At 64.9% G+C, this 112,809-nt stretch carries 100 protein-coding genes and 3 tRNA genes (1 of these 103 running past the window's edge); 34 read left to right on the plus strand and 69 right to left on the minus strand.

Translation table 11 applies throughout. The features are described 5' to 3' along the window. Positions 1–565, minus strand: the 5' portion of a protein-coding gene (ccmB, locus tag U5L98_RS17655) for a heme exporter protein CcmB (RefSeq protein ID WP_416208276.1). The gene continues 179 nt to the left of window position 1, outside the view; only the first 565 of its 744 coding nucleotides appear in the window; the start codon lies at positions 563–565; its stop codon lies off the left edge, out of view. Continuing rightward, positions 552–1,196, minus strand: coding sequence for a cytochrome c biogenesis heme-transporting ATPase CcmA (ccmA, locus tag U5L98_RS17660; RefSeq protein ID WP_322559567.1), 645 nt, complete (start codon positions 1,194–1,196; stop codon positions 552–554). Before ccmA ends, ccmB begins: the two co-directional genes overlap by 14 nt. 204 nt (positions 1,197–1,400) lie before the next feature. Between ccmA and lexA the strand changes: the two genes are divergently transcribed. After that, on the plus strand, positions 1,401–1,871 hold the full coding sequence (lexA, locus tag U5L98_RS17665; RefSeq protein WP_322559568.1) for a transcriptional repressor LexA: 471 nt from the start codon (positions 1,401–1,403) through the stop codon (positions 1,869–1,871). Beyond that, the gene (locus tag U5L98_RS17670; RefSeq protein WP_322559569.1) at positions 1,871–2,488 is read left to right on the plus strand and encodes an IMPACT family protein; all 618 of its coding nucleotides are present in this window, start codon (positions 1,871–1,873) and stop codon (positions 2,486–2,488) included. The genes lexA and U5L98_RS17670 overlap by 1 nt, the downstream gene beginning before the upstream one ends. A gap of 36 nt (positions 2,489–2,524) precedes the next feature. On the opposite strand, the gene U5L98_RS17675 is transcribed toward U5L98_RS17670, so the two are convergent. From U5L98_RS17675 to U5L98_RS17685, 3 genes are read right to left on the minus strand one after another with little or no spacing between them, the layout of a single operon-like run. Beyond that, entirely contained in the window at positions 2,525–3,847 is a 1,323-nt protein-coding gene (locus U5L98_RS17675) for a sodium ion-translocating decarboxylase subunit beta (RefSeq protein ID WP_322559570.1), read from the minus strand. A 10-nt stretch (positions 3,848–3,857) separates the two neighbouring features. Further along, entirely contained in the window at positions 3,858–5,717 is a 1,860-nt protein-coding gene (oadA, locus tag U5L98_RS17680) for a sodium-extruding oxaloacetate decarboxylase subunit alpha (RefSeq protein ID WP_322559571.1), read from the minus strand. 51 nt (positions 5,718–5,768) lie between these two features. Next, positions 5,769–6,023, minus strand: a complete 255-nt coding sequence (locus U5L98_RS17685; RefSeq protein WP_322559572.1) for an OadG family protein — start codon at positions 6,021–6,023, stop codon at positions 5,769–5,771. 171 nt (positions 6,024–6,194) lie between these two features. Between U5L98_RS17685 and U5L98_RS17690 the strand changes: the two genes are divergently transcribed. Then, positions 6,195–7,184, plus strand: coding sequence for a tRNA-dihydrouridine synthase family protein (locus tag U5L98_RS17690; protein WP_322559573.1), 990 nt, complete (start codon positions 6,195–6,197; stop codon positions 7,182–7,184). A 205-nt stretch (positions 7,185–7,389) separates the two neighbouring features. Here U5L98_RS17690 and U5L98_RS17695 read toward each other — a convergent pair. The 9 genes from U5L98_RS17695 to U5L98_RS17735 form a co-directional block, all read right to left on the minus strand. Continuing rightward, positions 7,390–7,466: transfer RNA gene (locus tag U5L98_RS17695), tRNA-Arg, on the minus strand. A gap of 68 nt (positions 7,467–7,534) precedes the next feature. After that, positions 7,535–7,611, minus strand: a tRNA-Arg gene (locus tag U5L98_RS17700). 21 nt (positions 7,612–7,632) lie between these two features. Beyond that, positions 7,633–7,725 (minus strand) — tRNA-Ser (locus U5L98_RS17705). A gap of 107 nt (positions 7,726–7,832) precedes the next feature. Then, positions 7,833–8,027, minus strand: coding sequence for a carbon storage regulator CsrA (csrA, locus tag U5L98_RS17710; RefSeq protein ID WP_089712664.1), 195 nt, complete (start codon positions 8,025–8,027; stop codon positions 7,833–7,835). A gap of 199 nt (positions 8,028–8,226) precedes the next feature. After that, complete coding sequence (locus tag U5L98_RS17715; protein ID WP_322559574.1) at positions 8,227–9,477, minus strand: aspartate kinase; 1,251 nt, start codon at positions 9,475–9,477, stop codon at positions 8,227–8,229. A gap of 105 nt (positions 9,478–9,582) precedes the next feature. After that, a complete protein-coding gene (gene alaS / locus U5L98_RS17720; protein ID WP_322559575.1) occupies positions 9,583–12,186 on the minus strand; it encodes an alanine--tRNA ligase in 2,604 nt (867 codons plus the stop codon). A gap of 203 nt (positions 12,187–12,389) precedes the next feature. Next, entirely contained in the window at positions 12,390–12,872 is a 483-nt protein-coding gene (locus U5L98_RS17725; RefSeq protein WP_322559576.1) for a regulatory protein RecX, read from the minus strand. Between the two features lie 3 nt (positions 12,873–12,875). Next, positions 12,876–13,943, minus strand: coding sequence for a recombinase RecA (gene recA, locus U5L98_RS17730; RefSeq protein WP_322559577.1), 1,068 nt, complete (start codon positions 13,941–13,943; stop codon positions 12,876–12,878). A 130-nt stretch (positions 13,944–14,073) separates the two neighbouring features. Beyond that, a complete protein-coding gene (locus U5L98_RS17735; RefSeq protein WP_322559578.1) occupies positions 14,074–14,586 on the minus strand; it encodes a CinA family protein in 513 nt (170 codons plus the stop codon). Between the two features lie 144 nt (positions 14,587–14,730). Here U5L98_RS17735 and mutS point away from each other — a divergent pair, with 144 nt between their 5' ends. Both mutS and fdxA read left to right on the plus strand, forming a co-directional pair. Further along, positions 14,731–17,307 (plus strand): DNA mismatch repair protein MutS, encoded by a 2,577-nt coding sequence (gene mutS / locus U5L98_RS17740; RefSeq protein ID WP_322559579.1) that lies wholly within the window; start codon positions 14,731–14,733, stop codon positions 17,305–17,307. Positions 17,308–17,470: 163 nt separating this feature from the next. Continuing rightward, entirely contained in the window at positions 17,471–17,794 is a 324-nt protein-coding gene (gene fdxA, locus U5L98_RS17745; protein WP_322559580.1) for a ferredoxin FdxA, read from the plus strand. Positions 17,795–18,309: 515 nt separating this feature from the next. On the opposite strand, the gene eno is transcribed toward fdxA, so the two are convergent. From eno to pilM, 12 genes are all read right to left on the minus strand, one after another. Next, complete coding sequence (gene eno, locus U5L98_RS17750; RefSeq protein WP_322559581.1) at positions 18,310–19,602, minus strand: phosphopyruvate hydratase; 1,293 nt, start codon at positions 19,600–19,602, stop codon at positions 18,310–18,312. A 62-nt stretch (positions 19,603–19,664) separates the two neighbouring features. Continuing rightward, complete coding sequence (kdsA, locus tag U5L98_RS17755) at positions 19,665–20,546, minus strand: 3-deoxy-8-phosphooctulonate synthase (RefSeq protein ID WP_322559582.1); 882 nt, start codon at positions 20,544–20,546, stop codon at positions 19,665–19,667. A 5-nt stretch (positions 20,547–20,551) separates the two neighbouring features. Beyond that, on the minus strand, positions 20,552–22,207 hold the full coding sequence (locus tag U5L98_RS17760; protein ID WP_322559583.1) for a CTP synthase: 1,656 nt from the start codon (positions 22,205–22,207) through the stop codon (positions 20,552–20,554). Positions 22,208–22,533: 326 nt separating this feature from the next. Beyond that, entirely contained in the window at positions 22,534–23,955 is a 1,422-nt protein-coding gene (locus U5L98_RS17765) for an FAD-dependent oxidoreductase (RefSeq protein ID WP_322559584.1), read from the minus strand. Positions 23,956–24,027: 72 nt separating this feature from the next. Beyond that, entirely contained in the window at positions 24,028–28,476 is a 4,449-nt protein-coding gene (gltB, locus tag U5L98_RS17770; RefSeq protein ID WP_322559585.1) for a glutamate synthase large subunit, read from the minus strand. Positions 28,477–28,896: 420 nt separating this feature from the next. Further along, on the minus strand, positions 28,897–30,003 hold the full coding sequence (aroB, locus tag U5L98_RS17775; RefSeq protein ID WP_322559586.1) for a 3-dehydroquinate synthase: 1,107 nt from the start codon (positions 30,001–30,003) through the stop codon (positions 28,897–28,899). Between the two features lie 4 nt (positions 30,004–30,007). After that, positions 30,008–30,550 carry a shikimate kinase AroK gene (gene aroK, locus U5L98_RS17780; protein WP_322559587.1) on the minus strand — a complete coding sequence of 181 codons (543 nt, stop codon included), beginning with the start codon at positions 30,548–30,550 and terminating at the stop codon, positions 30,008–30,010. After that, positions 30,550–32,706, minus strand: coding sequence for a type IV pilus secretin PilQ (pilQ, locus tag U5L98_RS17785; protein WP_322559588.1), 2,157 nt, complete (start codon positions 32,704–32,706; stop codon positions 30,550–30,552). The genes aroK and pilQ overlap by 1 nt, the downstream gene beginning before the upstream one ends. Before the next feature lie 60 nt (positions 32,707–32,766). Continuing rightward, positions 32,767–33,255: a pilus assembly protein PilP gene (locus tag U5L98_RS17790; RefSeq protein WP_322559665.1), complete on the minus strand. Its 489-nt coding sequence runs from the start codon at positions 33,253–33,255 to the stop codon at positions 32,767–32,769. Positions 33,256–33,293: 38 nt separating this feature from the next. Beyond that, entirely contained in the window at positions 33,294–33,926 is a 633-nt protein-coding gene (locus U5L98_RS17795; protein WP_322559589.1) for a type 4a pilus biogenesis protein PilO, read from the minus strand. Beyond that, the gene (locus tag U5L98_RS17800) at positions 33,923–34,483 is read right to left on the minus strand and encodes a PilN domain-containing protein (protein ID WP_322559590.1); all 561 of its coding nucleotides are present in this window, start codon (positions 34,481–34,483) and stop codon (positions 33,923–33,925) included. Before U5L98_RS17800 ends, U5L98_RS17795 begins: the two co-directional genes overlap by 4 nt. Next, entirely contained in the window at positions 34,480–35,541 is a 1,062-nt protein-coding gene (gene pilM, locus U5L98_RS17805; RefSeq protein WP_322559591.1) for a type IV pilus assembly protein PilM, read from the minus strand. The genes U5L98_RS17800 and pilM overlap by 4 nt, the downstream gene beginning before the upstream one ends. A 262-nt stretch (positions 35,542–35,803) precedes the next feature. On the opposite strand from pilM, the gene U5L98_RS17810 reads away from it, so the two are divergent. Next, a complete protein-coding gene (locus tag U5L98_RS17810) occupies positions 35,804–38,332 on the plus strand; it encodes a penicillin-binding protein 1A (protein WP_322559592.1) in 2,529 nt (842 codons plus the stop codon). A 100-nt stretch (positions 38,333–38,432) separates the two neighbouring features. On the opposite strand, the gene U5L98_RS17815 is transcribed toward U5L98_RS17810, so the two are convergent. Together U5L98_RS17815 and rpmE are read right to left on the minus strand one after the other, a co-directional pair. Next, complete coding sequence (locus U5L98_RS17815; protein ID WP_322559593.1) at positions 38,433–39,704, minus strand: malic enzyme-like NAD(P)-binding protein; 1,272 nt, start codon at positions 39,702–39,704, stop codon at positions 38,433–38,435. A gap of 253 nt (positions 39,705–39,957) precedes the next feature. After that, a complete protein-coding gene (rpmE, locus tag U5L98_RS17820; RefSeq protein ID WP_322559594.1) occupies positions 39,958–40,170 on the minus strand; it encodes a 50S ribosomal protein L31 in 213 nt (70 codons plus the stop codon). A gap of 159 nt (positions 40,171–40,329) precedes the next feature. On the opposite strand from rpmE, the gene U5L98_RS17825 reads away from it, so the two are divergent. From U5L98_RS17825 to tatC, 13 genes are all read left to right on the plus strand, one after another. Next, complete coding sequence (locus U5L98_RS17825) at positions 40,330–42,573, plus strand: primosomal protein N' (RefSeq protein WP_322559595.1); 2,244 nt, start codon at positions 40,330–40,332, stop codon at positions 42,571–42,573. Between the two features lie 102 nt (positions 42,574–42,675). Continuing rightward, positions 42,676–44,361, plus strand: coding sequence for an arginine--tRNA ligase (gene argS / locus U5L98_RS17830; RefSeq protein ID WP_322559596.1), 1,686 nt, complete (start codon positions 42,676–42,678; stop codon positions 44,359–44,361). 3 nt (positions 44,362–44,364) lie between these two features. After that, entirely contained in the window at positions 44,365–45,093 is a 729-nt protein-coding gene (locus U5L98_RS17835; RefSeq protein WP_322559597.1) for an SPOR domain-containing protein, read from the plus strand. A 150-nt stretch (positions 45,094–45,243) separates the two neighbouring features. Next, positions 45,244–45,762: an ATP-dependent protease subunit HslV gene (gene hslV / locus U5L98_RS17840; RefSeq protein ID WP_322559598.1), complete on the plus strand. Its 519-nt coding sequence runs from the start codon at positions 45,244–45,246 to the stop codon at positions 45,760–45,762. Between the two features lie 2 nt (positions 45,763–45,764). Next, positions 45,765–47,087 (plus strand): ATP-dependent protease ATPase subunit HslU, encoded by a 1,323-nt coding sequence (gene hslU / locus U5L98_RS17845; protein WP_322559599.1) that lies wholly within the window; start codon positions 45,765–45,767, stop codon positions 47,085–47,087. A 10-nt stretch (positions 47,088–47,097) separates the two neighbouring features. Next, on the plus strand, positions 47,098–47,481 hold the full coding sequence (locus tag U5L98_RS17850) for a DUF971 domain-containing protein (RefSeq protein WP_322559600.1): 384 nt from the start codon (positions 47,098–47,100) through the stop codon (positions 47,479–47,481). Positions 47,482–47,579: 98 nt separating this feature from the next. After that, positions 47,580–48,335 carry a bifunctional demethylmenaquinone methyltransferase/2-methoxy-6-polyprenyl-1,4-benzoquinol methylase UbiE gene (gene ubiE, locus U5L98_RS17855; protein ID WP_322559601.1) on the plus strand — a complete coding sequence of 252 codons (756 nt, stop codon included), beginning with the start codon at positions 47,580–47,582 and terminating at the stop codon, positions 48,333–48,335. Positions 48,336–48,342: 7 nt separating this feature from the next. Beyond that, positions 48,343–48,984 carry a ubiquinone biosynthesis accessory factor UbiJ gene (locus U5L98_RS17860; protein WP_322559602.1) on the plus strand — a complete coding sequence of 214 codons (642 nt, stop codon included), beginning with the start codon at positions 48,343–48,345 and terminating at the stop codon, positions 48,982–48,984. Then, a complete protein-coding gene (gene ubiB, locus U5L98_RS17865) occupies positions 48,981–50,603 on the plus strand; it encodes a ubiquinone biosynthesis regulatory protein kinase UbiB (RefSeq protein ID WP_322559603.1) in 1,623 nt (540 codons plus the stop codon). Before U5L98_RS17860 ends, ubiB begins: the two co-directional genes overlap by 4 nt. A gap of 42 nt (positions 50,604–50,645) precedes the next feature. Beyond that, positions 50,646–50,981: a phosphoribosyl-ATP diphosphatase gene (locus U5L98_RS17870; protein WP_322559604.1), complete on the plus strand. Its 336-nt coding sequence runs from the start codon at positions 50,646–50,648 to the stop codon at positions 50,979–50,981. 52 nt (positions 50,982–51,033) lie between these two features. Further along, the gene (gene tatA / locus U5L98_RS17875; protein WP_322559605.1) at positions 51,034–51,312 is read left to right on the plus strand and encodes a Sec-independent protein translocase subunit TatA; all 279 of its coding nucleotides are present in this window, start codon (positions 51,034–51,036) and stop codon (positions 51,310–51,312) included. A 6-nt stretch (positions 51,313–51,318) separates the two neighbouring features. Beyond that, the gene (gene tatB, locus U5L98_RS17880) at positions 51,319–51,756 is read left to right on the plus strand and encodes a Sec-independent protein translocase protein TatB (protein WP_322559606.1); all 438 of its coding nucleotides are present in this window, start codon (positions 51,319–51,321) and stop codon (positions 51,754–51,756) included. Continuing rightward, complete coding sequence (tatC, locus tag U5L98_RS17885) at positions 51,753–52,517, plus strand: twin-arginine translocase subunit TatC (RefSeq protein WP_322559607.1); 765 nt, start codon at positions 51,753–51,755, stop codon at positions 52,515–52,517. The genes tatB and tatC overlap by 4 nt, the downstream gene beginning before the upstream one ends. Positions 52,518–52,632: 115 nt before the next feature. On the opposite strand, the gene elbB is transcribed toward tatC, so the two are convergent. Next, the gene (gene elbB / locus U5L98_RS17890; RefSeq protein WP_322559608.1) at positions 52,633–53,295 is read right to left on the minus strand and encodes an isoprenoid biosynthesis glyoxalase ElbB; all 663 of its coding nucleotides are present in this window, start codon (positions 53,293–53,295) and stop codon (positions 52,633–52,635) included. 224 nt (positions 53,296–53,519) lie between these two features. Here elbB and hemB point away from each other — a divergent pair, with 224 nt between their 5' ends. Together hemB and ppk1 are read left to right on the plus strand one after the other, a co-directional pair. Next, positions 53,520–54,521 carry a porphobilinogen synthase gene (gene hemB / locus U5L98_RS17895; protein ID WP_416208280.1) on the plus strand — a complete coding sequence of 334 codons (1,002 nt, stop codon included), beginning with the start codon at positions 53,520–53,522 and terminating at the stop codon, positions 54,519–54,521. A gap of 46 nt (positions 54,522–54,567) precedes the next feature. Continuing rightward, the gene (gene ppk1 / locus U5L98_RS17900) at positions 54,568–56,763 is read left to right on the plus strand and encodes a polyphosphate kinase 1 (protein WP_416208277.1); all 2,196 of its coding nucleotides are present in this window, start codon (positions 54,568–54,570) and stop codon (positions 56,761–56,763) included. 1 nt (position 56,764) lies between these two features. On the opposite strand, the gene U5L98_RS17905 is transcribed toward ppk1, so the two are convergent. The 8 genes from U5L98_RS17905 to rho all read right to left on the minus strand — a co-directional run bounded on the left by U5L98_RS17905 (position 56,765) and on the right by rho (position 63,442). Continuing rightward, positions 56,765–57,277, minus strand: coding sequence for a DUF3087 family protein (locus U5L98_RS17905; protein WP_322559610.1), 513 nt, complete (start codon positions 57,275–57,277; stop codon positions 56,765–56,767). A gap of 64 nt (positions 57,278–57,341) precedes the next feature. Beyond that, on the minus strand, positions 57,342–58,406 hold the full coding sequence (locus U5L98_RS17910) for a 3-deoxy-7-phosphoheptulonate synthase (protein ID WP_322559611.1): 1,065 nt from the start codon (positions 58,404–58,406) through the stop codon (positions 57,342–57,344). A 299-nt stretch (positions 58,407–58,705) separates the two neighbouring features. Then, entirely contained in the window at positions 58,706–58,831 is a 126-nt protein-coding gene (locus U5L98_RS17915) for a hypothetical protein (protein WP_322559612.1), read from the minus strand. A gap of 64 nt (positions 58,832–58,895) precedes the next feature. Then, complete coding sequence (locus tag U5L98_RS17920) at positions 58,896–59,024, minus strand: hypothetical protein (RefSeq protein ID WP_322559613.1); 129 nt, start codon at positions 59,022–59,024, stop codon at positions 58,896–58,898. An 84-nt stretch (positions 59,025–59,108) separates the two neighbouring features. Then, positions 59,109–59,822: a dihydromonapterin reductase gene (gene folM, locus U5L98_RS17925; protein ID WP_322559614.1), complete on the minus strand. Its 714-nt coding sequence runs from the start codon at positions 59,820–59,822 to the stop codon at positions 59,109–59,111. After that, entirely contained in the window at positions 59,819–60,598 is a 780-nt protein-coding gene (locus tag U5L98_RS17930; RefSeq protein ID WP_322559615.1) for an NAD(P)H-flavin reductase, read from the minus strand. Before U5L98_RS17930 ends, folM begins: the two co-directional genes overlap by 4 nt. Positions 60,599–60,616: 18 nt before the next feature. Next, positions 60,617–62,104, minus strand: coding sequence for a 4-hydroxy-3-polyprenylbenzoate decarboxylase (ubiD, locus tag U5L98_RS17935; RefSeq protein ID WP_322559616.1), 1,488 nt, complete (start codon positions 62,102–62,104; stop codon positions 60,617–60,619). Positions 62,105–62,182: 78 nt separating this feature from the next. Beyond that, positions 62,183–63,442 (minus strand): transcription termination factor Rho, encoded by a 1,260-nt coding sequence (gene rho / locus U5L98_RS17940; RefSeq protein WP_322559617.1) that lies wholly within the window; start codon positions 63,440–63,442, stop codon positions 62,183–62,185. A gap of 442 nt (positions 63,443–63,884) precedes the next feature. On the opposite strand from rho, the gene ppx reads away from it, so the two are divergent. Then, positions 63,885–65,429, plus strand: a complete 1,545-nt coding sequence (gene ppx, locus U5L98_RS17945) for an exopolyphosphatase (protein WP_322559618.1) — start codon at positions 63,885–63,887, stop codon at positions 65,427–65,429. Here ppx and tilS read toward each other — a convergent pair. The 18 genes from tilS to rpsB form a co-directional block, all read right to left on the minus strand. Next, on the minus strand, positions 65,404–66,690 hold the full coding sequence (gene tilS / locus U5L98_RS17950) for a tRNA lysidine(34) synthetase TilS (protein ID WP_322559619.1): 1,287 nt from the start codon (positions 66,688–66,690) through the stop codon (positions 65,404–65,406). The two genes, ppx and tilS, sit on opposite strands and share 26 nt — an antisense overlap. Before the next feature lie 21 nt (positions 66,691–66,711). Then, positions 66,712–67,665 carry an acetyl-CoA carboxylase carboxyl transferase subunit alpha gene (gene accA, locus U5L98_RS17955; protein WP_322559620.1) on the minus strand — a complete coding sequence of 318 codons (954 nt, stop codon included), beginning with the start codon at positions 67,663–67,665 and terminating at the stop codon, positions 66,712–66,714. A 112-nt stretch (positions 67,666–67,777) separates the two neighbouring features. Then, entirely contained in the window at positions 67,778–71,278 is a 3,501-nt protein-coding gene (gene dnaE / locus U5L98_RS17960) for a DNA polymerase III subunit alpha (RefSeq protein ID WP_322559621.1), read from the minus strand. A 21-nt stretch (positions 71,279–71,299) separates the two neighbouring features. Beyond that, positions 71,300–71,938 (minus strand): ribonuclease HII, encoded by a 639-nt coding sequence (rnhB, locus tag U5L98_RS17965; RefSeq protein ID WP_322559622.1) that lies wholly within the window; start codon positions 71,936–71,938, stop codon positions 71,300–71,302. Next, positions 71,935–73,131: a lipid-A-disaccharide synthase gene (lpxB, locus tag U5L98_RS17970; RefSeq protein WP_322559623.1), complete on the minus strand. Its 1,197-nt coding sequence runs from the start codon at positions 73,129–73,131 to the stop codon at positions 71,935–71,937. The genes rnhB and lpxB overlap by 4 nt, the downstream gene beginning before the upstream one ends. A 13-nt stretch (positions 73,132–73,144) precedes the next feature. Beyond that, on the minus strand, positions 73,145–73,912 hold the full coding sequence (gene lpxA, locus U5L98_RS17975; protein ID WP_322559624.1) for an acyl-ACP--UDP-N-acetylglucosamine O-acyltransferase: 768 nt from the start codon (positions 73,910–73,912) through the stop codon (positions 73,145–73,147). Continuing rightward, complete coding sequence (fabZ, locus tag U5L98_RS17980; RefSeq protein ID WP_322559625.1) at positions 73,909–74,352, minus strand: 3-hydroxyacyl-ACP dehydratase FabZ; 444 nt, start codon at positions 74,350–74,352, stop codon at positions 73,909–73,911. The genes lpxA and fabZ overlap by 4 nt, the downstream gene beginning before the upstream one ends. 105 nt (positions 74,353–74,457) lie before the next feature. Further along, a complete protein-coding gene (gene lpxD / locus U5L98_RS17985; protein ID WP_322559626.1) occupies positions 74,458–75,495 on the minus strand; it encodes a UDP-3-O-(3-hydroxymyristoyl)glucosamine N-acyltransferase in 1,038 nt (345 codons plus the stop codon). A gap of 28 nt (positions 75,496–75,523) precedes the next feature. Then, positions 75,524–76,030, minus strand: a complete 507-nt coding sequence (locus U5L98_RS17990) for an OmpH family outer membrane protein (RefSeq protein ID WP_322559627.1) — start codon at positions 76,028–76,030, stop codon at positions 75,524–75,526. Positions 76,031–76,057: 27 nt separating this feature from the next. Continuing rightward, entirely contained in the window at positions 76,058–78,397 is a 2,340-nt protein-coding gene (bamA, locus tag U5L98_RS17995) for an outer membrane protein assembly factor BamA (protein ID WP_322559628.1), read from the minus strand. An 87-nt stretch (positions 78,398–78,484) separates the two neighbouring features. Beyond that, a complete protein-coding gene (gene rseP / locus U5L98_RS18000; protein ID WP_322559629.1) occupies positions 78,485–79,843 on the minus strand; it encodes a sigma E protease regulator RseP in 1,359 nt (452 codons plus the stop codon). A gap of 39 nt (positions 79,844–79,882) precedes the next feature. After that, positions 79,883–81,058 carry a 1-deoxy-D-xylulose-5-phosphate reductoisomerase gene (gene ispC / locus U5L98_RS18005; RefSeq protein ID WP_322559667.1) on the minus strand — a complete coding sequence of 392 codons (1,176 nt, stop codon included), beginning with the start codon at positions 81,056–81,058 and terminating at the stop codon, positions 79,883–79,885. A 2-nt stretch (positions 81,059–81,060) separates the two neighbouring features. Further along, a complete protein-coding gene (locus U5L98_RS18010; RefSeq protein ID WP_322559630.1) occupies positions 81,061–81,861 on the minus strand; it encodes a phosphatidate cytidylyltransferase in 801 nt (266 codons plus the stop codon). After that, positions 81,854–82,642 (minus strand): polyprenyl diphosphate synthase, encoded by a 789-nt coding sequence (gene uppS / locus U5L98_RS18015; RefSeq protein WP_322559631.1) that lies wholly within the window; start codon positions 82,640–82,642, stop codon positions 81,854–81,856. Before uppS ends, U5L98_RS18010 begins: the two co-directional genes overlap by 8 nt. Before the next feature lie 118 nt (positions 82,643–82,760). Next, positions 82,761–83,318, minus strand: coding sequence for a ribosome recycling factor (frr, locus tag U5L98_RS18020; protein WP_322559668.1), 558 nt, complete (start codon positions 83,316–83,318; stop codon positions 82,761–82,763). A gap of 4 nt (positions 83,319–83,322) precedes the next feature. Further along, positions 83,323–84,090, minus strand: coding sequence for a UMP kinase (gene pyrH / locus U5L98_RS18025; protein WP_322559632.1), 768 nt, complete (start codon positions 84,088–84,090; stop codon positions 83,323–83,325). A 114-nt stretch (positions 84,091–84,204) separates the two neighbouring features. Then, the gene (gene tsf / locus U5L98_RS18030; protein ID WP_322559633.1) at positions 84,205–85,074 is read right to left on the minus strand and encodes a translation elongation factor Ts; all 870 of its coding nucleotides are present in this window, start codon (positions 85,072–85,074) and stop codon (positions 84,205–84,207) included. A gap of 162 nt (positions 85,075–85,236) precedes the next feature. After that, positions 85,237–85,986 (minus strand): 30S ribosomal protein S2, encoded by a 750-nt coding sequence (rpsB, locus tag U5L98_RS18035; RefSeq protein WP_322559634.1) that lies wholly within the window; start codon positions 85,984–85,986, stop codon positions 85,237–85,239. Positions 85,987–86,270: 284 nt separating this feature from the next. Here rpsB and map point away from each other — a divergent pair, with 284 nt between their 5' ends. From map to U5L98_RS18070, 7 genes are all read left to right on the plus strand, one after another. Beyond that, positions 86,271–87,062: a type I methionyl aminopeptidase gene (map, locus tag U5L98_RS18040; protein ID WP_322559635.1), complete on the plus strand. Its 792-nt coding sequence runs from the start codon at positions 86,271–86,273 to the stop codon at positions 87,060–87,062. 10 nt (positions 87,063–87,072) lie between these two features. After that, positions 87,073–89,754, plus strand: coding sequence for a [protein-PII] uridylyltransferase (locus U5L98_RS18045; RefSeq protein WP_322559636.1), 2,682 nt, complete (start codon positions 87,073–87,075; stop codon positions 89,752–89,754). A 135-nt stretch (positions 89,755–89,889) separates the two neighbouring features. Next, on the plus strand, positions 89,890–91,095 hold the full coding sequence (gene dapC / locus U5L98_RS18050; RefSeq protein ID WP_322559637.1) for a succinyldiaminopimelate transaminase: 1,206 nt from the start codon (positions 89,890–89,892) through the stop codon (positions 91,093–91,095). Further along, positions 91,089–91,427 carry a Spx/MgsR family RNA polymerase-binding regulatory protein gene (locus tag U5L98_RS18055; RefSeq protein WP_322559638.1) on the plus strand — a complete coding sequence of 113 codons (339 nt, stop codon included), beginning with the start codon at positions 91,089–91,091 and terminating at the stop codon, positions 91,425–91,427. Before dapC ends, U5L98_RS18055 begins: the two co-directional genes overlap by 7 nt. Positions 91,428–91,472: 45 nt before the next feature. Further along, positions 91,473–92,498 (plus strand): 2,3,4,5-tetrahydropyridine-2,6-dicarboxylate N-succinyltransferase, encoded by a 1,026-nt coding sequence (gene dapD, locus U5L98_RS18060; protein ID WP_322559639.1) that lies wholly within the window; start codon positions 91,473–91,475, stop codon positions 92,496–92,498. Beyond that, a complete protein-coding gene (gene dapE / locus U5L98_RS18065) occupies positions 92,485–93,657 on the plus strand; it encodes a succinyl-diaminopimelate desuccinylase (protein WP_322559640.1) in 1,173 nt (390 codons plus the stop codon). The genes dapD and dapE overlap by 14 nt, the downstream gene beginning before the upstream one ends. Before the next feature lie 7 nt (positions 93,658–93,664). Then, positions 93,665–94,051: a hypothetical protein gene (locus U5L98_RS18070; RefSeq protein WP_322559641.1), complete on the plus strand. Its 387-nt coding sequence runs from the start codon at positions 93,665–93,667 to the stop codon at positions 94,049–94,051. A 176-nt stretch (positions 94,052–94,227) separates the two neighbouring features. Here U5L98_RS18070 and U5L98_RS18075 read toward each other — a convergent pair whose 3' ends face one another. Beyond that, the gene (locus U5L98_RS18075) at positions 94,228–94,692 is read right to left on the minus strand and encodes a cold-shock protein (protein WP_322559642.1); all 465 of its coding nucleotides are present in this window, start codon (positions 94,690–94,692) and stop codon (positions 94,228–94,230) included. 95 nt (positions 94,693–94,787) lie between these two features. Between U5L98_RS18075 and U5L98_RS18080 the strand changes: the two genes are divergently transcribed. After that, complete coding sequence (locus tag U5L98_RS18080; RefSeq protein ID WP_322559669.1) at positions 94,788–95,033, plus strand: SlyX family protein; 246 nt, start codon at positions 94,788–94,790, stop codon at positions 95,031–95,033. A gap of 103 nt (positions 95,034–95,136) precedes the next feature. On the opposite strand, the gene trxB is transcribed toward U5L98_RS18080, so the two are convergent. Then, positions 95,137–96,087, minus strand: a complete 951-nt coding sequence (trxB, locus tag U5L98_RS18085; RefSeq protein ID WP_322559643.1) for a thioredoxin-disulfide reductase — start codon at positions 96,085–96,087, stop codon at positions 95,137–95,139. Between the two features lie 55 nt (positions 96,088–96,142). Further along, on the minus strand, positions 96,143–96,352 hold the full coding sequence (locus U5L98_RS18090) for a CPXCG motif-containing cysteine-rich protein (protein ID WP_322559644.1): 210 nt from the start codon (positions 96,350–96,352) through the stop codon (positions 96,143–96,145). 185 nt (positions 96,353–96,537) lie between these two features. On the opposite strand from U5L98_RS18090, the gene acnA reads away from it, so the two are divergent. Continuing rightward, complete coding sequence (acnA, locus tag U5L98_RS18095) at positions 96,538–99,282, plus strand: aconitate hydratase AcnA (RefSeq protein WP_322559645.1); 2,745 nt, start codon at positions 96,538–96,540, stop codon at positions 99,280–99,282. Positions 99,283–99,517: 235 nt separating this feature from the next. Here acnA and U5L98_RS18100 read toward each other — a convergent pair whose 3' ends face one another. From U5L98_RS18100 to radC, 11 genes are all read right to left on the minus strand, one after another. Next, complete coding sequence (locus U5L98_RS18100) at positions 99,518–101,197, minus strand: NAD-dependent malic enzyme (RefSeq protein ID WP_322559646.1); 1,680 nt, start codon at positions 101,195–101,197, stop codon at positions 99,518–99,520. A 134-nt stretch (positions 101,198–101,331) separates the two neighbouring features. Next, positions 101,332–102,540, minus strand: a complete 1,209-nt coding sequence (locus U5L98_RS18105; RefSeq protein ID WP_322559647.1) for a YeeE/YedE family protein — start codon at positions 102,538–102,540, stop codon at positions 101,332–101,334. Positions 102,541–102,712: 172 nt separating this feature from the next. Then, positions 102,713–103,738: a tryptophan--tRNA ligase gene (locus U5L98_RS18110; protein WP_322559648.1), complete on the minus strand. Its 1,026-nt coding sequence runs from the start codon at positions 103,736–103,738 to the stop codon at positions 102,713–102,715. A 242-nt stretch (positions 103,739–103,980) separates the two neighbouring features. Then, positions 103,981–105,096 carry an alanine dehydrogenase gene (ald, locus tag U5L98_RS18115; RefSeq protein WP_322559649.1) on the minus strand — a complete coding sequence of 372 codons (1,116 nt, stop codon included), beginning with the start codon at positions 105,094–105,096 and terminating at the stop codon, positions 103,981–103,983. A 155-nt stretch (positions 105,097–105,251) separates the two neighbouring features. Then, positions 105,252–105,692 carry a thioesterase family protein gene (locus tag U5L98_RS18120; RefSeq protein WP_322559650.1) on the minus strand — a complete coding sequence of 147 codons (441 nt, stop codon included), beginning with the start codon at positions 105,690–105,692 and terminating at the stop codon, positions 105,252–105,254. A 1-nt stretch (position 105,693) separates the two neighbouring features. After that, positions 105,694–106,029 (minus strand): putative signal transducing protein, encoded by a 336-nt coding sequence (locus U5L98_RS18125; RefSeq protein WP_322559651.1) that lies wholly within the window; start codon positions 106,027–106,029, stop codon positions 105,694–105,696. Between the two features lie 6 nt (positions 106,030–106,035). Then, positions 106,036–107,232: a class I SAM-dependent rRNA methyltransferase gene (locus tag U5L98_RS18130; protein ID WP_322559652.1), complete on the minus strand. Its 1,197-nt coding sequence runs from the start codon at positions 107,230–107,232 to the stop codon at positions 106,036–106,038. A gap of 51 nt (positions 107,233–107,283) precedes the next feature. Next, positions 107,284–108,120, minus strand: coding sequence for a bifunctional DNA-formamidopyrimidine glycosylase/DNA-(apurinic or apyrimidinic site) lyase (gene mutM, locus U5L98_RS18135; RefSeq protein WP_322559653.1), 837 nt, complete (start codon positions 108,118–108,120; stop codon positions 107,284–107,286). Positions 108,121–108,214: 94 nt separating this feature from the next. Then, positions 108,215–108,370 (minus strand): 50S ribosomal protein L33, encoded by a 156-nt coding sequence (gene rpmG, locus U5L98_RS18140; RefSeq protein ID WP_151443569.1) that lies wholly within the window; start codon positions 108,368–108,370, stop codon positions 108,215–108,217. A 26-nt stretch (positions 108,371–108,396) separates the two neighbouring features. Beyond that, positions 108,397–108,633 carry a 50S ribosomal protein L28 gene (rpmB, locus tag U5L98_RS18145; protein ID WP_322559654.1) on the minus strand — a complete coding sequence of 79 codons (237 nt, stop codon included), beginning with the start codon at positions 108,631–108,633 and terminating at the stop codon, positions 108,397–108,399. A 153-nt stretch (positions 108,634–108,786) separates the two neighbouring features. Beyond that, positions 108,787–109,461, minus strand: coding sequence for a RadC family protein (gene radC, locus U5L98_RS18150; protein ID WP_322559655.1), 675 nt, complete (start codon positions 109,459–109,461; stop codon positions 108,787–108,789). A 112-nt stretch (positions 109,462–109,573) separates the two neighbouring features. Here radC and coaBC point away from each other — a divergent pair, with 112 nt between their 5' ends. The 3 genes from coaBC to U5L98_RS18165 all read left to right on the plus strand — a co-directional run. After that, positions 109,574–110,881 (plus strand): bifunctional phosphopantothenoylcysteine decarboxylase/phosphopantothenate--cysteine ligase CoaBC, encoded by a 1,308-nt coding sequence (gene coaBC / locus U5L98_RS18155; RefSeq protein WP_322559656.1) that lies wholly within the window; start codon positions 109,574–109,576, stop codon positions 110,879–110,881. A gap of 23 nt (positions 110,882–110,904) precedes the next feature. Then, entirely contained in the window at positions 110,905–111,387 is a 483-nt protein-coding gene (gene dut, locus U5L98_RS18160; RefSeq protein WP_322559657.1) for a dUTP diphosphatase, read from the plus strand. 50 nt (positions 111,388–111,437) lie between these two features. Continuing rightward, positions 111,438–112,809: phosphomannomutase/phosphoglucomutase (locus tag U5L98_RS18165; RefSeq protein WP_322559658.1), on the plus strand; the 1,372-nt coding region annotated here is incomplete at its 3' end.

The following is a 112,809-nucleotide window of genomic DNA, read 5'->3' on the forward strand; positions in this document are numbered from 1 at the left end:
GCGAAAGCAGCACGCCGCCTCGCGAGAGCCCCACGGTCAATGCCGCCCCGATGGCACCGATCAGGCTCAGGCTGGCACTGCCCAGCGCCAGCGACAGTGCCAGCACCGCATAGCTGCCCGTCGGCAGCGACAGCATGATACCCAGCAGCGGTGCCATCAGCGCCAGCGGCAGGCCAGTGAGCAGCCAGTGTACCGCCACCTTGGCCAGCACCAGCGCCGGCAGCGGCTGGGGCGAGAGCAGCAGTTGCTCCAGGGAGCCGTCGTCGAAGTCGCTGCGAAACAGGCTATCCAGGGACAGCAGCGCCGCGAGCAAGGCCGCCACCCACAGCAGACCAGGCGCGATGATGGCCAGCAGTTCCGGATCCGGCGAGATGCCGATCGGGAACAGGGTGATCACCAGGGCGAAGAACACCAGCGGGTTGAGCACCTCGCTGCGCCGGCGCATCAGCAGCACCAGGTCACGTTTCAGCGTCGCACGGATTGCGACCCCGGCACCGCCCTCGGGTTCCCGGAACAAGGGCATGTCATTCGGCTCTTGCGCCAGGCGCGACTCAAAGTCCGGCATCATCCCCTCCCTGACCCAGCCGGATGCGCCGCAGCGCCGGCGAGTCGGCCAACTCGTGGTGGGTGGTGACCAGCACGCAGCCACCGCGTCGGGCATGGGCCGCCAGGCGCGTCTCGAGATCTGCCACGCCGTCACGGTCGATGGCGGTGAAGGGCTCGTCGAGCACCCAGAGCGGACGCGGGATCAGTTCCAGCCGGGCCAGGGCCACCCGGCGCTGCTGGCCGGCGGAGAGTTGGCCGGCGGGCAGATCCTCGAAACCGACGAGTCCCACAGCCGCAAGCGCCGAGAACCGGGCGGCCACGTCATCAGGCTCACCCGCAAGGGCCTGATACCAGGCAAGATTCTCCAGTGGCGTCAGTGCCGCCTTGACCCCCGGCGCATGGCCCAGATAGAGCAGGTTGGCCAGAAAGTCCTGGCGGGAACGCCGCATGGGATGATCGTTCCAGTAGAGCTCTCCCTGGAAGTCGGCCAACTGCCCGGAAAGGATCTTCAGCAGGGTGGTCTTGCCGCTGCCGTTGGGACCTTCCACGCGCACGATCTCACCGGCGTGGATATCCAGATCCAGATCTCGAAACAGCCAACGATCGTCCCGCTCACAGGCCAGCTTTCGGGCTTGTAGACGCAGGCTCAAGGCACTCTCCGGGATGGGATATTTCGCCGGAAACTCTACACGGAAAGGGCTCTGGCTACCAGCCGCGGAGGCTGCGTCAGCCGGTCACACTTGCCCTGGATCAAGCCTTGCGTGGACAACGCTCCCTTGCCAGATTCCGGGCCGCTGCTATGCTCGTGAAATACTGTATGTATCAACAGCTTCCGATGACAGGGGAGACATCGCATGCCCAACGTCACACCGCAGTACCTGGAGCGCCGTCCCAACCTTCCGCTGGCCCGGGCCTGGGAGGCCATCGACACCGACGACCTGACCGAGATCCCGCTGCTCGGCCGTGTCTCGGCGGGGATGCCCATCGAAGCCTGCCCCGAGGCCGGCAGCGTCCAGGTACCCACGTGCATGGTGAGACGCAATACCTATGCCCTGCGAGTACGCGGCGACTCGATGATCGATTGCAACATCTTCGACGGGGATGTGATTATCATCGAACGCCGCGAGAGCGCCGAGAATGGCGAGACCGCCGTGGTGATGATCAACGACCAGGAGGTCACCCTGAAGAAGCTCTACATCGAAAAATCGGGCGTACGCCTGCAGCCGGCCAACGAGCGCATGGCGCCCATCTATCTGCGCAACGACGACATCCAGGTGATCGGCCTGGTAATGGGCGTGGTGCGCCAGACGGAGCTGGCCGCCTGATGCGTTATGCCGTTCCCGATGTTTCACCGGGGTGCTGGCAGGAGAGCGAACTGGTAGTAGAAAAGAGCCGCTTCATCACCTGGCTCTTCCATGCGCCGGACACGGCCGCCTTTGAGGCCATGCTGGCCAAGGCGCGCCGCACCCACCCCAACGCCAGCCACCACTGCAGCGCCTTCATCGCCGGCCCGCCCAACGAGCAGAGCGCCATCGGCTTCTCCGACGACGGCGAGCCCGGTGGCACCGCCGGGCGTCCCATGTTTCAGGTGCTGGAGGGTGCCGACCTCGGCCAGGTCGGCTGTGTGGTCACGCGCTATTTCGGCGGTACCAAGCTAGGCACCGGTGGCCTGGCTCGCGCCTACTCGAGGGCCGTTATCCTGGCCCTGGAGACCCTGCCGCGACGCACCGTGGTGGAACGCATCCCGCTGCGCGTGCGGGTCGATTTCGCCGGCGAAGCCGAGGCCCGCGCCTGGCTGGCCGAGCAGAATGTGCCGGTCGAGCAGGCAGACTACGGCGCCGATGGCGTGCTGATCACGGCGGGTTGGCCCCGCGATGTCCCCACCGATCTGACCGTCCTCGAGACGCGCCTGCGAGGGCGGATGTCAAGGCTGGACGATTGACGCCCACCGCGACGGCGAACGGCGCTCGAAGGCGCCTTACCCCAAGTATTTGATCATTACCCCGGCGGCCACCGCCGAGCCGATCACCCCGGCCACATTGGGCCCCATGGCATGCATCAGCAGGAAGTTGTGGGGGTTGGACTCCAACCCCACCTTGTTGGCCACCCGCGCCGCCATGGGCACTGCCGAGACACCGGCAGCACCGATCAGCGGATTGATCGGCATCTTGCTCATCACGTTCATCAGCTTGGCCATCAATACCCCGGCGGCGGTGCCGATGCCGAAGGCGACGATGCCCAGCCCCAGGATTCCCAGAGTCTCCATGGCCAGGAAGCTGTCGGCCATCAGCTTGGAGCCCACCGAGAGGCCGAGGAAGATGGTCACGATGTTGATCAGCGAATTCTGAGCGGTGTCCGAGAGGCGCTCCACCACGCCACACTCACGCATCAGGTTGCCAAAGCAGAACATCCCCAGCAGTGGCGCGGCATCCGGCAGGAAGAAGGCTACCAGCAACAGGATCGCGATCGGGAAGACGACCTTCTCGAGCTTAGACACCGGGCGCAGCTGGGTCATGGTGATCTCGCGCTCCCGCTTCGAGGTCAGCAGCTTCATGATCGGCGGCTGAATCAGCGGTACCAGCGCCATGTAGGCATAGGCAGCCACGGCAATGGCGCCCAGCAGCTCCGGGGCCAGCACGCTCGACACATAGATCGAGGTAGGGCCGTCGGCACCGCCGATGATGCCAATGGCGGCGGCCTGGTTGAGCGAGAAGTCCATCACGCCCAACGCCGAGAGGCCCACGGCGCCGAACAGGGTGGCAAAGATGCCGAACTGCGCTGCCGCCCCCAAAAACAGCGTTCGAGGATTGGCCAGCAGTGGGCCGAAGTCGGTCATTGCGCCAACGCCCATGAAGATCACCAGCGGGGCGATGCCCGAGGCGATGGCCACCGTGTAGAAGCTGTAGAGCATACCGTCGCCATAGCCGACGCTGACCGCCACGTCGCGGGCGGCACGCAGCGCATCCGGCGCCGCTCCGTCCTTGACCAGGCCCTTGAGGGTCTCGCGCCACGCCTCGGCACCGGACAGCGGGTCCAGGCTAGCGCCGAGAACAGCGGCGATTTGCTGAAGCACGGCGGGCTTGGCCATCTCGATGGCCTGTTCCAGCGCCGACAGCGCCAGGCCCGCCTCGGGTATGTTGGCCAGGATGCCGCCGAAGCCTATCGGCACCAGCAGCAACGGCTCGAACTTCTTGCGGATTGCCAGGTAGAGCAACACCAGCCCCACCAGGATCATCACGGCCTGGCCCAGATTCAGGTTGTAGAGCCCCGAGCCATGCCAGAGTGTCAGCAGTTTCTCCATGAGGGGACCCTTAGAGCTCGATCAGGACGTCACCGACGGCGACGCTGTCGCCCTCGCTGACCTTGACGGCGGAGACGGTGCCGGCGCTGGCGGCGCGCACCTCGGTCTCCATCTTCATCGCCTCGAGGATGATCACCACATCCCCGTCCTCGACGCTGTCGCCCTCGCGCACGTTGACCTTGAAGATGTTGCCGGCCAGCGGCGCGGTGATCGCCTCGCCGGATGGTTCGGCGGGCTCGCTAGCGGCTGACGACGGCTTGGCGGCAGATGGCTTCTGCTCCTTGATATCGCCGACCTCGCCTCCCTCGGCGACCTCGACCACGTACTGCTTACCATTGACCTTGACGGTGTAGGTCTCGGGGCCAGAAGGCGCCGTGTCCTGAGCCACCACGGCCTTGGCGTCGGCTTCTCCCTTCGGTGACGAAGCCGGCAGGTTGGCGCTGGTATCGGGTGTCTCTTTCCCTGGGAGCTGGGGCGCGGGCTCGAAGGCATCCGGGTTATCGCGGTTCTTGAGAAACTTCAGACCGATCTGGGGGAAGAGCGCATAGGTCAGTACGTCGTCGATCTCGCGCTCACCCTCGGCCAGGCGGATGTTCTCGGCCTTGGCCTTCTCCTTGAGCTCGGCGGTCAGCCGCTCCATCTCGGGGCTGAGGTTGTCGGCCGGGCGGCAGGTGATCGGCTCATCGCCTTCCAGCACGCGGGCCTGCAGTTCCTTATTGAACGGTGCCGGGGCGACGCCGTATTCGCCCTTGAGCAGCGCCTGGACCTCCTTGGAGATCGACTTGTAGCGCTCTCCCATCATCACGTTCATCACCGCCTGGGTGCCGACGATCTGCGAGGTTGGGGTGACCAGCGGGATAAAGCCCAGATCTTCCCGTACCTTGGGGATTTCTTTCAGCACATCGTCGAGCTTATCGCCGGCGCCCTGCTCCTTGAGCTGGCCTTCCATGTTGGTGAGCATGCCGCCCGGCACCTGGGCGATCAGGATGCGTGAGTCGATACCCCTGAGCGAGCCCTCGAAGGCGGCGTACTTCTTGCGCACCTCGCGGAAGTAGGCGGCGATCTCCTCGAGCAGTTCGAGGTCCAGACCGGTGTCGCGCTCGGTGCCCTGGAGAATGGCCACCACCGACTCGGTGGGGCTGTGGCCATAGGTCATGGACATCGAGGAGATGGCGGTATCGACGTTGTCGATGCCCGCCTCGGCGGCCTTGAGGGCGGTAGCCGTGGACATGCCGGTAGTGGCGTGGCACTGCATGTGGATGGGGATATCCACGGCGGCCTTGAGCTTGGTGACCAGTTCATAGGCATCGTAGGGCTTGAGCAGGCCGGCCATGTCCTTGATCGCCAGGGAGTCGGCGCCCATGGAAGCGATGGTCTTGCCGAGCTCGACCCAGCCGTCCAGGGTATGTACCGGGCTCACGGTATAGGAGAGCGTGCCCTGGGCATGGCCCTCGACCTTGCGTACCGCCTGGATGGCCCGCTCGAGGTTGCGCGGATCGTTCATGGCATCGAACACGCGGAAGACATCGACGCCGTTGGTCCTGGCCCGCTCGACGAACTTGTCCACCACGTCATCCGCGTAGTGACGGTAGCCGAGCAGGTTCTGGCCGCGCAGCAGCATCTGCTGGGGGGTATTGGGCATGGCCGCCTTCAACGCCCGTATCCGCTCCCACGGATCCTCGCCGAGATAGCGGATACAGGCGTCGAAGGTAGCCCCGCCCCAGGACTCCAGCGACCAGAAGCCGACGCGGTCGAGCTTCTCGGCAATAGGCAGCATGTCATCGAGGCGCATGCGGGTGGCGAACAGCGACTGGTGGGCATCGCGCAGGACAACATCGGTGATGCCAAGCGGGCGTGTCTTGTCAGTCATGATCGTGACCTTGTGGTGGTGAATGGCAAGGGGAATGGCGTTAGGGGAGGCTCAGCGGCGATGGCTACGGCGATAGCGATGCACCGCAGCGCTGATGGCGACCATCACCTCATCGTCCTGGCTCGCCGGCGCGCCGGCACGAGGCCGGGCCGGCGCCTGGGGCGCGACGGGCTCGGGGAAGAAGCGACCGATGGCCTTGGACATCAAGGTAGTGACGATCACGAGCACGGTAAGAAAAACAAAAACAAAGCCCATGCCCACGCCCATCAAGGCAAGTCCCTCATTGAGCAGCTGCGTGTCCTGCATGCGAATTCTCCTGCTTCTTGTGCACAATTAGCCTTTATGTCACGAGAAAATCCGGCTTGCGCATTTTTTAAGATGCTATAACCTGCCACATCCTCGACAGATTACAATGGCGTCATGGTGGAAGTCAGCGTTGTTAATTTACTACATAAAGGGCGCATTGGCCTAGCGCCCATGGAAGGGGTCATTGACGCGGTGACCCGCGACCTCCTGACCCGCTCCCCCGGTTTCGATTGGGTGGTGACGGAGTTCGTGCGCGTGGTGGACGCCCGCCTGCCGCCACGCGTATTCCATCGGCACTGCCCGGAACTGGCCCGCCCCGGCGTCACCACGCCGAGTGGCGTTCCCGTGCAGCTGCAAATACTCGGCTCTGACCCCGACACCCTCGCGGCCAATGCTCGCCAGGCCCTGCGCCTCGGTGCCACCGGACTGGATCTCAATTTCGGCTGTCCGGCCAAGCTGGTCAACCGTCACGATGGCGGCGCATCGCTGCTGCGCGACCCAAGAAGGGTCCACGCCGCCGTGTCGGCGGTATCCCGCGCCGTAGGCGACGAGATCCCGGTGACGGCCAAGATCCGCCTGGGCTTCTCCAATCGCCGCCTGGCCCTGGCCTGCGCTCTGGCCACACAGGATGCCGGCGCCCAACGGTTGGTAGTCCACGGCCGTACCCGCGACGAGGGCTATCGCCCGCCTGCCCACTGGGAATGGATCGGGCGCATCCATCAACGCCTCTCCATCCCGGTGGTCGCCAATGGCGATATCTGGACCCTCGAGGACTACTGGAAGGCCCGCACCCTCTCCGGGTGCCGAGACGTGATGCTCGGCCGCGGCGCCCTGGCCGACCCCTGGCTGGCCAGCCGCATCCGTCACTGGCAGGCGACAGGGGAGCGCTTGCCCGAGACGCCCTGGCAAATTCGAGCAGGAATCCTTGCCGAATTTGCTGCATTGCAGCGTAGCACACTTCCGGAGCGCGTCGTCACTCCCCTCATCAAGCAGTGGCTAAATCACATGCGCCAGCGCGACGATGAGGCAGATCGCCGTTTCCAGTCTGTGAAACGTCTTCGCGACCTGGACGCCCTGCTTGATGGCCTCGAGGCCCCTGCCACCCCCGCCCGTCCTTCTACCTATCCTAGCGACGACCTGCGGGCCGAGATGATGGCCTGACGTCGAACCACCTCAAGAAAACAGGCGCACCATAAAAAAGAGGCGCACGTCGCATGGCGACGGCGCCTCAAACGATCGCAGGACCGGCACGCGAGGAACGCCGACCCGGCTAGCAGAACGCTGGACCTCGGTATCACGGGAAAACCCGGTATAGCAGGCCTGGAAAACAGAAGACCCGCCCTCGCTGTGAGGACGGGTCAATATCTGGCGCGCCCGGGAGGATTCGAACCTCCGACCACCTGATTCGTAGTCAGGTACTCTATCCAGCTGAGCTACGGGCGCGTAGGGCAATGAACGGAATCATCGCTGGAATGCGTCAGGCGCAATGCCAATCACATTCGAAATCAAGATGGCGCGCCCGGGAGGATTCGAACCTCCGACCACCTGATTCGTAGTCAGGTACTCTATCCAGCTGAGCTACGGGCGCTTGATCTTGGCGTGGCGACAATGGCGGAGAGGGAGGGATTCGAACCCTCGAAGAGGCTATAAACCCCTTACTCCCTTAGCAGGGGAGCGCCTTCAGCCACTCGGCCACCTCTCCTCATCGACACGGTGCGTATCCTACCGTTTTAGAAAGCCATCGTCCAGAGACCCCGAGGGATTTTTCGACATGGCCGAGCGCCGGCTCTTCCGCTTCGATTGCCCGCGCTAGTCATCGCTCTCGAGACCGGAGTCGGCCTTCTCGCGCTGAATGCGCTGGTAGATCTCCTCACGATGCACGGCGACATCCTTGGGGGCATTGACACCGATGCGGACCTGATTGCCCTTGACGCCAAGGACGGTCACGGTGATGTCATCACCGATCATCAGGGTTTCACCGACTCGGCGGGTCAGGATGAGCATGACTGATCTCCTTCTCAGACTTATGGCTACGGGATGCTCGCCGGCAGAAACGACGAAAGGGCATTGTGCGACAACTCATCGTCCCTGACCAATGGCACCGACCCACGACACACCCGCACCCCACGGAAAGTAAGCCTTGTGGTACGGGTGTCGCGGACTTCCCTACAAGCGTAGAAGGTGTCGTCGACCCGAGGGAGCCTTATTCGGCCTCAATATCGCTCTTGTCGAGACCAAAGGCCTTGTGCAGCGACTTGACCGCCAGTTCCATGTGCTTTTCGTCGATCACCACGGAGATCTTGATCTCCGAGGTGGAAACCATGCGAATATTGATATTCTCGTCCGCCAGCACACGGAAGAACTTCGAAGCCACACCGGCATGAGAGCGCATGCCTACCCCCACCAGCGAGACCTTAGCGATGTTGTCGTCTCCGCGCAGCTCGCCGCCTCCCAGGTCGGGAATCACCTGCTCCTTGAGGATCTTCATGGTCTGCTTGTAGTCGCCCTTGGCCACCGTAAAGGTGAAGTCCGTGTAGTCACCGGCCGGCGCCACGTTCTGGACGATCATGTCGATCTCGATGTTGGCATCGGCTATCGGCCCCAGGATGCGCGAGGCGACACCCGGCACGTCGGGCGTGTTGAGCAGAGTCAACTTGGCTTCGTTGTCGGTGAAGGCAATGCCGGAAATCAGCGGTTCTTCCATGGAATCCTCGTCTTTATCGGAGTCTGCAATGATCAGGGTGCCGGGACCGCCCTCGAAGCTGGACAGTACGCGCAGCGGGACATTGTACTTACCGGCGAATTCGACGGCACGAATCTGCAGGACCTTGGAGCCCAGGCTCGCCAGTTCCAGCATCTCCTCGACGGTGATGGTGTCGAGGCGCTGTGCCTTGGAACAGACCCGAGGGTCGGTCGTGTAGACACCGTCGACATCGGTATAGATCTGACACTCGTCGGCCTTCAGTGCCGCCGCCAGCGCCACTCCGGTGGTATCGGAGCCACCGCGACCGAGGGTGGTGATGTTGCCTTCCTCGTCGACGCCCTGGAAGCCGGCAACCACCACCACCTGACCTTCGTCCAGGTCGGCCTGCAGTTCATCGGTCTCGATGCGCTGGATGCGTGCCTTGGTGTGGGCGCTGTCGGTCTGGATGCCCACCTGGGAGCCGGTATAGGAGGTCGCCGGCACCCCCAGCTTGTGAAGGGCCATGGCCAGCAACGAAATGGTCACCTGTTCGCCGGTGGAGACCAGCATGTCCATCTCGCGCGGCGTCGGTTCGTCGTTGATCTCGTTGGCCATGCCGATCAGGCGGTTTGTCTCGCCACTCATGGCGGAAACCACGACGACGATCTGATGGCCGTCGTCGCGAAAGCCCTTGACCTTCTCGGCCACGGCCTTGATGCGCTCCACGGAGCCCACCGAGGTGCCGCCGAATTTCTGTACATATAGTGCCATATGCCGATTTCCCTCGTGCGTCGAGTGCGGATAGCGCTCAGATGAGTGAAAGGTGAGTAGAGATGACGAGGGCCGGGGCTTCACTGCCGCCGGCCCGGCAAGTCCTTACTGGAGTCGCTCCTCGACCCAGGCCGGAACGCTTTCCAGCGCGCCCGGCAGCGCCGTTACGTCGCTGCCGCCGGCCTGGGCCATGTCGGGCCGGCCACCGCCCTTGCCGCCGACCTGGGCCGCCACGTGGTTGACCAGCTCGCCGGCCTTGACCCTGTCAGTCAGATCCTCGGTGACGCCGGCGATCAGACTGACCTTACCGGCGTCGGCCACGCCCAGTACCACGATGCCGGAGCCGAGCTTGTTCTTGAGCTGGTCGAGTAGGCCACGCAGCTCCTTTCCGGCCACGCCTTCGAGGCGCTTGGCCAGCACCTTGACGCCCTTGATCTCGCGGGCGTCGTTGACCATGTCATTGCCGGCGGCGCTGGCCAGCTTGGCCTTGAGGCGCTCGAGCTCCTTCTCCAGAGTACGGTTGCGCTCGAGCAGTGACTCGACCCGCTCCTCGGCCTGCTCCGGCTTGGCCTTGAGGTGCTCGCCGATGCGATTGAGGCGAGCCCCTTGCTCGCGGAACCAGGCCAGTGCCCCCTCGCCGGTGATTGCTTCGATACGGCGCACACCGGAGGCGACGCCCGCTTCGCTAACGATATGGAAGCAGCCGATGTCGCCGCTACGCGCCACGTGGGTGCCGCCACACAGCTCGATGGAGAAGTCGTCGGCACCGATGGTCAGCACCCGCACATTGTCGGCATACTTGGCCTCGAACAGCGCCGCGGCGCCCTTGGCTTTTGCCTCGTCGAGGCTCATTTGCTGGATCAGGGTCGGGGCGTTGGCCAGAATCTGCTCGTTGACCAGTCGCTCCACCTCGTCCAATTGCTGCGGCGTCATGGGCTCGAAGTGGCTGAAATCGAAGCGCAGCCGCTCGGGCGTTACCAGCGAGCCCTTCTGCTGCACGTGGTCACCCAGAACCATTCGTAGCGCCTTGTGCATCAGGTGCGTCGCAGAGTGGTTGCGCACCGTAGCGGCGCGCAAGCTGGCGTCGACCCGCGGGTGGACCTCGGCGCCCACCGCCAGCTCTCCCTCGAGAAGCACGCCATGGTGCAGGTGGTGGTCACCCTGCTTCTGAGTATCGGCAACCAGAAAACGGCCTCCTTCGAGTTCCAGGTAGCCGGTATCGCCCACCTGACCACCGGACTCGCCATAGAAGGGCGTACGGTCCAATACCACGACGCCGCGCTGTTCCGGTTCGAGCCGCACCAGGGGATTGCCCTCCCGGTCGACCAGTGCGGTGACGGTAGCACTGTCCTCGAGCCGTTCATGGCCGGTGAAGGCGGTCTCGCCCTCGAGGTCCAGCGCCGCACCGTAGTCGGCACCGAACTGGCTGGCTGCCCGGGCCCGCTCGCGCTGGGACTCCAGCTCACGCTCGAAGCCAGCCTCGTCGAGGCTGACGCCGCGCTCCCGGCAGACGTCGGCGGTCAGATCATAAGGGAAGCCATAGGTGTCATAGAGCTTGAAGACCGTCTCGCCCGCAACGGTGTCGCCTTCGAGTCCGGCCAATGCCTCCTCGAGCAGTCCCATGCCGTGCTCCAGCGTGCGAGCGAACTGCTCCTCCTCCTTGAGCAGGACACGCTCGATCTGGTGACGCGCCTCACGCAGTTCCGGAAAGGCCTCGCCCATCTCGACGTCCAGCGCGCCTACCAGCTTGTGGAAGAAGTTGCCGCGGGCACCCAGCTTGTGGCCGTGGCGGATGGCACGACGGATGATCCGGCGCAGCACGTAGCCGCGCCCCTCGTTGGAGGGCAGCACCCCGTCGGCGATCAGGAAAGCGCAGGAGCGGATATGGTCGGCGATCACCCGCAGCGATGGCGTGGCGGTATCGGCATGGCCGGTGGCGCGGGCCGCAGCTTCGAGCAGGTTCTGGAAGAGGTCGATCTCGTAGTTGGAATGCACGCCCTGCATCACCGCGGCGATGCGCTCCAGGCCCATGCCGGTGTCGATGGAGGGCTTGGGCAGCGGATTGAGGGTCCCGGCCGCGTCGCGGTCGAACTGCATGAACACCAGGTTCCAGATCTCGATGTAGCGATCGCCGTCCTCTTCCGGGCTGCCGGGAGGCCCGCCCCATACCTCGGGGCCATGATCGAAGAATATCTCGGAGCTGGGCCCGCACGGACCGGTGTCGCCCATCTGCCAGAAGTTGTCCTCGTCGAGCTTCGAGAAGCGCTCCGGGTCGATACCCATCTCGTCCTTCCAGATCTGCTCGGCCTCATCGTCGCTGACGTGCACGGTGACCCACAGCTTCTCTTTGGGCAGGCCCAGGGTCTCGGTGAGGAAGGTCCATGCGAAGCGGATGGCATCGCGCTTGAAGTAGTCGCCGAAGCTGAAGTTGCCCAGCATCTCGAAGAAGGTGTGATGGCGGGCGGTATAGCCGACGTTATCGAGGTCGTTGTGCTTGCCGCCGGCGCGCACGCAGCGTTGGGACGAGGCGGCCCGCACGTAAGGGCGCGGATCACGGCCCAGGAAGACGTCCTTGAACGGCACCATGCCCGCGTTAGTGAACAGCAGGGTGGGGTCATTACCCGGCACCAGGGAGCTGGAGGGTACGACGGTGTGACCGTGCTCCTCGAAATAACTCAGGAAGGCCTGTCTGATGTCTGCGCTTTTCATGGGGTATCCGTGGCGATAAGCATGGTGACCCGGTGGGCAGGCAGTAGGTCGGCGGGCGGCGTGTCGACGCCGGAATCGGCTCGCCACTGCGCCACAGGAGTGCCACCCGGGGCATTCGCAAAGGGAGGTATTATAGCGCAGTCGTCAAGGGACTAAAGGGGGCGGCCTGTCACCGGATCAGCCCCGGGTGACCATACGGAACGTCAAGCTTCGTCCCAGGCGTGTTTCAGGGCGTGACGCACCTGGTCGAAGTCGAAGCCGCGTTGGGCAAGGAAGCGCTCGCGGCGGGCGCGCTCACGAGGGGTATCGCCGGGCCCCGTGAAGCGCCGCGAGAGCGCCTCGCAGGCCAGGGCGAACCAGTCGCCCTCACCGGCCCGCTCGGCTTCATCGAAGGCGTAATGAATCTCCTCCCGGTCGAGGCCTCGCCGTTCCAGTTCTACCCGGATCTTTAGCGGCCCCTGGCCTCGCAGGAGGCGTGAACGCAGGAAGCTCTCGGCAAAACGGGTATCGGACTGCAATCCCTGCTCGGCCAGCGCGTCAAGGCACTCGGTGATGCCGTCCGACGGGTGTCCCTGGGCCGCCAGGCGCTCAGCCAGTTCCCGGCGCGAGTGCTCCCGCCGGGCCAGCAGGCGGATGGCAGCGTCGCGCGGCGACGATTCACCACTGCTGGAGGGTTGTCCCGGCATGACTTACGCCTGGTCGTCGTCGCGGCCGACCTCAGTGGTGACCGCCTCATCGGCGACCTCTTCCTTCTTGGGCTCCACCGGGGCGAGCAACTGGGCGCGGATCTGACTCTCGATCTCCTCCATCACCGCCGGGTTGTCCTCGAGGAACTGGGCGGCATTGGCCTTGCCCTGGCCGATCTTGTTGCCCTGATAGCTGTACCAGGCGCCCGCCTTGTCGATCAGCTTGCACTGCACGCCCAGATCGACCACCTCCCCGGCGTGGTAGATCCCCTTGCCGTAGAGAATCTGGAACTCCGCCTGACGAAACGGCGGCGCGACCTTGTTCTTGACCACCTTGACCCGGGTCTCGTTGCCGGTAACCTCGTCACCCTGCTTGACGGAGCCGGTACGGCGGATATCCAGGCGCACGCTGGCGTAGAACTTGAGCGCGTTGCCGCCAGTGGTGGTCTCGGGACTGCCGAACATCACGCCGATCTTCATGCGGATCTGGTTGATGAAGACCACCATGCAGTTGGCGTTCTTGATATTACCGGCGATCTTGCGCAGTGCCTGGGACATCAGGCGTGCCTGCAGGCCCACGTGGGAGTCGCCCATCTCGCCCTCGATCTCGGCCCGCGGCGTCAGCGCCGCCACCGAGTCGATGATGATCACGTCGACGCCGCCGGAGCGCACCAGCATGTCGCATATCTCGAGGGCCTGCTCACCGGTATCCGGTTGCGACACCAGCAAATCATCGAGATTGACGCCGAGTTTCTCGGCGTAGCTCGGATCCAGGGCATGCTCGGCATCGATGAAGGCGCAGGTCTTGCCCTGCTTCTGGGCCTGGGCGATCACCGACAGGGTCAGGGTCGTCTTGCCCGAGGACTCGGGACCGAAGATCTCGACCACCCGACCCAGTGGCAGGCCACCGATACCCAAGGCGATATCCAGGCCCAGCGAGCCAGTGGAGACCGAGGGCATTACCACGCGTGGAGCGTCGCCCAGGCGCATCACGGTGCCCTTGCCGAACTGACGGTCGATCTGGGAAAGGGCGGCGTCGAGCGCCTTGCTGCGGTTTTCGTCCTTAGCCATGAAGGAACTCCTGAAAGGTAGCGAATGAAGGTAACGATGGCCGGCAACCACTGTATGACTGCACAGTAGTATGGCGAAAAAAACCCTACTCGACCAGCGCTGCGACCACGCCGGTGCGACCTGATAGAGGTCAGCGTGGCTCCAGACGCCGCACCAGGCCGATCAGCGCCTCGCGCACCGCCTGCTCGCGTACGGCGGCACGATCGCCGTCGTAATGGTGGCATGCCGACTCGGCCCGCTCGGCATCACCCCACGCCAGCCAGACGGTCCCCACCGGTTTGTCGGCGCTGCCGCCGGCGGGACCGGCCACACCGCTGATCGCTACGCCGAGCCCGGCACCGCTGTCGCGGCAGGCGCCAGCCACCATCGCCTCGACGACCGTGCGGCTCACCGCCCCATGCTCGGCCAGCAGCGCCTCGGGCACGCCCAGAAGCCGGGTCTTGGCGCCGTTGGCATAGGTCACGTAGCCAGTCTCGAACCAGTCGGAGCTGCCAGGCACGGCAGTGATGGCGCTGGCCACTCCGCCCCCGGTGCAGGACTCCGCCGTGGTGACCGTGATGTCATGCTCGCGGCAGCGATGCCCCAGCCGCTCGACAAGGGCCGTGAGATCGAGATCGATCAGGCGGGAGACACGGGTGGACATGGTTTGGCTCCTGAACATTCGTACCGACCGACCCGACGTCGGCCGCGCGTGCGCGGTGACTTTTCCGTACAATAACGGCTTTGTCAGCGACATGCATGGCGCATCCGACGCCAGCCATCCGCCATTCGTCAGAGCAGGAATTCGATGTCACAGGCCAGTGCCCAGCATACCCCCATGATGAGCCAGTACCTGAAGATCAAGCGCGAGCACCCCGAGGTGCTGCTCTTCTATCGCATGGGCGACTTCTACGAGCTGTTCTTCGATGATGCCCGACGCGCCGCCGCCCTGCTCGACATCACCCTGACCCAGCGCGGCCAGTCCGCGGGCCAGCCGATTCCCATGGCCGGCGTGCCCTACCACAGCGCCGAGGGCTATCTGGCACGCCTGGTGGCCGCCGGCGAGTCGGTGGCGATCTGCGAGCAGATCGGCGACCCGGCCACCAGCAAGGGACCGGTGGAGCGCCGCGTGGTGCGCATCGTCACCCCCGGCACCTTGTACGACGAGGCATTGCTGGATGCCCGCCGCGACAACCTGCTGGTCGCAGTGGCCCCGCTCGGCGAGCGCTGGGGGCTGGCCTGGCTGGAACTCTCCAGCGGCCGTTTCAATGTGCTGGAGGTCGAGGGCGAGAGCGAGATGCTCGCCGAACTGCAGCGCCTCGACCCCGCCGAGCTGCTGGTGGCGGATAGCCTGGCCCTGCCGACCGCCCTGGAGGGGCGTCGCGGCCTGCGTCGCCAGAGCGACTGGCTGTTCGACCTGGAGAGCGCGACGCGCACCCTGTGCGACCAGTTCCAGGTCCAGGACCTGCGCGGCTTCGGCTGCGCACACCTGGAGGCCGCCATCATCGCCGCCGGGGTGCTGATCGACTATGCCCGGGACACTCAGCGCACAGCACTGCCCCATGTCACCGCCATAGGCGTGGAGAGCCGTGACGATGCCTTGGTGATCGATGCCGCCAGCCGCCGCAACCTGGAGATCGACGTGAACCTCGGCGGCAGCGCCGACAATACCCTGGCCAGCGTGCTTGACACCACCGCCACGGCAATGGGCTCACGGCTGCTCAAGCGTTGGCTCAATCGTCCGCTGCGCGACCGCGCTCAGGTCGAGGGCCGCCAGGCGGCGGTGGCGCTACTGCTTGACGACGAGGGCTTCGCCCCTCTACGCGAGTCGCTCAAGGCAATCGGCGATGTGGAAAGGATCCTGGCCCGGGTGGCCCTCTACAGCGCGCGACCGCGCGACCTGGCCCGTCTACGCGACGCACTGGTCGCCCTGCCCGACCTCCAGGCCGACCTCCAGGCTTACGGAGAGGGCAGCGCGCTTGACGAGCTCCGGCGCCATATCCATCCCTTCCCGGCGCTGGCCGAGACCCTGACCCGCGCCCTGGTGGAGAATCCACCGGTGGTGATCCGCGACGGCGGGGTGATCGCCGAGGACTTCGACGCCGAACTCGACGAGCATCGGGGTCTCGCCGAGCATGCCGGCGACTACCTGATTCGCCTGGAGACCCGGGAGCGCGAGCGCACCGGGCTACCCGGCCTCAAGGTGGGCTACAACCGGGTCCACGGCTACTACATCGAGATCCCCCGGGCCCAGGCTCGGGATGCCCCGGCCGACTATATTCGTCGCCAGACCCTGAAGAACGCCGAACGCTTCATCATCCCCGAGCTCAAGGAGTTCGAGGACAAGGCCCTGTCGGCGAAGTCCCGCGCGCTGGCCCGGGAGAAGCTGCTCTACGATGGCCTGCTGGACACCCTGAATGCGGAACTCGCCAGGCTGCAGGGTACCGGGCGGGCACTGGCTGCGCTGGACGTGCTGTGCAGCTTCGCCGAGCGCGCCCGTGCCCTGGACTTCGTGCGCCCGGCACTGTCCCAGTCGCCGGGCATCGACATACGCGGCGGCCGTCACCCGGTGGTCCAACAGGTCACCGAGACGCCCTTCGTGCCCAACGATCTGGTGCTGGACGATACGCGACGCATGCTGGTCATCACCGGCCCCAACATGGGCGGCAAATCCACCTACATGCGCCAGGCGGCGCTGATCGTGCTGCTCGCCCACACCGGCAGCTTCGTGCCGGCGGACACCGCCGCCATCGGGCCTGTGGACCGTATCTTCACGCGTATCGGCTCCTCGGACGATCTGGCCGGCGGGCGCTCCACCTTCATGGTGGAAATGACCGAGACCGCCAGCATCCTGCACAATGCCACCGACCAGAGCCTGGTGCTGATGGACGAGATCGGTCGCGGTACCAGCACCTTCGATGGCCTGTCGCTGGCCTGGGCCAGCGCCGAGCACCTGACCCGCATCCGCGCCTTCACGCTGTTCGCCACCCACTACTTCGAGATGACAGCGCTGGCCGAACAGGCCGAGGGGGCGGCCAACGTGCACCTGACGGCCGCAGAGCATCGCGACGGTATCGTCTTCATGCACCGGGTGGAGGACGGCCCGGCCAGCCAGAGCTACGGTCTGCAGGTCGCCCAGCTCGCCGGCGTTCCCCAGGGCGTGATTGCACGTGCCAAGGAGAAGCTCGCCACCCTGGAGCAGCAGGAGATCGACCAGGGTAGCCGGCTGCCTGGCGTCGCGGCGGACGCAGGAGAACCCCGACAGGCCGACCTCTTCGCCAGCACGCCCCATCCACTGGTCGAGCAGCTGGAGAGCCTAGACCCTGACGAGCTGTCGCCCCGCCAGGCACTGGAACTGCTCTACCGCTGGAAGAAGACCCTGTGAATGGCCGACAATGGCGCCGAGACCCGCTTGCGAGGCTACCCTCGCCACGACTAGAATAGCCCGATCAAACTTCATGCATTATAAGAGAAGTTTTTCTTATAACTGAATACGGATCATCTACTACCGGCCGCGCCCTGCCACGGCCAGAGAATGGGAGACTGGCATGACATTCGTCGTCACCGAGAACTGCATCAAGTGCAAGTACACCGACTGTGTCGAGGTCTGCCCGGTGGACTGTTTCTACGAAGGCCCTAACTTCCTGGTGATCCATCCCGACGAGTGTATCGACTGCGCCCTGTGCGAGCCGGAGTGCCCCGCCGAGGCGATTTTCGCAGAAGATGAGATACCCGAGGGTCAGGAGCAGTTTCTAGAGATCAACGCCGAGTTGGCCGAAGAGTGGCCCAATATCAGTGAGAAGCAAGACCCGCCGGAAGATGCCGAGGAGTGGGACGGCAAGCCAGGCAAGCTGAAGCTGCTCGAGCGCTGAAGCGCTGCCATAGTCACAGTCACAGCCACAGCCAAAGACGACGACGCCAGATGTCTCATGACATCCGGCGTCGTCGTCTCTGCCCTGAGCGAAGAAGGAAAACACTCGGCAAAAGGCGACCCGCAGGCCGCCCGCTCCCAGCCAATCCTCGAGCGGTTCCCTCCACCCGACTCCCGTGATGTCTTCCCTGCCCGGGAACGGCTTCCTGCCGCACCGAGCGCATCACTTCACGCATCCCGTTGCATCCTGCCGGAAGAGCATCCCCGCTCTCCCACATCCCAGGTAAAGTGTGACCATGGCCGCATTGCCGCACAACCCCGCCCGAGAGGCGTCAGGCATGCTGATGACAGCCTTCTTCCTCAACAAATAAAAAACAAAAACCATTTAAAATCAACAATTTAAAAAATGTCGACCCCGTCAAGAGTCGACCCTGTCCGACGCGGAAATAGCGAATCTCCCCGCCATCATGTACGTGATCTCCTACAAAAGATCACGCACAAGGCAACACCGTTCTCTTACTGACCCTTGATCGCGGCGCGTCCCGGATAGGTCACCTGACCGTCCAGGGCTTGCTCGATCACCAGCAGGCGGTTGTACTTGGCGACGCGGTCGGAGCGGCTCAGCGAGCCGGTCTTGATCTGGCCGGCGCAGGTACCCACGGCGAGGTCGGCGATGGTGGTGTCCTCGGTCTCGCCGGAGCGGTGGGAAATCACCGCGGTGAAGCCGGCATCCTGGGCCATGCGAATCGCCTCCAGAGTCTCGGAAAGCGAGCCGATCTGGTTGAACTTGATCAGGATGGAATTGCCGATCTGCTCGTCGATGCCGCGCTTGAGAATCTTCGTATTGGTGACGAAGAGGTCGTCTCCGACCAGCTGGACCTTGTCGCCCAACCGCTCGGTCAATGCCTTCCAGCCATCCCAGTCGGACTCATCCATGCCGTCCTCGATAGAGACGATCGGGAACTGATCGCACAGCTCGGCCAGATAATCGACGAAGCCGGCAGCGTCGAACGCCTTGCCCTCGCCGGAAAGGTCATACTTGCCGTCCCGGTAGAACTCGGAGGAGGCACAGTCCAGCGCCAGGGTCACATCGTCGCCCAGCGTATAGCCGGCGTCCGCCACTGCCTGCTGGATCACCGACAGGGCTTCGGCATTGGAGTCGAGGTTCGGCGCAAAGCCGCCCTCGTCACCCACCGAGGTGGCCAGGCCCTTGGCGCCAAGCACCTTCTTCAGGGCATGGAATATCTCGGCGCCCATGCGCAGGCCTTCACGGAAGGACGGCGCTCCCACCGGCTGGATCATGAACTCCTGGATGTCGACGTTGTTGTCGGCATGCTCGCCGCCGTTGAGGATATTCATCATCGGCACCGGCATCAGGTACTGTCCAGGCTGGCCATAGAGCTCGGCGATATGGGCGTAGAGCGGCATGCCCTTGGCATTGGCTGCGGCCTTGGCCGCTGCCAGCGATACTGCCAGGATGGCGTTGGCGCCAAGCGATGCCTTATTGTCGGTGCCATCCAGCACCAGCATGGCATCGTCCAGCCCGCGCTGGTCACGAGCATCCATGCCCAGCAAGCGCTCACGGATGGTCGTGTTAACGGCCTCCACGGCCTTCAGCACACCCTTGCCCAGGTAGCGGCTCTTGTCGCCATCACGCAGTTCCAGCGCCTCGCGGGAACCGGTGGAAGCGCCACTGGGCGCACAGGCAACGCCAATAGCACCACTTTCCAGGCGCACCTCGGCCTGGACGGTGGGATTGCCGCGTGAATCGAGTACCTCGAGGGCGTGAAGTTCGACGATCTTGGTCATGTCAATGGATCCTTCTTGTTGGTGTAAGCGTCGTGACGTCTCGGCATGAGTCTCATGAACGGTCAGGATATCTCGAGGGGAGCAAACCCCTTGACCAGGTCATCGAGGGCCTTGACCTGGGCCAGGAAGGGTTCCAGACGGTCGAGTGGCAAGGCGCAGGGGCCGTCGCAGAGCGCCGAATCGGGATCGGGATGTGCCTCCAGAAAGATCCCTGCCAATCCCACGGCAACCCCCGCCCTGGCCAGTTCGGCCACCTGAGCGCGACGCCCATCGGCACTGTCGGCACGACCCCCGGGGCGTTGCAACGAATGCGTGACATCGAAAAACAGGGGATAGCCCGTCTGCTTCATGTCACCAAAACCGAGCATATCAACAACCAAATTATTATACCCGAAGCTGGATCCACGTTCACAAAGCAACAATTTTTCGTTGCCGGCTTCCTGACACTTGCGGATGATATGACGCATCTCCTGGGGCGCCAGGAACTGCGGCTTCTTGATATTGATCACCGCCCCGGTCGCGGCCATGGCCACCACCAGGTCCGTCTGGCGCGCCAGGAAGGCCGGCAGCTGGATGATATCGGCGACCTCGGCCACCGGTTCGGCCTGCCAGGGCTCGTGGACGTCGGTGATGATCGGCACGTTGAAGCGCGCCTTCACCTCGGCCAGGATCTCCAGCCCCTTCTCCAGGCCAGGGCCGCGGAAGGAGTGGATGGAGCTGCGATTGGCCTTGTCGAAGCTCGCCTTGAAGACGTAGGGCATGCCCAGCCGGCTCGTCACCGCCTCATAAGCCTGGGCGACCTCGAGGGCCAGCTCGCGGGATTCCAGCACGTTCATGCCGCCCAGCAGCATCAGCGGCAAAGAATTGCCGGCCTTAAGGCCGGCAATTGATATATGACGCTCTGGGGTAGGACGCTCTGGGGCAGACTCGGTCATGACAGACATGGGCCTCACTCCTGGTGGGAGGACTGCGCGCGAACACGTGCCGCCTTGTGCTCCAGCGCCGCATTGACGAAACCGGTGAACAGCGGATGGCCGTCACGCGGCGTAGAGGTGAACTCCGGGTGGAACTGGCAGGCAACATACCAGGGGTGATCCGACAGCTCGACCATCTCCACCAGGGAGTTATCGACGCTCTTTCCGGAGACCACCAGGCCAGCCTGCTCGAGTTCGTCGATAAACTGGTTGTTCACCTCGAAACGATGGCGGTGGCGCTCGACGATCTCGTCGCTACCGTAAACGGCACGCGCCCTGCTGCCGGCCTTGAGCTGGCAGACCTGGCCGCCCAGCCGCATGGTGCCACCAAGGTCGGAGGCCGCGTCGCGTAGCTCGATCTTGCCTTCGGGGCTGAGCCACTCGGTGATCAGGCCGACCACCGGATGCTGGGTGTCGTGGGTGAACTCGGTGGAGTTGGCATCCTCCCAGCCGGCTCTATTCCGCGCGAATTCGATGACCGCCACCTGCATACCCAGGCAGATGCCGAGATAGGGAATGCCGTTCTCGCGGGCGAAACGGGCCGTGGCGATCTTGCCTTCCACGCCGCGCTCGCCGAAGCCGCCGGGCACCAGGATGGCATCCTTGCCGGCCAGGCGCTCGGCACCGTGGCGCTCGATGTCCTCGGAGTCGATATAATCGACGTTGACCTTGATGCGGGTCTGGATGCCGGCGTGGATCAGCGCCTCGTTGAGGGACTTGTAGGCATCGAGCAGTTCCATGTACTTGCCGACCATGGCGATATTGATCGATTTGAGCGGGTTGAGCTTGGCGTCTAGCACATGAACCCACTCGCCCAGATCGGCTTCTTTAGCTTCCAGGCGCAGCTTCTCGCAGGCGATATCGGCGAGGCCCTGCTCATTGAGCATCAACGGGATGCGATAGATGGTGTCGGCGTCCTGCAGCGGGATAACGGCACGCTCTTCCACGTTGGTGAACAGCGCAATCTTGCGCCGCTCGGTCTCCTCCAACTCCACCTCGCTGCGGCAGATCAGGATATCGGGCTGGATACCGATGGAGCGTAGCTCCTTGACGCTGTGCTGAGTCGGCTTGGTCTTGGTCTCGCCGGCGGTCTTGATGTAGGGCACCAGGGTCAGGTGCATGAAAATCGCCCGGCTCGCCCCCAGCTCGCTCCTGATCTGGCGAATCGACTCCAGGAAGGGCAGCGACTCGATGTCGCCCACGGTGCCGCCGATCTCGACCAGTGCCACGTCGAAGCCCTCGCCGCCAGCATAGACGCGGCGCTTGATCTCGTCGGTGATGTGCGGGATCACCTGCACGGTGCCGCCCAGGTAGTCGCCGCGGCGCTCCTTGCGAAGCACGTACTCGTAGACGCGTCCGGTGGTGAAGTTGTTGGCCTGGGTCATCTTGGTGCGGATGAAGCGCTCGTAGTGGCCGAGGTCCAGGTCGGTCTCGGCACCATCCTCCGTGACGAACACCTCGCCATGCTGGAAGGGGCTCATGGTACCCGGATCCACATTGATGTAGGGATCGAGCTTGAGCATGGTGACCCTGAGGCCGCGCGCCTCGAGAATCGCCGCCAGCGAGGCCGACGCGATGCCTTTGCCGAGAGAGGACACAACGCCGCCGGTCACGAAGATATATCGTGTCATGGAAAACCTGTCGAAACGTGATCGGTAGGCACGGCAGGAAGCCACGCCAGGATGGGACGACAGACTAGCAGAATACGACCAAAGGCTCAATTTCAGCGCCCAGCGCCGCAGCCTGAAGCCGCGGCTTTCCCGGCGACAGGTCTACGAGGGGGCGCTGTGAATACCTCCCTGTACGCTACCGATGCCATCCATGGCATAGGACCCCCTCTACGACCTGTCCCCGGCGCCGCTAACCATTGAAGGTGCCGCTTCGAGCTTCGAGCTTCGAGCTTCGAGCAGGATAGTAGCGCCTCCCTGCTAGAGGCCCGAAGCCCGTTGCCCGCTGCTTACACCCCCAGATAGTCGAGGATGCCTTCCCCGGCCTGGCGGCCTTCATAGATGGCGGTGACCACCAGATCGGAGCCGCGCACCATGTCGCCGCCGGCGAAGATCTTCTCGTTGGTGGTCTGGAAGGCATGAGTGCCACCCTCTTCCGGCGCCGTGACCCGGCCACGCTCATCGACCTCGATACCCACGGTCTCGAACCAGGGGGCCGGGTTCGGCTGGAAGCCGAAGGCCACTACGACGGCATCGGCAGAGATGATCTCCTCGGAGCCTGGCACTACTTCCGGGCGCTGCCGGCCATTCTCGTCAGGCTCGCCCAGGCGGGTGCGCACTACCTTGACGCCCTCGACCTTGCCTTCGCCGACCACCGCGACCGGCTGGCGGTTGAACAGGAACTCCACCCCCTCCTCGCGGGCGTTGGCCACCTCGCGCTTGGAGCCTGGCATGTTCTCCTCGTCACGGCGATAGGCGCAGGTCACGCTGGTGGCGCCCTGGCGAATGGCCGTGCGGTTGCAGTCCATGGCGGTATCGCCGCCACCCAGCACCACCACGCGCTGCCCCTTCAATGAGGTGAAATCGCGGGGATCCTTCTCGAAGCCCAGGCAGTGGTTGACGTTGGCGATCAGGTAGTCGAGGGCCTTGTAGACGCCGGGCAGGTCCTCGCCGGGGAAGCCGCCCTCCATATACTTGTAGGTGCCCATGCCCAGGAAGACGGCATCGTACTCCTCGAGCAAACTGTCGAACTCGATGTCCTTGCCTATCTCGACACCGAGGCGGAACTCCATGCCCATTTCCTCGAAGACGGCACGACGGCGCTCCATCACGGTCTTGTCGAGCTTGAACTCGGGGATACCGAAGGTCAGCAGCCCACCGATCTCCGGATACTTGTCGAATACCACCGGCGTGACGCCATTACGTATCAGGATATCGGCGCAGCCCAGCCCCGCCGGACCGGCGCCGATCACCGCCACCTTGCGGCCGGTCGGGGTGACGCGGGACAGGTCCGGGCGCCAGCCCATGGCGAAGGCGGTGTCAGTGATGTACTTCTCCACCGAGCCGATCGTCACCGCACCGAAACCGTCGTTGAGCGTGCAATCGCCTTCACAGAGACGGTCCTGGGGACAGACCCGCCCGCACACTTCAGGCAGCGAGTTGGTGCGGTGACACAGCTCCACCGCCTCAAGGATGTTGCCCTCGCTGACCAGCTGCAGCCAGTTGGGAATGTAGTTGTGGACCGGACACTTCCACTCGCAGTAGGGGTTTCCGCAATGCAGGCAGCGGTGCGCCTGGCTGGCTGCCTCCTGGGGCTTGAAGGGCTCGTAGATCTCGGCGAACTCCCTGGCTCGGGTGCGCGCCTCCTTCTTCTGCGGGTCCTGGCGACCCACGTCGATAAACTGGAAATCGTTGCTCAAGCGGTTAGCCATGGTCTCTGCTCCTGATGTCTGCGTGGCGATATCGTCGTCTCGGCATTCACGTATTCCGGCTGACGCCGCCTCTTATTCCGGCTGACGCCGGGATTGGGCCAGCAGGCTACCCAGGCTCGCGGCCTTGGGCTTCACCAGCCAGAAGTGACGGACGAAGTCGCTGAAGTCCTCGAGAATTTCGCGGCCGCGCGCTGAGTTGGTCTCGGCCACATACTCCTCGATGACCTCCCGCAGATGACGCCGATAGGCCTCCATGACCTCGGTGTTCACCCGGTGGATCTCCACCAGTTCATGGTTGTACTTGTCGACGAAGGTGCGGTCCTCGTCGAGCACGTAGGCAAAGCCGCCGGTCATGCCCGCACCGAAGTTGACGCCCACCTCGCCGAGCACGCAGATCATGCCGCCAGTCATGTACTCGCAGCAGTGATCGCCGGCACCCTCGATCACCGCATGGGCGCCGGAGTTGCGCACACCGAAGCGCTCGCCGGCGGTGCCGGCGGCGAACAGCTTGCCGCCGGTGGCGCCATACAGGCAGGTATTGCCGACGATGGCGGTCCGGTGGCTCTCGAAGGCGCTGCCGGCCGGCGGCACGATCACCACCTTGCCGCCATTCATGCTCTTGCCGACATAGTCGTTGGCATCGCCCTCCAGGTAGAGGTTGAGGCCGCGAGCATTCCACACACCGAAGCTCTGACCGGCAACCCCGGTGAAGCGGGCAGTGACCGGCGCATCCTCGAGCCCCGCCTCGCCGTAGCGCTTGGCGATGGCCCCGGAGATCAGCGCACCGACGCTGCGGTCGCAGTTGGTGATGGTGAAGGTGAACTCACCACCGCTCTTATGTTCGATCGCCTCCCGGAGGGCGGCCAGCACCTCCTGGTTCTTGGCCCCGGGGTCGTGAGGCGCGTTGCGGCTGACCGCGCAGAACTGCGGCGCATCCGCCGGCACGAAGTCGTTGCCCAGCAGGCCCGACAGGTCGAGTTTGCGCTGGGAGGCCGTGACACCCTCCAGCACCTCCAGCAGGTCGGTGCGGCCGATCAGGTCGGTGAGCTGGCGCACGCCCAGCAGGGCCATCAGTTCCCGCACCTCCTCGGCGATGAAGCGGAAGTAGTGCTTGACCATGTCCACGGTGCCGCGGAAGTGCTCGTCGCGCAGGTACTGCATCTGGGTGGCCACGCCGGTGGCGCAGTTGTTGAGATGGCAGATACGCAAGTACTTGCAACCCAATGCCACCATGGGCGCGGTACCAAAGCCGAAGCTCTCGGCACCGAGAATCGCCGCCTTGACCACGTCCAGGCCGGTCTTCAGGCCACCGTCGGTCTGCAGGCGGATCTTGTCGCGCAGGCCGTTGATGCGCAGCGCCTGATGCACCTCGGGCAGGCCCAGTTCCCAGGGGCTGCCGGCGTGCTTGATCGAGGTCAGCGGGCTGGCCGCGGTGCCGCCATCGTAGCCGGAGACGGTGATCAGGTCGGCGTAGGCCTTGGCCACGCCGGTGGCGATGGTACCGATGCCGGGCTCGGAGACCAGCTTCACCGACACCTGGGCATCGGGATTGACCTGCTTGAGGTCGAAGATCAGCTGCGCCAGGTCCTCGATGGAGTAGATGTCGTGGTGCGGCGGCGGCGAGATCAACGTCACGCCGGGCACCGAGTAGCGCAGCCGGGCGATCAGCTCGTTGACCTTGCCACCAGGCAGCTGGCCGCCCTCGCCGGGCTTGGCGCCCTGGGCCACCTTGATCTGCAGCACCTCGGCGTTGACCAGGTAGGCCGGCGTCACGCCGAAGCGTCCGGAGGCGATCTGCTTGATCTTCGAGGAGCGGATGGTGCCGTAGCGGGCCGGGTCCTCGCCCCCCTCGCCGGAGTTGGAGCGTCCGCCGGCTTCGTTCATGGCCTGGGCCAGGGCCTCGTGAGCCTCGGGCGACAGCGCACCCAGCGACATGCCGGCGCTGTCGAAGCGCGGCAGCAGGTCCTCGACCGCCTCGATCTCCTCCATGGGCAGCGGCTCGGCGGCGGGCCTGAGTTTCAGCAGGTCGCGCAGGGTGGCCGGTGAGCGCTCGTTGACCAGTCGGGCGAACTTCTTCCACTTGGTGTAATCACCCTGCTGAACCGCCTCCTGCAGGGACATGACCACGTCGGGGTTGTAGGCATGGTACTCGTGGCCGTGGACGTACTTCATCAGGCCGCCCTGGGAAACGCCCTTGCGCGGCGTCCAGGCCTCGCGCCCCAGCAGTTCCTGCTGTAGCTGCAGTTCGCTGAAGCCGGTGCCCTCGATGCGTGACGCCATGCCGGTAAAGCAGAGGTCCATCACCTCAGAAGAGAGGCCCACCGCCTCGAACAGCTGGGAGCCGCGATAGGAGGCCAGGGTCGAGATGCCCATCTTGGAAAGGATCTTGAACAGTCCCTTCTGCAGCCCCTTGCGGTAGTTCTCGCGGGCGTCGGCCGGGTTGCCGACCAGCTCGCCGGTGTGGTGCATGTCGGCCATGACCTGATAGGCCAGCCAGGGGAACACCGCCGTGGCGCCGACGCCGAACAGCACCGCCATCTGATGAGCGTCGCGGGCATAACCGGTTTCCACCACGATGTTACAACGCGGGCGCAGGGCCAGGCGTCCCAGGTGGTGGTGTACAGCGCCCACGGCCAGCGCCGCATGGATAGGCACCATACCCTTGCCCAGCTCGGCATCGCTGAGCACCAGGATCACCTTGCCATCGTTGACCGCCTGCTCGGCCTGTCGGCAGAGCTCATGGATCGCCCCCTTGAGACCCATCTCCTGGGAATCATAGCCCAGCGACAGGATACGGCTGGTGAAGGCCGGATCCTCCTGATTCACCAGGGCGGCGAACTTGCGGGGTGAGAGGATCGGCGTGGTCAGGATGATGCGATGGGCATGCTCGGGTGTCGCCTTGAAGACGTTGAGTTCGGCGCCGATGCAGGTCTCCAGCGACATCACGATCGCCTCGCGCAGCGGATCGATGGCCGGGTTGGTGACCTGGGCGAACTTCTGGCGGAAATAGTCGGTGAGCAGCCGCTGCTTGCCCGAGAGCACTGCCATGGGGGTGTCGTCGCCCATGGAGCCCACCGCCTCCTGGCCGCTCTCGGCCAGCGGCCGCAGCACCTGATCGCGCTCCTCGAAACTGACCTGGAACATCTTCTGCTGGGTGCGCAGGGCCTCAGGGTCCATGTTGTGGAAGCTGGCGAGCTCGGTCAGCGCCGACTCCAGGTATTGGGCCTCCTGCTTCAGCCAGCGCTTGTAGGGATAGGCGGACTTGAGGCGCTCGTCGATGTCCGGAGTGTGCAGCACCTCGCCGGTCTGGGTGTCCACGGCCAGTATCTGGCCCGGGCCAACACGCCCCTTGGCCACCACGTCTTCGGGCTTGTAGCCGTAAGTGCCGATCTCCGAGGCCAGGGTGATGTAGCCGTTGCGGGTGATCACCCAGCGAGCCGGTCGAAGGCCGTTGCGGTCGAGCATGCAGATCGCCTGGCGGCCATCGGTCATCACCACCCCGGCGGGGCCATCCCAGGGCTCCATATGCATGGAGTTGTATTCGTAGAAGGCACGCAGGTCGCCGTCCATCAGCTCCACGTTCTGCCAGGCCGGCGGCACCATCATGCGTACCGCGCGGTGCAGCTCCATGCCGCCGGTGAGCAGCACCTCGAGCATGTTGTCCATGCTCGAGGAGTCCGACCCGGTGGTGTTGACGATCTCGTCGAGTCCGGTGATCTCGGGCAGCCGCTTGCTGACGAAGTTCTCCTTGCGCGAGTTGGCCCAACCCCGGTTGGCTTCCACCGTGTTGATCTCGCCGTTGTGGGCCAGCAGGCGAAACGGCTGGGCCAGTGGCCAGCGTGGCGCGGTGTTGGTAGAGAAGCGCTGGTGGAAGACGCAGATCGCGGTCTCCAGGCGCTCGTCGCCCAGATCGGGATAGAAGGCCGGCAGGTCCACCGGCATCATCAGTCCCTTGTAGGAAACCACCTCGCGGGAGAGCGAGCAGACATAGAAGTCCTGGTCGTCACGCAGCGTCTCCTCGGCGCGGCGGCGGGCCATGAAAAGATTCACATCGAACTGGGCGACATCGCCCCCCTCCGGCTCGACGAACAGCTGGCGGATTCGCGGCAGGCAGTCCAGGGCCATGGGCCCGCAGACGCTGGCATCCACCGGCACGTCGCGCCAGCCCACCACACGCAGACCACGCGCCCCGAGTTCGACTTCCAGGGTCTCGCGGCCGCGGGCTTCCCGGGCGTCGTCGTCAGGGAGGAATACCACGCCCACGGCGAAGTACTCACCAAGCTCCACACCAAGAGATTCCTTGGCGACGTCGCGCATAAAGGCATCCGGCATCTGCAGCAGTAACCCGCAACCATCGCCGGTCTTGCCATCGGCCGCGATACCGCCACGGTGGGTCATGCAGGTCAGCGACTCGATGGCGGTCTTGAGCAGGTCGTGGCTGGCCTGGCCTTCCATGTGGGCGATCAGGCCGAACCCGCAGTTGTCGCGGAACTCGCCGGGCTGATGAAGACCTCTGTTCATGGGCGTGCCTCGGGTTAAAGGGTTTTTTTGGCAGTCATTACGTGGCATCATATTCGGTTTTCTTTTTCATGCTGCCCCCGAAACGGCCACACGACTGCTCGACAAAAGGCCAGCCAGCATAGCCAGAGCCGTACCCACCGCGCAATATTCCGCTCCAGGTTCTCTACGAAAAACCATCGACAAATCCGCCACTTGCACCGACATTTAGCCAGAAAACCCCGGTAACTCAATGGCTTGCAAGAACCATTGGCGAGCCCTCGACACACTGGACAAAGCGTTAGACTTTAGCCTAGTTGTTGATCATTCCCCCATGCCGATCCAGCATACGCCATGCAGATACTTGTCCCGACGCGACGACGCCCGCACAAGGGCGGGCGTCGTCTGGCCAGGCACAGAGGCCAACGGAAGAGCAGACTGTTTTCAGCGCCGAGGGAAATTCTCGAGAAGGTCGATCAAGGTCTCGGCCGGAGTCTCATCATGGATGCAGGCACCGCCAAGGGTGCGTAACAGGATCAGGCGCAGGCGGCTGTCGAGGTTCTTCTTGTCGAGGCGCATGATGGTGAGAAAGTCCTCCACCGACATGTCGGCCGGGGCCGCCAGGGGCAGGCCCGCAGCTTCGATGATCGCCCGGATGCGCGCCACCTCCTTGTCGCTCAACCAGCCAAGCCGGCAGGAAAGCTCGGCCGCCATCAACATGCCGGCGCCCACGGCCTCGCCATGCAGCCAGTTGCCGTAGCCCTGATGGGCCTCGATGGCGTGGCCAAAGGTATGGCCCAGGTTGAGCAACGCCCGCACGCCCTGCTCCGTTTCGTCCTCGGCAACGATCTCTGCCTTGAGGGTACAGCTGCGCTCGATTGCCCGAGTCAGGGCGGCGGCATCGAGGCCTCGCAGCGCATCCATCTCGGCTTCCAGCCGGGCCAGGAAGTCGGCATCGCGGATCAGCCCGTACTTGATCACCTCGGCGAGCCCCGCCGAGAGCTCCCGTGGCGGCAGCGTCGCCAGGGTGTCGGTATCGATCAGCACCGCTCGCGGCTGCCAGAAGGCACCGATCATATTCTTGCCGCGCGGGTGGTTCACCCCCGTCTTGCCGCCCACCGAGGAGTCGACCTGAGCGAGCAAGGTGGTCGGCACCTGCACGAAGGCCACTCCACGCTGATAACAGGCTGCAGCGAAGCCGACCATGTCGCCGATCACCCCGCCACCCAGGGCAATGAGGGTGCAGCGACGATTGAAACCGGCCGCCAGCAGGGCATCCCAGACCCGCTCGACACTGGCGACTATCTTGGTGGCCTCGCCGTCAGGCAGGACCAGTTCGCGAACCTCGAGGTCGGCAGCGAGCCCCTGCCTGAGGCGCTCGAGATAGAGTGGCGCCACCGTCTCGTTGGTAACCACCATGACCTGGCGCCCGGCCAGATACGGGGAAAGCCATTGAGGATCGCCGAGCAGACCGGGGCCAATGTGGATGGGATAGCTGCGCTCGCCCAGCGCCACCTCTAAGGTGCGCGGGCCCTTCGAGGAGTCGCTCATGGGCTCAGGCCTTGCATTGCAGGGGATCGACCAGGCGCGTGACGCGCCGCACGATCTCGTTGACCACGGCACGCGGGCCGCGCCGGTCGGTGCGCACCACCACATCGGCCGTGGCCCGATAAAGGGGGTCACGTAGCGCAAACATCTCGCGCAGCAGCTGCTCGCGGTCGCCACGCTGCAGCAGCGGCCGGTTGCGGTCCTTGGCAGTGCGCCGAAGTTGCTGCTCCACGGTGGTGAGCAGATAGATGACGGTACCGCTCTCGCGCAGCACCCGGCGATTCTCCTCGCGCAGCACAGCACCGCCACCGGTGGCAATGACCACACCCTCGTGGCGGGTCAGCTCGCGGATCATCTGGGTCTCGCGGTCACGAAAGCCTGTCTCGCCCTCGACGTCGAAGATCCAGGGGATGTCGGCGCCGCAACGCGCCTGGATCTGGTGGTCGCTGTCGTAGAACGCGCGTGACAGTTCGGCCGCCAGAAGGCGGCCGATGGTACTCTTGCCGGCCCCCATGGGACCGATCAGTATCAGGTTGGGTAATTCCTGCATCAGCGAATGGCCAGGTTATCGTCCAGTATTCGGGGCGTAATGAATACCAGCAACTCTACCTTATCATTGGTGTTCTCGGTATAGCGGAAGAGGTTGCCGATCACCGGCAGGTCGCCGAAGAAGGGAGTCTTTAGCAAGCTCTGGACCTCCTCGGTGGTCAGGATACCGCCCAGGACCACGGTCTCGCCGTTGTCGACAAGCACCTGGGTCTTTATCTCATTGGTGTCGATGGAGGGCACGCCGTTAAAAAGCTGCCCCACCGTGTTATTGGTGATATCCAGGTCCATGATAATGCGGTTGTCCGGGGTGATCTGCGGCGTCACCTCCAGCAAAAGCACCGCCTTTTTGAATTGAACTTCAGTGCCTTGGTCGGAAACCGTCTCAAAGGGAATCTCGGTACCCTGCTCGATCGTCGCCATTTTCTGATTGGCGGTGATCACCCGCGGCTGGGAAATGGTCTGACTCTTGCCCTCGCTCTCCAGGGCGCGAAGCTCCAGATCAAGCAGGATATCGCCGGAGAGATAGCCGAAAGCAAAGCTCGACAAAGATTGATTAGGGTTTCCCAAATCAACTGTCAAACCTCCGCGCTGGAAGACGTTATCTTCATACTCGATTATCCCTTCTTCGTCGGGAAGGGGAACGCCGTCAGAGTAGCGCCTACCTTCTTGGGAGAAAGACCGACCAATAGAAGCACCACCTGCTCGAAACCCATCACCTGTGCGGTTGCTGGAAAGCCCCCAGTTGACACCTAGCTCGCGGGTGGCACTATCCCGGGCAATAACAATTCGTGCCTCGATCTGAACCTGGCGCACCGCCACATCGAGCGTGTCGAAGGTTGCCAGGATGGAGTCGATGTTTTCGGCGGTATCCTGGATCAACAGGGTATTGGTACGGGCATCGACGGCCACCTTGCCCCGTTCCGAGAGCAGGCCGAAGCCCTCTTCGCCGCGCAGCAGGCGGGCCATTTCCTCGGCCTTGGCATACTTCATCTGGACATACTCGGACTCCAGCGGCGCCAGGGTCTCGAGCTGCTCGCGAGCCTGAAGCTCGATCTGCTCCCGCTGGGCAAGTTCCGAGGCCGGCGCCACCACGATGACGTTGCCATCCTGACGGCTGGCCAGGCCGTGACTCTTGAGCACCAGGTCCAGGGCCTGGTCCCAGGGCACGTCCTGCAGATTGAGGGTGACGCGGCCGGTCACGCTGTCGCTGGCCACCAGATTGAGGCCGGTGAAGTCGGCGATGATCGCCAATACCGAACGCACTTCGATGTCCTGGAAGTTCAAGGTGATGCGCTCACCGGTATAGGGGAATTGCTCACGAGTGCGCTGCTCGCGCTCCTCCCGGGTGACCGGCTGGGCCTCGATGGTCAACTGGCGGCCGCTCTGGGTGGAGAGCATGGCGAAGTCGCCACTGCCCTCGATGTCCAGAGTCACGCCATTGCGTCCCACCCGCGGGGTAACGCGCCGCAGCGGTGTGCCGAAGTCACTGACGTCGTAGACCTGGTCCAGGGAGGCCGGCAACTCGACGCCGCGCAGTTCGGCAATGATGCGGTTGCGGCCGCTCTCGCGGACCCGGGCATCCACCCCGGTGCGGTCGAAGGTGACGACCAGTCGCCCTGCCCCAGCGTCGCCACGTCGAAAGTCGATATCCTGAATGCTCGGCTCGCCGTACGATGACGAGGTATCTCGGCTCGGGCTGGCCGAGACGGCGGCGGTCGAGGGTGCCGCAGTTGAGGAAGTCGTCGCCGAGGCGGTCGTGGCCGCCGGCGACTGGCCGGCCCCGCCACCGATGGAGAGGCGCAGGCGGTCGCCCTGCTGACGGGTGTCATAAGGCAAGGGCCCCTCGAGCTCGAAGACCAGGCGCGTGCGCGAGCCGGCCTCCAGGGCCGTGACCCGCTCGACCCCGCCGATGCCGAGCTCCTCACGGCGGCGCTCGAGGGCGCTGTCGGTCTCCATCAGGTCGATGGTCAGCCGGGCCGGATCGTCTAGGCGATAGCCGCGCACCTCGGGAACCGGGCCACGGAAATCGAGATCCACTTCCAGTGCGCCGTCGCTTCCCTGGCGGAAATCCAGATCGGTGAGGGTGGAAGCCGCCGTAGCGGCCGTGGAGACCGCCAGCAGTACCACGAGTGCGAGACCACGTATTATCGGTTGCATTGTTCCCTTCCCCTTGCACGCCTCTGCCACCTAATGCCAGGTGGCATGGTATAAACTGTTCTATTCGCCCTCACCGAGGGCAATCTGCCTGGTGCGCTCCTGCCAGGCGTTTCCCTCGAGTACGGTCTCCACCAGAACCAGCGAGCTATCCGTGATGCTCACGATGCGCCCATGGTCCAGCCCCATATAATTGCCAATCCTGACTCGATGAACCTTGCCGTCAGGCGCACGCACGAGCGCTGATGGCTCGCCGCCAACCGTCAATATTCCGACCAACTCCAACTCGGAAAGGTCGTAGGCCTCTAGCGGCTCACGGGGACGATCCGGTGGCGGTGCAAGTTCACCAGCCTGAGGCACTTCACGCTGATCCTGCATACGCCGGGGCAAGAAGGGACTCCTGTTATCACTCCCGGAATACGCCACCCGGTCAACCTGCGGAATTTCCGGAAGCTCTACCCGAGGCACCTCCCCGGGATCCGTTCGAGCCTCGGCCAGCTCACGCTCGAGATTCCTCAGCTCAGGATCAGCGCAGGCCGTCAGTAGTCCCATGCCGAAAGCGAGGAGCACATGGCATCCGTTCGTTCTTGTCACGGTGCCTCCTCCTCTTCTCCCGACTGGCGGTAACTGTAGGTGCGGGCAAGCATGGATAGCTGCAGTTGCTCGCCGCCAGCATCTTCCATAGGCTCGAGCGTCAGGTCATGCTGGGTGACGATGCGCGGCAGGCTGGCGACATTTGCCAAGAACTCCGCAATCCGGTGATAGCCGCCCCGCACCCGGATATCGAATGGCTGCTCGACATAGAATTCCTGAGAGACGGGGCTGCGCAGGCGAATGAATTCGATGGAAAGTTGATTGCTGATAGCCGCTTCACTGATGTTATCGATCAGCGAAGGCACCTCGGCACCCGTCGGCAGCATATCTCTGAGCGTGTTCATGCGCTCCTCGAGGATGGCCATTTCTTCGCGCATGACTTCCAGATGTGCCGCCTGCGCCGCCTTGCTCTGGTAGTCCCTGATCAGACGAGCCTCCTCTGTCCTGGCCTGACCCAGCTCCTCGAGCTTAGGTGCGGCCAGGTACCAGTATGTGCCGGCGAGGGTCAGGCCCAAGACCAGCACGCAGCAGATCAACTGAAGCAGGAAGGGCCAGCCGCCGGACTCCTTGATGTCCAGCTCACCCCAGTCCATGTCGCGCAGTCGACGAACTTCCGTGGACAGATTCATGGCGTCTCCGAGCCTTCTCTATCGGGCATCTGCTGGTTCACGCTGAGGTTGAAGCGACGCATCTCGTCGTCGGCAGTCTCGACTTCGGAAAGCACTGGCTCACTCAGAGACGGGGCCGCATCCAGCGTTCGCAACTGATCAGACACCTGCCGGTTGTTCTCAGCCACACCCGACATCCGCAGGCTATTCCCCTGACGGTTAAGCTGCGTGTAATGCACGCCGTCAACGAGGCTGGTTACCAGGTCATTGAAGACATGAACCGTCAAGCCTCTTCCCGCTTGAAGCTCCGTGAAGACCCGTACCTGAGCCTCCATGGTCTGTCGAATCTCTTCCAGTTCACTGATCTCACGGATAGCGGAATCCAGTTGCTTGCTTTCGGCCTCGACGAACCGGTTGCGCTCCTGCTGAGCACTCAACCGCTGATCGAGATACCAGGTCATGCCAAAACCGCCGCCGAGACCGATCAGCGCCATCAGCGCCAACGCCATGAAGAACCGCTTGCTGCGCCGGGCACGCTCTTCCTCTCGCCAGGGGAGCAGGTTGATCTCGATGGTCATTTGCCTACCCTCATCGCCAGGCCGCAGGCCGTGACCATGGCCGGAGCATCACCGGCCAGGGTCGGGACGTCGATGCGGGGATTCACCTTCATGCGCCGGAAGGGATTGGCGATCACCACCTCCATGCCGCTCTCCTCGGCCAGGCGTTCCGCCAGGCCCGGCAGCACGCTGGTGCCGCCGGCCAGGATCATCCGCCGAACCTCCTGCTTTCGTCCGGCGGTGTAATAGAGTTGCAGCGAGCGTCCCACCTGCTGGACCAGGGTATCCAGGAAGGGATCGAGTACGCTGCGCTGGTAATCATCCGGCAGGCCACCACGCTTCTTGGCCAGGCCCGCCTCCTCGAGCGTCAGCCCGTAGCGATTGCGAATCTCGTCGGTCAGCTGGCGGCCACCGAATACCGTATCGCGGCTGTAGGTGACACGACCCTCGCGCAGCACGTGGAAGGCGTTCATGGTGGCACCGATATCCACCAGAGCCACGCACTCTTGATCCTCACTGGTGGGGGGCAACTGGTGGCGAAGCTCCTGGAAGGCGCGCTCCATGGCGAAGGTCTCGACATCAACGGCCGCCGGGGTGAGCCCCGCCTGCAGCACGGCCTCCGTCAACTGGTTGACATCCTGCTGGCGGCAGGCCACCAGCAGAACATCCTGCTGGTCGCCATAGCGCGAGTTAAGGCCCAGCCGCTGAAAGTCGAAGGCGACCTCGCTGAACGGAAACGGAATATGCTTGTCTGATTCGAGCTGGATGCGCGCCTCGATCTCGTCGTCGTCGAGAGAGGCGGGCAAGGTGAGGGTCTTGGTGATAGCGGCACTGGCAGGGACAGCCACGGCGGCATTGCGCGACCCAGGCTTGGCATGCTCAACAGCACGCTTGAGAGCGTCCACGACGGCCGGCATGTCGCGTATCCGCCGCTCGATAACTGCACCTTCGCGCAGTGGCCGCACGGCGTAGCTTTCGACCTGGTAGTGGTTACCAGCGCGCTTGAGTTCGATGACCTTGACGGTAGCCGAGGTGATATCGACACCAACCAGTCCCTTGCCGGATGCTCTCAGTCGCATCTTGCGTCATGCCCCTGCCTGATCCATGCGGCGTGCCGCTCATTATGATTATCCACCCCGAATCGGGGGAAATACATTAAATGCATCATACCCAACCGATGATCGAAGGTTACATGATATTTCGGTTTCTCACACGAATGAGGGTGTCGCTTAGCATCAACGCTGGTGACCGCCCCCTCGGCTTCCTATAATGGCGACCGCAAGGGAAGGCCATATCATCGCCACCACTACGTCCCGTTCCCAGCATGGATACCGCGTTTTCATGAAGTTACTCAGAACCCTGATCATTTCCGTTCTCTGGCTGCTGGTCTCGCTGTCCACCGCGGGGATTCTGGGCGTGGTGGGTGCCGCGCTCTATTTCGCCCCAGGGCTGCCCGATGTTCGCCAGCTGCAGGGCTTCGAGCTGCAGACACCGCTGCGCATCTTCACGCGCGACGGCAAGCTGATCGGCGAGTTCGGTGAAGAGCGCCGCACCCCGGTGGAGTATCACGAGATTCCCGAGGAACTCATTGGCGCCTTGTTGGCCGCCGAGGATGCCACCTTCTTCGACCACCGCGGCGTCGACCCCAAGGGTCTGGCCCGCGCCGCAACGGAACTGGTGGCCAGCGGTGGCGATATCCAGTCCGGCGGCTCGACCATCACCATGCAGGTGGCACGCAACTATCTGCTCACCCTGGACCAAACCTTCACCCGCAAGATCCGCGAGATCCTGCTGGCGCTGCAGATGGAGCAGATATTATCTAAGGAGGAAATCCTCGAGCTCTACGTCAACAAGATCTATCTCGGCAACCGCGCCTATGGCATCGCCGCCGCCGCGGAGGTCTACTACGACCGTCCACTGGCCGAGCTGACCCTGGCCGAGAAGGCTATGATCGCCGGCCTGCCCAAGGCGCCTTCTGCCTTCAACCCGTTGGCCAATGCCGAACGCGCCCTGATCCGCCGTAACTGGATCCTGTTCCGCATGCGCAAGCTGGAGATGATCGACCAGGTAGCCTACGACGCCGCCGTTCAGGCCCCGGTCACCGCACGGCGCCACCTGGCTCGGCTCGAGGTGGAGGCCGATTACGTTTCTGAAATGGCCCGCCAGTTCGCCGTGGAGCGTTATAGCGACCGGGCCTATACCGGCGGCTATCGCATCCATACCACCCTCGACAGCGAGCTGCAGCCGCTGGCCGGCCAGGCCCTGGCCGGTGGCTTGATCGAGTATGACACCCGTCACGGTTGGCGCGGCCCGGAGCAAACCGACATCCCGCGCAGCCTGGTAGAGGCTCAGGAACGCACCGACCGAGAAGGGCTCGAAGAGGAGCTCGCCGAGTCACCGGAAATCATGCAGACCGCCCGGCGTGCCGCCGAGCGCAGCCAGACCGAAGTCGAGGGCATCGAGGGCGACGTCAGTAACTGGCTGCAGGTGCTCGAACGCACCCCCGCTTATGGCCCCCTGCAGTCGGCCATCGTGGTTGAAAGCGAAGGCCGCGAAATGCAGGTGCTGGCACCCGGCGGCGAACTGCATACCCTCGACTGGGCCGGCCTGGAGTGGGCGCGCGCCTATCGCAGTGCTCAGAGCCGGGGTGCCGCTCCAGGCGCGGCGAACGAGATCGCCAGCCGCGGCGACCTGGTGCGCATCCTGCAGCGTGAGAACGGCAGTTGGCGCCTCTCACAGCGCCCCGACGCCGAAGGCTCGCTGGTAGCGATGGATCCAGACACCGGCGCCATCCTGGCTCTCCAGGGCGGGTTCGACTTCGATGCCAGCAAGTTCAATCGCGCCACTCAGGCCCGCCGCCAGTCCGGCTCGATCTTCAAGCCCTTCATCTACCTGGCGGCGCTGAACAGCGGCGAGATGAACCCGGCCAGCGTGGTCAACGATGCTCCCGTGGTGATACAGGACGGCAGCAACGAACTGTGGCGCCCGGTGAACTCCAGCGGCGACTTCCTCGGCCCGATCCGGCTGCGGGATGCCTTGGCGCGCTCACGCAACCTGGTGACCATCCGCGTGCTGCAGTCCCTCGGGCTGGAACGTACCATCGACTTCCTTCAGGGCTTCGGCTTCGCCAGCGACCAGCTGCCTCGCGGCCTCTCGCTGGCGCTGGGCAGCGCCAGCCTGACCCCGCTAGAGATGACCAACGCCTATGCGGTACTGGCCAACGGCGGCTTCAAGGTGTCGCCCTGGTTCATCGATAGGGTGACCCGCGTCGACGACACCACCGTAGTCGACGAGGCCACTCCGCGCGTCGCCTGCCGTGAGTGCCCCACCGACCAGGAAACGGTCGAACTCGACGGTGAGACCTATGAGATCGCCCCCCGGGTGGCTGACCCCGCCGCCGTCTATATCCTGCGCGACATGCTGCGCGATGTCGTCGAGCGTGGCACCGCCCGCAAGGCCCTGGAACTCAACCGCGGCGATATCGTCGGCAAGACCGGCACCACCAACGACCAACGGGATGCCTGGTTCGCCGGTTTCAACAGCGACCTGGTGTCCACTGCCTGGGTGGGGAAAGACGACAATACGCCTACAGCCGAATACGGCGCCCAGGCCGCCCTGCCGATCTGGATGGATTTCATGGGCCAGGCCCTGGAGGGGCAGCCTGAGCGCTGGCCCGAGCGGCCGGAGGGCGTGGTCACCGAGCGAGTCGACCCCGACACCGGTCGCCTGCTGAGCGCTGGCCAGGGTGGCGGCATCGAGGAGTTGTTCATGGCCAACCACCTGCCCGACGTTCAGCCCCGTCGCGTCGAGCGCGAGGTCGAGCGCCAGAGCGGCTCACAGGGTACTGGCGCCTACGAGGCTATCTTCTAGAAATCCGCATCCGCGCGAGGCGCCAATTCCTCGCCTGCCATGTACGAAAACGCCGACCCCGAGGGCCGGCGCTTGTCATGGGCAGGAAAGCCGCCGGGACTCAACTACCGTAGACGTCAGCCACGGTCTTCAGCGGGTAGTGAGGTGGGTATGGCTTGCGCGCAACTCCCGAATCCACCGCGGCCTGGGCCACCGCCGAGGAGATGCAATCGAGCAGTCGGATGTCCACAGGGGTGGGGATGATGTATTTCGGCCCGAAATGCATCTCGTCCATTTCGTAAGCCTCGAGCACCTCCTTCGGCACAGGTTCACGGGCGAGGTCCTTGAGGGCATGGACGGCGGCGACCTTCATCTCCTCGTTGATGCGGGTAGCACGCACGTCGAGCGCCCCGCGAAAGATGAAGGGAAAGCCCAGCACATTGTTGACCTGGTTGGGATAATCGGAGCGGCCGGTGGCCATGATGACATCCGGACGCACCTCCCGAGCCAGATCGGGATGGATTTCCGGATCCGGATTGGTGCAGGCGAAGACCACCGGATTGGGGGCCATGCTACGGATATGGTCGGCGCTCATCAGTCCCGGCCCGGAGAGACCGACGAAGACGTCAGCCCCCTCAATGGCATCGCTCAGGGTGCGTTTGTCGGTCTCCACGGCGAACATCGCCTTGTACTGGTTCAGATCCTCACGACCGCTATGAATCACGCCCTTGCGGTCGAGCATCACGATGTTCTCGGGATGCGCACCGCAGGAAACCAGCAGCTTCATGCAGGCGATGGCTGCGGCGCCGGCCCCTAGGCAGACGATACGCGCACTGTCCAGCGACTTGCCGGCGATATCCAGGGCATTGAGCATGCCCGCGGCAGTGACGATGGCCGTGCCGTGCTGATCATCATGAAACACCGGGATGCTGCACTGCTCGATCAGCGCCTGCTCGATCTCGAAGCACTCCGGGGCCTTGATGTCCTCGAGGTTGATGCCGCCCCAGGTGTCGGCGATGCGCGCCACGGTGTCGATAAAGGCCTGCGGGCTCTCGGCATTGACTTCGACATCCACCGAATTGATACCGGCGAAGCGTTTGAACAGCACTCCCTTGCCTTCCATCACCGGCTTGCTGGCCAGCGGCCCCAGGTTGCCGAGCCCCAGGATGGCACTGCCGTCGGAGATGACGGCTACCAGGTTGCCCTTGCCGGTATAGAGGTAAGCGTTCTCCGGATCATTGGCAATCTCGCGAACCGGCTCCGCCACGCCCGGGCTGTAGGCCAAGGAGAGATCTCGAGCGGTGGCGGTGGGCTTGGTGACTTCCACCGACAACTTTCCGGGAATCGGTTTCGCGTGGTAATCCAGCGCCGCCTGCTTCTTCGCGTCAGTCATGCTGATAAGGGTCCGGTAACACAATGGGAGGGCGACTAGCGTATACAAAAAGCCTTCTGCGCTCAACTCACCTTACATCACCCCTGTTGTACGCTCGTTTGAAGACGTTGCCGGATATTTACCGGCATTTATAGCCAACTCCTCCAGACATAACGCTTTTCCTGTCGCGGTGACCAGCGGGGCCACCGGCAGCCGGGCAAAAGAAACCCGCCACGATGGGCGGGTTTCTCGATGGCGCGGTGTGCCGGGCGGCTCAGCGCTTGATGGCAGCACCGAAGCGCTTGTTGAAGCGCTCGACGCGACCGCCGGTGGTCGCCTGCTTCTGCTTGCCGGTATAGAAGGGGTGGCACTGAGAGCAGACGTCCAGAGAGAAGTCGTGATCCGCGGTGGTGCCGACCTCGAAGGAGGCGCCGCAGGAACAGGTCGCATTGACCGTCTTGTAATCCGGATGGATACCTTGTTTCATCTTGAGCCTCGTGAAGCTGTATGCCGCCACCTGATCTTCTGCCAGGCACCGCATACGGGTTGTCTGTAGATGCGAGCCGGTTGCCGCCACGCACTCTTCCACGCACTCGGAGTGTTCGCAGCGGCGAAGCATTCTAGCAGAGCCGACGCCGGAGGCCAATTGCCCGATTCCCCCTGCTCACCCGTGCCACGCGTATTGGGCGTTGCCGTACCCTCGCCGTTGCGCCGACTGTTCGACTACCGCCCCTGCCGCGAAGTGCCCCCGGGTGGCTGGCAGCCCGGCCTGCGGGTGACGGTGCCCTTCGGCCGACGCGAGGTGGTCGGCGTGGTGGTGGAGTGCCGCAACGAAAGCGAGCTGCCGCTCTCGAGCCTCAGGCCGGTGGCGGGCTGCCTCGACGACGCCCCGCTGCCAGCCGACTGGCTGTGGCTGTGCCGCTTCGCCGCCCGCTACTACCAGCATGCCCTCGGCGACACCCTGCACCAGGCCCTGCCGGGGCTGCTGCGCCAGGGCCGGGCACTCGAGGCCCGCACCCGCGAGCGCTGGTGCGTGACCACGACCGGCCGCGAGGACGCCCCGCCGAGCCTGGACCGGGCCCCCCGCCAGGCGGAGCTGCTGACCATGCTGCGCCAGCACCCCCACGGGCTAGTCAGCCAGGCGATCCTCGCTCAGTCGTTCAGCCGCGACCAGCTGCGCGCCCTGGCCGACAAGGGGCTGGTGTCCCGTCACGAGGAACCCCTGGCCGCCTCGCCCACGGCCGAGGGCGAGGCACGGCTTGCCGAACCCGCCCTGCCTCTCAACCGCGAGCAGGCCGTGGCGCTGGCCGCCGTTCACGAGCGGCTCGACGGCTTCCACCCCTGCCTGCTGCATGGCGTTACCGGCAGCGGCAAGACCGAGGTCTACCTGCAGCTCATCGAGGCGGTCATCGGCCGCCACCGCCAGGCGCTGGTGCTGGTCCCCGAGATCGGCCTGACGCCCCAGACCCTCGCCCGCTTCCGCCGTCGCTTCCGGGCGCCGGTGGTGGCCCTGCACTCGGGGCTCACCGACCACGAGCGCCTCGATGCCTGGGAAGCCGCCGCCAGCGGCCGGGCCCCCATCGTGCTGGGTACCCGCTCGGCCATTTTTACTCCCCTTGCCCGGCCCGGCGTCATCATCGTCGACGAGGAGCACGACGGCTCCTACAAGCAGCAGGACGGCCTGCGCTACCATGCCCGCGACCTGGCCGTGGCTCGCGCCCACCACCACCGCATCCCGCTGCTGCTGGGCAGCGCCACCCCTTCGCTGGAGTCCCTGCAGCGGGCGCTGCACGGCGACTATCGCCACCTGCGCCTGACCCGCCGGGCCACCCGCCATGCCCCGGCGCGACTGGAGCTCGTCGACCTGCGCGGCCGTCGGCGTCAGGGCGGGCTGATCCCGCCGGTGATCGAGACGGTGCGCGAGACCCTGGCCGCCGGCCACCAGGTGCTGGTCTTCATCAATCGACGCGGCTTCGCCCCCACCCTGGCCTGCCACGCCTGCGGCTGGATGGCCGAGTGCGATCACTGTGATGCCCGCATGACCCTGCACCGGCAGCCGCCGCTGCTGGCCTGCCACCACTGCGACCGTCGCCGCGCCCTCCCCGACGCCTGCCCCGAGTGCGGCAGCGTCGACCTGCGCCCCCTGGGCAGCGGTACCGAGCGCACCGAGGAGACCCTGGCGTCGCTGTTCCCCGAGGTGCCGGTACACCGTATCGATCGCGACAGCACTCGGCGCCGCGACGCCCTCGAGCAGATGCTCGCCGAGGTTCGCCGCGGCGAACCCTGCCTGCTGGTGGGCACCCAGATGCTGGCCAAGGGCCACCACCTTCCCCATGTCACCCTGGTGGTGGTAGTCAATGCCGACGCCGGGCTCTATGCCAGCGACTTCCGGGCACTGGAGCACAGCGCCCAGCTGCTCGAGCAGGTGGCAGGCCGCGCCGGCCGCGCTGCCCATCCCGGTCGGGTACTGGTGCAGACCCTGCACACCGACGACCCGCACCTGCGACTGCTGGCCGAGAGCGGGTACGATGCCCTCGCCAGCCAGCTGCTGGAAGAGCGTCGAGCCGCTCGGCTGCCGCCCTTTCGCTTCCTCGCCCTGCTGCGCCTCGAGGCGCCCCGCGAGGCGGCCGTGGTAGCCCTGGGGGGCCTTGCCGCCGAAACCATGCGCCAGCGGATCGGCGAGCGGGGCCTCGAGGTCGACTGCTTGGGGCCGGTTCCGGCTCCCATGGAACGGCGCCAGAACCGCTATCACCTGCAGCTCATGCTGGCCGCCGACCGTCGCAGCCAGCTCCACGAGGCCGGCGCCTGGCTGGTCGCCTGGCTCGAAGGTCGTCCCGAGGCGCGACGGGTGCGCTGGTCGCTGGACATCGACCCGCAGACCCTAGCCTGAGCCCACACCTTTAAAGCCCGGCGCCGATTGCCGATAATGGCGCCCCAGACTCGCCCAGCGGTCGCCCCGCACCGCCCAGGCCAAAGGACACCGGACATTTCCATGAAAGAGACCATCATCGCGCTACTCGAGGACGCCCTGGATAACCTCCGGCAGCAAGGCGTGTTGCCCACCGATATCGCACCGACCATCAAGGTCGACCCGACCCGCGACAAGGCCCATGGCGACTATGCCACCAACCTGGCGCTGATGCTGGCCAAGCCGGTCGGCCGCAAGCCTCGCGAACTGGCCGAGGCGCTGGTCGCGGCACTGCCGACAAGCGATGCCGTGCAGAAGGTCGAGATCGCCGGTCCCGGCTTCGTCAACTTTTTTGCCGCTACCGATGCCGCGGCTCAGGTGGTGCGCCAGGTGCTCGAGGCCGGAGATGCCTACGGCCGCAACCTCTCCGGCCGAGGCCGCCAGGTGCAGGTGGAGTTCGTGTCCGCCAATCCCACCGGGCCGCTGCACGTCGGCCATGGCCGCGGAGCGGCAATCGGTGACTGCATCTGCCGCCTGCTCGAGGCCACCGGCCACGAAGTGACTCGCGAGTTCTACTACAACGATGCCGGTGCCCAGATCAGCAACCTGACGCGCTCGGTGCAGGCGCGGGTCCAGGGCATCGACCCCGGCGACCCGGGCTGGCCGGAGGATGGCTACCGCGGGGGCTATATCATCGACGTGGCCAACGCCTATCTGGCTGAGGAGACGGTGCATGCCGATGACCGCCACGTCACGGCAGCAGGCGACCCGCACGATCTCGACGCCATACGCGATTTTGCCGTGGCCTACCTGCGCCGCGAACAGGACCTCGACCTCAAGGCCTTCGGCGTGACGTTCGACGTCTACTTCCTGGAGTCCTCGCTCTATGAACAAGGCAAGGTAGAGGCCACCGCCGCGCGACTGATCGAGAAGGGCCATACCTTTGAACAGGACGGCGCCCTGTGGCTGCGTACCACCGACTTCGGCGACGACAAGGACCGGGTGATGCGCAAGAGCGACGGCCACTACACCTACTTCCTGCCCGATGTCGCCTACCATCTGGACAAGTGGCAGCGCGGCTTCGAGACGGTGATCAACGAGCAAGGCGCCGACCACCACTCCACCGTGACCCGGGTGCGCGCCGGCCTGCAGGCTCTCGAGGCCGGTATCCCCCAAGGGTGGCCCGACTACGTGCTGCACCAGATGGTGATGGTCACCCGCTCCGGCGTCGAGGTGAAGCTCTCCAAGCGGGCCGGCAGCTACGTCACAGTGCGCGACTTGATCGACGAAGTGGGCCGCGATGCCACTCGCTTCTTCCTGGCCGCGCGTCGCGCCGACTCCCAGCTCACCTTCGACATCGACCTGGCCCGCTCGCAGTCCAACGACAACCCGGTCTACTACGTGCAGTACGCACACGCCCGGATATGCAGTGTCATGCGCAAGGCCGAGTCCGATGACCTGGCCTTCGACCCTGGCCTGGCCATGGACAGCCTGGCCTTGCTCGAGGCCGACCAGGAGAAGGCGCTGCTCAACCGCCTGGCCCGCTATCCCGAGGTCGTCCAGCACGCTGCCGCTGCCCACGAGCCCCAGCAGATCGCCCAGTACCTGCTCGATCTCGCCGCCGACTTCCATACCTGCTACAACGCGGTCAAAGTGATGGTCGACGATGACGCCTTGCGCAACGCCCGGCTGGCGCTGGGGCTGGCTACGCGCCAGGTGCTGCGCAACGGCCTCGAGCTGATGGGTGTCGGCGCGCCCGAGGAGATGTAAGCCATGGCCAGCAGCCGAAAACCGGCACCCCGCAAGCGTGGTGCCACCAGCAGCCCGCGGCGCCGCACCGCCCCACCCCCACGCCGCAGCATTCCGGGCTGGCTATGGGGTCTGGTCGGTCTGGTGGCAGGCTTCCTGCTGTCCCAGCACCAGCACGGCATCGCCCCTTGGCAGGAGGGTAGCGACTCGCCACTGGCCACGGTGTTGACCAAACCCGGGGAGCAACAGGAATCCGGAGAAAGTGAGCCTGCCACCCCGGAGGAGCCGACGATGCCGACCTTCGAGTTCTACACCCTGCTGCCGGAATCCGAGGTGATCGCCCCCGGGGGCAAGGTGCCGGCCTCCACGGCCACCCCGCCGGAGCGCCCCGCGACGGCCGATACAGCGACCCGCGAAGATCCCATTGCCCAGGTGATCGCCGCCAACCTGGACGCCGACACCACTGGGCAGGATGACCGCCAGGACACGCAGGCGACGAACGAACCAACGACCGATGCCCGCTTCGTGCTCCAGGCCGCCTCTTTTCGCGAGGCGGGCGATGCCAGCAAGCTGGCGGACCGGCTGCGCGATTTCGGCCTGCTCGCCAAGATCAGCGAGGTCAAGGCCGGCGGCGGCGACACCTGGCATCGGGTCCAGGTCGGCCCCTACAGCGACCGCCGCGAGCTCAACCGCGCCCAGGACCTGATGGTCACCCAGGGCATCGAGCCGCTACTGATCCAGCTGCAGAACTGACTCGCTCAACAAAGCGAGAAGAACGCGACCAAGGTTGAATTCCTCGCCTCCCGCCCGCAACTCACCTACGAGTTCATCCACGGCGCCGCGAGCATGCCCACGGCGCCGCCAGTCATCGGGAGCCCTTTGCTCCCCCAAGGAGTCCCCTCCATGACCACGATCGTTTCCGTGCGCCGCGGTGACCAGGTGGCGCTGGCCGGTGACGGCCAGGTCTCGCTGGGCAATACCGTGATGAAGGGCAACGCCAGCAAGGTCCGCCGCCTCTATCGCGGCGAGGTTCTGGCCGGCTTCGCCGGCGGCACCGCCGATGCCTTCACCCTTTTCGAACGCTTCGAGGCACAGCTGGACAAGTATCAGGGCAACCTGGTCAAGGCCGCCGTGGAGCTGGCCAAGGACTGGCGCACCGACCGCGCCCTGCGCCGCCTCGAGGCGCTGCTCGCCGTGGCCAACAAGGACGCCTCGCTGATCATTACCGGCAATGGCGACGTGGTGGAGCCTGAAGGCGGCATCATCGCCATCGGCTCCGGCGGCAACTATGCCTTGGCCGCAGCCCGTGCCCTGCTTGAGAACACCGATCTCGGTGCCCGCGAGATCACCGAGAAGTCCCTGACCATCGCCGGTGACATCTGCGTGTTCACCAACCACAACGTCACCCTGGAAGAGCTCTGACCATGACTCGGATGACCCCCCGCGAGATCGTCCACGCCCTGGACCAGTACATCATCGGCCAGCAGGATGCCAAGCGCGCCGTGGCCGTCGCCCTTCGCAACCGCTGGCGTCGCATGCAGCTCGACGGCGAGCTGCGCCAGGAGGTGACGCCCAAGAACATTCTGATGATCGGCCCCACCGGCGTGGGCAAGACCGAGATCGCGCGCCGCCTGGCCAAGCTGGCCGGCGCCCCCTTCATCAAGGTGGAGGCCACCAAGTTCACCGAGGTGGGCTATGTGGGCCGCGACGTCGAGTCGATCATCCGCGACCTGACCGAGGCCGCCATCAAGCTGGTTCGCGAGCAGGCCAAGGAAGAAGTGGGACACCGTGCGGAGGATGCCGCTGAGGAGCGCATCCTCGACGCCCTGCTACCGCCGCCCCGCGGCCAGGAAGACGAGCCTCGCCAGGATAGCTCGACTCGCCAGATTTTCCGCAAGAAGCTGCGCGAGGGGCAGCTAGACGACAAGGAAATCGACATCGAGATTTCCCAGCAGGGCCCCAACGTCGACATCATGAGTCCGCCGGGCATGGAGGAGATGACCAGCCAGTTACAGAATTTGTTCTCCGGCATGGGCAAACAGAAGACCGAGACCCGCCGGGTAGCGGTGAAGGATGCCTTCGGCCTGCTGCGTGACGAGGAGGCCAGCAAGCTGGTCAACGAGGACGACATCAAGAGCCGTGCCATCGAGGCGGTGGAACAGAACGGCATCGTCTTCCTCGACGAGATCGACAAGGTCTGCAAGGGCAGCGGCCAGTCCAGCGGTGGCGAGGTCTCCCGCGAGGGCGTGCAGCGCGACCTGCTGCCGCTGATCGAAGGCTCCACGGTTTCCACCAAGCACGGCATGGTACGCACCGACCACATCCTGTTCGTCGCTTCCGGTGCATTTCACCTGTCGCGTCCCTCGGACCTGATCCCTGAACTGCAAGGTCGCCTGCCGATCCGCGTCGAGCTGAATGCCCTGACACCGGAAGATTTCAAGCGCATCCTCACCGAGCCCTCCGCGGCGCTGACCAAGCAATATCAGGCGCTGCTCGCCACCGAGGGCCTCGAGATCGCCTTCACCGAGGATGGCATCGCGCGCATCGCCGAGATCGCCTGGAAGGTCAACGAGGGAACCGAGAACATCGGCGCCCGCCGCCTGCACACCGTAATGGAGCGCCTGCTCGAAGAGGCCTCGTACCTGGGAGGCGACTTCGGCAGTCCGCTGTCGATCGATGCCGCCTATGTCGACTCCCAGCTCGGCGAGCTGGCGATGGACGAGGACCTGTCGCGGTATATTCTCTAGGAGCCGGCTCATGACAGCCCCGATTCCCACCAAGGTGCATTACCACAAGCACGACCGTGAGCTCGAGCTCACCTACCAAGGCGGCGAGAGCTATCGGCTGCCGGTGGAGTACCTGAGGGTCTTCTCGCCCTCCGCAGAGGTGCGCGGCCATGGCCCCGATACCGCCACCCTGCAGGTGGGCAAGAAGCATGTCGGCCTGAAAGACATCACCCAGGCCGGCCGCTACGCCCTCAAGCTGCACTTCGACGACGGCCACGACAGCGGGCTCTTCAGCTGGGACTACCTCTACGATTTGATCGAGAAGCGCGAGGTCAACTGGGCCGACTACCTGCGCCGGCTGGAAGAGGCCGGCGCCTCCCGAGAGCCGCTTGGCATCGAGATCAAGCAGCTGTAGGGGCGGCGTCAAGACAATCGCTATCGGGGGAGGCTACAATGGCGGCCATTGCGAGGCCGCCAGGCCTCCCCCACTACAGCGATTCGGGAGCCCACTGCATGAGCGCCAGTGACAAGCACACCACCCACTTCGGCTATCAGGAAGTCCCGGTCGAAGAGAAGGCCTCGCGCGTGGCCCATGTCTTCGATTCGGTAGCGGCCCGCTATGACCTGATGAACGACCTGATGTCGATGGGTATACACCGCCTGTGGAAGCGGCTCACCATCGAGCGCTCCGGCGTGCGGCCAGGCCATAGCGTGCTGGACATCGCCGGCGGCACCGGCGACCTGACGGCCAAGTTCTCGCGCATGGTAGGTCCCCGAGGACGCGTGGTACTGGCCGACATCAACGAATCCATGCTGAGAGTCGGTCGCGACAAGCTGCTCGACAGCGGCATTGGCGGTAATGTCGAATACGTGCAGGCCAACGCCGAATGCCTGCCCTTTCCCGACAACGCTTTCGACTGCATCACCATCGCCTTCGGCCTGCGCAACGTCACCGACAAGGACGCCGCGCTGCGCTCCATGACCCGAACGCTCAAGCCGGGCGGTCGCCTGCTGGTGCTGGAGTTCTCCAAACCAGGCAACCCGCTGTTCTCCAAGGCCTATGACGAATACTCCTTCCGCCTGCTGCCAAGGATCGGCGAACTGGTGGCGAGCGACGCCGACAGCTACCGCTATCTGGCCGAGTCGATCCGCATGCACCCCGACCAGGAAACCCTCAAGGCGATGATGGAGGCTGCTGGACTGGAGCGAGTCGAGTACACCAATCTGACCGGGGGCATCGTCGCCCTGCACCGCGGCATCAAGCTGTGAGGGCATGATGGAGTTGTCTTCCACCCTGCTGCTGGCCGGCCTGGAGCGCACCCTGAACGCCCTGCTCGCCAGAGATCCGGCGGCGCCGTCGCGTCTGGCCCGGCTGGCCGGCCAGCGCATTCTGTTGCGCTTGGAGCAACCCGACCTGGCGCTGGCCATCCACTTCCATCCGGCCGGTCTCGATCTGATCCGCCCCGACGACACCGCCGAAGAGGCCTTTGACGCGGTGGTCGAAGTTGACGCCGAGACGCTCGGCGAGCTGCTGGGCGGTGCCTCGGTCGAGCGCCTGATGTTCCAGGGAAAGCTCGCCGTGCGAGGTCGCACCCACCTGCTGGAAGCAACGCGCGATCTGCTGCTCGACCTCGACCTGGACTGGGAGGCGGAGCTGGCCCGCTGGCTCGGCGACATCCCGGCCCATAGCCTGGCCGAGGGGCTACGCAGCCTCTCCCGCTGGGGCCTGCGCACCCGCCAGGAGTTCTGCGCCGACGTCAGCGAATATGTCTTCGAGGAAGCACGGCTGCTGCCGGGGCGTCACCAGCTCGAGGCGTTGCGCGACCAACTGACCGAGATGGAAATCGCCACCGACCGCCTTGACGCGCGCCTGGCCAGGCTCCGACGCCGCTTGACCGAGCCGGAGAAGACGCCATGATCCTCAGGCCCATGCGCATTCTTTGGGTGGTCACCCGCTATCGGCTCGACACTATGCTGCCCTTAGCCCGCATGCCCTGGTGGCTGCGCAGCCTGTTCATCCTTTCACCGCTGCGCCTGGTACCGATCGGCAAACGCCCTCGCGGCGTGCGCTTGCGCCTGGCGCTGGAGGAACTGGGGCCGATCTTCGTCAAGTTCGGCCAGATGCTCTCGACCCGGCGCGACCTTCTCCCCGAAGACATCGCCGACGAACTGAAAAGGCTTCAGGACCAGGTGCCGCCCTTCCCCGCTCATCAGGCCAAGGCGCTGGTGGAGGAGGAGCTGGCGATGTCGCTGGAAAATGCCTTCGCCAGCTTCGAGCCCGAACCACTGGCGTCGGCCTCCGTCGCCCAGGTGCATGCCGCCTGGCTGCACGGGGGAGAGGCCGTGGTGGTCAAGATCATCCGCCCGGGGATCGACCGAGTGATGCGCCAGGACATGGCGCTGCTGTACCGCTTCGCCAGCGTGCTGGCGCGAATTCCCGAGGCCCGCCGACTGCGCCCGGTGGAAGTCGTCCGCGACTACGAGTCAACGCTGTTCGACGAGCTCGACCTGACCAAGGAAGCGGCCAACACCTCTCAGTTGAAGCGCAATTTCAAGAATTCGCCGCTGCTCTACGTACCGGCCATCTACTGGGCACTCACGCACCGTCGCGTGATGGTACAGGAGCGCATCTACGGGGTTCCGGTGGCCGATACCGCGGCACTGCTCGCCCAGGGCACAAACCTCAAGAAGCTGGCCGAGCGCGGCGTGGAACTCTTCTTTACCCAGGTATTCCGCGACAACTTCTTCCACGCCGATATGCACCCGGGCAACATCTTCGTCTCCTTCGAACATCCCAATGACCCGCAGTACATCGCCATCGACTGCGGCATCGTCGGCAGCCTGACCCGCGAAGACCAGGACTACCTGGCACGCAACCTGCTGGCCTTCTTTCATCAGGACTACTATGAAGTGGCGGCACTGCACATCGAGTCCGGCTGGGTAGGCGAGGGAACCCGAGCCAACGAGTTCGCCGCGGCGATCCGCACCGTGTGCGAGCCGATCCTCGAGAAGCCGCTCAAGGACATCTCCTTCGGCCAGGTGCTGCTGGGCCTGTTCCAGACCGCTCGACGCTTCAACATGGAGGTGCAGCCGCAGCTGGTGCTGCTACAGAAGACGCTGCTCAACATCGAAGGGCTGGGCCGCCAGCTCTATCCCGACCTGGACCTGTGGAGCACCGCCAAGCCCTTCCTGGAGCGCTGGATGAAGGAGCGGGCCGGAGTCAGCGGTCTCTGGGAATCGCTCAAGCGACAGGCTCCGGAGCTCTCACACCAGTTGCCCGAGCTACCGGTGCTCGCCTACCAGGCCCTGAACCGTGCCGAGCTCGAACACCGCCAACGGCGCCATCAATCCGACGCCATGAACGGTATTTTCCAACAGCTTAGCCAGCGGGGCAGGAGCCAGCGGCGGCTGCGCCTGGGCCTGCTGCTGCTGGCCGCAGCGCTGGCCTGGCAGCCGTTGACCGAGTGGGCCGCGGACCAGACCTGGCCGGTGCTGGCCGCCGCCGCCCTCGGCGTACTGTTGTTGGCCTGGCACTGATTAGCCCTTGACCTTTTCTTCCACAGCTACGGGATCTTCCCCATGAGCGACATTCTCGATCAACTTCATGCCGTACTCGAAGAACGCCGCCGAGCGGAGCCCCAGAACTCCTACGTGGCGGCCTTGCATCACAAGGGACTGAACAAGATACTCGAGAAGGTTGGCGAGGAAGCCACCGAGACCTTGCTGGCTGCCAAGGACGCCGAGCACGGCGACGAGTGGGCTCGCCAAGCGTTGGTCGCCGAAACGGCCGACCTGTGGTTTCATAGCCTGGTAATGCTCTCGCACCTGGGCCTCGACCATCACCTGGTCCTGGATGAGCTGGCCCGACGCTTCGGCGTCTCGGGACACGACGAAAAGGCCGCGCGGCAATCATAGCGTCAACTGGCCCTTCCGGGACCTCCCGGAGCCCCAACCTGAGGAAGCAACTATGTTAGGTGGTATCAGTATCTGGCAGCTGCTGATCGTTCTCGGCATCATCATCCTGATCTTCGGTACCAAGAAGCTGCGCAACGTCGGCGGCGACCTGGGCGGTGCCGTGAAGGGCTTCAAGAAGGCCATGCACGAGGAAGAGAAGGAAAAAGACGAGGACGAGAAGACGGACGACCCCAAAGCCCGCGTAAGCCATGACGAGGAGCTCAACACCTACGACGTCAAGGCCGAGCAGAAGGCCCAGGACCAGGAAGAGCGTCAGGAAGAGCGCAAGTAACCCGCCATGTTCGATATGGGCTTTCTCGAACTGATGCTCATCGGCGTGGTGGGCCTGCTGGTGCTGGGTCCCGAGCGCCTGCCAAAGGCGGCACGCACCCTGGGACTGTGGATCGGCAAGATCAAGCGCACTGTTTCCGGCATGCAGCGCGAGATCAGTTCTCAGCTCGAGGCCGAGGAGTTGCGCCAGAAACTCGACGAGCAGCAGAAGAAGCTCGACGAGGGCGTAAAGCAGGTCAAGCGCGGTGTGGAGAGCATCGCCGAGGAAGACGACGTCAAGCGCCCGTCGACCTCGGCGGATGACAATGCTAGTGAGGCACCGCCAGCCCCTCCCGAGAAACGACTCGACGACGCCCTCGCCAGAGCCCGCACGGGCAGCGAGGGCGATGATCGCCAGCGCCCCGCCGATGCCTCAACTGCCGACAAGGATTCTGCCCCCCGATGAGCAAGACCGGTGATCCCCAGGAGCAGAACCAGGCCCCGCTGATCGAGCATCTCATCGAGCTGCGCTCGCGGCTGATGCGCGCTGTGATCGCGATCCTGGTGATCTTCCTGGGCCTCTATCCTTTTGCCAACGACATCTACTCGTTCGTCGCCCAGCCGCTGATGGCACTGCTCCCGGAAGGCTCGCAGATGATCGCCACCGAGGTGGCCTCGCCCTTCCTCGCGCCCTTCAAGCTCACACTGGTGGTAGCGGTATTTGCCGCCATTCCCTATGTGCTGCACCAGGCCTGGGCCTTCGTGGCCCCGGGCCTCTATGACAACGAGAAGGCGCTGGCGCTTCCGATCCTGGCCTCCAGCATCGCGCTGTTCTATGGCGGTGCTGCCTTCGCCTACTATGTCGTCTTCCCGCTGTTGTTCCAGTTCTTCACCCAGACCGGGCCTGCGGACGTCGCGGTGATGACCGACATCAACCAATACCTGAACTTCGTCCTCAAGCTGTTCTTCGCCTTCGGGGTGGCCTTCGAGATTCCGATCGCGACTTTCCTGCTGATCCTCTCGGGCGCCACCACGGTGGAGAGCCTGTCGAAGAAGCGTCCCTATGTGGTGCTGGCCTGTTTCGTCATCGGCATGCTGCTCACCCCACCTGACATTGTCTCCCAGAGCCTGCTGGCGATACCGATGTATCTGCTCTACGAGGTTGGACTGCTGTTCGGTCGCCTGGTACGTCGCAAGCGGGAAAAGGATGAGGAGGACGACTTCTAAGCTGAAAGCTTAAAGCTGTAAGCCATAAGAAACCCCCAGGGCTCAATGTCTGGGGGTTTCACTTCCAGATTACAGCTTACCGCTCCCGGCGCAGCCGGTGCGCCGGACCGTCGGGTCAGAGATCCATCATCTCATCGACGCGGTCGACCAGCTTGAAGATGCCGGTGGCAGCCTCGCTGATGCGCGTGGCAAGCATGTAGGCCGGGGTGGTTACCACGCGGTTCTCGTAATCAACCACGATGTCCTCGACCCCGCAACTGCGGTGAAGGCCGCCCATGGCACTTATCAGACCGGTGACCCCCGGATCATGCCCCACGGTCACGGCGATGCCGGGTGCGAGAAGGCGCGGCACCAGCACCGGGCTGATGCACATCAGGCCGATAGGCTTGCGCGCCTCATGAAAGCCGGACAGCGCCTCGGTAAGCGCGTCGAGCACCTGCATGCCATCGCCCGCCTCGGCGAAGTTCGAGAGGTTCTTGGCGACACCGAAGCCGCCGGGAAGGATGACCGCATCGAAGTCATCGGCCTCGAGTTCGTCGAGGGGCGATATCTCGCCGCGAGCCAGGCGTGCCGACTCCGTCAGCACGTTGCGACGCTCACCCTCGACCACCTTACCGTGACGATGATCGACGACATGATGCTGCTCGATGTCGGGGGCGAAGCAGCGATAACCCAGACCAAGCTGGTCGAGGCGCAGCAGGGTCAGAGTGGTCTCGTAGATCTCGGCGCCGTCCTGCACTCCGCATCCCGAGAGGATGACCGCCACCTGTTTGCTCATGCCTTTCTCCTTGAGGGTAGGCGCCCGGCGAAGCCAGGCCCTGAAATCCGGAAGCCTTCACTTTAGAGAGTCGGCCCGGGTGCGACAAGGCGCAGCTTTCGACACTGGACGACACTGATATACTCGAGACATCCGAGCTTCGCTGTCATCAATCCGTCACCCTGCATCGCCACAATGACGGGACGGCTGTCCCGCCCCCTACCCGGAGAGACGCCTTGAGCTTCATGACCACACGCCAGTTCCCTGCCTCACGTCTGCGCCGCATGCGTCGCGACGACTTCTCGCGCCGCCTGATGCGTGAGCACACCCTGACGGCGGCCGACCTGATCTGGCCGGTATTCGTGCTAGAGGGCGAGGGCCAGCGCGAGGCGGTGCCCTCCATGCCGGGCGTGGAACGGCTTTCCCTCGACCTGCTGATCGAGGAGGCCCGGGAGGCTTTTGCGCTCGGCATTCCGGCCATCGCCCTCTTCCCGGTGGTGGGAACGGCGTTGAAGAGCGAACTGGCCGAGGAGGCCTACAACGCCTCGGGTCTCGTCCAGCGCAGCGTACGTGCCCTCAAGGAGGCGATCCCCGGGCTCGGCATCATCACCGACGTGGCGCTGGACCCCTACACCAGCCACGGACAGGACGGCATCCTCGACGAGGCGGGCTACGTCCACAATGACCGCACCGTGGAGACGCTGCTCAAGCAGGCACTCTCCCACGCCGAGGCCGGTGCCGATGTGGTGGCCCCCTCGGACATGATGGACGGGCGCATCGGCTCGATCCGCCATGTGCTGGAGCAGGAGCGGCTGGTCAACACCCGGATCATGGCCTACAGCGCCAAGTACGCCTCCCGCTACTATGGCCCCTTCCGCGACGCAGTGGGCTCCGCCGGCAACCTGGGCAAGGCCGACAAGACCACTTACCAGATGGACCCGGGGAACGGCGACGAGGCCCTTCACGAGGTGGCCCTGGACCTGTCCGAGGGGGCCGATATGGTGATGATCAAGCCCGGCATGCCCTACCTGGACGTGGTGCGTCGGGTGAAGGACGAGCTCAAGGTGCCCACCTTCGCCTACCAGGTGAGCGGCGAGTATGCCATGCACATGGCCGCCTTCGAAAACGGCTGGCTGGAGGCGGACGCGGTCATCCTCGAGTCGCTGCTGTGCTTCAAGCGCGCCGGAGCCGACGGCGTGCTGACCTACTTCGCCAAGCGAGCGGCCAGGCTGCTTGCGACGACATAGACGACGGAAGGGGCAGCCCCCTTCCGCCCGACGACAGGGAAATCCCATGGAAGAGACACGCGGCCCCGACCGGCAAATCGACATGCCCACGCCTGCGCGGGGCGTCGAGCCTCCCGCTCCGCGGCTGAACCAGACCCGCACCGGGATCAAGCCCAAGGCGCTGCCGGACCCTGAGGCGGACCTGACCGACCCCGGCCTCTACTTCAACCGTGAGCTCTCCCATCTGCAGTTCAACGTCAGGGTCCTGGAGCAGGCCCTGGACGAGGCCCATCCGTTGCTCAACCGACTGATGTTCCTGCTGATCTTCTCGTCGAACATGGACGAGTTCTTCGAGATCCGCGTGGCCGGCCTCAAGAATCAGATCCTGCTCGGCGACGACTCCACCGGTGCCGACGGTCGTTCACCCCGCTCGGTCCTGGCCGAGATCGCCCAGATCGCTCATGCCCAGGTGGCACGCCAGTACCAGATCCTCAACGAGGTCCTGATCCCCGCTCTGGAGGCACAGCGGCTGCGCTTCCGCCGCCGAGGCGACTGGACCGAGGCCCAGCGCGCCTGGGTGCGCAACTACTTCGAAACCGAGATCATGCCGGTGATCAGCCCCATCGGCCTGGACCCATCCCATCCCTTCCCTCGCCTGGTCAACAAGAGCCTCAATTTCATCGTCCAGCTGGAGGGCAAGGACGCCTTCGGCCGCGAGGGTGGGCTGGCCATCCTGCCGGCACCGCGCTCGCTGCCACGGGTGATCGCCTTGCCCGAGGCGCTCTGCGAGGCGGGCTTCAGCGAGTACATTTTTCTCTCCTCGATGATCCACGCCCATGCCGAAGAGGTATTTCCCGGCATGTCGGTCCTGGGCTGCTACCAGTTCCGACTGACCCGCAACGCCGACCTTTCCGTGGACCCCGAGGAGGTTTCCGACCTCGCCTCGGCACTGCGCGGCGAGCTGCTGTCACGGCGCTACGGTAGCGGAGTCCGGCTGGAGGTAGCCGACAACTGCCCCGACGAGCTGACCGAGTTCCTGCTCAGGCAGTTTCAGCTCGAGGAGACAGACCTCTTCCGGGTCAACGGCCCGGTGAACCTGACGCGCATGATGTCGGTGCTGGGCGACGTAGAGCGCCCCGAGCTGCTCTATCGTCCCTTCATTCCCGGCTTGCCCAAGTCACTGCGCAAGGCCGACAGCGTGCTGGCCGCGATCACCGATGGCGATATCCTGCTTTACCACCCCTTCCAGTCCTTCTCTCCGGTGGAGGAGATGCTCGGCGAGGCCGCCCGGGATCCGGACGTGCTGGCCATCAAACAGACCCTCTACCGCACCGGCGCCGACTCACCCATCGTCAACGCCCTGGTCGAGGCCGCCGGTAACGGCAAGGAGGTCACGGTAGTCATCGAGCTGCGGGCACGCTTCGACGAAGCCGACAACCTCGCCCTGGCCTCGCGTCTGCAGGAAGCCGGGGCCATCGTCATCTACGGGGTGATGGCCTACAAGACTCACGCCAAGATGATGCACATCGTGCGTCGTGAACGGGGCAAGTTGCGTCACTATGCCCATCTGGGCACCGGCAACTACCACTCACGGACCGCCAAGCTCTACACCGACTACAGCCTGCTCACCGCCGACCCCGTGCTGTGCGCCGACGTGCACAAGGTCTTCCAGCAGCTCACGGGCATGGGCCGGGCCCGACATATCGAGCAGCTGCTGCACGCCCCCTTCACCCTGCACGAGCAGATGGTGGCCAAGATCGACCGAGAGGCAGAGCATGCCCGGAAGGGCAAGCGCGCCCACCTGATCGTCAAGTGCAACTCGCTCACCGAGCCCAAGCTGATCCAGGCCCTCTACCGTGCCTCCCGTGCTGGGGTGGAATGCGACCTGATCATCCGCGGCATGTGCTGCCTGCGCCCGGGCATTCCCGGCATCTCGGAAAACATCCGAGTGCGCTCGATCATCGGCCGCTTCCTGGAGCATACCCGGGTATTCCATTTCCACAACGACGGCCAGCCCGAAATCTGGGGGTCCAGCGCCGACTTCATGGCGCGCAACATGTTCCATCGAGTGGAGACCTGCTTTCCGCTGCTTGACAAGAAGCTGGCTGCCCGGGTCCGCAAGGATCTCGAGACCTACCTGGTGGATAACTGCCAGAGCTGGCTACTGCGCAGCGACGGCATCTACGTCAAGCAGCAGCCCGGCGACGCGGCCCCGATCAGCGCCCAGGAGACCCTGCTCTTCGCCTATGCAGCCAGGGCGTGACTCAGCCCTTGCGGAACGCATCGAGGTCGTGAGGATCAAGCCCGGATACCTGCTCGGGCAGGCCGCGCTCGCGGCGGGCGGCTCGCACCACCTCGCGTTCGGCGAGCAGTTCCGCATCGTCGTCGAGGGTGCGGCCGTTGAGCTCAGCGAGCTGGGCCATGCCCTGATGGTAGAAGGCGAGCACCCCCAGCGCCGTGTCGTTGCCCTCCGCCATGCCGCGGCGTAGCGCCGGCAGATAGCCGCTGACCCGTGAGAGATGGTGCTTGAGCTGCCAGACATAGCGCATCTCGGTCATCCAGGGACGCTCGCGCAGCACCGCAAAGACCAGGCTGGTCGCGACCAACCCCAGCAGCACGCCCAGCACGTTGAGCCAGAAGCCGCCGCCGAAGGCGACCTGCAGCAACTGAGCGAACACCAGACCGAACACGATCAGTTGGCCAGCCATGGCCAGGCTGATCAGCTTGGCCTTGCGGCGATAGGTTTCGGGATCGTGGTCTTCGAACTTGAACGACATGGAGGCTCCGGGCGGCGATTCAGGAATGGAGCATTATCCTGACAACGCCATCCGGGGTACAGAACTAGCGAAGACGCTCCGCGGCCGTCAGCAGCAGATGCTCGGTAGTCTCCCAGCCGATGCAGGCGTCGGTGACCGAGACCCCATGGCGCAGCCGACCCGGTTCCAGCGGCTGTTTGCCTTCGTGGAGATGGCTCTCCAGCATCAAGCCCGCCAACGCCGTCTCGCCGGCCTGACGCTGGGCCAGCACGTCGAGCAGCACCTCGCTCTGGCGACGGTGATCCTTGCGCGCATTGGCGTGGCTGCAGTCGACCATCAGCCGAGGCGACAGGCCCACCTCCTCCAGGGCGTGGCGCGCTGCATGGACATGGGAGGCCTGGTAGTTGGGCTCGCCGTGGCCGCCACGCAATACCAGCTGGGTATGGGGATTGCCTGTCGTTTCGCGCACCGTCGGGCGCCCTTCTTCATCCAGCCCGAAGTGGCTATGCGGATGCGCCGCGGAGCGCATGGCATCCAGCGCCACGCCAATGTCGCCGCCAGTGGCGTTCTTGAAGCCTACCGCCGCATCGAGACCGCTGGCCACCTCGCGGTGCAGCTGCGACTCGGTGGTACGGGCCCCGATCGCCACCCAGGAGAGCAGGTCCTCCAGATAGGGCGCCAGCATTGGTTGCAGGAGTTCGGTAGCCACCGGCAATCCCAGCTCGGCCACCTCGCGCATCAGCTGGCGAGATACCTTGAGACCACGAGCCATGTCGCCGCTGCCGTCGAGGTCCGGGTCGTAGGCCAGCCCCTTCCAGCCCACGGTGGTGCGCGGCTTCTCAACATAGACGCGCATTACCAACAGCAGCCGATCTTCCACTCGGGAGGCCAACGTCGCCAGGCGATGGGCGTATTCCAGGGCCGCCTCGGGATCGTGGATGGAGCAGGGGCCGACCACCACCAGCAGGCGATCGTCGTGGCCGGCGAGGATATTGCGCACGGACTGGCGCTGGGCCTCGATGCGGCGCGCCAAGGTCGGGGAGACGGGCAACTCGCGGCGCAATTCGCCGGGGGTGGGCAGCGGCCGGATCGAGTCAGGAGTAGAGTGCATGGTCTCGGTCAGGGCGGCGGCGGCAAGGGAAGCATTCATGGCGTCATCAACTCCGGATAGCGGACGTACATCGTGTTTGTCGAGTGCCAACGATTTCGCTACGGCCGGGCGTGGCGGAGTGAGCCGACCGCAGCTCGCTAAATCGCCAATAGCCGTAATAGCTCGCGAAGCTCCGAGTCAGGCGGATGGCGATGGACGCGGTCATGGTCTCTCTCCTTGCTGTCATCTGTGTGGTCGGGTGCCGGGAAACGCAAAACCCCCGGGCGGGGCTGCCGTCCGGGGGTTCTAACGGAGGCGGCCCTGGTGAGGAGAGCCTCCGGCGATGTCGCGTCTTGCGCTCAGGACATGGCCGTGGGCACCCCGTCAATAAACCAGTAGCCAAACCAGTGACCGCGCATGTCGACACGCACGGCACCGATGCAGGCGGCGCGGCAAGTGGACGTTGCATGGTCGATCATGGTCATGGGTCACTCCTGAAGTATCAGCTCATCCTGCCGCATTGCGGCATGGCTGGCAAGGGCCGTTCGTTCAGCCGGCGAACAGCTGATACACGCCGATGGTAGCCGGCAGAGCACTCATGGCCACCAGCACCACCAGGCCCAACACCACGGACAGCAGACCGCTGCCGTCCTTGAAGTTCGTGTCGTGTCCCGCCATGTGTCACTCCTCCGGATTGCGTCAGGTTAATAAGGCATTCTAGCGAAAATGGCAGCGTCCGACACGCCCCCGATGGTCGCAGGCTCAACGCAGGTGGCGCCCGCCATCCACCGGCAGGGTCACGCCGGTGACGTAGCGGTTGTCGAGCAGGTAGCGCAGGCTCTGATAGATCACCCCGGGGCCGGGAATCATCTCCATCACCGACTTGGCGCGGGCCTTCTCGGCGTAGGCCTCATCGTCGCCCTCGTTAAGCATGATCATTGCCGGGGCGATGGCATTGACCTGGATCGCCGGGGCGTACATGGCGGCAAACGACAGCGTCAGGTTGTCCAGCCCCGCCTTGCTGGCAGCGTAGGCGGCATGCTTCCTGGAGCCCTTCTGCACCACATAGTCGGTCAGGTGCACGATGTCGCGCTGGGGCTCGCTGCACTTCTCGAGCAGCTCACGGGCATGAAGGTTGATCAGGTAGGGCGCCAGCATGTGAATGCGAAACAACCGCTCGAAATTCGCTCCTGCCTCGGTGCCGCTGGAGTCCGGCGCCCAGGCACTGGCGTTGTGGACGATCGCACGTAGCGACCTCGTCTCTTTCTTAAGCCGCTCGAGAAAGTCCATGATGCCCGCCTCCGTCGCGAAATCGGCAGGCAGAGTGATGATGCCTCGCTCACGCAGTGTGGCCAGCTCGGGGCGCTCGCGACGATAGGTGATAATCACCGGGTGGCCGTCGTCGACCAGGCGCTCGGCACAATGACGCCCCAGCCTCTGGGCACCACCGGTGATCAGGATCGGCGAGGCACTCAAGACCGCTCCTTCCGCACCAGGCTGCCCGCAGTAGGCACGATGGGGTCGCGCGGCGCATAGGCGAAGACATCCGAGAAGACCCGCGAGGGCATCAGCCCCAGCGAGGCGAGCACGTCGACGCAGGCATAGACCATGCCCGGTGAACCGGAAACGTAGACATCATGCCCCGAGACATCCTCCAGGGTCGTCGCCAAAGCCTGATCGATACGGCCGCGATGGTCGATGACTCGTTCCCCTGCCACCGCTTCCTCGGGCTCGAGCTCGGTCACGGCGTGGAAGCGGACATTGGCATGCCCTTCCGCCCATGCCCGGGGCAGGCGCTCCAGGTAGAGGTCCCGACGCTCGCGTGCCGCCCACCAGAGATCGATCTCTCGCGCCGGGTCATCATGCAGCGCCGCCTCGACGATCGCCTTCATCTGGGCAAAGCCGGTACCGGCAGCGATCAGCAACAAGGGGCGCGTGCTGTCCGGGTCGAGTAGGCAGTCGCCGCCGGGCAGGCGCAGGGTCAGACGCTCGGCCACCTGGAGCAGCTCGCGCAGCCGGGCGGAGTTGTCTCGCTCCGGCCAGTGCTGGATGTGCAGTTCGATGGTGCCATCGCCGGCATGGGCATTGGCGATGGAAAACGGCACCCAGAGGCCCTCATCAAGCTTCAGTTCCAGGTACTGGCCGGGATCATGGGCCACGGCTTCAGGCCGGCCCTCCAACTGGACACGGAAGACGTCCGGGGTGAGGTCCTCGACCTCGGTGACCAGGCAGGTCAGGATCCTTGGCGTCATGAAAGCCTCATGAAGTTGTCAAAGTGTCGTGTTGTCAGGGAATGCAATGCCCAGCTCGTTCCAGCGCTCGCTGACGCGGGCCTTGATGGCCTGGTCCATGACGATGGGCGTGCCCCACTCGCGATCAGTCTCGCCGGGCCACTTGCTGGTAGCGTCCAGGCCCATCTTGGAACCCAGGCCGGCCACGGGCGAGGCAAAGTCCAGGTAATCGATAGGGGTGTTCTCCACCATCACGGTATCCCGGGCCGGGTCCATACGCGTGGTGATGGCCCAGATCACGTCCTTCCAGTCCCGAGCACAGACGTCATCATCGAGCACCACCACGAACTTGGTGTACATGAACTGGCGCAGGAAGCTCCACACCCCCATCATCACCCGCTTGGCGTGGCCCGGGTACTGCTTCTTCATGGTCACCACCGCCATGCGGTAGGAACAGCCCTCTGGCGGCAGATAGAAGTCGAGGATCTCGGGAAACTGGCGGCGCAGGATGGGTACGAACACCTCATTGAGGGCGAGTCCCAGAATCGCCGGCTCGTCAGGCGGTCGCCCGGTATAGGTTGAGTGGTAGATAGCCTTCTCGCGCATGGTCATGCGCGTCACCGTGAATACCGGGAACTGATCGACCTCGTTGTAGTAGCCGGTATGGTCGCCGTAGGGGCCCTCCGGCGCAGTGTCATCGGGGTAAATGAAGCCCTCAAGGATGATCTCCGCCGACGCGGGGACCTCCAGATCGGCATGGCCACACTTGACCAACTCGGTGCGCGAGCCACGCAAGAGGCCGGCGAAAGCATACTCGGAGAGGCTGTCGGGAACCGGCGTCACGGCCCCCAGTATGGTGGCCGGATCGGCGCCCAGCGCCACCGCCACCGGAAAGGGCTCGCCGGGGTGGGCCTGCTGAAACTCCTGGAAATCCAGGGCACCACCGCGGTGGGAGAGCCAGCGCATGATCAACCGGTTGCGGCCGAGCTTCTGCTGACGATAGATCCCCAGGTTCTGGCGTTTTTTGTGGGGGCCCTTGGTGATCACCAGCGGCCAGGTGACCAGCGGCGCGACGTCACCCGGCCAGCAGTGCTGAATCGGCAGGCGGTCGAGGTCGACCTCCTCGCCCTCGTAGACGAGCGCCTGCACCGGCGCCGAGCGCACCGTCTTGGGGCCCATGCTCATCACCTGCTTGAAGATGGGCAGCTTGCTCCAGGCGTCGCGGAACCCCTTGGGCGGTTCGGGCTCCTTGAGGAAGGCCAGCAGTTCGCCTACCTCGCGCAGCGCGGCCACTGAATCCTGGCCCATGCCCATGGCGACGCGCTTGGGCGTGCCGAAAAGATTGCCCAGCAGGGGCATCTTGTGTCCCTTGACGTTCTCGAACAGTAGCGCTGGGCCGCCGGCGCGCAGGGTGCGGTCGCAGATCTCGGTGATCTCGAGGTAGGGATCGACCTCGGCGGTGACGCGTACCAGCTCGCCCTCGGCCTCGAGCATCGCGATGAACTCGCGCAGGTCCTTGTATTTCATGAGGCGAAGTTCCCATTATTACGAACGACGAAAGGGGCAGAATAGCATCTGCCCCTTTGCGGTGCCGCGACGCCGTACTTACCGACGCTTCATGGCCTCGAAGAACTCGAGATTCGTCTTGGTATCCTTCAGGCGGTCAATCAAGAACTCGGTGGCAGCGGTGTCTTCCATGGGATTGAGCAGCTTGCGCAGGATCCACATGCGCTGCATTTCCTCCTCGGAGGCGAGCAGGTCCTCGCGGCGGGTGCCACTGCGGCGAATGTTGATCGCCGGATAGACGCGCTTCTCGGCCAGCTTGCGGTCCAGGTGCGCCTCCATGTTGCCGGTACCCTTGAACTCCTCGAAGATCACCTCGTCCATCTTCGAGCCGGTATCCACCAGGGCCGTGGCGATGATGGTCAAGCTACCGCCCTCCTCGATGTTGCGTGCCGCACCGAAGAAACGCTTGGGCTTCTCCAGGGCATGGGCGTCAACACCACCGGTGAGCACCTTGCCGGAGCTCGGCACCACGGTATTGTAGGCCCGTGCCAGGCGAGTGATGGAGTCGAGCAGGATCACCACGTCCTTCTTGTGCTCCACCAGACGCTTGGCTTTCTCGATCACCATCTCGGCGACCTGCACGTGACGGGCCGGTGGCTCATCGAAGGTCGAGGCGACCACCTCGCCGCGCACGGTGCGCGACATCTCGGTCACTTCCTCCGGACGCTCGTCGATCAGCAGCACGATCAGATGGCAGTCCGGATCGTTGCGGGTGATGGAGGTGGCAATATTCTGCAGCATCAATGTCTTGCCCGCCTTGGGCGGGGAGACGAGCAGGCCGCGCTGACCCTTGCCGATGGGCGCCACCAGGTCGATGATCCGCGAGGTCAGGTCCTCGGTGGAGCCATTGCCGATCTCCATGCGCAGACGCTCATCGGGAAACAGCGGCGTGAGGTTCTCGAACAGGATCTTCGACTTGGCATTCTCCGGCTTGTCGAAGTTGATCTCGCTGACCTTGAGCAGCGCGAAGTAGCGCTCTCCTTCCTTCGGCGGGCGAATCTTGCCGGAGATGGAATCGCCCTTGCGCAAATTGAAGCGGCGGATCTGGGAGGGCGAGACGTAGATGTCGTCGGGGCCGGCCAGATAGGAGCTATCGGCGCTGCGCAGGAAGCCGAATCCATCCTGCAGAATCTCCAGCACACCATCGCCGAAAATCGGCTCGCCGCTCTTGGCATGCTTCTTAAGGATGGCAAAGATGATGTCCTGCTTGCGAGAACGTGCCAGGTTATCGATGCCCATCTCGCGGGCGATCTCCAGGAGCTCCGGCACTGGCTTTTGCTTGAGTTCGGTAAGATTCATCGGTGTGTTCAGAATTCGCTCGTGGAAGCCGGGCGGCAGTGCGCCGTGAGGAAAGACAGGAGGCGAGACGATGACGCCCTGTGGATGCGTTCAGAGCCCGGACAGGCTACCTCTCGTCAAGCTGCATCGTATGGCCATGGACGGGCGACCGCACTGAGGGGTTGCCGGGCCGATATCGGAAGCGAGGAAGCAGGTTCGTTTTCGCCTGACCTGCGGTTCCGGGCCAGGTGGCCGGGATCGCGGGCTGAAGCAGTGGGCTGTCTGACGACTTGGAAACTGACCGCGACGGGATCGCCGTTAAACGGTCGGGAAGCATTCGGAACAGGCGAACAGCCCGATACTAGTCAAGGCGGCGGGCGAACGCAAGCCCTTCGGTTCGCTACAATTGACACGACCGGGAGTGCCGCGCACCCTTGCCTCTGACCGATCCCAAGGAACTGCCATGACATCGCCACAGGACCCGGCGCCCTCCGCTGCCACCCCACTTCCGGCTGCCGTGCCCGGCGACCCCATCCGGCTCGCCGCCATCGATCTTGGCTCCAACAGCTTCCACCTGCTGGTGGCCAACTATCAGGACGACCGCCTGCAGGTGGTCGCTCGGCTCGGCGAGAAGGTCCAGCTGGCCGCCGGACTGGACGAGGACGGCCACCTCGGCGAAGAGGCCATGCAGCGCGCCCTCGACTGCCTGGCCCGCTTTGCCCCCTTCCTCGTAGATATCACCCCAGGTCACCTGCGGGTGGTGGGCACCAACGCACTTCGTGACGCCACCAACAGCCAGACGCTGATCGAGCGCGCCGAGGCCCTGCTCGGCCACCGTATCGAGATCATCGCCGGCCGCGAGGAAGCCCGCCTGATCTATCTGGGCGCGGCCCACGCCCTGGCCGAGGACGGCCGCCGGCTGATCGTCGACATCGGCGGTGGTTCCACGGAGTTCATCATCGGCGAGCGCTTCGAACCCCTGGCACTGGAGAGCCTGCGCATGGGCTGCGTGACCTTCACCCGCCGCTTCTTCGAGGGAGGCGAGATCAACGAGAAGCGCATGCGCAAGGCAGAGCTTGCTGCCCTCTCGGAGCTGGCCAATATCCAGCGCCCCTACCAGCGCCTGGGCTGGACCGACCCGGTGGGCTCCAGCGGCACCATCAAGGCGGCGGCCGCGGTGATTGCGGCCGCCGGGGATGCTCCCGAGGGGGTGATAACGCGCACCGGCCTGGCCACCCTGCGCAAGCGCCTCATCAAGTGCCGCAAGCTCGACAAGGTGGCCATGGAGGGGCTCAATGCCGACCGCTCGCGGGTCTTTCCGGCCGGGGTGGCGATCCTCGGTGCCATCTTCGAGGCCTTCGAGCTGGAGCAGATGCGCTATGCCGATGGCGCCCTTCGCGAAGGGGTTCTCTACGACATGGTGGGACGCAACAGTCCCGAAGACTCGCGCCTGAAGACCCTCGACAACCTGGCCCGCAATTACCAGGTGGATGGCCGCCAGGCCGAGAACGTGGCGACGACCGCTGGCGCCCTGCTCGACCAGGTCCGCGACGCCTGGAGCCTCGATGATGACCAGGCGCGCTTCCTCGACTGGGGCAGCCGGCTGCATGAGATCGGCTTGGCCATCTCCCACAGCCAGTTCCATCGCCACGGCGCCTATCTACTGGAGTATTCCGACCTGGCTGGCTTCTCGCGGCCGGAACAACGCCTGCTGGCCTTCCTGGTGCGCGCCCACCGCCGCAAGTTCCCGGTCAAGGAGTGGCAGGCCCTGCCCGGGGCGGAGCGACACCCTCACGCCCGGTTGGCCCGGTTGCTGCGTCTGGCGGTCATCCTCAACCACTCGCGCCCCGAACAGCCCCCCGCCGTGCCGCTGCTCGAGGCCAATGGCGAAACGCTGACGCTGATGCTCACCGGCGAGGATACCCCGGCGCTGCTCCTAAACGACCTTGAGCAGGAAGTGGCCTATCAGCAGACCGCGGGCTTCACTCTGGTGATTCGCGGTGGCTGACCCACCCCTCGGCGATCGCCAGCCACGCCTCTTTCACGGGGTCAATCATCGCCACCGGGGTATCTCCTTCCCTAACCACCAGCAGCCGCCCGCGTTCCCAGGGCGGCACCCCAAGTTCCTGCAGCAGCCGCTTGAGATCGCGCCGGCCACGGCCAGGCAGCCGTAGCCGTTCGCCCCCCTGCCGCGGTCCCACCTTGAGGCGGACCGACGCACCATCGACCCGGCCCAGCGAGACCCGCGCCTCCCCCAGCGGTGTGGCCAGGGAAGAGCAGCCATCCCATTCGGCCTGCCAGTCGGCCGGCAGCGGCTCGGGGGGCGTCAACAGATAGAGATGCCTTCGCCAGACCCTGGCCTCCGCATCGGGCCAGGCCACTCGCACCTCGGCATCCTCCCCGGCACCGAGCTGAGCCAATAGCGTCTCGAGCCGTCGTGCCGGCGGAAGCGGCAGACACAGCCGCTCGCAGCAGTGACGCACCAGCGAGCGCCGGCGAGCGTCTGATAGCCCGGCCAGCCCGTCGAGCATCAGCCGTGCCGGGTTGCCACCCAGGCGCTCGAGGTCCAGTTCGGCCAGTTGCGCCAGCAGGGTGTCGGCCTCACCGGCCAGCGCTGCGCTGCGGGAAAGGGCCTCGCCGATGTGAGGCCAGCGAGATGCCAACAGGGGCATCACGGCGTGACGCAGGAAGTTACGATCGAGCGTCTCGTCGTCGTTGGAGGGATCCTCCACCCAGGTCAGGCCCTGCTGTTCCGCCTCGGCCTCTAGAGTCGAGCGTGCGATATCGAGAAGCGGACGCTCGAGCCATCGATTCTGCCAGTCGCGGCACGCCGTCATCCCGGCCAGGCCGCGCACCCCGCTGCCGCGCAGAGCGGCCAGCAGGAAGGTCTCTGCCTGGTCATTCAGGTGCTGGGCCAGCCAAAGGGTCTCCCCCGGCGACACTCGCCGCGCAAAGACGCTGTAGCGTGCCTCTCGCGCCGCCCCTTCTAACCCCTGCCCGGCGGCCAGATCGACGGAAATCCGCTCGACATGGAGTGGTACGCCGAATCGCGAACACAGCCGCCGGCAGTGACGCTCGAAGTCGTCGGCGGCGGGCTGCAGGCCGTGATGAACGTGCAGGGCCCGCAGCGGGCGGGGATGACGGTGGGCGGACGCAGCCGCCAGGGTCAGCAGAAGCGAGGAGTCCAGGCCTCCGGAAAGGGCCACCCAGACACTGCGCCCCGGCGGAGTGTCTGCCAGGGCACGATCGATCAAACGCTGAAGGGACATGGCCGCGTGCGGAACGTCCCCTTAGAGAGGGGCCCCGTAGCTCATCAGACGTTCATAGCGCCGCTCCAGCATGCGCTCGGTGTCCATCGTTTCCAGGCGGTCGAGGCTAGCCAACAGTGACGCCTTGACTCGCTCGGCGGTGATCAAGGGGTGGCGATGGGCACCGCCCAGGGGCTCAGGAATCAGGGTATCGACCAACCCCAGCTCCTTGAGGCGCTCGGCGGTGATACCCATGGCCTGAGCCGCATCCGAGGCCTTTTCGGCACTCTTCCAGAGGATGGAGGCGCAGCCCTCTGGGGAGATCACCGAGTAGGTGGAATATTGCAGCATGGCCAGTTCGTCGCAGACGCCGATGGCCAGCGCCCCGCCGGAGCCACCCTCGCCGACCACGGTGGCGACGATGGGGGTACGCAGGCGCGACATCACTGCCAGATTGTAGGCGATAGCTTCGGACTGGCCGCGCTCCTCGGCATCGATACCCGGATACGCCCCCGGGGTGTCGATGAAGGTGAGCACCGGCATGCGGAAGCGCTCGGCCATCTCCATCAGACGGCACGCCTTGCGGTAACCCTCGGGGCGCGGCATGCCGAAGTTGCGGCGCACCTTCTCGTGGACATCGCGGCCCTTCTGATGGCCGATCACCATCACCGGCCGGTCATCCAGGCGCGCCACGCCGCCGACGATGGCGGCATCGTCAGCGAACTTGCGATCGCCATGGAGCTCGTCGAAGTCGCTGAAGACGTGCCCCAGGTAGTCGAGGGTGTAGGGTCGCTGAGGATGGCGCGAAAGCTTGGAAACCTGCCAGGGGGTCAAGTCCTTGAAGATCGACTCGGTAAGCTTGCGGCTCTTCTCCTCGAGCCGGCCTATCTCGTCGCTGAGGTTAACCTGGCTGTCGTTGCCAACCAGCCGCAGCTCCTCGATCTTGGCCTGGAGTTCGGCGATGGGCTGTTCGAAGTCGAGATAGTTCGGATTCATTGGCCGGGTGCCTTGTCATGTTTCACCGCCCTGCCCGTCGAGGCCAGGCGCGGCACGAAAAGTGAAGTCGCTGGCATTATCGCACCCTTGACGCCCGGCGCAAGGCAGCACCTCAGCGGTACTTGAGCCGGACACCGTCCTGGCCCTGCACCTCGCGCAGGCCGGTGAGCAGTTCATCGCTGGGCGTGACGCGCCACTCCTCGGCGAGTTCCAGCCAGCCCGAGGCCTCGGCGTTGCTGTAGCGCAAACGCACCGGCAGGCCCTCACCGTCACAGAAGGGGGCGAGGCTCGCGCGCAGCGAGTCCACCAGCCGCCCGTTGAGGCGAGCAGCATCGAGAGAGAGCTCCACCGCCTGACCGAAGCGACTGCGCGCCTCGACCATCGGCGTGACCTCTTTGCCGCGAAGACGCAGACCGCCAGAGTAGTCGTCGCTGGATACCTCGCCCTCCACGATCATCACCTGGTCGGCTTCGAGACGACCGCGCAGTTGGTCGTAGAGCTCACCGAACAACGACGCCTCGATACGCCCGGTGCGATCGTCAAGGGTAATGAAGGCCATGGTATCGCCACGCTTGGACTTCATGGTCCGCACGCCAACCACCAGGCCCGCCACCCGCTGGGGTTCGCGGGAGGGCTTCAGGTCGCTGATGCGGGTGGAAACGAAGCGCTCCAGCTCCTTCTCGTACTCGTCGATGGGATGACCGGTGAGGTAGAGCCCCAGGGTGTCCTTCTCGCCGGCGAGGCGCTCCTTGTCGCTCCACTCGCGGGCCTGGTGATAGCTGGCATAGGCATCGGTGGCCGACTCATCGACGAAGGCCTCGCCGAACATGTCCATCATCCCCAGGTTCTGGTTGGTCTGATTCTGCGCGGCGGCGCGGATCGCGTCGTCCAGGGCGGCGCTGAGTACCGCGCGGCTCGGCCCCAGGGTATCCAGGGCACCGGAACGGATCAACGCCTCCAGGGTGCGCTTGTTCATGCGCTTGGGATCGACCCGGCGACAGAAATCGAACAGGTCCTCGAAGGGACCCTCCGCCTCGCGCGCCTCGACGATGGCGCCGATCGGACCCTCGCCAACCCCGCGAATCGCTCCCAGGCCATAGACGACCCGCGCCTGGTCATCGACGGTAAACTTGTAGCCACCGACATTGACGTCGGGCGGGGTCACTGTGAGTGAGAGGTGACGACACTCCTCGATCAGCGGCACCACCTTGTCGAGGTTGTCCATCTCGGTGGACATCACCGCCGCCATGAAGGGACCCGGGTAATGTGCCTTGAGCCAGGCCGTCTGGTAGGAGACCAGCGCATAGGCGGCCGAGTGCGACTTGTTGAAGCCGTAACCGGCGAATTTTTCCACCAGATCGAAGATGTTGCCGGCAAGCTCCGCATCGATGCCGTTGGCCTCGCAGCCCTCAAGGAAACCGGCGCGTTGCTTGGCCATCTCCTCGGGCTTCTTCTTGCCCATGGCACGGCGCAGCATGTCGGCCTGGCCCAGCGAATAGCCCGCCATCACCTGGGCGATCTGCATCACCTGCTCCTGGTAGAGGATGATGCCGTAGGTGGGGGCGAGTACGGGCTCGAGCAACTCATGCTGGTAGTCCGGGTGGGGATAGGAGATCTCCGCCCGGCCATGCTTGCGGTTGATGAAATCGTCGACCATGCCCGACTGCAGGGGGCCCGGGCGGAACAGCGCCACCAGGGCGATCATGTCCTCCAGGGAGTCGGGCAGCAGGCGCTTGATCAGCTCCTTCATGCCGCGCGACTCGAGCTGAAAGACCGCGGTTGTCTCGGCCTTCTTGAGCATCTCGAAGGTCGGCACGTCATCCAGCGGGATGGTGTCGATGTCCAGTGCCCCCTGGCCCTCCGTAGCGCGCACCTTGTCGACCATCTCCAGCGCCCAGTCGATGATGGTCAGGGTGCGCAGGCCGAGGAAGTCGAACTTGACCAGCCCCGCCTCCTCGATGTCGTTCTTGTCGAACTGCACCATCAGGCCGTTGCCGTCCTCGTCGCAGAGCAGCGGCGAGAAATCGGTGAGCTTGGTCGGCGCGATCACCACGCCGCCGGCGTGCTTGCCGGTGCCGCGGGTGATGCCCTCGAGCTTCAGCGCCATCTCCCAGATCTCGGCCGCCTCCTCGTCGGCCTCGAGGAACTCCTTGAGGGCCGGCTCGGCCTCGAGGGCCTTGGCCAGGGTCATGCCCACCTCGAAGGGGATCAGCTTGGAAAGCTTGTCGCCCAGCGAATAGGGCTTGCCCTGGGCGCGTGCCACATCGCGTACCACCGCCTTGGCGGCCATGGTGCCGAAGGTGACGATCTGCGACACCGCGTCACGGCCATAGCGGTCAGCGACGTAGTCGATCACCCGGTCGCGCTTCTCCATGCAGAAGTCGACGTCGAAGTCGGGCATCGAGACCCGCTCGGGGTTGAGGAAGCGCTCGAACAGCAGGTCGTAGCCGATGGGGTCGAGATCAGTGATCTTCTGAGCGTAGGCCACCAGCGAGCCGGCCCCCGAGCCACGCCCCGGCCCCACCGGGACGTCGTTGTCCTTGGCCCACTGGATGAAGTCCATCACGATCAGGAAGTAGCCGGGGAAGCCCATCTGGATGATGATGTCGAGCTCGAAGTCGAGCCGCTTGCGATAGCGGGCATCGATCTCGGCATACTCTGTCGCTTCGCGCGGATAGCGATCGGTCGGAAAGAGGACGTCCAGACGTTCGGTGAGTCCATCGTGGGAGATCTTGCGGAAGTAGTCGTCCTGGGTCATGCCTTCGGGAATCGTGAATTCCGGCAGGAAGATCTCGCCCAGGCGCACTTCCACGTTGCAGCGCGCGGCGATCATCACACTGTTTTCCAGCGCCTCGGGAATGTCGGCGAACAGCTCCGCCATCTCCGCGGGGCTCTTGAGGTACTGCTCCTCGGTGTAGCGCCGCTCGCGGCGCTTGTCGTCCAACGCCTTGCCCTCGCCGATGGCCACCCGGGTCTCGTGGGCCCAGAAGTCGTCGCGGGCCAGGAAGCGCACGTCGTTGGTGGCCACCACCGGGGTGCCGGTCTCGACGGCCAGATCCACCGAGAGGTGCACGCACTCCTCCTCCAGCGGCCGGCCGGTGCGGGTCAGTTCCAGGTAAAAGCGCCCCGGAAAGGCGGAGTTCCACTCCTCGAGCAGGGCACGGGCCTCGTCGTGATGATCGCTGAGCAGGTGGCGGCCGACCTCCCCCTCCCGACCTCCAGACAGGGCGATCAGTCCCGCGCTCTGCTCGAGCACCCAGGCCTTGTCCAGCAGCGCCTGGCCTTGACGCTGGCCATGCAGCCAGCCTCGCGAGATCAGCTCGGTGAGGTTGCGGTAGCCCGTCTCGTCCATGGCCAGCAGCGTCAAGCGATAGGGATGCCCCTCGTCATGGGGGTTGGCCAGCCAGAGGTCGCAGCCGATGATCGGCTTGAGCCCCGCCCCCTGGGCGCCCTTGTAGAACTTGACCAGCCCGAATAGGTTGGCCTCGTCGGTCAGCGTCAGGGCCGGCAGGCCCTGATCCACGGCGGCCTGGACCAGCGGTTTGAGACGCACCAGGCCGTCGACCAGGGAGAACTCGCTGTGAACGCGAAGATGAACGAAGGGCGTGGTCATAAGGGGCTCGGGATTGATGAATCAGAACAGTGCCAGCTGGCGCTTGACCGGGCCGAAGGAGCGACGATGATCGGGCAGCGGGCCCAAGCGCGCCAGGGCGGCCAGGTGCTCGCGAGTCGGGTAGCCCTTGTGGCGGGCGAAACCGTAGTCGGGATGCCGGGCATCGAGGGCCACCATGCCCGCGTCACGGGCGACCTTGGCCAGTATCGAGGCGGCGGCGATGGCCGGGTGGCGGGCATCGCCCTTGACCACCGCCTGACCGGGAATATGATGCCCGGGCAGCCGATTTCCGTCCACCAGCAGGTACTCCGCCGCCGGCACCAGGGCATCGATGGCACGACGCATGGCGAGGTGAGTAGCATGGTAGATATTGAGCGCATCTACCTCGGCGGCCGACGCCTCAGCCACGGCAAGGGCCAGCGCCCGTTCGCGGATCTCCAGCGCCAGGGCCTCACGACGCCGGGCGGTGAGCACCTTGGAATCGGCAAGGCCCGCAATAGGCCGTGCCGGATCGAGAATCACCGCAGCGGCGACCACCGGGCCGACGAGAGGACCGCGACCTACCTCGTCAACGCCGGCGAGACAGTCACCGACATAGTCGATCACCAGCGGCGACAGCTCGCGGCTCCCTCTCCCTCGCGCGCACTCCTTGACCGTCACGGCGACACCTCAGCGGGCAGCTCGGGCGCCACGCTCGCCGGCAGGGGATCTCCCGCCACCAGCGCCTCAATGGCCTCCGCAGCGCGGCGGCTGGCATCGCGCTGCAGGCCAGCATGTATCCCGGCGAAGCGTGCCTCAAGGGCCTCCCGCCCCGCCTCATCGTCGAGCATGGCACTCAAGTGCTCGGCGATGGCCTCGGGCGTGGCCGCGTCCTGGATCAACTCCGGCACCAGGGCCTCGCGAGCGATCAGATTGGGAAGCGAGATCCATTCGGTCTTCACCAGTCGCTTGGCCAGCCAATGGGTCATGGGCGCCATCCTGTAGGCGACCAGCATGGCACGGTGACAGAGCATCGCTTCCAGGGCTGCGGTGCCCGACGCGAGCAGCACGGCATCGCTTGCCACCATGGCCTCGCGAGCCTGGCCATCGACCAGGGTCAGTCGATCTTGCAGGGCGGGACGTTCGGCCAGAAGCGCTTCCAGCTCGGTGCGGCGTTCGGGCGTGGCGGCCGGGATCACCACCCGCAGGCCCGGTCGCGCGGTACACAGCCGTTCCGCGGCAATCAGGAAAGTGGTGCCCAAGAAGCGAATCTCATTGGCCCGTGAGCCGGGGAGCATGGCCAGAATCTGGCCATTCAACGGAAGCCCCAACTCCGCACGCGCGGATGTCCGATCGTTGTCGAGAGGCAGCTCGTCGGCCAACGGGTGACCGACAAACGCCACCGGTACCCGGTGATGACGATAAAATGCCGCCTCGAAGGGCAGGAAGGTGAGCATGGCGTCAACTGAACGGGCGATACCCTTCACCCGACCCTGGCGCCAGGCCCAGACGGAGGGGCTCACGTAGTGGGCGGTGGTCAGGCCCGCTTCGCGCAGCTGGCGCTCCAGCCCGAGGTTGAAGTCCGGGGCATCGATGCCGACCATGATGTCGGGCTGCCAGGACAGGGCATCGCGCCTGAGCTCGCGACGGACGCGGACCAGTCCGGGCAGGTGCCGGATCACCTCGACCAGGCCCATCACCGATAGGGTCTCCAGGGGGAAACGGCTGTCGATCCCCTCGGCGATCATGCGCGAGCCCCCGATACCGCGGAACTCGACTCCCGGATGACGCGCCTTCAGCGCCCGCATCAGGCCAGCTCCGAGGAGATCGCCGGAGAGCTCGCCCGCGACCAGATAGACGCGACGGACCGTCATGGCGTCGCCATGCTCAGCGGATGATGCCGCGGGTCGAGACCTCAATGGAGGCAGCAAAGGCCTCGGTCTCGGGCAGCGCGAAGCGCTCGCGGATCTGGACCAGGGCCTGCTCGGTGGTGAGGCCCTGGCGGTAGACCAGCTTGTAGGCCTCGCCCAGCGCACGGATGGCCTCCTTCGAGAAACCGCGGCGCTTTAGCCCCACCAGGTTGAGGCCGTGGACCTGAGCCGGGTTGCCGTTGATCATCACATAGGCCGGAGTGTCCTTGGTGATGATCGAGCCACCGCCGGCCATGGCATGATCGCCGAAATGGCAGAACTGATGGATAGCCGATAGCCCCCCGAGGATGACGAAGTCCCCCAAGTGCACATGACCGGCGAGCGTCACCTGGTTAGCCAGGATGCAGTCGTTGCCGATCACGCAGTCATGGCCGACGTGAACGTAGGCCATGATGAGGTTACGCGAACCGATAGTGGTCTCACCACGGTCCTGGGCGGTACCGCGGTGCAGGGTGGCCCCTTCGCGAATGACGTTGTCGTCCCCCATCACCAGGCGGGTCGGCTCCCCTGCGTACTTCTTGTCCTGGCAGTCCTCGCCTACCGAGGCGAACTGGAAGATACGGGTGCGCGCGCCCAGCACGGTGGGCCCCTTGAGCACGACATGGGGGCCAATGCGACTACCAGGACCGACCTCGACATCGGGCCCGATCACCGTGAAAGGCCCGACCTCGACATCGTCAGCCAGGCACGCAGTGGGGTCGATGAGGGCGGTAGGGTGTATCAAGCGACCTTCCTCTCGGCACAGGTGATATCAGCCTCGCAAATCAGCTCGCCGTCCACCGTGGCTCGGCAGGCAAATTTCCAGATGCCTCGCTTGGTGCGCTCAACCCGAGCCTCCAGCACCAGCTGGTCGCCGGGCATCACCGGACGCTTGAAGCGCACGTTGTCACTGGCCACCAGGTAATAGACATAGCCGTCGGCCGGCAGCTTGTTGACGGTCTTGAAGCCGAGAATGCCGCAGGCCTGGGCCAGCGCCTCGATCACCAGCACGCCGGGCATGATCGGATGATGCGGAAAGTGGCCGTTGAAGAAGGGCTCATTGATGCTGACATTCTTGTAGGCAACGATGGATTCGCCAAGGGTGATCTCCGTCACCCGATCCACCAGCAGAAAGGGATAGCGGTGGGGCAGATACTCACGAATCTCGTTGATGTCCATTACCATCGTAACAACCTCTGAAATGACAGGATGCCCTTCCTCGGAGGGGCATGGCCGGCAGCAGGGACCGGCGAAAACAGGCAGTGGATTATACCGCCCTGCGACACGCCCTCAACCGCTGCGACCGGCCTTCTCGAGCCGTGCCAGCCGCTTGGCGATGTCATCGAGCTGCTTGAAACGCACCGCGTTGCGGCGCCACTGGGCATTATCCATGGCACCGGTACCCGACGAGTAGATCCCCGGCTCGAGGATCGAGTTGGTCACCAGGCTCATACCGGTGACCTGGACGCCATCTGCGATGGTCAGGTGGCCGGAGAGCCCCACGCCGCCTCCCAGCATGCAGTGCCGACCCACGCGAGTGGAACCGGCAATGCCCACACAGCCGGCCAAAGCGCTGTGATCGCCGATCTGCACGTTATGAGCGATCTGCACCTGGCTGTCGATCTTGACGTCATCACCGATCAGGGTGTCACCGAGTGCCCCGCGATCGATACTCGAGCAACTACCCACTTCGACATCGTCGCCCAGCACCACGCCACCCAGCTGAGCGATCTTGTGCCAGCGTGCCCCGTCGTGGGCGAAACCGAAGCCATCACCGCCGATCACGCAGCCGCTATGCAGGAGTGCCCTGGCCCCGATCACCACGCCATGGCAAACGGTCACATTGGCATGCAGGCGCGACCCGGGGCCGATACGCGAGTCTGCACCAACGACACAACCCGGACCGATGACCACCTCGTCACCCAACTCGACTCCCGATTCGATCACCGCCTGGGGCCCGATGGCCACCTCCCGACCCAGGCGAACGTCGTCGGCGACCACCGCCGTGGGGTGGATACCGGCAGGGGTGCGTCCGGCGAGGGGATCGAAGAGCCGCGACAACCCAGCATAGCCGAGGTAAGGATTATCCATCTCCAGGCGCGCCACCGGGCAGCTCTCGGCATGGCCGGGTGCCAAAAGCACCGCGGCGGCGCGGGTCTCCGGGAGGTCCTTGAGGTAGGCGCGATTGGCGAGGAAGGCCACCTGATCCGGCTCGGCATCCCTGAGCGTGGCCAAGCCGCTCACCCGTTTTTCGCCGTCACCCTCGAGGCGGGCTCCAAGTCGCTCGGCGATCTCGGCAAGTGTGAGGGTTCGGGCGTCTTGGTTCATGGGAACTCGCTGTGGTGGCTCGGCCGGCTCAGTAGAGGGTGTTGAGGATCTCGGTGACTTCCCCCGTCAGGTTCTGCAGATCCCGTTCGGAATGCAGCACGCCGTTCGGCTCCACCAGTACCTCGACCCCGTGGCGGTCGATGACCTGCTGGACGGCCTGATCCAGCTTGGGCTCGGCCTGCTGAAGGAACTGTTGCTCGGACTGCTGGCGCGCCTGGCCGATCTCCTGGCGCAGCTGCTCGAAGCGTTGCCCCTTGCGCTGAAACTCCTGCATGGAGGTACGCCGCTCGGTCTCGGTCATGTTCTCGCCCTGCTGCTGAAGACGCTGTTGCATCTGCTGAAGCTCCTGGCCCAGGGACTCCGCCTCCTGCTGCTGTTCGAAGAGACGGTTGCGCAACTCGTTCATGGAACGCTGAGCGGCGTCGGTCTCCATCAACGCAGCGCGCCAGTCGAGCAAGGCCACCTCGTCGGCCTGAGCCGGCAGGTTGACGGCGGCCAACAAGCCGAAGCATAGGAAGGCGGAAAGCTTGCGCATGGTGGGGACTCCTCGATAGGGGCCGGATCAGAAGGTCTGACCCAGCGAGAACTGGAAGAACTGGGTATCGTCACCCTCTTCGTCGTTGAGCGCTTCGGCGACGCTGAACGTCAGCGGCCCCACCGGGGTCAGCCAGGATAGACCGATCCCTGCGCTGTAGCGCAACTCGCCGAGGTCCACACCGGACTCGCACGAAGAGATGAACCCGTCAGGCACGTCGTAGCAGTCGGTTAGGAAGGTGTTGCCGGCATCCAGGAAAAGCGATGCCTGCAAGGAACGCTGGTCCTCGATGAAGGGCATGGGGAAGAGCACCTCGGCGCTGCCTTCCACCAGCACGTTGCCGCCCAGGGTACGGTCATTACCGCCATTGCGCTCGGTGGTGGCCGGCCCCAGGGTATTGCCGGTGAAACCGCGGACAGACCCGAGACCGCCGGAGAAGAAGTTCTCGTAGAACGGATAGGGGTCGTTGCCGACGGTGTCGGCATAACCCAGCTCACCGCTGAACTTCAGCCCCCAGGTCTGCTCCTCGTTGAAGGGGACGATCTGACGGGCCCGGGCGCGCAGCTTGTAATACTCGGCATCGCTCCCTGGCACGGCGGTCTCCAGCGACAGGCGCTGGTAGTTGCCGGCAGTGGGCATGATGCCGCGGTTGAGGTTGTTGCGGGTCCAGCTGGCTGTCAGCTTCAGGCTCTGGGCGTCATTCCCCTGATCCTGCTCGTACTGGATGATCTCGGCCGGCGTGTCGCGGTAGGTCTTGATGGATAGGTCCTCGGCCGCGGCTCCGAAATTAAGGCGAGTCAGCTCGTTGATCGGATAGCCGAAGTTGATGCCCCCACCGAAGGCGTCGGTGGAGTAGGTCGAGATATCGGAGTCCTCGTAGTCGGTCTCGCGATAAAAGAGATTATAGCCGCGCGAGATGCCGTCCAAGGTCCAGTAGGGGTCGGTGAAGCCGAAGTTGAGGCTGGTGTAGGTATCGCTTCGCTGGGCACCCAGGTTGACCCGGTTGCCGGTACCCAGAAAGTTGTTCTGGGACAGTGAGGCACCATAGATCACCCCGGCGCTCTGGGAGAAGCCAATGCTCGCCGAGATCGAACCCGAAGGTTGCTCCTCTACCGTATAGGTGACATCCAGCTGGTCGGGCTCACCGGCCACCGGACGCGTTTCCACGTCGACCTGCTTGAAGAAGCCCAATCGCTCCAGGCGCTGACGCGACTGACTGATCGACTCGGTGGAAGCTGGCGCCCCCTCCATCTGGACCATCTCGCGCCGCAGCACCTCATCCTGAGTGGTGGTATTGCCGGTGAACTCGATGCGCCGCACGTAGGCCCGGCGACCCGGCTCGACACGGAAGGTCAGATCCACGGTGTCCCCGGAAGCGGCAATCTCGGGAATCCCGTCCACGTTGGCGAAGGCAAAGCCCTCGGCACCCAGACGCGAGCGCAAGGCCTCCGCGGAGGCAGTGACATCGCTACGCGAGAAGATCTCACCGGTTTCTACTTCCAGCAGCTCACGAGCCTCGCGCTCGGCGATCCTCAGCTCGCCGGCAAAACGGATGTCACCCAGGCGATACTGTCGGCCCTCGTCGATGTTCACGGTAACAAAAATCCGCGATTTGTCGGGGCTGATCGAGACTTGGGAGGACTCGATGTTGAAGTTCACGTAGCCGCGATCCAGATAAAAGGAGCGCAGCCGCTCCAGATCACCGGACAGAGCCTCGCGGGAGTACTCGTCGCTGGAGAACCAGCCGAAGAACCAGCCCGGCTTGTCGTCGAGCTCGAACACATCGCGCAGCTCGTCATCCTCGAAGTCACGGTTTCCGACGATATTGATCTGACGGATCTTGGCTACCGCCCCTTCGTCGATATCGATATTGACCTGGACCTGCCCCTCGCCGACCTCCTCGACGGAAGTGTCGATCCGCGCACTGTAGCGACCTTGGGACTGATAGACCCCCTCCAACTCGCGCTGGATCTCCTCGAGGGTAGAGAGCTGCAGCACCTGGCCCTCGTTCAGCCCGGCCTGCTTGAGGCCATTACGTAGATCTTCGTCAGCGATCTGCTTGTTGCCTTCGATATTGAGTCGCGCGATGTTCGGGCGCTCGACCACCTGAATGATCAGAACATCCCCCTCGCGGGCCAGCCGGACGTCCTCGAAGAGACCCGTAGCGAAGAGCTCCCGGGCCGCCTCGGCAAGCTCGCGCTCGTCGACCCGATCGGGAGCGCTGACAGGAAAGGCATTGAACACGGAAGCGGGAGAAACCCGCTGCAGCCCCTCAACCCTGATGTCGGAAACGTCGAAAGGTTCCGCCTGTGCCGCCTGGGCACCTACGAGCAGCAGCGCCGCCAGTCCGATGGTCTTGATTTTCATGCAGTCGATTCGCTCGCGTTGATCTGCCGTCCTGTCTAGACAGGCACCTTATACATTTGTACTGGCCACTGACAAGCCAGCGCCCGGCTACCAGAGTCGCATGAGGTCGAAATAGAGCGCCATAAGCATCAAGGTACCGACTAGCGCCAGACCGATACGCAGGCCTACGGCCTGGGCCTGATCGGACACCGGGCGACCGCGTACCACCTCGACCAGATAATAGAGTAGATGGCCACCGTCGAGCACCGGAATCGGCAGCAGGTTGAGCACGCCCAGGCTGATGGACAGATACGCCAGGAAGCTGACGAAGCTCTCGAGTCCGGAGCGCGCCGACTCGCCGGCAATACGCGCGATGGTGATGGGGCCGGAGAGATTCGACGGCGAAATGAGGCCCACCACCATCTTGCGGATGGCCCCCAGGGTCAGCACCGTCATCTCGCCGGTGCGTGACAGCGACTGACCCACCGCGGCCACCGGCCCATAACGGATCTCGCGACGGTACTCCTCGGGCCATTCGACGGGCTCGACGCCGGCACCGATATAGCCAATGACCACACCCTCCTCCAGTTCGTTGCGGCCGGGGGTCATCGTAACCGAGAGACGCTCGCCGTCGCGTCGCACGGTGAGATCCAGAGGCTCGCCGGGGCTGGCGCGGACGCGATCGACGAAGGCCATCCAGTCCGTCACCGGTTCACCATTAACCGCGACGACCTCGTCACCCACCTGCAGGCCTGCTTCGGCCGCCGCCTCGCCCTCGATCAGCTGGCCCAGCACCGCGGGAATTTCCGGCTGCCAGGGCGTCAGTCCCAGGCTCGGCAGTGGCCGGGGAGGATCCTGACGCACCAGCCAATCTTGCACCGGCAAACGATAGGTCCTGGGGTCGGCTGTCGCCTCGTCGCGGGCCTGTACCTCCAGTTCTCCGCTGGCACCGATGGCCGCGACCAGCTTGAGGTTGATCTCGTCCCAGGAGCGTACCGCCTCGCCCCGAACCGCGGTGATCTCCTGACCGGCCTCGAGCCCGCCACGGCTGGCGGGCGAGTCCGGCGCCACGCTGCCGATCACCGGCGCCACCGCGGTGGTGCCGGCAACGAAGAGGGCCCAATAAGCCACGATGGCCAGCAGGAAGTTCGCCAGGGGCCCGGCAGCAACGACGGCGATACGCTGCCAGACCGTCTTGTTATTGAAGGCCTGCTGTCGCTCGGCAGGGTCAACCGGGCCTTCGCGCTCGTCGAGCATCTTGACGTAGCCCCCCAGCGGGATCGCGGCCACCACGAATTCGGTACCATGACGATCACGGCGCGACCACAGCGGCTTGCCGAAGCCCACGGAAAAACGCAGCACCTTCACGCCGCAGCGCCGGGCCACCCAGAAGTGACCGAACTCATGGAAGGTGATCAACAGGCCGAGCACCACGATCACGGCCAGCACGTTCTGGATCAAGCCCAAGTCAGTCTCCTTGCAGTCAACAGCGTCGAGGCGCGCGCATCATTGCCGCGCCAGCCAGGCGTGAGCCGCGCGCCGGGCGAGAGCATCGGCCTCGAGGATGGTCTCGAGGTCTTCGGCCGGCGACACAGAGCGCTCATCGCGCACCCGGGCCACCAGCTCGCCGATGCCGGTAAAGCCGAGACGGCCGGCCAGGAAGGCCTCCACCGCCACCTCGTTGGCGGCATTGAGTACCGCCGGCGCTGTGCCACCCGCGTCCATGGCCTCCCGGGCCAGACGCAGGCAGGGAAAGGCCATCTCGTCGGCAGGCTCGAAGTCGAGCCGCGCGACCCGGAAGAGGTCAAGGGTCTCTACCCCGGCATCGATGCGCTCCGGCCAGGCCAGCCCATAGGCGATGGGAGTGCGCATGTCCGGATTGCCCAACTGGGCAATCACCGAGCCGTCGCTGTAGGCCGCCATGGAGTGAATCACGCTCTGGGGGTGCACCACCACCTGGATCTGGTCGGGACGGGCATCGAAGAGCCAGCATGCTTCGATCAGCTCGAGTCCCTTGTTCATCAGGGTGGCACTATCCACCGAGATCTTGCGCCCCATGGACCAGTTGGGGTGGGCGCAGGCCTGATCCGGGGTCACGCTGATCAGATCGTCCCGCGACCAGCCGCGAAAGGGGCCACCGGAGGCAGTCAACAGCAGTTGCGTCACGCCGTGGCGTACCAGGCCACCACGATGGTCGATGGGTAGACACTGGTAGATGGCATTATGTTCGGAATCGATCGGCAGGAGGGTGGCGCCGTGACGCGCCACGGCGTCCATGAACAGCGCCCCGGACATCACCAGGGCCTCCTTGTTGGCCAGCAGGACCCGTTTGCCAGCCTTCACTGCAGCCAGCGTCGGCAGGAGGCCCGCGGCACCGACGATGGCCGACATCACAGTGTTCACCTCACGGGCCTCGGCCACCTCAACCAGCGCCTCACGACCGGCCCGCACCTCGGTGGCGAGCCCCGCCTCGGCCAGCTGCCCACGCAGCCAGGCGGCGTCCTCCTCGGCATCGAGCACCGCCACCGCCGGCCGATGGCGCCGGCACTGGTCCAGCATCGCTTCCCGGGAGCGGTGGGCGGTCAGGGCATGTACCCGGTAGCGCTCCGGGTGACGGCCGAGCACGTCCAGGGTGCTGGTGCCGATGGAGCCGGTGGCGCCCAGAACGGTCACACGCTCCAGGGTCACAGCAGGCCCCCGGACAGCAGGGCGAACAGTGGTACCGCGGCGGTCAGGCTGTCGACCCGGTCGAGCACTCCACCATGCCCGGGTAGCAGCTGGCTGGAGTCTTTGATGCCGCGATGGCGCTTGAGCATGCTCTCGAGCAGGTCGCCCAGTACCGAGGCCAGCGTCACCGACGCCGTCGCCAGCAGCAGAATCAGTCCACCGGTGACGCCGAGACCCTGCCAGGTAGCGAAGCCGATCGCCAACAGCGCGGTGACGGCCAGCCCACCAGCCACCCCCTCCCACGTCTTGCCGGGGCTCACACTGGGGGCCAACTTGTGACGGCCGAGGGCTCGGCCGACGAAGTAGGCGCCGATGTCGGCACCCCACACCAGCAGCAGCACGAAAAGCAGCCAAAGGGCACCGCCCTCGCGAAGAACACTGAAGCCCACCCAGGTCGGCAGCAGCACCCAGAGCCCCATGGCCAGGCGCATGCCGGTCGACTGCCACTGCACGAGGCGCGCAGGATAACTCGTCACCCAGTAGAGGTTGACCAGCCAGCCCAGCGCACCCAGCCACAGCAGCCAGGTCGACAGCCCGGCGCCGGTCACCCAGCACAGTGCCAACAGCAAGGCGAGGCCCACCACCAGAAGCAGGCGAGGACCCGGCGCGGTGATACCGGCAAGGTTGGCCCATTCCCAGGCGGCGAGCAGCACGATGACGGCGGTGAACAGACGGAACCCTTCACCCTCCAGGCCGAACAGGCCGAACAGGGCCAGCGGGATCAACCAGGCCGCGGTGATGATCCGTTGTCTAAGCACCCTGTGCCTCGATCTGTTCGTCGGTCATGCCGAAGCGTCGCTGCCGACCCTGAAAGTCAGCCAGCGCGCGGTCAAAGGCCGCGCCATCGAAGTCGGGCCACAGCACGGGGGTGAAATGGAGCTCGGCATAGGCCATCTGCCAGAGCAGGAAGTTGGAGATGCGCTGCTCACCGCTGGTGCGGATGCAGAAGTCCACCGGGGCATCGCCGGACAGGCTCACCTCCTCGTCGAGGGCCAGCTCGTCGATCATCTCGGGGTCGAGCTCGCCGGCGGCGACCCGCTCAGCCAGCCGCCGGGCGGCACCGGCGATATCCCAGCGCCCCCCATAGTTGGCCGCGATCACCAGGTGCAGGCCGGTATTGTCACGCGTCAGCGCCTCGGCACTGGCGATATGCTTCTGGATCGAGGTGGAGAAGCCGCTGCGGTCACCGATCACCGACAGGCGAATGCCGTGCCGGTGGAGTTTCTTGACCTCACGACGAAGCGCCAGGAGGAAGAGCTCCATCAGCGCATTGACCTCGCTAGCAGGCCGCTTCCAGTTCTCGCTGGAGAAGGCGAACAGCGTGAGAGTCTCGATGCCCCGCTCGGCGGCGCGACGAATGACGGCGCGCACCGCCTCCACGCCGGCATGGTGGCCACGCACGCCGGACAGACCGCGCGCCTTCGCCCAGCGATTGTTGCCGTCCATGATGATGGCCACGTGGCGCGGCAATGGCGCCTCGCCGGAAACGGGTCCATCGTCGGTAGTGGCCCCGGAACGGGGAGACTGCGGTGACGTCATGATGTCTCGCATGGCGGGTAAAAAGCATGAAAGCCGGCGAACCACGGACGCTTCACCGCGGTTCGCCGTGAGGCGATCCATCGCCGGCCGCGCCGTTCGCCGGCGCCGCCTGCCGTCCTCAAACCTGCATCAGGTCGTGTTCCTTGGACTCCAGCGCCTTGTCGATCTCGGCGACGATGCTGTCGGTAAGCTTCTGGATGGCTTCCTCGGCCTGGTGCTGCTCGTCCTCGGTGATCTCCTTCTCCTTGAGCAGCGACTTGAGATCACCGTTGGCATCGCGGCGCACGCTACGCACCGCCACCCGAGCATGCTCAGCCTCTTGGCGAGCCTGCTTGATGTAGCCCTTGCGCGTCTCCTCGGTAAGCATCGGCATGGGCACGCGAATCACGTTGCCGGCACTCGCCGGGTTGAGGCCGAGATCGGACGTCATGATGGCCTTCTCGATCTTCGGTACCATCTGCTGCTCCCAGGGCACCACGCTCAAGGTCCTGGCGTCCTCGGTGTTGATCGAGGCCACCTGATTGAGCGGCACCTGGCTGCCATAGTAATCCACGGTCACCGCATCCAGGATGCTGGAATGCGCCCGACCGGTACGGATCTTGTTGAAGTTCTGGTGAAGGGCCTCGAGGCTCTTCTTCATGCGACTCTGCGCATCCTTCTTGATGTCATCGATCACTGTCTCACCCTCTGTCAATCAGCGTGCCTTCCTTGCCACCCACCACCAGGTTCAGCAGGGCACCCGGCTTGTTCATGTTGAACACCCGCACTGGCATGTCATGGTCCCGCACCAGGCAGATGGCGGTCAAATCCATCACCCCGAGCTTCTGGTCGAGCGCATCATCATAGGACAGCTGCTCGTACTTGACCGCTTCGGGATGCTTGACCGGGTCCTTGTCGTAGACACCATCGACCTTGGTGGCCTTGACCACCACGTCGGCGTCGATCTCGATGCCGCGCAGGCAGGCCGCAGAGTCCGTGGTGAAGAAAGGATTGCCGGTGCCGGCCGAGAACAGCACCACGTCCCCGGACGTCAGGTAGCGGATGGCGGTTCGGCGATCATAATGCTCCACCACGCCACTCATCGGAATCGCCGACATCACACGCGAGCGGATGTTGGAACGCTCCAGGGCATCGCGCATGGCCAGAGCATTCATCACCGTGGCCAGCATGCCCATGTGGTCGCCGGTGACCCGATCCATGCCCGCCTCGTGCAGGGCCGCCCCGCGGAAGAGGTTGCCGCCGCCGACGACGATGCCGACCTGGACGCCGATCCCCACCAGTTGGCCAATTTCCAGCGCCAGGCGATCCAGCACCTTGGGGTCGATGCCGAAGTCGGCATCGCCGGTCAAGGCCTCGCCGGAGAGCTTGAGCAGGATACGCTTGTACTTGGACACTTCGGCGCGGGTCTTCTCGGGCTTGCTGGAGGCAGGGTGATCAGCACTGGTCATGGGGTATCTCCCGATTCTCGACGCTTGGGAACGGATGGATGACCGGACTCACCGGCCGGATACGCGAAGGCGTGCGCTCGCGCGCACGCCATCTTCACACTGGAACCTGAGACCTCAGCTGCGCTTGGCCTGTTCCATCACTTCCGCGGCGAAGTCGACCTCTGCCTTCTCGATGCCCTCGCCCACCTCGAAGCGGGTGAAACCGACCACTTCGCCGCCGGCCGCCTTGACGAACTCGGCCACGGTCTGGTCCGGGTTCTTGACGAAAGGCTGTTCGGTCAGGCTGTTCTCTGCCAGATACTTCTTGAGGCGGCCCTGCACCATCTTCTCGGCAATCTGCTCGGGCTTGCCGGCCATGTCGGGCTGGGCGAGGATGATCGCCTTCTCGGCATCCAACTGCGCCTGCGGCATGTCCTCGGGAAGCGCCACGGTCGGGTTGATGGCCGCCACGTGCATGGCGACATCCTTGGCCACTTCGGTGTTGCCGCCCTTGAGCACGGTGAGCACGCCGATGCGGCCGCCATGGACGTATTCGCCCACCACGCCGCCTTCCGGTGCCTCGACCACGGCACAGCGACGCACGCCGATGTTCTCGCCGATCTTCTGTACCAGCTGCTCGCGAGCCGTCTCCAGCGCACCTTCCATCACCGCGGCCACGTCTTCGCTCTTGGCGGCGAAGAAGGCATCGGCGATCTTGTCGGCGAAAGCCGTGAAGTTCTCGTCGCGGGCGACGAAGTCGGTCTCGGAATTGATCTCGACCACGACACCGAAGGAGCTGTCGTCGGCGACGCGGGTCACCACGGCGCCTTCGGCGGCCGTGCGACCGGCCTTCTTGGCGGCCTTGAGCCCGGAGCTCTTGCGCAGGTTCTCGATGGCGACTTCGATGTCACCACCCGTTTCGGTGAGTGCCTTCTTGCACTCCATCATGCCGAGCCCGGTACGCTCGCGCAGTTCCTTCACCTGGGAGGCGCTGATAGCTGCCATGGGTATCACCTCTGAATGTCTCGGGAAGTGGGCCGGACCCTCGCAGCGGAGAATCCGGTGAATTCGTATAAAAAAGGGGGCCACGGCCCCCTTCTCGTCTAACCGGCATCGATGGCAACGGTGTGACAGGCCATCCACAGCCGCCGATCAGACGGACCGCGATCACTCGGCGGCGCTGTCGCTTTCCTGAGCAGCGGCCTCTTCGATCACCTCGACGAACTCGTCGGGACGACCTTCCTTGGCACGGGCACAGGCATCAGCGATGGCCTTGACGTAGATCTGAATGGCACGGATGGAGTCATCGTTGCCCGGGATCACGTAGTCGACGCCGTCGGGATCGGAGTTGGTATCCACCACGCCGATGACCGGGATACCCAGCTTGTTCGCCTCGTTGATGGCGATACGCTCATGGTCCACGTCGATCACGAACAGCGCATCGGGCAAGCCGCCCATTTCCTTGATACCACCCACGGACCGCTCGAGCTTGTCCTGCTCGCGGGTCGCCATCAGCACTTCTTTCTTGGTCAGCTTCTCGAAGGTGCCATCTTCGTGCATGGCCTCGAGTTCGCGCAGACGCTTGATGGAGACGCGGATGGTCTTGTAGTTGGTCAGCATGCCGCCGAGCCAGCGGTGGTTGACGAACGGCTGGCTGACGCGATTGGCCTCTTCCTTGATGATCTTGCTCGCGCTGCGCTTGGTGCCGACGAACAGGATCTTGTTGTTGGCCGCCGCCATCTTCTCGACCACATCGATGGCCTCGTTGAGGGCCGGCAGGGTGTGCTCGAGGTTGATGATGTGGATCTTGTTACGGGCGCCGAAAATGAACTTGCTCATCTTCGGGTTCCAGTACTTGGTCTGGTGGCCGAAGTGAGCGCCTGCTTTGAGCAGGTCACGCATATTGACGTGTGCCATGGATGACTCCTGGAAAATCGGGTTAGGCCTCCACGCACCCCATGGATCCGACCGTCGGAGCAACCCGACAGCACCCGGGACCATGTGACGGTGCATGTGTGATTTCAAGGCGTTGCATTGATTGATCGCACTTCTCGCTCATCGCTGAGGTGCCGAAGGATCGACAAGGCTCCGCGATTGCAGGAAAGCGCGCAGCTTTATACCATGGATGGCTTCCGAGATGAAGTCGTCCGATGCTCAAGCCCACCCTTGCCCGGGCGACACCACCCCTGATTCGAGATTCCATGAACGTACCCATCAAGACGCCCGACGAGATCGATAAGATGCGCGAAGCGGGACGCCAGGCCGCCAGCGTGTTCGAGATGCTCATCCCCCATGTTACGGCCGGCGTGAGCACCGGCGAGCTGGACCGGCTGTGCCACGACTATATTGTCGACGAGCTGGGCTCCACCCCGGCGCCGCTCGATTATCACGGCTTTCCCAAGTCGATCTGCACCTCGATCAACCACGTGGTCTGCCATGGCATTCCGGATGACGCCAAGAAACTCAAGAAGGGCGACATCATGAACATCGACATTACCGTGAAGACTGCCGACGGCTACCACGGCGATACCAGCATGATGTTCATCATTGGCGAGACCATCCAGGGCGAGCGCCTCTGCCGGGTCACTCAAGAATGCCTGTACCGCAGCATCGCCCTGGTGCGCCCGGGCGTGCACCTCTCCACGCTTGCCCGCGCCATCCAGGAACACGCCGAGGCCAATGGCTATTCGGTGGTGCGCGACTTCTGCGGGCACGGCATCGGCGCCGGCTTCCACGAGGATCCGCAGATCCTGCACTACGACGGCTATGCCCCCGAGGCCGACATCCCCCTCCAGGAGGGCATGTGCTTCACCATCGAGCCGATGATCAATGTGGGCGATCATCGCACCAAGGTGCTGCGCGACGGCTGGACCGCGGTGACCAAGGACAGGAGTCTGACCGCCCAGTGGGAGCACACCCTGCTGGTCACCGCGACGGGAGTGGAGGTACTCACCGCGCGTAGTGACGAAGACCTTTCCCTCCTCGACCGCTGAGTCGACTGCCATGCTCCTGCACCACTACCGCTTCGATCCCGACGAAAGTCTCTTCGATATCGAAGCCTTTCGTGCCGAGCTCGCCGGCGAACGCTCACCGATCGCACCCTTCAAGGCCGCGCTGCGCAGTATCCAGGCCCGCCTGGACGAGCGTTTCCGCGCCGGTGCCGACATCCGTGACCTGGTGCACGGCCGGGCGTGGTGCCTGGACCGCCTGCTGGCCATCGCCTGGGAACAACACGACTGGCCCGACGAGGGTGTCGGATTGCTCGCTGTGGGCGGCTACGGCCGAGGCGAGCTGCATCCCCATTCCGACATCGACCTGCTGCTGCTGCTCGAGCACGATGACGACACACCGTATCGCGAACCCCTCACAGCCTTTATCACTTTCCTGTGGGACATCGGCCTGGAGATTGGCCACAGCGTGCGCTCACTCGCCGATTGCGAGCGAGAGGCCGTGGCCGACGTGACGGTGATCACCAATCTGCTCGAGACGCGTACTCTGGCCGGGCCCGAACGCCTGCGCGAGGCGATGCAGTCGCGCCTGTCCACCGACCAACTGTGGCCGGCGGATCGCTTCTTCGAGGCCAAGTGGCAGGAACAGATCAGCCGCCACTACCGCTACAACAACTCCGAGTACCACCTCGAGCCCAATATCAAGAGCTCGCCGGGGGGGCTGCGTGACATCCAGATGATCGGCTGGGTGGCCAAGCGCCACTTCGGCACCCAGCGCTTCGAGGACCTCGTCGCCGGCGGCTTCATGAACGATCCCGAGCTGCGCATCCTCAGCCAGGGCGAGGCCTTCCTGTGGCAGGTGCGCTATGCCCTGCACATGCTGACCGACCGAGCGGAGGACCGCCTGCTGTTCGACCACCAGCGCACCATCGCCGAGCTTTTCGGCTACCGCGACACGCCGGAGCGCCTGGCCGTCGAGCAATTCATGAAGCGTTACTATCGCCATGTCACGGCGTTGGCCGGGCTCAACGACATGCTGCTGCAACACTTCGACGAGGCGATCCTGCACGACGGCGAGGCACTCACCACCACTACCCTCAACGAGCGATTCGAGATCAAGGGAGGCTATATCCAGGCGCGCTCGCGCCATGTCTTCCGCCGGCGTCCCTCGGCGCTGCTCGAGCTCTTCCTGCTGATGGCCGAGCACCCGGAGATCGAAGGAGTGCGCGCCGACACCATCCGCCTGATCCGCGACCACCGCCACATGATCGACGACCTCTATCGCGACGACTTGCGTCACCAGAGTCTGTTCATGGCGCTGCTGCGCTCCGGCGGCAATGTGGCCCGCCAACTGCGACGCATGAACCGCTATGGCGTGCTCGGCAAATACCTGCCCGAATTCGGTCAGGCGGTGGGGCTGATGCAGCATGACCTCTTCCACATCTATACGGTGGATGCCCATACGCTGCGCCTGCTCAAATGCATCCACAGTTTCCGCAAGCCAGAGGCAAAGGAGGAGTTCCCGGTCGCCGCCACCCTGATCCATCAACTGCCCAAGCTGGAGCTGCTGTGGATCGCCGGTCTTTATCACGACATCGGCAAGGGACGCGGCGGCGACCACTCGACCCTTGGTGCCCGGGATGCCGAGGCCTTCTGTGAGCGCCATGGACTCTCCAGCCGCGACACTCGCCTGGTCAGCTGGCTGGTGGAGCACCACCTGATGATGTCCATGGTGGCCCAGAAACGCGACATCACCGACCCCGATGTGATCGCCGATTTCGCGCGCCTGGTGGGCGACGAGACCCGGCTGGATTACCTCTACGTGCTGACGGTTGCCGACATCAATGCCACCAACCCGACCCTGTGGAACGGCTGGCGAGCCTCGCTGCTGCGCCAGTTGCATGGCGAGGCCAAGCGCGCCCTGCGACGCGGGCTCGAGAATCCCCTGGAGCGCGACGACTGGGTGCAGGAGACGCGCAGCGAAGCCCACTCCCTGCTGGCCACGGTAGGCGCCGACATGAACCTGGTAGACCGGCTCTGGGAGTCGCTGGGCGAGGACTACTTCCTGCAGTACGCCCCCAGCGAGATCGTCTGGCAGACCCAGGGCATCCTGAACCATGGCGACAGCCAGCTGCCGCTGATCCTGATCAACGCCCCCACCGACGACATGGCCGAGGGCGGCACCAAGGTCTTCATCCACACCCTCTCGGTGGACGACCTCTTTGCCGCCACCGCCGCCGCCATGGACCAGCTGGGGCTATCGATCCACGACGCCCGCATCGCCACCTCCAGCAACGACTGGACGCTGAACACCTTCATCGTGCTGGACGACCATGGCCAGGCGATCCGCGACCGCGAGCGCATCGAGGAGATTCGCCGGCACCTGGTAGAGGAACTCGATGACCCAGACGACTACCCGCAGATCGTCACGCGCCACACACCGCGCCAGCTCAAGCATTTCCGCGTGCCCACCGAGGTCAGCATCGAACAGGATCCGGCCAATGACCGCACCCTCCTCGAGCTGGTCGCACCCGACCGCCCCGGCCTGCTGGCCCGGGTAGGACGCATCTTCATGGAGCAGGACATCGCGCTGTCGGCGGCCAAGATCGCGACCCTGGGCGAGCGGGTCGAGGACGTCTTCTTCATCACCGACAAGGCCGGCGCGCCGCTCACCGACCCGGAACGCCAGCAGCGCCTGCGCGAGCGCCTCATCGAGGTCCTTGCCATTCCCGGCTGACGCTGGGCGCGGGTCGCCGTTTGAGGCCGCCCCGGGGGTTCCCTATAATCGACGCCCTGCCCGCCGACGGCATGCGGGCCAACACCGATAACGACGCCGGACTCTTCTCTCTGTCCGAGGCGCACCTGGACACCCATGAACCCCGACCTCGACGCCCTAAAGCCCTACCCCTTCGAGAAGCTCGCCGCCCTCAAGGCCGGCGTGACACCGCCTGCTGGGCTGACACCTATCCCGCTGACCATCGGCGAGCCGCAGCACGCCCCCTTTGCCGCCGCCCTGAACACCCTGCATCGCCACCAGGAAGACTTCGCCCGCTACCCGACCATCGCCGGCAGCGCGGAGCTGCGTGGCGCCATCGCCGGCTGGGCGACGCGACGCTTCGGGCTGACTGGGCTCGATGCCGACCACCAGGTGCTGCCGGTGAACGGCACCCGGGAGGCGATCTTCGCTTTCGTTCAGGCGGCGCTGGATCGTACTCGCACGGCGAAGGTAGCGATGCCCAACCCCTTCTACCAGATCTACGAGGGTGCCACTCTGCTGGCCGGCGGACAGCCGCTCTACCTGGATGGCACCGCCGAGAGCGGCTTTCGACCGGACCTGGGCAGCGTGCCCGCCGAGACCTGGCGCGACGTCCAACTGGTATTCCTCTGCTCGCCGGGCAACCCCACCGGGGCAGTGACGCCACTGGCTGAATTCGAGACGCTTATCGCCCTGGCGGATGAACACGATTTCCTGATCGCCTCGGACGAGTGCTACTCGGAGCTCTACCTGGACGAGGCCGCCCCGCCGCCGGGGCTGCTCGAGGCCTGTGCTCGCCTCGGCCGCCACGACTATCGGCGCTGCCTGGTGTTCCATTCGCTCTCCAAGCGCTCCAACCTGCCGGGGCTGCGCTCCGGGTTCGTTGCCGGCGATGCACAGCTGATCGCCCCGTTCAAGCGCTACCGCACCTACCATGGCTGCGCCATGTCGCTACCCGTTCAGCAGGCATCAATCACCGCCTGGAACGACGAGACGCATGTGCGCGCCAATCGGGACGCCTATCGCGAGAAATTCGCCGCGGTCACCGAGGTCCTCGCCCCGGTATTGGACTTCCCCGCCCCCCAGGCCAGCTTCTACCTTTGGCCAGCGGTGCCCGGCGGGGATGACGAGGCCTTCACCCGATCGCTCTACGCCGCGGAGAACGTCAGCGTGCTGCCCGGCAGCTACATGGGGCGGGACGGCAACAACGGAATCAACCCCGGCAGCGGCCGGCTGCGCTTGGCGCTGGTCGCCGAGGTCGAGGCCACCGTAGAGGCCGCCAGGCGAATCCGCCGCTTTATCGAGAGGAGTTCCCGATGCTGACGCTCTACGTGATCAAGAACTGCGACACCTGCCGCAAGGCGCGCAAGGTCCTGGAGGACAAGGGCATTTCCTTCCAGGTCCATGACCTGCGCGAGGACGGGCTCTCGGCGCCGCTGCTGGAACACATCCTGCACCGCGTGCCGGTCATGGAGATGCTGAACAAGCGCAGCACCACCTGGCGTCAGCTCGACAAGGAAACGAAGGCCGACATCGACGCCAACAAGGCCCGCGAGCTGATGCTGGCCCACCCTACCCTGCTCAGGCGCCCGGTGCTCGATACCGGCGACGAGATCCTCGTCGGCTACCGCGACGGCGACTACGACTCACTCTAGGGCCTCCCCTGGCCCTCCTCCACGCTTCCATAGGACACCACCCCCATGCTGAGCTTTGCACTCGGAATCGGCACCCAAAATACCCAGGGCGACTGGCTGGAGATCTACTACCCGGCCCCACTGCTCGATCCTGACCCCAGCCTGGTGGCCGCCGCCGCCAAGATACTCGACGCCCCCGACGGCAATGCCGCGGTCAGTTTCCTGCCCGAGCATTGCAGCGAGCTGGCCGGCGCGCTGAAGGCCGCCGGCCACGAGGAACAGGCCGAACTGGCCGAGACCCTGGCCGCGAGCCGGCGCCCGCTGGTAGCCATGTTCCTGGACGTGGACACCCCGCCCCAGAGCGCACCGGAGGTCTACCTCAAGCTGCACCTGCTCTCTCATCGCCTGGTCAAGCCCCACGGGCTCGAGCTCACCGGCATGTTCGGTCTGCTGCGTAACATCGCCTGGACCAGCGAAGGGGCGATCGACATCGAGGAGCTACCAGCCCGTCGCCTCAAGGCGCGCCTGGAGGGACGCCCGCTCTCGGTGGACTGCGTCGACAAGTTCCCGAAGATGACCGATTACGTGGTACCCGGCGGCGTGCGCATCGGTGACACCGCCCGGGTGCGACTGGGCGCCTACCTCGGCGAGGGCACCACGGTGATGCACGAGGGCTTCGTCAATTTCAATGCCGGTACCGAGGGACCGGGCATGATCGAGGGCCGCATCTCCGCCGGCGTGATGGTCGGCAAGGGCTCGGACCTCGGCGGCGGCTGCTCCACCATGGGCACTCTCTCCGGCGGCGGCAACATCGTCATCAAGGTGGGCGAGGGCTGCCTGATCGGCGCCAATGCCGGTGTCGGCATTCCGCTGGGTGACCGCTGCACCATAGAGGCCGGCCTCTACCTCACCGCCGGCGCCAAGGTCACCCTGCTCGATGACCAGGGCCAGGAGGTCGAAACCGTAGCCGCCCGCGAACTGGCCGACCAGAACGACTTGCTGCTGCGCCGCAACTCGCAGAACGGACGCATCGAGTGCCTCACCAACAAGAGCGCCATCGCGCTCAACGAGGCACTGCATGCCAACAATTGAGCCGCCAGCGCTCTCCCCGACCCTGGCGCTCGCCTTCGAGCTGATCCGGCGCCCCTCGGTGACACCGGATGACCTGGGCTGCCAGGAGCTGATGATCGAGCGACTCGAGGCGCTAGGCTTCCGGGTCGAGCGTCTGCCCTTCGGCGACGTGGAGAACTTCTGGGCGACCCGTGGCCACCATGGGCCGCTGCTGGCCTTCGCCGGCCACACCGATGTGGTGCCCAGCGGCCCCCAACCCCGCTGGGACTTCCCGCCCTTCGAGCCGTGCATCGATGGGGCAGGCATGCTGCGAGGCAGAGGTGCCGCTGACATGAAGGGCAGCCTGGCGGCTATGGTCACTGCGGTGGAACGCTTCGTGACGGCACACCCGGACCATCACGGACGCATCGGCTTCCTCATCACCTCCGACGAGGAGGGGCCGGCGGTCGACGGCACCCGGGCCGTGGTCGAGCACCTTCGAGAGACCCACGACCGTCTCGACTACTGCATTGTCGGCGAGCCCTCCTCCACCAACCGGCTGGGTGACGTGATCAAGAACGGTCGACGCGGCTCGCTGGGCGGAGTACTGCATATCCGAGGCATTCAGGGCCATGTGGCCTACCCGCACCTGGCGCGCAACCCCATTCACCAGGCGCTGCCGGCGCTGGACGCCCTGGCGCGGGAACACTGGGACACCGGCAACGCCTTTTTCCCCGCCACCAGCTTCCAGGTCTCCAATATCCGTTCGGGGACCGGCGCCACCAACGTGATCCCCGGCGAGGTCGAGGTGGTGTTCAACCTGCGTTTCTCCACCGAGGTGACCCACGAGCAGATCCAGCAACGCACCGAGGCGTTGCTGGAGGCCCATGGCCTCGACTATCACCTGGACTGGACGCTCAACGGCGAGCCCTTCCTCACTGCCGAGGGCGAACTGGTGGAGGCCGCCGTCAATGGCGTCGAGGACGCCCTGGGGCACCGCCCTGAGCTATCCACCGCCGGCGGCACGTCTGACGGGCGCTTCATTGCTACCCTGGGCAGCCAGGTGGTCGAGCTCGGCCCCTGCAATGCCACCATCCACCAAGTCAACGAGCGGGTACTGGCCTCGGACCTCGATGACCTCAGCCGAGTCTACGAGGCGATCCTTGCCAGACTCTTCGTCAACGGCACGGCCCAGCTCTGAGGCGCCCATGCAATCCTATCCTGATATCGAGATCTACCTGGCGCACTGTGACATCTCGCGTGTGGATGCCTGGCTCCAGCAGGCCATCGCCGCCGAGCCTCTGTCGCCACTGGGCAAGCGCAAGTGGCACACCCTCGGCCTCGCCGCAGCCGACGAAATACCGGTGCTGGTGGTGGAGAAGGCCGCTGACGGCTTCACCAGCCTGTGGTTCGACAGCCCCGCGACGCCCTGGGCGACCGACACGGAGTGTGCCCGGGAAGCCGCCGCCCGGCTAGGCTGCGAGGTGCGCTGTTCGCTGGGTGGCTGGCAGCCCGGCGACGACCCGGACCGCTTCCTCCAGGTGTTGCCCGACGGCAGCGAGCAGCCGATCGTCTGGCCCGACTCGGGTCAGTAGCCCTGAAACGCCATCGCCCCGCGACGGCGGGGCGATGAACGCTAGAAATGCGGGAAAACGCGCCGAGCGAAGATCAGACAAGGCGGAAGGTCGTCGAGAAAGCGGAGTTTACAAGCTGCTAAATGAGCATCTCGAGACGACCTTCCAACGCAGTAAGATCGAGCGCAGGCCGTTTTTCAGGTGATGACGGTGACGTCGTCGGCTTGAAGCCCCCGCTCATTCTGTATGACGTGATAGCGAACCTTCTGGCCCTCGGCCAGGGTACGATGCCCTCGCCCGCGTATGGCACGGAAGTGCACGAAGACATCCTCGCCATCGTCACGGGTGATGAAACCGTATCCCTTGTTGACGTTGAACCACTTGACCTCACCGATCTCGCGATCATCGTCCTCGACCTCGGCCAGGTTGACCAGCTGGGGCGTAAGGGCGTTGACCGCCAGGGTTGCGACCAGCAGTACGAGAAAGATGGCGGTGACGGCGGCGAAATAGACCATGGCCACGCCGCCAACCTGGAGGCTGGAAAACAGCTCACGGGACAGTGCGCCGCCGGTAAGGTGGACGAACAAGGCAATCAGCAGCGGGGCCGGCGCGGCCAGCAGCAGGCTGATGAGACTGCAACGAAACACGACCTTTCGATTCATGGACCTGTAAAACTCTCTTGTCGGGGTGAAAGGAAGGAACAAACCATCATGGAGATGCCACGATGAACGGCGACACTCAGCAGGATGATTTTACCATGAGCACCGATTCGACGCCTGCAGAGCTGGCAATGCGCCTGGAGGCGCTGGAGAGCCGAATTGCCTACCAGGAGCACTGGCTCGACATCCTCGACGTGGCCGTGGCCGGCCAGGAGAAGCGGCTGTCACACCTCGAGCGGCTCAACGCGCTGATGCAGGAGAGACTGCGCGACCAGCAGCGAGCGCTGCAGGAGAACGACACGACGACGCCCGGCCCTGAGGACGAGGTGCCGCCGCACTACTGACCCAAGCTTCAAGGGGGCAAGGGGGCAAGGGGGCAAGGGGGCAAGGGAATGTTGGCGGCGCCACCCGGGCAACTGCCCTACAGTCTGAGCGCTTGTCGCTGGCTTACAACTCGTCCAGATAGCGCTCGGCGTCCAGCGCTGCCATGCAGCCGGTACCGGCGGAGGTGACGGCCTGGCGGTAGACATGGTCCATTACATCACCGGCGGCGAAAACACCCGGCACGCTGGTCGCTGTGGCGTTACCCCCGAGACCCGACTTGACCTTGATATAGCCGCCTGCCATCTCGAGCTGACTCTCGAAGATGCCGGTATTGGGGCTGTGACCGATAGCGATGAACAGTCCCGGAGCGGTAATTTCCTTCGTGCTGCCATCCTCGGTGGACGTGAGGCGCACACCGGTCACGCCGCTATTGTCGCCCAGCACCTCGTCCAGAGTCTGATTCCACTCCAGCACAACGTTGCCGTTCTCGGCTTTCTCGAACAGCTTGTCCTGAAGAATCTTCTCGGCGCGCAGGCTGTCCCGACGGTGCACCAGGGTTACCTTGGAGGCGATATTGGAGAGATAGAGCGCCTCCTCGACGGCGGTATTGCCGCCACCCACCACGACCACCTCCTGCTTGCGGTAGAAGAAGCCGTCACAAGTCGCACAGGCCGAGACCCCCTGCCCCATGAATTTCTGCTCCGACTCGAGGCCCAGATAGCGAGCACTCGCACCGGTGGCGATGATCAAAGCGTCACAGGTGTAGGCGCCGTTGTCGCCCTTCAGCATGAAAGGGCGCTCGCGCAAGTCCACCTCATGAACATGATCGAACAACACCTCGGTGTCGAAGCGCTCGGCGTGGCGCTTCATCCGCTCCATCAGATCGGGGCCCTGTACGCCGGCATCGTCTCCCGGCCAGTTGTCCACATCGGTGGTGGTCGTCAGCTGGCCACCCGCCTGGATGCCGGTGATCAGCAGCGGCTTCAGGTTGGCACGGGCAGCGTAGACGGCCGCGGTATAGCCGGCGGGGCCGGAACCCAGGATGATCAAGCGTTCGTGACGCGCATCACTCATTGAGGACCTCTTAATGGATCGGGGTGAATCGTTCGGGCGACGCCCGGCGGGAAGCCTACAGCACTTCGTCGTCACGCCCCAGGGCGACCCGGAAGGCGCTCTCGTCCTCCAGGTCGATCTCGATCCGAACCTGAATCGGCGCACAACAGATGTGGCAGTCCTCCCAGGTGACCTGACTGCCCTGGGTGGTATCGACCAGCAGATCGAAGGGCGCATCGCAGTAAGGGCAGTGCACACGACGCGACGTCAGCTGTTCCTCATGCATCCGGTTTTCTCGACCCCTGATACCGTGTTGCAGCAATATGAGGGGATGAGGCCGGCATTTCAAGGGAGCCCAAACGGCATCCGCTCCAGGCGACGCTTGAAAAGGACATCTATCATGACCATGTAACCAAGACGGTGCCAGGATGGTGCCCTCACTCCCCGCGATGCGAAAGGAGAACAGACAGCATGAGCAACGACTCCACACCGGATACCCTGCAGACGTTGGACGTCGGCGGTACGACCTATCACTTTCACAGCCTGGAGAAGGCAGCCGACGCGCTGGGCAACATCGACCGTCTCCCCAAGACCTTGAAGATACTGCTGGAAAACCAGCTGCGCTTCGCCGATGACGAGAGCGTCGCCCGTGAGGACATGCAGGCGCTTGTCGACTGGCAGCAGCAAGGCCACTCTGACCGCGAAATCGGCTATCGCCCGGCGCGGGTGCTGATGCAGGACTTCACCGGCGTGCCCGGGGTCGTAGACCTGGCTTCCATGCGCGCCGCGGTAAAATCCCTCGGCGAGGATCCGGCCCGCATAAACCCGCTGTCGCCGGTGGACCTGGTCATCGACCACTCGGTGATGGTCGACAAGTTCGGAAACCCCTCGGCGTTCAAGGACAACGTGGCCATCGAAATGGACCGCAACCGCGAGCGCTACGAATTCCTGCGCTGGGGTCAGGACGCCTTCGACAACTTCCGCGTTGTACCGCCGGGCACCGGCATCTGCCACCAGGTCAATCTCGAATACCTTGGTAAGACCGTCTGGACGAAAGAGCAGGACGGCAGAACGCTGGCCTACCCGGACACCCTGGTGGGAACCGACTCCCACACCACCATGATCAACGGCCTCGGCATACTGGGCTGGGGCGTCGGGGGGATCGAGGCCGAAGCCGCCATGCTCGGTCAGCCGGTCTCCATGCTGATTCCCGAGGTGGTGGGCTTCAAGCTTACCGGCAAGTTGCGCGAAGGCATCACCGCCACCGACCTCGTGCTGACGGTCACCGAGATGCTGCGCAAGAAGGGCGTGGTGGGCAAGTTCGTCGAGTTCTACGGCGATGGCCTCAAGGATCTGCCGGTAGCCGACCGCGCCACCATCGCCAACATGGCCCCGGAATACGGCGCCACCTGCGGCTTCTTCCCGGTAGACGACGAAACACTGACCTACTTGCGCCTGACCGGCCGCGAGGATGACCAGATCGCGCTGGTAGAGGCCTACAGCAAGGCCCAGGGCCTGTGGCGCGAGCCCGCCGACGAGCCGATCTTCAGTGATACCCTGGCGCTGGACATGACCGAGGTCGAGGCCAGCCTGGCCGGACCCAAGCGGCCGCAGGATCGCGTTGCCCTCCAGGACATGAAGTCGACCTTCGCCAAGCTGTTGAACGAAAACGGCGAAAAGCTTCCCGAGACCGACAAGGGCCGCCTGTTTTCCGAAGGCGGCCAGACTGCCGTGGGCGTCGAGGAGAGCTACGAGCACCACGACAGCCAGGAGGTGGAGTTCAAGGGCGAGGCCTTCAAGCTCAACCCGGGGGCGGTGGTGATTGCCGCCATCACCTCCTGCACCAATACCTCCAACCCCAGCGTGATGATGGCGGCCGGACTGCTGGCCCGAAAGGCCCGCGAGAAGGGGCTGACCACCAAGCCGTGGGTGAAGACCTCCCTGGCTCCTGGCTCCAAGGTGGTGACGGATTATCTCGAGGCCGGCGGCGTAAACGACGACCTCGACGCTCTGGGCTTCAACCTGGTGGGCTACGGCTGCACCACCTGCATCGGCAACTCCGGGCCGCTGCCGGAACCCATCGAGCAAGGCATCGAGGATGGCGACCTCACCGTGGCCTCGGTGCTATCGGGCAACCGCAACTTCGAGGGGCGCATTCACCCCTTGATCAAGACCAACTGGCTGGCCTCGCCGCCGCTGGTGGTAGCCTATGCCCTCGCGGGCAACGTCCAACTCGACCTGACCCGTGACCCGCTGGGCACGGACTCCCACGACAACCCCGTCTACCTCAAGGACATCTGGCCCAGCCAGGCAGAGATCGCCGAGGCCGTGGAAAAGGTCAACACCGAGATGTTCCGCAAGGAGTATGCGGAGGTGTTCGATGGAGACGAGACCTGGAAGTTGCTTGATGTACCCGAAAGCCAGGTTTACCAATGGTCGAAGGATTCCACCTACATCCAGCACCCACCCTTCTTCGAAGGTATGGGCCGTGAGCCGGAGGCCATCGAGGACGTCAAGGGCGCCCATATTCTCGCCTTGCTCGGCGACTCGGTAACCACCGACCATATCTCGCCGGCCGGTGCCATCAAGCCCGATAGCCCCGCCGGGCGTTATCTGCAGGAGCGGGGCATCAAACCGGTGGACTTCAACTCCTATGGTTCACGGCGCGGCAATCATGAGGTGATGATGCGCGGCACCTTCGCCAACGTGCGTATCAAGAACGAGATGCTCGATGGCGTGATCGGTGGCGAGACCCGTCACGTACCCTCAGGCGAGCAGATGGCGATCTACGATGCTGCCATGAAGTATCAGGAGGAGGGTACGCCGCTGGTGGTGATCGCCGGCAAGGAGTACGGCACCGGCTCCAGCCGCGACTGGGCCGCAAAGGGTACCCGCCTGCTCGGCGTGCGAGCGGTGCTGGCCGAGTCCTATGAGCGCATCCACCGTTCCAACCTGATCGGCATGGGCGTGGTCCCGCTTCAGTTCCCGGAAGGCGAGAGCCGCACATCCCTGGGCCTGACCGGTGAGGAGCAGGTGTCCATCGAAGGGCTCAGTGAGCTCACCCCGGGCGGCACGGTCAAGGTAACCATCGCCTCCGACAAGGGCGAGAAGAAGCTCGAGACGCTGTGCCGCATCGACACCGCCAACGAGCTGGAGTACTACCGCCACGGCGGCATCCTCCACTACGTGCTGCGCAGGATGATCGGTTCGGCCTGACAGAACCGCACCGGAGTGTATGGAAGTGCTCCTGACGTAGGCCCGGTAAGCGCCAGCGCACCGGGCAGACTCCGCCGGATGCGCCTTCGGCTTATGCGGCCTGAACGAAACATTTCGTAAACCACCGCGAGAAAAAGGCCCCGCCGGTTATCCGGCGGGGCCTTCTTGTTACGGGCTGCGAGCCGCGGGCAGGATATTACCCCTGCCCTGCTACTCGTGGCTGGTCGCTCGACGCCTAGAACGAGCGGCGGCGATAGCGCCGATACTCCGGCGACCAGCAGCTGCGCTCAATGGCCTCGCGCAGCTTGATGCCGTTGGTCTTCAGTGCCACGCCCTCGCCCTGGGCCTGGGCGGCCACGTCGAAGGCGATCGCCTTGGAGAGTTCGCGGATATGGGAGAGCGGCGGGAGCAGCGCGCCCTCCCCTTGCTTGACCAGCGGCGCCTCACGAGCCAGCGCCCGGGACGAGGCCATCAGCATGGCATCGGTGACACGCTTTGCCGCTGAAGCCACCACACCCAGGCCGATACCCGGAAAAATGTAGGCGTTGTTGCACTGGGCGATGGGAATGCTGCGGCCTCCATACTCCACCGGCGGGAAGGGGCTGCCAGTGGCCACCAGGGCCGCGCCATCGGTCCAGCGGATGACGTCCTCCGGCACCGCCTCGGCGCGGGAAGTGGGGTTGGAGAGCGGCATGATCAGCGGCATCGCACAGCCGGCGTGCATCGCGCGCACCACCTCCTCGGTGAAGATACCCGGCATACCGCAGACTCCGATCAGCACCGTGGGCTCGACCCGCCGCATCACCTCGAGCAACGCCTGGCCGTCCCAGCCGGCCACCATCTCGGGGTCGTGGGCCAGGCGGCCCTGGAAGTCGCGAAGCCAAGCCTGCTCTGAGGTCACCAGCCCCTCGCGGTCGACCATGTAGATACGCGAACGCGCCTCTCTTTCCGTCAGGCCCTCCGCCTGCATGGCCACCACCACCTGCTCCGCGATGCCGCAACCGGCTGAACCCGCCCCGACGAACACCACTCGCTGTTGACCGATACCCTGGTCACGGGCCTGGCAGGCCGCCATCAGGGTCCCCACTACCACCGAGGCCGTTCCCTGGACGTCGTCATTGAAGCAGCAGAGCTCGTTGCGATAGCGATCGAGCAGCGGTAAGGCATTGGCCTGTGCAAAGTCCTCGAACTGCAGTAGCGCGCCCGGCCAGCGACGCTTCACCGCGGCGATGAACTCCGCCATGAAGGCATCGTACTCCTCCTGGGAGACCCGCCGGTGGCGCCACCCCATGTACATGGGGTCGTCGAGAAGCGCCTGGTTATTGGTGCCCACGTCGAGCATGATCGGCTGAGTGTAGGCCGGGCTGATACCGCCGCAGGCGGTGTAGAGCGCCAACTTGCCGATGGGGATGCCCATGCCGCCGATGCCCTGGTCGCCGAGCCCCAGGATACGTTCACCGTCGGTGACCACGATCACCTTGACCTTGTCCTTGGTGGAGCTGCGCAGGATGTCATCCATGTGGTCACGGTCGGGGTAGGCGATGAACAGCCCTCGGTGGTTGCGGTAGATGTTGGAGAACTCCTCGCACGCCTTGCCAACCGTGGGGGTGTAGATGATCGGCAGCATCTCCTGGAGGTGCTCCTTGACCAGCCGGTAGTAGAGGGTCTCGTTGTCATCCTGGATGGCACGCAGATAGATGTGCTTGTCCAGGTCGTTCTGGCATTGGCTGTACTGTCGATAGGCCCGTTCCACCTGCTCCTCGATGGTCTCCACATTCTGGGGCAACAGGCCGATCAGGTTGAACTCCAAGCGTTCTTCGCGGGTGAAAGCACTACCCTTGTTGAGCAGCGGCATCTCGAGCAGCGGCGGGCCGGCATAGGGGATGTAGAGGGGACGCTTCTGGTCGGTGGTCATCTCTCGCCTCGATACGGTGACTGGAACGGGCCGTTGGCGCTCTGTCGACGCCTTGCCATCAACTCTAGCACGCCGCAAAAAAACGACGCCCCGGACTGGAGCCGAGGCGTCAACGCTGCTGGCGGGCACGTGGCTCAGCAGCCTTTCGCCACGGCACGACGAACCGGCTTCCCCTCGAAGAAGAAGGGACGCAGTTTCACCCCGAGCATGTTTCCGGCAAAGGCTGCCACCAGCCACACCCAGCCATGCAGGCTGCCGGAGGCAATGCCGCTGAAGTAGGCACCGATGTTGCAGCCAAAGGCCAGGCGGGCCCCGTAACCGAGCATCAGGCCGCCTATTATCGCCGCCAGCACCGACCTGGTCGGAATACGGAAGTTGGGGGCGAACTTGCCGGCTAGAGACGCCGCAAGCAGCGCCCCGAGCAGGATACCGATGTTCATCACGCTGGTGATGTCGCGCCAGAGGGTAGCCTCCAGGGCAGCCGCATTCCACGATGACTGCCAGTAGCCCCACCGGCTGACATCGCCGCCGAGAGCCTCGAAGCCCTTGGCACCCCAGAGTGCGAAGGCCGAGGTGATGCCCCAGGGACGACCGGCCAGTGCCAGGGTGGCGAAATTGAGCAGGGCCAGCCCGACGGCCCCTGCCAGCAATGGCCAGGGGCCGGTCACCCAGCGGCGGTTGCCGACATCGACCGCCGGAACCCGCTCCAGCTCACCGTGACGTCGTTTCTCCATGACCACGGTGAAGGCGGCGATGGCGGCGAAGAGCACCAGGCTGATGGCAATCCCGCCCCCGGTACCGGCGGTCTTGACCAGCGACACCGGCTGGAAGGCGGGCAGGCCCTGCCACCAGGTGAAGTGGGCGGTACCGATCACCGAGCCGACGATGAAGAACAGCAAGGTGATCACCATGCGAGCATTGCCGCCGCCGGCAGTGAACAGGGTTCCGGAGGCGCAGCCGCCGCCGAGCTGCATGCCGAGGCCGAACAGGAAGGCACCGACCACCACCGAGATGCCGATGGGTGCCACGAAGCCGTAGACTGACTGGCCGAAAAGGCTGCCCGCCCCCAGCGCCGGGAAGAACAGCAGAACCGCGATGGCCAGCATCACCATCTGGGCACGCAGACCACGGCCACGCCGCTCGGTGATGAAGACGCGCCAGGCGGCGGTGAAGCCGAAGGCGGCATGATAGAGCACCATGCCCAGCAGGCCACCCACCACCATCAGCACGCCGAGGCGAGCGCCGAAGGCGGCGCCCACAACCAGGGCGCCCAGCAGCAGAGCGCCGGCCGCCACGGCAGAGACGGAAAGTCTGGAACGTTGCGTCAGGGCGAGTTCACTCATGGCGGACTCTCTTCGTTGTCAGGGACGAGGCGATCAGCAAGCATAATAACGATCTTCTTGAAGCACACAAAAGCATTTAAATACAACTTTATATGCTATTAAAGAATAAACCGCTCATGCTCCCTGATGGTCCTTTCGTCGTCCGCCAGCGAGCCCGCTTACATCGGCTGCCTCAGATAAAGCGCCCAAGCCCCGCCGCCTGGCGCAGGCGGTCCATGAAGGGGGCGGCCTCGGCACGGGCCCGCTCGGCCCCCTTGATCAGCACCTGCTCGATGTGCCCGGGATCCTCCATCAGCGCCTGGTATCGGCTGCGCGGCTCGCGCAGCTGCTCGTTGAGCAGTTCGAAGACGCGGTTCTTGACCTCGCCCCAGCCAATACCATTTTCATACTCGGCGCGCATGGCCTCGGTCTCGGCGGCCGTGGCAAAGGCCGAGTAGATCTGGAAGAGGGTGCAGGTCGCCGGGTCCTTGGGCTCGCCGGGCTCCAGGGAGTTGGTCTTGATCTTGCGCACCAGTTTCAGCAGTTTCTTCTCGGAGACGAACAGCGGGATGGTGTTGTTGTAGCTCTTGGACATCTTGCGGCCATCCAGGCCGCCCAGGACCTCCACCCGCTCGTCTACCACGGCATCGGGCAGGGTGAAGTACTGCCCCTTGTAGAGGTGGTTGAAGCGTCCGGCGATATCGCGAGCCATCTCGATGTGCTGGATCTGGTCGCGACCCACCGGCACCTTGTTGGCGTTGAACATCAGGATGTCGGCGGCCATCAGCACCGGGTAGCCGAACAACCCCATGGTGATGCCCTTGTCCGGATCCTGGTTGCCGGCGGCCTCGTTCTCGGCCACCGCCGCCTTGTAGGCATGGGCACGGTTCATCAGCCCCTTGGCGCAGACGCAGGAGAGCAGCCAGGTCAGCTCGGGGATTTCGGGGACATCCGACTGGCGATAGAAGATGGCGTTGTCGGTATCCAGACCCAGCGCCAGCCAGGTGGCGGCGATTTCCAGGCGCGACTCCTGCACCCGGCGCGGATCCTGGCACTTGATCAGCGCATGCAGGTCGGCCAGGAAATAGTAGGACTGGACGTTCGGGTCCTGGCTCGCGGTGATGGCGGGCTTGATCGCCCCCACGTAGTTGCCCAGATGGGGGGTGCCGGTGGTGGTGATGCCGGTGAGAACCCGGGTCTTCTCGGAAGCTGCACTCATGGGGTAAGCGGACTCTGCTGTCGGAAATGGCCGCTATGGTAACGCGAGGCCCCGATCAAGGCGACCGGGACGACCTGGGTGACCACCGCGACCAAGGACCTAATCCGCGGCTTTTCCGGCGATAGGCCTCCGAGGAGGCGCTGTGAACCCCTCCCTGGGCGCTACCGACGCCATCCCTGGCGTAGGACCTCCTCTACGGACTACCCCCGGCGCCGCTCGCCTCGGCGGCACCCTGCCGGGTATCAGTCCAATAGCTTGCTTGGCGCGACATACTCGAGCCCAAAAGACTCGGCCACAGCCTTGTAGGTCACCTGGCCGTCATGGACGTTTAGGCCGGCGGCGAAGTGGTCATCGTCGGCCAGCGCCTGCTGCCAGCCCTTGTCGGCCAGAGCGATCACGAACGGCAGGGTGGCGTTGGTCAGTGCCTGGGTGGAGGTGCGCGCCACGGCGCCCGGCATGTTGGCCACACAGTAGTGAACGACCCCGTCGACGATGTAGGTCGGGTCGGTGTGGGTAGTGGCCCTGCTGGTCTCGAAGCAGCCGCCCTGATCGATGGCGACATCTACCAGCACACTGCCGGGCTTCATCTCGGCGAGCATCTCCCGGGTGATCAGCTTGGGCGCGGCGGCCCCCGGAATCAGCACGGCGCCGACGATCAGGTCACACTCGCGCACCGCCTCATCGATGGCATCTGCGGTGGAAAACACGGTCTTCATGCGGCCCTGGTAGCGGTCATCGAGGGTCTCGAGGCGCGGAATCGACTTGTCGAGCACCGTCACCTCGGCGCCCAGGCCCAGCGCCATGCGGGCTGCATTCTCGCCTACCACGCCGCCGCCGATCACGGCTACCCTGGCCGGCGCTACCCCTGGCACCCCGGGCAGCAGCACGCCAGAGCCGCCCTGGGCCTTCTCCAGGCTGTGGGCGCCCGCCTGGATGGCCATGCGCCCGGCCACGGTGCTCATCGGCGCCAGCAGCGGCAGGCCGCCCTGGCGGTCGGTGATGGTCTCGTAGGCAATGCAGGTTGCGCCACTCGCCATCAGGCCGCGGGTGAGCTTCTCTTCGGCGGCCAGATGCAGGTAGGTGAAGAGCGTCTGGCCGGCCTTGAGACACGCAACCTCCTCGGCCTGCGGCTCCTTGACCTTCAGGATCAGCTCGGCGCCGTCCCAGACCTTGGCCACGTCGGCCTCGAGACGCGCCCCGGCGGCTTCAAAGGCGGCATCCGCAAAACCGGCACCTTCGCCGGCGCCTGCCTGAACCGTGACCGTATGACCGCGGCCAACCAGTTCCCTGGCTCCGGTAGGGGTCAGGGCGACACGGTACTCGTGGTTCTTGATTTCCTTGGGCACGGCAATCTGCATGGCTCCTCCTGGGGACTGTCACTGGGCAGGTTTCCTGCCCATTACAGCACAGCAAGGCCATTCACATAGAATCGAGATGAGAAAACAGAAGAAATTGTCGCTTAAACCGCTCTCCACCGATATTTTTCTTTTCAGGGCGGAAGGTAAGCAAAAATTCAGGGGGTGTCCGCAACCGCAACTTCGCCGTAGATCCTGCGGTACTCTTCTGGCAGGCGACGCGGGCGGCCGCTGGAAAGCTCGATGCAGGCGAAACGGGTGCGCGCGCGAAGCAGGGTGCGTCCATCGGAAGGACGGATCAGCTGGAAGCGGCGAGTCAGGGTCAGGCGGCCTTCAACGTCGATGATCCAGGTGGCCAGCCGGAGCCGATCCCCCTCGAAGGCCGGCGCCAGATAGTCCAGCTCGTGGCGATGTACCGCCATGCCGCGATCCAGTTCACGGTAACGCGAAAGGGAAAGGCCCAGCGACTCGGAGTGAGCCCAGCTGACCTGCTCGATCCACCGCAGGTACTCGGCGTTGTTGGCGTGGTCGTACTCGTCGATGGCCGAGGGAGCGACGACGATCTCGATGACAAAAGGCTTGGGCAAGTCCCATTCCATATCACCACTCCTTTTGGCACAAGGGACGGTCCGTACCGCAGTTCCAGCAGGTATCGAAGACACCCTCTAGGTGCTCCCCGCAGCCAGGACAGGTCCATGCCGGGCGCTCGCTCGTTCCTTCCAGGGTCTGGTGGATAAGGGCCTCGGCCCGTTCGTGGTTGTGTGGCGCCACCCATACCTCCGGCTCACACTCCCCTAACGGCAGCTCACCGGCGCCACCCCCCCGGGTCATATTGCGCAATTCCGCGGGAATGCCGGCCGCGGTCAGCACATTGTGCACGTGGCTGACCAGCAGCGCATTGGAGTGGGCAAAGGCACGAATGTAGCCAGGGAACATCGGGAATCAGTCCCGAAAGACCCGGACGCCCAACGCCTTCAGGTAGGAGGTCTCGGGAATCGCCGGATGGATCGGATGGTCCGCCCCCTGGTGGCCCTGGAAGAGGATCTGGCCCTGGCGATCCTGGTGACGCACCGCCCCGCGCACCACGTCCACCAGACGCTCCGGGGCCAAGTGCATGGAACAGGACGCCGAGAGCAGCAGGCCGTCACGCCCCAGCAGGCGCATCGCCTCGCGGTTGAGCTTGCCGTAGGCTCGCTCACCGTTGGGAATGTCCTTACGCTTGCGAATGAAGGCCGGCGGGTCGAGGATCACCACGTCGAACTCCTCCCCCTCGGCCTTGAGGGCCGCCAGGACCTCGAAGGCATCGCCCTCGCCCACCGACACCTGCTCATGCAACCCGTTCAGGGCAGCATTTTCGGCGACCCGTTCCAGTGCCGGACCGGAGGCATCCACGCAGAGCACGTCGCGTGCGCCATTGGCTGCGGCCTGCACGCCCCAGCCGCCCACGTAGCTGAACAGGTCCAGTACCCGCTTGCCGGCCACCAGACCATTGAGCCAGGCGCGGTTGGCGCGATGGTCGAAGAACCAGCCGGTCTTCTGGCCGTCGAGCACGGGAGCAGCGAACTTCACGCCGTTCTCCTCCAGCAGCACCTGGTCGGGCAACTCGCCCTTCACGACCTCGATGCCAGCCTCCAGGCCTTCCTGGCGGCGCCCGCTGGTGTCGTTGCGCAGCACTACCGCCGACGGCGACATCACCTTGTCCAGGGCGTCGAGCAGTTCGGGCAATACCGCCTGCATGCCGGCGGTATTGAGCTGCACGACCAGCACGTCGCCGAAGCGGTCGATGACCAGCCCTGGCAGCAGGTCGCCTTCGCCGTGCACCAGGCGGTAAAAGGGCTTGTCGAAGAGGCGTTGGCGTAGCGCCAGCGCCTGGTTGAGACGGTGCACCAGCAGCGAGCGATCGAGTCCCTGCGCAGGATCACGCGAGACCATCCGCGCACAGATCAGCGAGTGCGGATTGACATAGGCGACCCCCATGGCCTTGCCATTGGCGGCCTCGACCACCACCTGCGCGCCGGGCTCGATCTCCTTGATCGGCGTGGCCTGGATGTCGATCTCGTTGGAATAGAGCCAAAGATGGCCGGCCTTGAGGCGACGGTCGGCGTTCTTCTTGAGGCGCAGTGAACGAAGTGCGGTCATGGGAGTATCTCGTGGGAAGGGGAGAGAAGCGTCGGCGGCGCAGCGCCGTCGTCAGGTCTGGCAGTGGCCGCAGAACACACTGGCTCGCTGGCCCAGGGTCACCAGGCGCAACTCGGCGCCGCAGCGTCGGCAGGGTTGGCCGTCGCGGCCATAGACGTTGAGCCGCTGCTTGAAGTAGCCGGGCTCACCGGTGCCGCCGACGAAGTCGCGCAGGGTGGTGCCACCCTGAGTGATGGCGGCGGCCAGCACCTCGCGCACCGCCGCAGCGAGCCGATCGAAGCGCTCCCGGGAGATACGTCCGGCGGCGCGACGCGGATCGATGCCGGCCAGAAACAAGGCTTCGGCGGCATAGATGTTGCCCACCCCTACCACCACGGCGTTGTCCATAAGGAAGGGCTTCACGGCCAGGCGGCGCCCGCGGGAACGTGCGAAGAGGCGTTCACCATCGAAGCTCTCGGAGAGCGGCTCCGGACCCAGCCGGGCCAGGCGAACATCCTGTTCCACACTGCCCGCCAGCCAGTCGACGAAGCCGAAACGACGCGGATCGTGGTAGCGCAGGATGGCGCCGTCATCGAGCACCAGATCAAGATGGTCGTGCTTCTTGGGCAGCTCACCCAATCGGGCAACGCGCAGGCTACCGGACATGCCCAGATGCCAGAGCAGCGTGCCGCCGTCCTCACCCGCCCCTGGCCAGGAGAGCGGCAGCAGCAGGTACTTGGCTCGCCGGGCGAGCTCGCCGATGCGCGCTCCGATCAGCCGCTCGACGAGGTCCGCCGGCACCGGCACGCGCAAGCTAGCCTGTCGCACGATCACCTCGACGATCTCGCGACCTTCCACGTGGGGAGCAATGCCGCGGCGGGTAGTCTCGACTTCGGGCAACTCGGGCATGGTTAGGTCCGGCGGGACAGCGATACGCAAGAACCCGACCATCGGGCCGGGTTCAAGCTGACAGGCTCGTGCCTGCGGTGGAAGCGACCAAGGACTACTTGATCTTGCCTTCCTTGTACATCACGTGCTTGCGGACGACCGGGTCGAACATCTTCTTTTCGAGCTTATCCGGCGTGTTCCGCTTGTTCTTGTCGGTGGTGTAGAAGTGACCGGTACCGGCACTGGATAACATTCTGATCTTGTCGCGCATGACGGTTATCTCCCGTGATAAATCGCTTAAACGGCTTCGCCGCGCTTGCGGATGTCGCCTAGAACGGCCTCGATGCCCTTCTTGTCGATGACGCGCATACCCTTGGAGGAGACGCGCAGCTTTACGAAGCGCTTCTCGGACTCCACCCAGAAACGGTGGGAATGCAGGTTCGGCACGAAACGACGACGCGTCTTGCGCTGGGAGTGTGAAACGTTGTTACCAGTCACCGGGCGCTTGCCGGTAACCTGACATACTTTGGACATGAGAGCCTCCAACCGCTTGGCCAGGTGTTTAGACCTGAGTGTTCAAAACCTGTCGGGCAAACCGGGGACGACCCCGTTGTCATTTGACCCAAGGGAATTCAAAGGGTGAACTTTATACCAGAGACCACCGCATTCGGCAAGCGGCGCGACGCATTATAACCACCCCCGCTCTGCGAAGGAGACCACCTCGCCGTCGCCCACCACGAAGTGGTCCAGCACGCGGACCTCGAACAGCCCCAGCGCCTCGCGCAGCCGCTCGGTGATTCGCCGGTCGGCGTCGCTGGGCTCGGCCACGCCGGAAGGATGGTTATGGGCGAAGATGATGGCGCCGGCGCCCAGCTCCAGGGCACGGCGGGCCACCTCGCGGGGATAGACCGAGGCGCTGTCCAGGGTGCCGCGAAACAACGACTCGTAGCGGATCACGCGGTGCTGGCTGTCGAGGAAGAGCGCCGCAAATTCCTCGTGGCCCAGATGGCGCAGCCGAGCGGCGAGATAGGCGCGCACCAGCGTTGGCGAAGTCAGCGCATCGCCCCGGCTGAGCTGGCTGGCAAGATGCCGCCGCGACAGCTCTAGGGTGGCCTGGAGCTGAGCATACTTGGCCATGCCCATGCCACGTTCGGCGCAGAAGCGTGCCTGGTCGGCCTCCAGCAGCTGGCGAAGCCCGCCGAAGGCCGACAGAAGGTCCCGAGCCAGGTCTACCGCCGAGCGCCCCTCCACGCCGACACGCAGGAAAATCGCCAGCAGTTCGGCATCGGAGAGCGCCTCTACCCCCAGCGCCAGCAACTTCTCCCGGGGGCGCTCCCCCTCCGGCCAGTCCCGAATCGACATCCCCGCCTCCCTGCCTGTCGCCCTGACTGACAGTGTAGTCGGCCCGGCGGCTACGCAAGGTGCAGCGCCGATGGTAAGGTAGACGCCTGACCATCTTTCCGGGGTCTCACCCATGTCTTCGCTTTCCGGACAGCGCCTGCTGCTCGGCATCAGTGCCGGCATCGCCGCCTACAAGAGCGCCCAGCTCGCCCGCCTGCTCACACAGGCAGGGGCCGAGGTGCGCGTGGTGATGACCGAAGGCGCCCAGGCCTTCATCACGCCACTGACGCTCCAGGCGCTGACCGGAGAAGCAGTGCGCACTTCGCTGCTCGATCCCGACGCCGAGGCTGGCATGGGGCATATCGAGCTGGCCCGCTGGGCCGACACCATCCTGATCGCCCCGGCCACCGCCGACCTGATGGCGCGCCTCGCCCAGGGCCTGGCAGACGACCTGCTGACCACCCTGTGCCTGGCCAGCGAGGCCGACAAGGTGATGGCCCCGGCCATGAACCAGGCCATGTGGCGCCATCCGGCCACGCAGCGCAACGCGCGCCAGCTGGCCGAGGACGGCTGGCAACTGCTGGGGCCCGACAGCGGCGACCAGGCCTGCGGCGACGTGGGACCGGGCCGCATGCTCGAGCCCGAAACGATCCTGGTGGCGCTGCTCTCCACGGCGCCCGATGCCGCGCCCGCCATAGCGTTGGAAGCCGCATACTCCGGGGCATCTCACGACACATCGGTCAGCCAGAACGCAGCAGGGGAGGCCGACGGCCTGACCGTCACCATCACCGCCGGCCCGACCCGGGAGCCGCTGGATCCGGTGCGCTACCTCTCCAACCATAGCTCCGGCAAGATGGGCTTCGCGCTGGCCGCTGCCGCCGCCTCGCTAGGGGCCCGGGTGTGGCTGATCAGTGGCCCCGTCGCGCTACCGACACCGGACGGCGTCGAGCGGACCGACGTGGAGTCGGCGCTGGAGATGCACGAGGTCGCCCAACGGCTGGCCGCCGACAGCGATATCTTCATCGGCTGCGCCGCCGTCGCCGACTACCGGGCCGAATCGGCCGCCGAGCACAAGATCAAGAAGGTCGAGGGTGAGGAGAGTCTCACCCTGCGCCTGGTGAAGAATCCCGACATCATCGCCGGGGTCGCCGCCCTCCCTCGAGCGCAGCGACCGTTAGTGGTGGGGTTCGCCGCCGAGACCCGGGACCTGGAGGCCTACGCCAGGGACAAACTGACCCGCAAGGGGCTCGACATGATCGTTGCCAACGATGTTTCCCGGGCCGGACTCGGCTTCGGCAGCGACGACAACGCCGCCATGCTGCTGTGGCGGGAAGGTGATGGAGAAGGCAGCGAAAACCTCGCCCTCCAGCCCAAGTCGCAGCTCGCCCTGGCGGTGATGCGCCGTGCCCTGTCCTGCCTGCCGCCTCGTCACACCCCCTGACACCGAATACCCGAGGATCCCCGATGTCTGCCGTCCCCGATCGTCCGCACCTCGCCGTCCGGTTACTCGACGAGCGCATGCGTGACTTCATGCCCCACTACGCCACCGAAGGCTCGGCCGGCATGGACCTGCGCGCCCTGCTCGACGCTCCTCTGAGCCTGGCGCCCGGGCAGTGCGAGCTGGTGCGCACGGGACTTGCCATCCACATCGCCGACCCGGGGCTTGCCGGTATGATCCTGCCCCGCTCGGGCCTGGGCCACAAGCATGGCATCGTGCTCGGCAACCTGGTGGGGCTGATCGATTCCGACTACCAGGGGGAACTGATGATCTCCACATGGAACCGTGGCAACGCCCCCTTCACCATTGAACCCTTCGAGAGGCTGGCACAGTACGTGCTCGTTCCTGTGGTGCATGCCGAGCTGGAAGTCGTCGAGGACTTCGGTACCAGCCACCGGGGCACCGGCCAGCGTGGCACCGGCGGGTTCGGCAGTTCCGGCCGGCATTGACGCCCGGCGACAGCACCGAGCCACACAACATTTCATATAGGACGGACCCCATGACCCAAGCAGCGAGCCAGGCAGTCCCCGCCTCCATCTTCCGCGCCTACGATATCCGCGGCATCGTCGACGACACCCTGACCGAGGCGAACGTCGAGCAGATCGGTCGCGCCGTCGGCAGCGAGGCCCGCGCGCGCGGCGAATCCACCGTGGTCGTCGCCCGCGACGGTCGGCTCTCCGGCCCGCGCCTGCTGGCGGCCCTGACCCGCGGCCTGATAGCGTCGGGGTGCGACGTCGTTGATATCGGCATGGTCCCGACACCGGTGCTCTACTTTGCCACTCACGTGCTCGAGGGCACGGCCTCGGGCGTGATGGTCACCGGCAGCCACAATCCGCCGGATTACAACGGCTTCAAGATCGTGCTCGGCGGCGAGACGCTCTCCGGTGATGCCATCACCGCCCTGCATGCCCGTATCGCGGAGGGTGAGCTGGCCTCGGGCCAGGGCGGCGTGAGTGAGCAGGACCTCCGCGAAGCCTACTTGGAGCGTATCCTCGGCGACGTGGCACTGGCCCGCCCGCTCAAGGCGGTGGTGGACTGCGGCAACGGCGTGGCCGGCGAGTTGGGCCCAGAGCTGGTCGAGAAACTCGGCGCCGAGACACTCCCGCTTTTCGCCGAGATCGACGGCACTTTCCCCAACCACCACCCGGACCCGGGCAAGCCCGAGAACCTCCAGGACCTGATCCGCACCGTGCAGGAAACAGGCGCGGACATCGGCCTCGCCTTCGACGGCGACGGCGACCGCCTCGGCGTGATCACGCCGAGTGGAACGCTGATCTACCCCGACCACCTGCTGATGGCTTTTGCCGAGGACATGCTGTCCCGCAACGCCGGCGCCAGGGTGATCTTCGACGTCAAGTGCACCGGCAACCTGACCCGCGTGATCGAGGAAGCCGGCGGAACACCGGAGATGTGGCGTACCGGCCATTCGCTGATCAAGGCGCGCATGAAGGAAACTGGCGCCCTGCTGGCCGGCGAAATGAGCGGCCACATCTTCTTCCAGGAACGCTGGTATGGCTTCGACGACGGCCTCTACGCCGCCGCCCGTCTGCTGGAAATCCTGTCGAAGCAGACTGACGATGCCGACACCTTCTTCGCCCGCTACCCCCAGGACGTCGGCACGCCGGAGATCAACATCACGGTGACCGACGAGACCAAGTTCGCCTTGGTGGACCGCCTGGCCCGGGAGGGCGACTTCGGCGAGGAGGGCATCAAGACCACCCTCGACGGCATTCGTGTCGACTACCCGGATGGCTGGGGCCTGTGTCGCGCCTCCAATACCACGCCGGTGCTGGTGCTGCGCTTCGAGGGCAAGGACGCCGCCGCCCTGGCGCGCATCCGCGACCGCTTCGCCGACGCCCTCACCCAGGTGT

It is taken from the genome of Halomonas sp., from assembly GCF_034520545.1.
Lineage (GTDB): Bacteria > Pseudomonadota > Gammaproteobacteria > Pseudomonadales > Halomonadaceae > Halomonas.

What these genes read in the sequence shown, in the direction of transcription:
- lexA (WP_322559568.1), top strand. Translation starts at nt 1,401, where the DNA reads ATGCCCAACGTCACACCGCAGTACCTGGAGCGCCGTCCCAACCTTCCG.
- U5L98_RS17670 (WP_322559569.1), top strand. Translation starts at nt 1,871, where the DNA reads ATGCGTTATGCCGTTCCCGATGTTTCACCGGGGTGCTGGCAGGAGAGC.
- U5L98_RS17675 (WP_322559570.1), bottom strand. Translation starts at nt 3,847, where the DNA reads ATGGAGAAACTGCTGACACTCTGGCATGGCTCGGGGCTCTACAACCTG.
- oadA (WP_322559571.1), bottom strand. Translation starts at nt 5,717, where the DNA reads ATGACTGACAAGACACGCCCGCTTGGCATCACCGATGTTGTCCTGCGC.
- U5L98_RS17685 (WP_322559572.1), bottom strand. Translation starts at nt 6,023, where the DNA reads ATGCAGGACACGCAGCTGCTCAATGAGGGACTTGCCTTGATGGGCGTG.
- U5L98_RS17690 (WP_322559573.1), top strand. Translation starts at nt 6,195, where the DNA reads ATGGAAGGGGTCATTGACGCGGTGACCCGCGACCTCCTGACCCGCTCC.
- csrA (WP_089712664.1), bottom strand. Translation starts at nt 8,027, where the DNA reads ATGCTCATCCTGACCCGCCGAGTCGGTGAAACCCTGATGATCGGTGAT.
- U5L98_RS17715 (WP_322559574.1), bottom strand. Translation starts at nt 9,477, where the DNA reads ATGGCACTATATGTACAGAAATTCGGCGGCACCTCGGTGGGCTCCGTG.
- alaS (WP_322559575.1), bottom strand. Translation starts at nt 12,186, where the DNA reads ATGAAAAGCGCAGACATCAGACAGGCCTTCCTGAGTTATTTCGAGGAG.
- U5L98_RS17725 (WP_322559576.1), bottom strand. Translation starts at nt 12,872, where the DNA reads ATGCCGGGACAACCCTCCAGCAGTGGTGAATCGTCGCCGCGCGACGCT.
- recA (WP_322559577.1), bottom strand. Translation starts at nt 13,943, where the DNA reads ATGGCTAAGGACGAAAACCGCAGCAAGGCGCTCGACGCCGCCCTTTCC.
- U5L98_RS17735 (WP_322559578.1), bottom strand. Translation starts at nt 14,586, where the DNA reads ATGTCCACCCGTGTCTCCCGCCTGATCGATCTCGATCTCACGGCCCTT.
- mutS (WP_322559579.1), top strand. Translation starts at nt 14,731, where the DNA reads ATGTCACAGGCCAGTGCCCAGCATACCCCCATGATGAGCCAGTACCTG.
- fdxA (WP_322559580.1), top strand. Translation starts at nt 17,471, where the DNA reads ATGACATTCGTCGTCACCGAGAACTGCATCAAGTGCAAGTACACCGAC.
- eno (WP_322559581.1), bottom strand. Translation starts at nt 19,602, where the DNA reads ATGACCAAGATCGTCGAACTTCACGCCCTCGAGGTACTCGATTCACGC.
- kdsA (WP_322559582.1), bottom strand. Translation starts at nt 20,546, where the DNA reads ATGTCTGTCATGACCGAGTCTGCCCCAGAGCGTCCTACCCCAGAGCGT.
- U5L98_RS17760 (WP_322559583.1), bottom strand. Translation starts at nt 22,207, where the DNA reads ATGACACGATATATCTTCGTGACCGGCGGCGTTGTGTCCTCTCTCGGC.
- U5L98_RS17765 (WP_322559584.1), bottom strand. Translation starts at nt 23,955, where the DNA reads ATGGCTAACCGCTTGAGCAACGATTTCCAGTTTATCGACGTGGGTCGC.
- gltB (WP_322559585.1), bottom strand. Translation starts at nt 28,476, where the DNA reads ATGAACAGAGGTCTTCATCAGCCCGGCGAGTTCCGCGACAACTGCGGG.
- aroB (WP_322559586.1), bottom strand. Translation starts at nt 30,003, where the DNA reads ATGAGCGACTCCTCGAAGGGCCCGCGCACCTTAGAGGTGGCGCTGGGC.
- aroK (WP_322559587.1), bottom strand. Translation starts at nt 30,550, where the DNA reads ATGCAGGAATTACCCAACCTGATACTGATCGGTCCCATGGGGGCCGGC.
- pilQ (WP_322559588.1), bottom strand. Translation starts at nt 32,706, where the DNA reads ATGCAACCGATAATACGTGGTCTCGCACTCGTGGTACTGCTGGCGGTC.
- U5L98_RS17790 (WP_322559665.1), bottom strand. Translation starts at nt 33,255, where the DNA reads ATGGGACTACTGACGGCCTGCGCTGATCCTGAGCTGAGGAATCTCGAG.
- U5L98_RS17795 (WP_322559589.1), bottom strand. Translation starts at nt 33,926, where the DNA reads ATGAATCTGTCCACGGAAGTTCGTCGACTGCGCGACATGGACTGGGGT.
- U5L98_RS17800 (WP_322559590.1), bottom strand. Translation starts at nt 34,483, where the DNA reads ATGACCATCGAGATCAACCTGCTCCCCTGGCGAGAGGAAGAGCGTGCC.
- pilM (WP_322559591.1), bottom strand. Translation starts at nt 35,541, where the DNA reads ATGCGACTGAGAGCATCCGGCAAGGGACTGGTTGGTGTCGATATCACC.
- U5L98_RS17810 (WP_322559592.1), top strand. Translation starts at nt 35,804, where the DNA reads ATGAAGTTACTCAGAACCCTGATCATTTCCGTTCTCTGGCTGCTGGTC.
- U5L98_RS17815 (WP_322559593.1), bottom strand. Translation starts at nt 39,704, where the DNA reads ATGACTGACGCGAAGAAGCAGGCGGCGCTGGATTACCACGCGAAACCG.
- rpmE (WP_322559594.1), bottom strand. Translation starts at nt 40,170, where the DNA reads ATGAAACAAGGTATCCATCCGGATTACAAGACGGTCAATGCGACCTGT.
- argS (WP_322559596.1), top strand. Translation starts at nt 42,676, where the DNA reads ATGAAAGAGACCATCATCGCGCTACTCGAGGACGCCCTGGATAACCTC.
- U5L98_RS17835 (WP_322559597.1), top strand. Translation starts at nt 44,365, where the DNA reads ATGGCCAGCAGCCGAAAACCGGCACCCCGCAAGCGTGGTGCCACCAGC.
- hslV (WP_322559598.1), top strand. Translation starts at nt 45,244, where the DNA reads ATGACCACGATCGTTTCCGTGCGCCGCGGTGACCAGGTGGCGCTGGCC.
- hslU (WP_322559599.1), top strand. Translation starts at nt 45,765, where the DNA reads ATGACTCGGATGACCCCCCGCGAGATCGTCCACGCCCTGGACCAGTAC.
- U5L98_RS17850 (WP_322559600.1), top strand. Translation starts at nt 47,098, where the DNA reads ATGACAGCCCCGATTCCCACCAAGGTGCATTACCACAAGCACGACCGT.
- ubiE (WP_322559601.1), top strand. Translation starts at nt 47,580, where the DNA reads ATGAGCGCCAGTGACAAGCACACCACCCACTTCGGCTATCAGGAAGTC.
- U5L98_RS17860 (WP_322559602.1), top strand. Translation starts at nt 48,343, where the DNA reads ATGGAGTTGTCTTCCACCCTGCTGCTGGCCGGCCTGGAGCGCACCCTG.
- ubiB (WP_322559603.1), top strand. Translation starts at nt 48,981, where the DNA reads ATGATCCTCAGGCCCATGCGCATTCTTTGGGTGGTCACCCGCTATCGG.
- U5L98_RS17870 (WP_322559604.1), top strand. Translation starts at nt 50,646, where the DNA reads ATGAGCGACATTCTCGATCAACTTCATGCCGTACTCGAAGAACGCCGC.
- tatA (WP_322559605.1), top strand. Translation starts at nt 51,034, where the DNA reads ATGTTAGGTGGTATCAGTATCTGGCAGCTGCTGATCGTTCTCGGCATC.
- tatB (WP_322559606.1), top strand. Translation starts at nt 51,319, where the DNA reads ATGTTCGATATGGGCTTTCTCGAACTGATGCTCATCGGCGTGGTGGGC.
- tatC (WP_322559607.1), top strand. Translation starts at nt 51,753, where the DNA reads ATGAGCAAGACCGGTGATCCCCAGGAGCAGAACCAGGCCCCGCTGATC.
- elbB (WP_322559608.1), bottom strand. Translation starts at nt 53,295, where the DNA reads ATGAGCAAACAGGTGGCGGTCATCCTCTCGGGATGCGGAGTGCAGGAC.
- hemB (WP_416208280.1), top strand. Translation starts at nt 53,520, where the DNA reads ATGACCACACGCCAGTTCCCTGCCTCACGTCTGCGCCGCATGCGTCGC.
- ppk1 (WP_416208277.1), top strand. Translation starts at nt 54,568, where the DNA reads ATGGAAGAGACACGCGGCCCCGACCGGCAAATCGACATGCCCACGCCT.
- U5L98_RS17905 (WP_322559610.1), bottom strand. Translation starts at nt 57,277, where the DNA reads ATGTCGTTCAAGTTCGAAGACCACGATCCCGAAACCTATCGCCGCAAG.
- U5L98_RS17910 (WP_322559611.1), bottom strand. Translation starts at nt 58,406, where the DNA reads ATGAATGCTTCCCTTGCCGCCGCCGCCCTGACCGAGACCATGCACTCT.
- U5L98_RS17915 (WP_322559612.1), bottom strand. Translation starts at nt 58,831, where the DNA reads ATGACCATGATCGACCATGCAACGTCCACTTGCCGCGCCGCCTGCATC.
- U5L98_RS17920 (WP_322559613.1), bottom strand. Translation starts at nt 59,024, where the DNA reads ATGGCGGGACACGACACGAACTTCAAGGACGGCAGCGGTCTGCTGTCC.
- U5L98_RS17930 (WP_322559615.1), bottom strand. Translation starts at nt 60,598, where the DNA reads ATGACGCCAAGGATCCTGACCTGCCTGGTCACCGAGGTCGAGGACCTC.
- ubiD (WP_322559616.1), bottom strand. Translation starts at nt 62,104, where the DNA reads ATGAAATACAAGGACCTGCGCGAGTTCATCGCGATGCTCGAGGCCGAG.
- rho (WP_322559617.1), bottom strand. Translation starts at nt 63,442, where the DNA reads ATGAATCTTACCGAACTCAAGCAAAAGCCAGTGCCGGAGCTCCTGGAG.
- ppx (WP_322559618.1), top strand. Translation starts at nt 63,885, where the DNA reads ATGACATCGCCACAGGACCCGGCGCCCTCCGCTGCCACCCCACTTCCG.
- tilS (WP_322559619.1), bottom strand. Translation starts at nt 66,690, where the DNA reads ATGTCCCTTCAGCGTTTGATCGATCGTGCCCTGGCAGACACTCCGCCG.
- accA (WP_322559620.1), bottom strand. Translation starts at nt 67,665, where the DNA reads ATGAATCCGAACTATCTCGACTTCGAACAGCCCATCGCCGAACTCCAG.
- dnaE (WP_322559621.1), bottom strand. Translation starts at nt 71,278, where the DNA reads ATGACCACGCCCTTCGTTCATCTTCGCGTTCACAGCGAGTTCTCCCTG.
- lpxB (WP_322559623.1), bottom strand. Translation starts at nt 73,131, where the DNA reads ATGACGGTCCGTCGCGTCTATCTGGTCGCGGGCGAGCTCTCCGGCGAT.
- fabZ (WP_322559625.1), bottom strand. Translation starts at nt 74,352, where the DNA reads ATGGTAATGGACATCAACGAGATTCGTGAGTATCTGCCCCACCGCTAT.
- lpxD (WP_322559626.1), bottom strand. Translation starts at nt 75,495, where the DNA reads ATGAACCAAGACGCCCGAACCCTCACACTTGCCGAGATCGCCGAGCGA.
- U5L98_RS17990 (WP_322559627.1), bottom strand. Translation starts at nt 76,030, where the DNA reads ATGCGCAAGCTTTCCGCCTTCCTATGCTTCGGCTTGTTGGCCGCCGTC.
- bamA (WP_322559628.1), bottom strand. Translation starts at nt 78,397, where the DNA reads ATGAAAATCAAGACCATCGGACTGGCGGCGCTGCTGCTCGTAGGTGCC.
- uppS (WP_322559631.1), bottom strand. Translation starts at nt 82,642, where the DNA reads ATGACGTCACCGCAGTCTCCCCGTTCCGGGGCCACTACCGACGATGGA.
- pyrH (WP_322559632.1), bottom strand. Translation starts at nt 84,090, where the DNA reads ATGACCAGTGCTGATCACCCTGCCTCCAGCAAGCCCGAGAAGACCCGC.
- tsf (WP_322559633.1), bottom strand. Translation starts at nt 85,074, where the DNA reads ATGGCAGCTATCAGCGCCTCCCAGGTGAAGGAACTGCGCGAGCGTACC.
- rpsB (WP_322559634.1), bottom strand. Translation starts at nt 85,986, where the DNA reads ATGGCACACGTCAATATGCGTGACCTGCTCAAAGCAGGCGCTCACTTC.
- map (WP_322559635.1), top strand. Translation starts at nt 86,271, where the DNA reads ATGAACGTACCCATCAAGACGCCCGACGAGATCGATAAGATGCGCGAA.
- U5L98_RS18045 (WP_322559636.1), top strand. Translation starts at nt 87,073, where the DNA reads ATGCTCCTGCACCACTACCGCTTCGATCCCGACGAAAGTCTCTTCGAT.
- dapC (WP_322559637.1), top strand. Translation starts at nt 89,890, where the DNA reads ATGAACCCCGACCTCGACGCCCTAAAGCCCTACCCCTTCGAGAAGCTC.
- U5L98_RS18055 (WP_322559638.1), top strand. Translation starts at nt 91,089, where the DNA reads ATGCTGACGCTCTACGTGATCAAGAACTGCGACACCTGCCGCAAGGCG.
- dapD (WP_322559639.1), top strand. Translation starts at nt 91,473, where the DNA reads ATGCTGAGCTTTGCACTCGGAATCGGCACCCAAAATACCCAGGGCGAC.
- dapE (WP_322559640.1), top strand. Translation starts at nt 92,485, where the DNA reads ATGCCAACAATTGAGCCGCCAGCGCTCTCCCCGACCCTGGCGCTCGCC.
- U5L98_RS18070 (WP_322559641.1), top strand. Translation starts at nt 93,665, where the DNA reads ATGCAATCCTATCCTGATATCGAGATCTACCTGGCGCACTGTGACATC.
- U5L98_RS18075 (WP_322559642.1), bottom strand. Translation starts at nt 94,692, where the DNA reads ATGAATCGAAAGGTCGTGTTTCGTTGCAGTCTCATCAGCCTGCTGCTG.
- U5L98_RS18080 (WP_322559669.1), top strand. Translation starts at nt 94,788, where the DNA reads ATGAGCACCGATTCGACGCCTGCAGAGCTGGCAATGCGCCTGGAGGCG.
- trxB (WP_322559643.1), bottom strand. Translation starts at nt 96,087, where the DNA reads ATGAGTGATGCGCGTCACGAACGCTTGATCATCCTGGGTTCCGGCCCC.
- U5L98_RS18090 (WP_322559644.1), bottom strand. Translation starts at nt 96,352, where the DNA reads ATGCATGAGGAACAGCTGACGTCGCGTCGTGTGCACTGCCCTTACTGC.
- acnA (WP_322559645.1), top strand. Translation starts at nt 96,538, where the DNA reads ATGAGCAACGACTCCACACCGGATACCCTGCAGACGTTGGACGTCGGC.
- U5L98_RS18100 (WP_322559646.1), bottom strand. Translation starts at nt 101,197, where the DNA reads ATGACCACCGACCAGAAGCGTCCCCTCTACATCCCCTATGCCGGCCCG.
- U5L98_RS18105 (WP_322559647.1), bottom strand. Translation starts at nt 102,540, where the DNA reads ATGAGTGAACTCGCCCTGACGCAACGTTCCAGACTTTCCGTCTCTGCC.
- U5L98_RS18110 (WP_322559648.1), bottom strand. Translation starts at nt 103,738, where the DNA reads ATGAGTGCAGCTTCCGAGAAGACCCGGGTTCTCACCGGCATCACCACC.
- ald (WP_322559649.1), bottom strand. Translation starts at nt 105,096, where the DNA reads ATGCAGATTGCCGTGCCCAAGGAAATCAAGAACCACGAGTACCGTGTC.
- U5L98_RS18120 (WP_322559650.1), bottom strand. Translation starts at nt 105,692, where the DNA reads ATGGAATGGGACTTGCCCAAGCCTTTTGTCATCGAGATCGTCGTCGCT.
- U5L98_RS18125 (WP_322559651.1), bottom strand. Translation starts at nt 106,029, where the DNA reads ATGTTCCCTGGCTACATTCGTGCCTTTGCCCACTCCAATGCGCTGCTG.
- U5L98_RS18130 (WP_322559652.1), bottom strand. Translation starts at nt 107,232, where the DNA reads ATGACCGCACTTCGTTCACTGCGCCTCAAGAAGAACGCCGACCGTCGC.
- mutM (WP_322559653.1), bottom strand. Translation starts at nt 108,120, where the DNA reads ATGCCCGAGTTGCCCGAAGTCGAGACTACCCGCCGCGGCATTGCTCCC.
- rpmG (WP_151443569.1), bottom strand. Translation starts at nt 108,370, where the DNA reads ATGCGCGACAAGATCAGAATGTTATCCAGTGCCGGTACCGGTCACTTC.
- rpmB (WP_322559654.1), bottom strand. Translation starts at nt 108,633, where the DNA reads ATGTCCAAAGTATGTCAGGTTACCGGCAAGCGCCCGGTGACTGGTAAC.
- radC (WP_322559655.1), bottom strand. Translation starts at nt 109,461, where the DNA reads ATGTCGATTCGGGACTGGCCGGAGGGGGAGCGCCCCCGGGAGAAGTTG.
- coaBC (WP_322559656.1), top strand. Translation starts at nt 109,574, where the DNA reads ATGTCTTCGCTTTCCGGACAGCGCCTGCTGCTCGGCATCAGTGCCGGC.
- dut (WP_322559657.1), top strand. Translation starts at nt 110,905, where the DNA reads ATGTCTGCCGTCCCCGATCGTCCGCACCTCGCCGTCCGGTTACTCGAC.